General features: G+C 66.4%; 107 protein-coding genes, 6 tRNA genes and 1 pseudogene (2 of these 114 only partly in view). 48 read left to right on the plus strand and 66 right to left on the minus strand.

Annotated features, from left to right (window positions below; genetic code table 11):
- The 7 genes from ABIC50_RS01585 to ABIC50_RS01615 form a co-directional block, all read left to right on the plus strand.
- A protein-coding gene (locus ABIC50_RS01585) for an NAD-dependent epimerase/dehydratase family protein (RefSeq protein WP_354161239.1) crosses the window boundary here: on the plus strand, positions 1–739 show its 3' portion. The gene continues 179 nt to the left of window position 1, outside the view; only the last 739 of its 918 coding nucleotides appear in the window; its start codon lies off the left edge, out of view; its stop codon occupies positions 737–739.
- A gap of 246 nt (positions 740–985) precedes the next feature.
- Positions 986–2,062, plus strand: coding sequence for a glycosyltransferase family 4 protein (locus ABIC50_RS01590; protein ID WP_354161242.1), 1,077 nt, complete (start codon positions 986–988; stop codon positions 2,060–2,062).
- 8 nt (positions 2,063–2,070) lie between these two features.
- Entirely contained in the window at positions 2,071–3,327 is a 1,257-nt protein-coding gene (locus tag ABIC50_RS01595; RefSeq protein ID WP_354161245.1) for a glycosyltransferase, read from the plus strand.
- Positions 3,324–4,289 (plus strand): UDP-glucose 4-epimerase family protein, encoded by a 966-nt coding sequence (locus ABIC50_RS01600; RefSeq protein ID WP_229080256.1) that lies wholly within the window; start codon positions 3,324–3,326, stop codon positions 4,287–4,289. The genes ABIC50_RS01595 and ABIC50_RS01600 overlap by 4 nt, the downstream gene beginning before the upstream one ends.
- A gap of 5 nt (positions 4,290–4,294) precedes the next feature.
- Entirely contained in the window at positions 4,295–5,311 is a 1,017-nt protein-coding gene (locus ABIC50_RS01605; RefSeq protein WP_175744750.1) for an MraY family glycosyltransferase, read from the plus strand.
- 12 nt (positions 5,312–5,323) lie between these two features.
- Positions 5,324–7,216: a polysaccharide biosynthesis protein gene (locus ABIC50_RS01610; RefSeq protein WP_229080258.1), complete on the plus strand. Its 1,893-nt coding sequence runs from the start codon at positions 5,324–5,326 to the stop codon at positions 7,214–7,216.
- A gap of 609 nt (positions 7,217–7,825) precedes the next feature.
- Positions 7,826–10,150 carry a protease pro-enzyme activation domain-containing protein gene (locus ABIC50_RS01615; RefSeq protein WP_354161248.1) on the plus strand — a complete coding sequence of 775 codons (2,325 nt, stop codon included), beginning with the start codon at positions 7,826–7,828 and terminating at the stop codon, positions 10,148–10,150.
- A gap of 64 nt (positions 10,151–10,214) precedes the next feature.
- Here ABIC50_RS01615 and ABIC50_RS01620 read toward each other — a convergent pair whose 3' ends face one another.
- From ABIC50_RS01620 to ABIC50_RS01640, 5 genes are all read right to left on the minus strand, one after another.
- Positions 10,215–11,321, minus strand: coding sequence for an MraY family glycosyltransferase (locus ABIC50_RS01620; RefSeq protein ID WP_012363239.1), 1,107 nt, complete (start codon positions 11,319–11,321; stop codon positions 10,215–10,217).
- A 27-nt stretch (positions 11,322–11,348) separates the two neighbouring features.
- Complete coding sequence (galE, locus tag ABIC50_RS01625; protein WP_006751079.1) at positions 11,349–12,371, minus strand: UDP-glucose 4-epimerase GalE; 1,023 nt, start codon at positions 12,369–12,371, stop codon at positions 11,349–11,351.
- Between the two features lie 14 nt (positions 12,372–12,385).
- Complete coding sequence (locus ABIC50_RS01630; RefSeq protein ID WP_354161251.1) at positions 12,386–13,522, minus strand: glycosyltransferase family 4 protein; 1,137 nt, start codon at positions 13,520–13,522, stop codon at positions 12,386–12,388.
- Positions 13,523–13,584: 62 nt separating this feature from the next.
- Entirely contained in the window at positions 13,585–14,409 is an 825-nt protein-coding gene (locus ABIC50_RS01635; protein ID WP_354161254.1) for a glycosyltransferase, read from the minus strand.
- A complete protein-coding gene (locus tag ABIC50_RS01640) occupies positions 14,406–15,662 on the minus strand; it encodes an oligosaccharide flippase family protein (RefSeq protein ID WP_354161256.1) in 1,257 nt (418 codons plus the stop codon). The genes ABIC50_RS01635 and ABIC50_RS01640 overlap by 4 nt, the downstream gene beginning before the upstream one ends.
- 242 nt (positions 15,663–15,904) lie before the next feature.
- On the opposite strand from ABIC50_RS01640, the gene ABIC50_RS01645 reads away from it, so the two are divergent.
- From ABIC50_RS01645 to waaA, 4 genes are all read left to right on the plus strand, one after another.
- Positions 15,905–17,299, plus strand: a complete 1,395-nt coding sequence (locus ABIC50_RS01645; RefSeq protein WP_012363244.1) for a phosphomannomutase/phosphoglucomutase — start codon at positions 15,905–15,907, stop codon at positions 17,297–17,299.
- Between the two features lie 174 nt (positions 17,300–17,473).
- Positions 17,474–18,469, plus strand: coding sequence for a lipopolysaccharide heptosyltransferase I (waaC, locus tag ABIC50_RS01650; RefSeq protein WP_126227283.1), 996 nt, complete (start codon positions 17,474–17,476; stop codon positions 18,467–18,469).
- Between the two features lie 61 nt (positions 18,470–18,530).
- Positions 18,531–19,415: a Kdo hydroxylase KdoO gene (kdoO, locus tag ABIC50_RS01655; protein ID WP_011656152.1), complete on the plus strand. Its 885-nt coding sequence runs from the start codon at positions 18,531–18,533 to the stop codon at positions 19,413–19,415.
- A 37-nt stretch (positions 19,416–19,452) separates the two neighbouring features.
- A complete protein-coding gene (gene waaA, locus ABIC50_RS01660) occupies positions 19,453–20,820 on the plus strand; it encodes a lipid IV(A) 3-deoxy-D-manno-octulosonic acid transferase (RefSeq protein WP_354161259.1) in 1,368 nt (455 codons plus the stop codon).
- Positions 20,821–20,880: 60 nt separating this feature from the next.
- Here the strand turns inward: waaA and ureG are convergent, their stop codons facing one another.
- The 16 genes from ureG to hemN all read right to left on the minus strand — a co-directional run bounded on the left by ureG (position 20,881) and on the right by hemN (position 35,610).
- A complete protein-coding gene (ureG, locus tag ABIC50_RS01665) occupies positions 20,881–21,528 on the minus strand; it encodes an urease accessory protein UreG (RefSeq protein ID WP_011656154.1) in 648 nt (215 codons plus the stop codon).
- A 14-nt stretch (positions 21,529–21,542) separates the two neighbouring features.
- The gene (locus tag ABIC50_RS01670) at positions 21,543–22,223 is read right to left on the minus strand and encodes an urease accessory protein UreF (RefSeq protein WP_354161261.1); all 681 of its coding nucleotides are present in this window, start codon (positions 22,221–22,223) and stop codon (positions 21,543–21,545) included.
- On the minus strand, positions 22,210–22,812 hold the full coding sequence (gene ureE, locus ABIC50_RS01675; RefSeq protein ID WP_175664123.1) for an urease accessory protein UreE: 603 nt from the start codon (positions 22,810–22,812) through the stop codon (positions 22,210–22,212). Before ureE ends, ABIC50_RS01670 begins: the two co-directional genes overlap by 14 nt.
- Positions 22,813–22,829: 17 nt before the next feature.
- Positions 22,830–24,536, minus strand: coding sequence for an urease subunit alpha (gene ureC, locus ABIC50_RS01680; protein ID WP_011656157.1), 1,707 nt, complete (start codon positions 24,534–24,536; stop codon positions 22,830–22,832).
- A 29-nt stretch (positions 24,537–24,565) separates the two neighbouring features.
- Positions 24,566–24,871, minus strand: a complete 306-nt coding sequence (locus ABIC50_RS01685) for an urease subunit beta (RefSeq protein WP_354161263.1) — start codon at positions 24,869–24,871, stop codon at positions 24,566–24,568.
- A 14-nt stretch (positions 24,872–24,885) separates the two neighbouring features.
- On the minus strand, positions 24,886–25,188 hold the full coding sequence (locus ABIC50_RS01690; RefSeq protein WP_006491064.1) for an urease subunit gamma: 303 nt from the start codon (positions 25,186–25,188) through the stop codon (positions 24,886–24,888).
- Between the two features lie 236 nt (positions 25,189–25,424).
- Positions 25,425–26,300 (minus strand): urease accessory protein UreD, encoded by an 876-nt coding sequence (locus ABIC50_RS01695; RefSeq protein WP_175660953.1) that lies wholly within the window; start codon positions 26,298–26,300, stop codon positions 25,425–25,427.
- A 294-nt stretch (positions 26,301–26,594) separates the two neighbouring features.
- On the minus strand, positions 26,595–27,287 hold the full coding sequence (urtE, locus tag ABIC50_RS01700; RefSeq protein ID WP_012363253.1) for an urea ABC transporter ATP-binding subunit UrtE: 693 nt from the start codon (positions 27,285–27,287) through the stop codon (positions 26,595–26,597).
- A 4-nt stretch (positions 27,288–27,291) separates the two neighbouring features.
- The gene (gene urtD, locus ABIC50_RS01705; RefSeq protein WP_006752106.1) at positions 27,292–28,149 is read right to left on the minus strand and encodes an urea ABC transporter ATP-binding protein UrtD; all 858 of its coding nucleotides are present in this window, start codon (positions 28,147–28,149) and stop codon (positions 27,292–27,294) included.
- Positions 28,146–29,333, minus strand: coding sequence for an urea ABC transporter permease subunit UrtC (urtC, locus tag ABIC50_RS01710; protein ID WP_354161266.1), 1,188 nt, complete (start codon positions 29,331–29,333; stop codon positions 28,146–28,148). Before urtC ends, urtD begins: the two co-directional genes overlap by 4 nt.
- Before the next feature lies 1 nt (position 29,334).
- The gene (gene urtB, locus ABIC50_RS01715; RefSeq protein ID WP_354161269.1) at positions 29,335–30,954 is read right to left on the minus strand and encodes an urea ABC transporter permease subunit UrtB; all 1,620 of its coding nucleotides are present in this window, start codon (positions 30,952–30,954) and stop codon (positions 29,335–29,337) included.
- Between the two features lie 141 nt (positions 30,955–31,095).
- Positions 31,096–32,403, minus strand: a complete 1,308-nt coding sequence (gene urtA, locus ABIC50_RS01720) for an urea ABC transporter substrate-binding protein (RefSeq protein ID WP_012363256.1) — start codon at positions 32,401–32,403, stop codon at positions 31,096–31,098.
- 389 nt (positions 32,404–32,792) lie between these two features.
- Complete coding sequence (locus ABIC50_RS01725; protein WP_006752102.1) at positions 32,793–33,116, minus strand: rhodanese-like domain-containing protein; 324 nt, start codon at positions 33,114–33,116, stop codon at positions 32,793–32,795.
- A gap of 11 nt (positions 33,117–33,127) precedes the next feature.
- Positions 33,128–33,784 (minus strand): protein-L-isoaspartate O-methyltransferase family protein, encoded by a 657-nt coding sequence (locus ABIC50_RS01730; protein ID WP_011656163.1) that lies wholly within the window; start codon positions 33,782–33,784, stop codon positions 33,128–33,130.
- A 104-nt stretch (positions 33,785–33,888) separates the two neighbouring features.
- Positions 33,889–34,146: a hypothetical protein gene (locus tag ABIC50_RS01735; RefSeq protein ID WP_006752100.1), complete on the minus strand. Its 258-nt coding sequence runs from the start codon at positions 34,144–34,146 to the stop codon at positions 33,889–33,891.
- A 72-nt stretch (positions 34,147–34,218) separates the two neighbouring features.
- On the minus strand, positions 34,219–35,610 hold the full coding sequence (hemN, locus tag ABIC50_RS01740; RefSeq protein ID WP_175713858.1) for an oxygen-independent coproporphyrinogen III oxidase: 1,392 nt from the start codon (positions 35,608–35,610) through the stop codon (positions 34,219–34,221).
- 171 nt (positions 35,611–35,781) lie between these two features.
- Between hemN and ABIC50_RS01745 the strand changes: the two genes are divergently transcribed.
- From ABIC50_RS01745 to ABIC50_RS01755, 3 genes are all read left to right on the plus strand, one after another.
- Positions 35,782–36,099: a YkgJ family cysteine cluster protein gene (locus tag ABIC50_RS01745; RefSeq protein WP_043173643.1), complete on the plus strand. Its 318-nt coding sequence runs from the start codon at positions 35,782–35,784 to the stop codon at positions 36,097–36,099.
- A gap of 134 nt (positions 36,100–36,233) precedes the next feature.
- Positions 36,234–36,827, plus strand: a complete 594-nt coding sequence (locus ABIC50_RS01750; RefSeq protein ID WP_011656166.1) for a DUF1439 domain-containing protein — start codon at positions 36,234–36,236, stop codon at positions 36,825–36,827.
- Positions 36,828–36,907: 80 nt separating this feature from the next.
- Positions 36,908–37,738 (plus strand): undecaprenyl-diphosphate phosphatase, encoded by an 831-nt coding sequence (locus ABIC50_RS01755; RefSeq protein WP_006752096.1) that lies wholly within the window; start codon positions 36,908–36,910, stop codon positions 37,736–37,738.
- Positions 37,739–37,853: 115 nt separating this feature from the next.
- Here the strand turns inward: ABIC50_RS01755 and trmB are convergent, their stop codons facing one another.
- Both trmB and ABIC50_RS01765 read right to left on the minus strand, forming a co-directional pair.
- Complete coding sequence (trmB, locus tag ABIC50_RS01760) at positions 37,854–38,621, minus strand: tRNA (guanosine(46)-N7)-methyltransferase TrmB (RefSeq protein ID WP_175735060.1); 768 nt, start codon at positions 38,619–38,621, stop codon at positions 37,854–37,856.
- A 132-nt stretch (positions 38,622–38,753) separates the two neighbouring features.
- A tRNA-Gly gene (locus ABIC50_RS01765) sits at positions 38,754–38,828 on the minus strand.
- Between the two features lie 257 nt (positions 38,829–39,085).
- Here ABIC50_RS01765 and ABIC50_RS01770 point away from each other — a divergent pair.
- The gene (locus ABIC50_RS01770; RefSeq protein ID WP_354161272.1) at positions 39,086–39,877 is read left to right on the plus strand and encodes a hypothetical protein; all 792 of its coding nucleotides are present in this window, start codon (positions 39,086–39,088) and stop codon (positions 39,875–39,877) included.
- Here ABIC50_RS01770 and ABIC50_RS01775 read toward each other — a convergent pair.
- Both ABIC50_RS01775 and ABIC50_RS01780 read right to left on the minus strand, forming a co-directional pair.
- The gene (locus ABIC50_RS01775) at positions 39,874–40,719 is read right to left on the minus strand and encodes a hypothetical protein (protein ID WP_354161275.1); all 846 of its coding nucleotides are present in this window, start codon (positions 40,717–40,719) and stop codon (positions 39,874–39,876) included. The genes ABIC50_RS01770 and ABIC50_RS01775 overlap by 4 nt on opposite strands.
- Positions 40,720–41,276: 557 nt before the next feature.
- On the minus strand, positions 41,277–42,233 hold the full coding sequence (locus ABIC50_RS01780) for a hypothetical protein (RefSeq protein WP_354161278.1): 957 nt from the start codon (positions 42,231–42,233) through the stop codon (positions 41,277–41,279).
- Positions 42,234–42,748: 515 nt separating this feature from the next.
- Here ABIC50_RS01780 and ABIC50_RS01785 point away from each other — a divergent pair.
- A complete protein-coding gene (locus tag ABIC50_RS01785) occupies positions 42,749–43,093 on the plus strand; it encodes a cupin domain-containing protein (RefSeq protein ID WP_006752094.1) in 345 nt (114 codons plus the stop codon).
- Positions 43,094–43,461: 368 nt separating this feature from the next.
- Here the strand turns inward: ABIC50_RS01785 and ABIC50_RS01790 are convergent, their stop codons facing one another.
- From ABIC50_RS01790 to ABIC50_RS01800, 3 genes are all read right to left on the minus strand, one after another.
- Positions 43,462–43,668 (minus strand): hypothetical protein, encoded by a 207-nt coding sequence (locus tag ABIC50_RS01790; protein ID WP_006752092.1) that lies wholly within the window; start codon positions 43,666–43,668, stop codon positions 43,462–43,464.
- A gap of 9 nt (positions 43,669–43,677) precedes the next feature.
- Positions 43,678–43,890, minus strand: a complete 213-nt coding sequence (gene rpsU / locus ABIC50_RS01795) for a 30S ribosomal protein S21 (RefSeq protein WP_175713863.1) — start codon at positions 43,888–43,890, stop codon at positions 43,678–43,680.
- Positions 43,891–44,181: 291 nt separating this feature from the next.
- A complete protein-coding gene (locus tag ABIC50_RS01800) occupies positions 44,182–44,466 on the minus strand; it encodes a hypothetical protein (RefSeq protein ID WP_011656171.1) in 285 nt (94 codons plus the stop codon).
- Between the two features lie 103 nt (positions 44,467–44,569).
- On the opposite strand from ABIC50_RS01800, the gene ABIC50_RS01805 reads away from it, so the two are divergent.
- Entirely contained in the window at positions 44,570–44,827 is a 258-nt protein-coding gene (locus tag ABIC50_RS01805) for a hypothetical protein (RefSeq protein WP_354161281.1), read from the plus strand.
- 116 nt (positions 44,828–44,943) lie between these two features.
- A complete protein-coding gene (locus ABIC50_RS01810) occupies positions 44,944–46,104 on the plus strand; it encodes an enolase C-terminal domain-like protein (protein ID WP_354161284.1) in 1,161 nt (386 codons plus the stop codon).
- A gap of 4 nt (positions 46,105–46,108) precedes the next feature.
- On the opposite strand, the gene ABIC50_RS01815 is transcribed toward ABIC50_RS01810, so the two are convergent.
- Entirely contained in the window at positions 46,109–46,864 is a 756-nt protein-coding gene (locus tag ABIC50_RS01815; protein ID WP_354161287.1) for a DeoR/GlpR family DNA-binding transcription regulator, read from the minus strand.
- An 81-nt stretch (positions 46,865–46,945) separates the two neighbouring features.
- Between ABIC50_RS01815 and ABIC50_RS01820 the strand changes: the two genes are divergently transcribed.
- The gene (locus ABIC50_RS01820) at positions 46,946–47,551 is read left to right on the plus strand and encodes an NUDIX domain-containing protein (RefSeq protein WP_126227299.1); all 606 of its coding nucleotides are present in this window, start codon (positions 46,946–46,948) and stop codon (positions 47,549–47,551) included.
- Positions 47,552–47,630: 79 nt separating this feature from the next.
- Positions 47,631–48,524: an SIR2 family NAD-dependent protein deacylase gene (locus tag ABIC50_RS01825; RefSeq protein WP_354161290.1), complete on the plus strand. Its 894-nt coding sequence runs from the start codon at positions 47,631–47,633 to the stop codon at positions 48,522–48,524.
- A 34-nt stretch (positions 48,525–48,558) separates the two neighbouring features.
- Here the strand turns inward: ABIC50_RS01825 and ABIC50_RS01830 are convergent, their stop codons facing one another.
- Positions 48,559–49,770, minus strand: coding sequence for a S53 family peptidase (locus ABIC50_RS01830; RefSeq protein WP_354161293.1), 1,212 nt, complete (start codon positions 49,768–49,770; stop codon positions 48,559–48,561).
- 410 nt (positions 49,771–50,180) lie between these two features.
- Here ABIC50_RS01830 and crcB point away from each other — a divergent pair, with 410 nt between their 5' ends.
- Both crcB and ABIC50_RS01840 read left to right on the plus strand, forming a co-directional pair.
- Positions 50,181–50,567, plus strand: coding sequence for a fluoride efflux transporter CrcB (gene crcB / locus ABIC50_RS01835; RefSeq protein WP_041491104.1), 387 nt, complete (start codon positions 50,181–50,183; stop codon positions 50,565–50,567).
- A 24-nt stretch (positions 50,568–50,591) separates the two neighbouring features.
- The gene (locus ABIC50_RS01840) at positions 50,592–50,942 is read left to right on the plus strand and encodes a DUF190 domain-containing protein (RefSeq protein ID WP_011656179.1); all 351 of its coding nucleotides are present in this window, start codon (positions 50,592–50,594) and stop codon (positions 50,940–50,942) included.
- 10 nt (positions 50,943–50,952) lie between these two features.
- On the opposite strand, the gene ABIC50_RS01845 is transcribed toward ABIC50_RS01840, so the two are convergent.
- Entirely contained in the window at positions 50,953–51,516 is a 564-nt protein-coding gene (locus ABIC50_RS01845; protein WP_011656180.1) for a YggT family protein, read from the minus strand.
- Between the two features lie 76 nt (positions 51,517–51,592).
- Positions 51,593–52,522 (minus strand): Rossmann-like and DUF2520 domain-containing protein, encoded by a 930-nt coding sequence (locus ABIC50_RS01850; RefSeq protein WP_354161296.1) that lies wholly within the window; start codon positions 52,520–52,522, stop codon positions 51,593–51,595.
- Between the two features lie 512 nt (positions 52,523–53,034).
- On the opposite strand from ABIC50_RS01850, the gene ABIC50_RS01855 reads away from it, so the two are divergent.
- Positions 53,035–53,325: a hypothetical protein gene (locus ABIC50_RS01855; protein ID WP_041491105.1), complete on the plus strand. Its 291-nt coding sequence runs from the start codon at positions 53,035–53,037 to the stop codon at positions 53,323–53,325.
- A gap of 117 nt (positions 53,326–53,442) precedes the next feature.
- On the opposite strand, the gene ABIC50_RS01860 is transcribed toward ABIC50_RS01855, so the two are convergent.
- Positions 53,443–54,114 (minus strand): LysE family translocator, encoded by a 672-nt coding sequence (locus ABIC50_RS01860; protein WP_354161299.1) that lies wholly within the window; start codon positions 54,112–54,114, stop codon positions 53,443–53,445.
- A gap of 34 nt (positions 54,115–54,148) precedes the next feature.
- Positions 54,149–55,705 (minus strand): UbiD family decarboxylase, encoded by a 1,557-nt coding sequence (locus tag ABIC50_RS01865; protein ID WP_105831581.1) that lies wholly within the window; start codon positions 55,703–55,705, stop codon positions 54,149–54,151.
- Positions 55,706–56,301: 596 nt separating this feature from the next.
- Here ABIC50_RS01865 and ABIC50_RS01870 point away from each other — a divergent pair.
- Positions 56,302–57,420, plus strand: coding sequence for a transglycosylase SLT domain-containing protein (locus tag ABIC50_RS01870; protein WP_342612504.1), 1,119 nt, complete (start codon positions 56,302–56,304; stop codon positions 57,418–57,420).
- 112 nt (positions 57,421–57,532) lie between these two features.
- Here ABIC50_RS01870 and ABIC50_RS01875 read toward each other — a convergent pair whose 3' ends face one another.
- The 9 genes from ABIC50_RS01875 to ABIC50_RS01915 form a co-directional block, all read right to left on the minus strand.
- A complete protein-coding gene (locus ABIC50_RS01875; RefSeq protein WP_354161302.1) occupies positions 57,533–58,729 on the minus strand; it encodes a pyridoxal phosphate-dependent aminotransferase in 1,197 nt (398 codons plus the stop codon).
- A gap of 70 nt (positions 58,730–58,799) precedes the next feature.
- Positions 58,800–59,237, minus strand: a complete 438-nt coding sequence (gene nusB / locus ABIC50_RS01880) for a transcription antitermination factor NusB (RefSeq protein WP_006754954.1) — start codon at positions 59,235–59,237, stop codon at positions 58,800–58,802.
- A complete protein-coding gene (gene ribH, locus ABIC50_RS01885) occupies positions 59,234–59,749 on the minus strand; it encodes a 6,7-dimethyl-8-ribityllumazine synthase (RefSeq protein WP_006754953.1) in 516 nt (171 codons plus the stop codon). The genes nusB and ribH overlap by 4 nt, the downstream gene beginning before the upstream one ends.
- A gap of 52 nt (positions 59,750–59,801) precedes the next feature.
- Positions 59,802–60,944, minus strand: a complete 1,143-nt coding sequence (gene ribBA, locus ABIC50_RS01890) for a bifunctional 3,4-dihydroxy-2-butanone-4-phosphate synthase/GTP cyclohydrolase II (RefSeq protein ID WP_011656189.1) — start codon at positions 60,942–60,944, stop codon at positions 59,802–59,804.
- 187 nt (positions 60,945–61,131) lie between these two features.
- Positions 61,132–61,650 (minus strand): DUF1993 domain-containing protein, encoded by a 519-nt coding sequence (locus ABIC50_RS01895; RefSeq protein WP_354161304.1) that lies wholly within the window; start codon positions 61,648–61,650, stop codon positions 61,132–61,134.
- 182 nt (positions 61,651–61,832) lie between these two features.
- Positions 61,833–62,462: a riboflavin synthase gene (locus ABIC50_RS01900; RefSeq protein WP_354161307.1), complete on the minus strand. Its 630-nt coding sequence runs from the start codon at positions 62,460–62,462 to the stop codon at positions 61,833–61,835.
- A 14-nt stretch (positions 62,463–62,476) separates the two neighbouring features.
- Positions 62,477–63,598: a bifunctional diaminohydroxyphosphoribosylaminopyrimidine deaminase/5-amino-6-(5-phosphoribosylamino)uracil reductase RibD gene (ribD, locus tag ABIC50_RS01905; RefSeq protein WP_011656192.1), complete on the minus strand. Its 1,122-nt coding sequence runs from the start codon at positions 63,596–63,598 to the stop codon at positions 62,477–62,479.
- A 12-nt stretch (positions 63,599–63,610) separates the two neighbouring features.
- On the minus strand, positions 63,611–64,894 hold the full coding sequence (gene hemL, locus ABIC50_RS01910) for a glutamate-1-semialdehyde 2,1-aminomutase (RefSeq protein ID WP_354161310.1): 1,284 nt from the start codon (positions 64,892–64,894) through the stop codon (positions 63,611–63,613).
- A gap of 190 nt (positions 64,895–65,084) precedes the next feature.
- Positions 65,085–65,537 (minus strand): hypothetical protein, encoded by a 453-nt coding sequence (locus tag ABIC50_RS01915; RefSeq protein WP_011656194.1) that lies wholly within the window; start codon positions 65,535–65,537, stop codon positions 65,085–65,087.
- Between the two features lie 259 nt (positions 65,538–65,796).
- On the opposite strand from ABIC50_RS01915, the gene ABIC50_RS01920 reads away from it, so the two are divergent.
- Positions 65,797–67,014 (plus strand): Bcr/CflA family multidrug efflux MFS transporter, encoded by a 1,218-nt coding sequence (locus tag ABIC50_RS01920; protein WP_354161312.1) that lies wholly within the window; start codon positions 65,797–65,799, stop codon positions 67,012–67,014.
- Between the two features lie 107 nt (positions 67,015–67,121).
- Here ABIC50_RS01920 and ABIC50_RS01925 read toward each other — a convergent pair whose 3' ends face one another.
- The 3 genes from ABIC50_RS01925 to zwf form a co-directional block, all read right to left on the minus strand.
- The gene (locus ABIC50_RS01925; protein ID WP_105831589.1) at positions 67,122–69,050 is read right to left on the minus strand and encodes a bifunctional transcriptional regulator/glucokinase; all 1,929 of its coding nucleotides are present in this window, start codon (positions 69,048–69,050) and stop codon (positions 67,122–67,124) included.
- Positions 69,028–69,708, minus strand: coding sequence for a 6-phosphogluconolactonase (gene pgl / locus ABIC50_RS01930; RefSeq protein ID WP_354161315.1), 681 nt, complete (start codon positions 69,706–69,708; stop codon positions 69,028–69,030). Before pgl ends, ABIC50_RS01925 begins: the two co-directional genes overlap by 23 nt.
- Positions 69,709–69,795: 87 nt before the next feature.
- Entirely contained in the window at positions 69,796–71,265 is a 1,470-nt protein-coding gene (gene zwf / locus ABIC50_RS01935; protein ID WP_126227311.1) for a glucose-6-phosphate dehydrogenase, read from the minus strand.
- Positions 71,266–71,694: 429 nt separating this feature from the next.
- Between zwf and ABIC50_RS01940 the strand changes: the two genes are divergently transcribed.
- The 4 genes from ABIC50_RS01940 (at position 71,695) to ABIC50_RS01955 (ending at position 76,094) form a co-directional block, all read left to right on the plus strand.
- The gene (locus tag ABIC50_RS01940; RefSeq protein WP_011656199.1) at positions 71,695–72,942 is read left to right on the plus strand and encodes an ABC transporter substrate-binding protein; all 1,248 of its coding nucleotides are present in this window, start codon (positions 71,695–71,697) and stop codon (positions 72,940–72,942) included.
- A 138-nt stretch (positions 72,943–73,080) separates the two neighbouring features.
- Positions 73,081–74,019 (plus strand): carbohydrate ABC transporter permease, encoded by a 939-nt coding sequence (locus ABIC50_RS01945; RefSeq protein WP_011656200.1) that lies wholly within the window; start codon positions 73,081–73,083, stop codon positions 74,017–74,019.
- Positions 74,009–74,866 carry a carbohydrate ABC transporter permease gene (locus tag ABIC50_RS01950; RefSeq protein ID WP_175713874.1) on the plus strand — a complete coding sequence of 286 codons (858 nt, stop codon included), beginning with the start codon at positions 74,009–74,011 and terminating at the stop codon, positions 74,864–74,866. Before ABIC50_RS01945 ends, ABIC50_RS01950 begins: the two co-directional genes overlap by 11 nt.
- Before the next feature lie 112 nt (positions 74,867–74,978).
- A complete protein-coding gene (locus tag ABIC50_RS01955) occupies positions 74,979–76,094 on the plus strand; it encodes an ABC transporter ATP-binding protein (RefSeq protein WP_006750822.1) in 1,116 nt (371 codons plus the stop codon).
- 98 nt (positions 76,095–76,192) lie between these two features.
- Here ABIC50_RS01955 and ABIC50_RS01960 read toward each other — a convergent pair whose 3' ends face one another.
- The 3 genes from ABIC50_RS01960 to trxB form a co-directional block, all read right to left on the minus strand.
- A complete protein-coding gene (locus tag ABIC50_RS01960) occupies positions 76,193–76,816 on the minus strand; it encodes a trimeric intracellular cation channel family protein (protein WP_006750823.1) in 624 nt (207 codons plus the stop codon).
- Positions 76,803–77,582, minus strand: a complete 780-nt coding sequence (locus ABIC50_RS01965; protein WP_175660975.1) for a Smr/MutS family protein — start codon at positions 77,580–77,582, stop codon at positions 76,803–76,805. Before ABIC50_RS01965 ends, ABIC50_RS01960 begins: the two co-directional genes overlap by 14 nt.
- Before the next feature lie 135 nt (positions 77,583–77,717).
- The gene (gene trxB / locus ABIC50_RS01970; RefSeq protein WP_012363286.1) at positions 77,718–78,680 is read right to left on the minus strand and encodes a thioredoxin-disulfide reductase; all 963 of its coding nucleotides are present in this window, start codon (positions 78,678–78,680) and stop codon (positions 77,718–77,720) included.
- A gap of 301 nt (positions 78,681–78,981) precedes the next feature.
- Here trxB and ABIC50_RS01975 point away from each other — a divergent pair, with 301 nt between their 5' ends.
- The 3 genes from ABIC50_RS01975 (at position 78,982) to ABIC50_RS01985 (ending at position 83,584) form a co-directional block, all read left to right on the plus strand.
- Positions 78,982–81,291: a DNA translocase FtsK gene (locus tag ABIC50_RS01975; RefSeq protein ID WP_011656203.1), complete on the plus strand. Its 2,310-nt coding sequence runs from the start codon at positions 78,982–78,984 to the stop codon at positions 81,289–81,291.
- A gap of 46 nt (positions 81,292–81,337) precedes the next feature.
- Entirely contained in the window at positions 81,338–82,027 is a 690-nt protein-coding gene (gene lolA, locus ABIC50_RS01980; protein ID WP_006750827.1) for an outer membrane lipoprotein chaperone LolA, read from the plus strand.
- Between the two features lie 246 nt (positions 82,028–82,273).
- Entirely contained in the window at positions 82,274–83,584 is a 1,311-nt protein-coding gene (locus ABIC50_RS01985) for a replication-associated recombination protein A (protein WP_175668654.1), read from the plus strand.
- A gap of 37 nt (positions 83,585–83,621) precedes the next feature.
- Here ABIC50_RS01985 and ABIC50_RS01990 read toward each other — a convergent pair whose 3' ends face one another.
- Positions 83,622–83,888, minus strand: a complete 267-nt coding sequence (locus tag ABIC50_RS01990) for a DUF2164 domain-containing protein (protein ID WP_006750829.1) — start codon at positions 83,886–83,888, stop codon at positions 83,622–83,624.
- A gap of 251 nt (positions 83,889–84,139) precedes the next feature.
- Between ABIC50_RS01990 and serS the strand changes: the two genes are divergently transcribed.
- The 3 genes from serS (at position 84,140) to ABIC50_RS02005 (ending at position 87,582) form a co-directional block, all read left to right on the plus strand.
- On the plus strand, positions 84,140–85,441 hold the full coding sequence (serS, locus tag ABIC50_RS01995; RefSeq protein WP_175735041.1) for a serine--tRNA ligase: 1,302 nt from the start codon (positions 84,140–84,142) through the stop codon (positions 85,439–85,441).
- A 114-nt stretch (positions 85,442–85,555) separates the two neighbouring features.
- A tRNA-Ser gene (locus ABIC50_RS02000) sits at positions 85,556–85,646 on the plus strand.
- Positions 85,647–86,046: 400 nt separating this feature from the next.
- The gene (locus ABIC50_RS02005) at positions 86,047–87,582 is read left to right on the plus strand and encodes a methyl-accepting chemotaxis protein (protein ID WP_354161318.1); all 1,536 of its coding nucleotides are present in this window, start codon (positions 86,047–86,049) and stop codon (positions 87,580–87,582) included.
- A 33-nt stretch (positions 87,583–87,615) separates the two neighbouring features.
- On the opposite strand, the gene ABIC50_RS02010 is transcribed toward ABIC50_RS02005, so the two are convergent.
- Positions 87,616–88,776 (minus strand): alkane 1-monooxygenase, encoded by a 1,161-nt coding sequence (locus ABIC50_RS02010; RefSeq protein ID WP_354161321.1) that lies wholly within the window; start codon positions 88,774–88,776, stop codon positions 87,616–87,618.
- 676 nt (positions 88,777–89,452) lie between these two features.
- On the opposite strand from ABIC50_RS02010, the gene ABIC50_RS02015 reads away from it, so the two are divergent.
- From ABIC50_RS02015 to ABIC50_RS02035, 5 genes and pseudogenes are all read left to right on the plus strand, one after another.
- Entirely contained in the window at positions 89,453–89,968 is a 516-nt protein-coding gene (locus ABIC50_RS02015) for a GNAT family N-acetyltransferase (RefSeq protein WP_011656210.1), read from the plus strand.
- Positions 89,969–90,125: 157 nt separating this feature from the next.
- On the plus strand, positions 90,126–90,890 hold the full coding sequence (minC, locus tag ABIC50_RS02020; RefSeq protein ID WP_126227317.1) for a septum site-determining protein MinC: 765 nt from the start codon (positions 90,126–90,128) through the stop codon (positions 90,888–90,890).
- A gap of 59 nt (positions 90,891–90,949) precedes the next feature.
- Positions 90,950–91,765: a septum site-determining protein MinD gene (minD, locus tag ABIC50_RS02025; RefSeq protein WP_006750835.1), complete on the plus strand. Its 816-nt coding sequence runs from the start codon at positions 90,950–90,952 to the stop codon at positions 91,763–91,765.
- Positions 91,766–91,777: 12 nt separating this feature from the next.
- Positions 91,778–92,032 (plus strand): cell division topological specificity factor MinE, encoded by a 255-nt coding sequence (gene minE / locus ABIC50_RS02030; RefSeq protein WP_006750836.1) that lies wholly within the window; start codon positions 91,778–91,780, stop codon positions 92,030–92,032.
- Positions 92,033–92,200: 168 nt separating this feature from the next.
- Positions 92,201–92,601 (plus strand): annotated as a pseudogene (locus ABIC50_RS02035) (YXWGXW repeat-containing protein).
- A 117-nt stretch (positions 92,602–92,718) separates the two neighbouring features.
- Here ABIC50_RS02035 and ABIC50_RS02040 read toward each other — a convergent pair.
- Entirely contained in the window at positions 92,719–94,284 is a 1,566-nt protein-coding gene (locus tag ABIC50_RS02040; protein WP_354161323.1) for a chloride channel protein, read from the minus strand.
- A gap of 169 nt (positions 94,285–94,453) precedes the next feature.
- Here ABIC50_RS02040 and waaC (ABIC50_RS02045) point away from each other — a divergent pair, with 169 nt between their 5' ends.
- Positions 94,454–95,452: a lipopolysaccharide heptosyltransferase I gene (waaC, locus tag ABIC50_RS02045; protein WP_354161325.1), complete on the plus strand. Its 999-nt coding sequence runs from the start codon at positions 94,454–94,456 to the stop codon at positions 95,450–95,452.
- Between the two features lie 48 nt (positions 95,453–95,500).
- Here the strand turns inward: waaC (ABIC50_RS02045) and ABIC50_RS02050 are convergent, their stop codons facing one another.
- The 9 genes from ABIC50_RS02050 to rph all read right to left on the minus strand — a co-directional run bounded on the left by ABIC50_RS02050 (position 95,501) and on the right by rph (position 101,888).
- On the minus strand, positions 95,501–95,680 hold the full coding sequence (locus ABIC50_RS02050; RefSeq protein WP_006750841.1) for a hypothetical protein: 180 nt from the start codon (positions 95,678–95,680) through the stop codon (positions 95,501–95,503).
- Between the two features lie 104 nt (positions 95,681–95,784).
- Positions 95,785–97,098, minus strand: a complete 1,314-nt coding sequence (locus ABIC50_RS02055; protein WP_354161328.1) for an MFS transporter — start codon at positions 97,096–97,098, stop codon at positions 95,785–95,787.
- Positions 97,099–97,401: 303 nt separating this feature from the next.
- The gene (locus ABIC50_RS02060) at positions 97,402–97,890 is read right to left on the minus strand and encodes a TonB family protein (protein ID WP_041491108.1); all 489 of its coding nucleotides are present in this window, start codon (positions 97,888–97,890) and stop codon (positions 97,402–97,404) included.
- Between the two features lie 238 nt (positions 97,891–98,128).
- Complete coding sequence (locus ABIC50_RS02065) at positions 98,129–98,422, minus strand: hypothetical protein (RefSeq protein WP_011656218.1); 294 nt, start codon at positions 98,420–98,422, stop codon at positions 98,129–98,131.
- A 157-nt stretch (positions 98,423–98,579) separates the two neighbouring features.
- A complete protein-coding gene (locus ABIC50_RS02070) occupies positions 98,580–98,981 on the minus strand; it encodes a hypothetical protein (protein ID WP_354161330.1) in 402 nt (133 codons plus the stop codon).
- Between the two features lie 165 nt (positions 98,982–99,146).
- A tRNA-Ser gene (locus tag ABIC50_RS02075) sits at positions 99,147–99,234 on the minus strand.
- A 42-nt stretch (positions 99,235–99,276) separates the two neighbouring features.
- Entirely contained in the window at positions 99,277–100,491 is a 1,215-nt protein-coding gene (gene hemW, locus ABIC50_RS02080) for a radical SAM family heme chaperone HemW (RefSeq protein WP_105830985.1), read from the minus strand.
- Positions 100,492–100,525: 34 nt separating this feature from the next.
- Positions 100,526–101,155, minus strand: coding sequence for an RdgB/HAM1 family non-canonical purine NTP pyrophosphatase (gene rdgB, locus ABIC50_RS02085; RefSeq protein ID WP_354161333.1), 630 nt, complete (start codon positions 101,153–101,155; stop codon positions 100,526–100,528).
- The gene (rph, locus tag ABIC50_RS02090) at positions 101,148–101,888 is read right to left on the minus strand and encodes a ribonuclease PH (RefSeq protein ID WP_354161336.1); all 741 of its coding nucleotides are present in this window, start codon (positions 101,886–101,888) and stop codon (positions 101,148–101,150) included. The genes rdgB and rph overlap by 8 nt, the downstream gene beginning before the upstream one ends.
- Before the next feature lie 174 nt (positions 101,889–102,062).
- On the opposite strand from rph, the gene ABIC50_RS02095 reads away from it, so the two are divergent.
- The 4 genes from ABIC50_RS02095 to ABIC50_RS02110 all read left to right on the plus strand — a co-directional run bounded on the left by ABIC50_RS02095 (position 102,063) and on the right by ABIC50_RS02110 (position 106,443).
- Entirely contained in the window at positions 102,063–102,986 is a 924-nt protein-coding gene (locus ABIC50_RS02095; RefSeq protein WP_011656223.1) for a YicC/YloC family endoribonuclease, read from the plus strand.
- An 81-nt stretch (positions 102,987–103,067) separates the two neighbouring features.
- The gene (gmk, locus tag ABIC50_RS02100) at positions 103,068–103,751 is read left to right on the plus strand and encodes a guanylate kinase (protein WP_006750850.1); all 684 of its coding nucleotides are present in this window, start codon (positions 103,068–103,070) and stop codon (positions 103,749–103,751) included.
- Positions 103,752–103,809: 58 nt separating this feature from the next.
- Positions 103,810–104,013: a DNA-directed RNA polymerase subunit omega gene (gene rpoZ / locus ABIC50_RS02105; protein WP_006750851.1), complete on the plus strand. Its 204-nt coding sequence runs from the start codon at positions 103,810–103,812 to the stop codon at positions 104,011–104,013.
- Between the two features lie 63 nt (positions 104,014–104,076).
- Positions 104,077–106,443 carry a RelA/SpoT family protein gene (locus tag ABIC50_RS02110; protein ID WP_012363304.1) on the plus strand — a complete coding sequence of 789 codons (2,367 nt, stop codon included), beginning with the start codon at positions 104,077–104,079 and terminating at the stop codon, positions 106,441–106,443.
- Between the two features lie 186 nt (positions 106,444–106,629).
- Here ABIC50_RS02110 and ABIC50_RS02115 read toward each other — a convergent pair.
- From ABIC50_RS02115 to ABIC50_RS02125, 3 genes are all read right to left on the minus strand, one after another.
- Positions 106,630–106,706, minus strand: a tRNA-Arg gene (locus ABIC50_RS02115).
- Positions 106,707–106,767: 61 nt separating this feature from the next.
- A tRNA-Arg gene (locus ABIC50_RS02120) sits at positions 106,768–106,844 on the minus strand.
- A 67-nt stretch (positions 106,845–106,911) separates the two neighbouring features.
- Positions 106,912–106,988: transfer RNA gene (locus ABIC50_RS02125), tRNA-Arg, on the minus strand.
- Positions 106,989–107,118: 130 nt separating this feature from the next.
- Here ABIC50_RS02125 and greB point away from each other — a divergent pair.
- Entirely contained in the window at positions 107,119–107,682 is a 564-nt protein-coding gene (gene greB / locus ABIC50_RS02130) for a transcription elongation factor GreB (protein WP_006750853.1), read from the plus strand.
- Positions 107,683–107,784: 102 nt separating this feature from the next.
- On the opposite strand, the gene ABIC50_RS02135 is transcribed toward greB, so the two are convergent.
- A complete protein-coding gene (locus ABIC50_RS02135) occupies positions 107,785–108,927 on the minus strand; it encodes a porin (RefSeq protein ID WP_175737464.1) in 1,143 nt (380 codons plus the stop codon).
- 507 nt (positions 108,928–109,434) lie between these two features.
- Positions 109,435–109,698: a hypothetical protein gene (locus ABIC50_RS02140; protein ID WP_354161338.1), complete on the minus strand. Its 264-nt coding sequence runs from the start codon at positions 109,696–109,698 to the stop codon at positions 109,435–109,437.
- A 391-nt stretch (positions 109,699–110,089) separates the two neighbouring features.
- On the opposite strand from ABIC50_RS02140, the gene ABIC50_RS02145 reads away from it, so the two are divergent.
- Together ABIC50_RS02145 and ABIC50_RS02150 are read left to right on the plus strand one after the other, a co-directional pair.
- Complete coding sequence (locus tag ABIC50_RS02145) at positions 110,090–110,293, plus strand: cold-shock protein (protein ID WP_006750857.1); 204 nt, start codon at positions 110,090–110,092, stop codon at positions 110,291–110,293.
- Between the two features lie 160 nt (positions 110,294–110,453).
- Positions 110,454–110,580, plus strand: the start of a protein-coding gene (locus ABIC50_RS02150) for an exonuclease domain-containing protein (RefSeq protein ID WP_175754788.1). The gene runs 1,001 nt beyond the window's last position; only the first 127 of its 1,128 coding nucleotides appear in the window; the start codon lies at positions 110,454–110,456; the stop codon falls past the right edge of the window.

Here is a 110,580-nt window from a genome sequence, read left to right on the forward strand (position 1 = left end):
GCTCGCGGACGTCGTCGCGGAAGTGCAGCCCGACATCGTCGCGCATCTTGCGGCGGTGTCGTTCGTCGCCCACGGCGACGCGGACGCGATCTATCGTACCAACGTGGTTGGTTCACGGAACCTGTTGGAAGCGCTCGCGAATCTGGAGAATCGTCCACGCGCGGTTTTGCTGGCGAGCAGCGCGAACATCTATGGCAACGCGGCGGTCGAGATCATCGACGAATCGATCGAGCCGAATCCCGCCAACGATTACGCCGTCAGCAAGCTGGCGATGGAATACATGGCGCGCCTGTGGCGGGATAAGCTGCCGATTGTCATCGCGCGGCCGTTCAACTACACGGGCGTCGGGCAGTCGCCGCAGTTTTTGCTGCCGAAGATCGTCGGTCACTTCCAGCGGGGTGAGCGTGTGATCGAACTTGGCAATATCGACGTCGAGCGAGATTTTTCCGACGTACGTCGCGTGGCGGACGCCTATCGGCGACTACTGGAACTGTCGCCGGCCGGCGGTGTGTTCAACGTCTGTTCGGGGCGCGCGGTGTCGCTGAAAGCGGTGATCTCGATGATGGAACGGATTGCCGGCTATGCGATCGAGGTACGCGTCAATCCCGCATTCGTACGCGCGAACGACGTGCGTCGACTGCAGGGCAACGATGCGCGGTTGCAGGCTGCCATCGGGCCGCTTGAGGACATTCCGCTGGAGAACACATTGCGCTGGATGTTCGAAGAGGGGCATGGGTGACAGTCAGTCTCGGTCCGGAGGCATTGGCACCGCGCAGTGCGTCAGTTTCGCCGGGGCAGTGTTTGCGATTTGTCGAACATGCAGGGCACGGCGAGGTGTCGAGGTCGCGCGGCGCGGATGCGCGATTCTTGGCGCGCGGCGGTAGGCTTCGTATCGCCGGGGTGTACGGAGAACACGCTCATCGTCTCCGGCGCCGTGCAGGGCGGACCCTGTCGCTTATGAGTCGGTTCGCATGAGGAGTATCGCGTGAAGTTGGGGGTGGATATCACCTGGATGGTAGGCCACTACCGCGGCATGGGTCGATTCGCTCGGCAACTGGTGGAGCCGGTCGGCGCGTCGGTACTGGGTCTGGCTCCGAGCGGCGTGCATGCCGACGAATGGCCGTGCGTGAGTCAAGGGCACGGTTTCTTTCCGTGGTGGGAGCAGGTCGAGTTGCCGCGTTTGTGCCGCGAGCAGCGACTCGACTATCTGCTGTGTCCGTATAACACCGGGCCGCTGCGGTCCACCGGCAACACGCGAGTGGTCGCGGTCATCCATGATCTGATCTATATGGAGCCCTGGCACGTGCTGCCGCCGGCGCGATCGGTTTATCAGACCGTCGGACGCGTCTATCGTCGCCATGTGGTGCCGCGGCTTGTGCGTCGGGCCGACGTCGTGCTGACCGTCTCGCGATTCACTCAGCGGGAGCTGGTCAAGAAGTTCGAGTTGCGCGAGGGGGACGTACGCGTTGTTCCGTGTACGATCTCCGACGACTGGTTTGAGCCGCCGGTGAGTCGCACGGCGCGCCAACCATACTTGTTCACTGTGGCTGGCGAGGTGCCGAGCAAGAACGTCGGTCGCCTGCTACAGGCGTTTGCGATCGCCCGCCCGGCGCTGGGCGACGACGCGCGGCTCAGGATCGCCGGTATCAAGGCCGAACATCATGCGCATTTTCTCGGGCTTGCGGATTCGCTCGGGCTGACGAATGCCGTCGAGTTGCTCGGTTACGTGTCGCGCGAAGAACTGCGCGAGCAGTACCGGCACGCTCGCGCGTTCGTCTTTGCATCGTTGTTCGAAGGCTTCGGGATTCCGCTGCTGGAGGCGATGGCGTCCGGCACGCCTGTCGCATGCAGCAATACCACGTCGATGCCCGAGATAGCGGGCGACTGCGCGTTGCAGTTTGATCCGCGTTCGGTTGAAGACATGGCGGAGCAGATCCGCGCGATATGGGACGACAGTGCGCGATTCGAGGTCGCGCTCGGCGATGGCGTGAATCGGGCTCGCACGTACTCGGAGTCCGCGGTGCGTCCGTCGATCGAGGATTTTTGGGCGGGTCTCGCATGAGTCGGGACATGAAGAAACTGCTGGTGCTGGCTCCCCGGTTTCCCTACCCGGTAATCGGCGGAGACAAGTTGCGGATCTATCACCTGTGTCGGGTGCTGTCTCGTCATTACTCGCTGACGTTGCTGAGCCTGTGCGAGGCCGAAGAAGAGCTGCACGCCGAACTGCCTGACGACGGCGTTTTCGATCGGGTCGAACGGGTCTATCTGCCGCGCTGGCGCTCCTACGTCAATACGTTGTTCGCGTTGCCTACGCGCACACCGTTGCAGGTGGCGTACTACCGGAGCGGGGCGTTTGCGGCGGCCGTCTCCCGGCTGCTGCCGTCGCACGACGGCGCATTGGTCCATCTCGTGCGTTGCGCCGAGTACGTGCGCAGGTCGGACAAGCCGCGCATCCTCGAGATGACTGACGCGATCTCGCTCAATTACAGTCGTGTCAAGCAGCTCCGGAATGCGCGCGGGCTCAAGTCGCGTGTGTTCGGTATCGAGGCGAAGCGTCTGCTCGACTACGAGCGTGCCATCGTCGACGATTTCGACCTGTCGGTGCTGGTTTCGAAGACCGACCGCGACTATCTGTTTCCCGGCGCATCCGCGACGAATGTGATGGTTTGCTCCAATGGCGTGGATCTGTCGGGGCTGCCGTACACGGTGCGGAATATGGCGAGTCGGGTCCTGATCTTCATCGGCGACATGCGCACGGTGCAGAACCAGGACATGTGCCATTTCTTTGCGGAGACCGTGCTGCCGCTGCTGCGCAAGCGTGGCGATTATCGCTTTCGGCTCGTAGGCTCCATCGCGCCCGCGCTGGCCGAGCGGTTTCGTGCGTACGATGGTGTCGAGGTGACGGGGCGGGTCGCGTCGGTCGCGGAGGCAGCGTCCGACGGGGCCGTCGGTGTATGCCCGATGCGTATCGGTGCGGGCGTGCAAAACAAGATCCTCGAATACATGGCGCTTGGTTTGCCAGTCGTCACCACGTCGCTGGGACACGAGGGCCTGCGCGCGAAGTGCGGCGAGGATCTGCTGATCGCGGATACGCCGGAAGAATTTGTCGAGCGCATCGAGCAGATCGTTGCCGACGAGGCTTCCGCGGTCGAGATGGCGCGGCGTGCGCGGGCATTCGTCGAGCGAGAGCACGGATGGGAGCGGATGGTCGCGCCACTCGTCGAGAAGGTCGATGCATTGCTGGCCATGCCGGCGCCAACCGGGGCTCGCGGCGATCTCGCGTCTTCTTGCGACGACGCCAGCCGGTCCGACGGGAGGCTGCGATGATGCGCCTGGTCATCACTGGCGCGAACGGCTTCGTCGGCCGGGCCGTCTGCCGTCGGGCGCTGGACGCCGGGCATACCGTTACCGCGCTGGTGCGACGCCCTGGCGCATGCATCGACGGCGTGCGCGAATGGGTGCACGGCAGCGCCGATTGGGAGGGGCTCGACGCGGCCTGGCCCGCGGACCTCGTCGCCGATTGCGTGATCCATCTTGCCGCACGCGTACACGTGATGCGCGACGATTCGCCCGATCCCGACGCCGCATTTGATGCGACCAATGTCGCGGGCACGCTGCGTCTCGCCGAAGCCGCGCGCAAGTACGGCGTGCGCCGAATCGTATATGCGAGCAGCATCAAGGCGGTCGGCGAGAGCGACGGCGGGGCGCCGCTGTCGGAAAGCTGGCCCGCCGACCCGCAAGACGCATACGGCCGCTCGAAGCTGCGTGCCGAGCAGCAACTCGCGCGCTTCGGCACGTCGGCCGGGCTCGACGTCGTCATCGTGCGTCCGCCTCTGGTCTATGGTCCGCATGTCACCGCCAATTTCCTGCGGATGATGGACGCGGTTGCACGCGGGATGCCGCTACCGCTCGGTTCCATCTCCGCTCGCCGCAGCATCGTCTACGTCGACAACCTGGCCGACGCGCTGCTGCAGTGCGCGACCGACCCGCGGGCGGCCGGCGAGTGCTTCCACGTTGCCGACGACGATGCGCCGTCGGTCACCGGTCTGCTGCGTCTGGTGGGCGATGCCCTCGGCAAACCGGCGCGGCTGCTGCCGGTCCCCACGGCGGCACTACGCGCGCTCGGGAAGCTGACCGGCCGCAGCGCGACGATCGACCGCCTGACAGGCAGCCTGCAACTCGACACGGGCCGCATCAAGCGCGTACTGGGCTGGCAACCGCCGTATACGACTCGTCAGGGCCTCGAAGCGACCGCGGCATGGTATCGTTCGCGCGATATACAACAGTAGCCGACATGCCTCTCCCGATATCCACGTGGCCCGCCGTGATCGCGGTGGCGCTGGTCGCTGCCGTCGCATCGACGGCGATCCTGCGCATGCTGCTCGCGACCGGCCTCGCGTGGCGCCTCGCCACCGACATTCCAAACGATCGTTCGCTCCACACGCTTCCGACGCCGCGCGTCGGAGGTTGGGGCATCGTGCCGGTCTGCGTCGTCGCGCTGCTGGTTCTGACGCCGCACCTGTGGCTGATTGCCGCCGCTGCCGCGGCGCTCGCCGCGTTGTCTCAGGTCGACGACCGGCGCGGCTTGCCTGCCCGCGTGCGGTTCTCGGCGCATCTTGCGGCGGTCGTCGCGCTGATCGTCGTTTTTCCTGCCGACGCGCCGTGGTGGCTGCTCGCAGGCGTCGGTTTCGTGATGGTCTGGCTGACGAACCTGTACAACTTCATGGACGGTGCCGACGGCCTCGCGGGCGGGATGGCGCTGTTCGGCTTCGTCGCATACGCCGTCGCGGCGATGATGGGCGCGAATCCATTGCCCGATCTCGCTGTGGCTGGTGCGGCGGTGGCCGGCGCCGCCCTCGGCTTTCTGCTGCTCAATTTTCATCCGGCGCGGCTGTTTCTCGGTGATGCGGGTTCGATTCCGCTCGGTTTTCTGGCCGGCGCACTGGGTTACTGGGGCTGGCGTACTGGTGTCTGGCCCATCTGGTTTCCGGCACTCGTGTTCGCGCCCTTTATCGCTGACGCATCTGTAACACTTTTGAGACGTCTGTTACGAGGCGAAAAGTTCTGGCAAGCCCACCGGGAGCACTATTATCAAAGGATGGTCCGAGCGGGTGTAGGTCACCGCCGGACTGCTGTTTATTGGTACCTCATCATGCTCGCAGGCATAATCGTGGCCGTGTGGGCGAAGGGCCGCCCGGAATGGCAGCAATGGTTGTCGTTCTTCGCGTGGTACGGCGTCCTGGCATGTCTCGGATTGGTGATTGACATGCGCTGGCGCCGGTTCCAGTCGGCAGCCGAAAACAACTCTTGAGGTTTCCCGCCGATGTTCCGATCCAAAGCATCGTGGCTTTCACTGAGTGCTTTCCTGTTCGACCTGACGGCGGTTGTCGCGTCGTGGTTGTTTGCTTACCTCGTTCGTTTCAACGGCAGTATTCCGGCTGATTTTCTCGGCGGCGCACTGCAGGCGCTCGTCTGGGCGTTGCCGGTCTACGCGCTGATGTTCCATCTGTTCGGCCTGTACCGCGGGCTGTGGGTGTTCGCGAGCCTGCCGGACCTGATGCGCATTTCGAAGGCGGTCGGAGGCGGCGGCGTGATCGTGATGATCGGTGCGGTGATGTTCCAGCCGTCTCCGATCATTCCGCGCTCCGTGCTGATCGTGTCGCCGCTGATGTTGTTCCTCGCGATGGGCGGCGCTCGCGCGCTTTACCGCGCGACCAAGGAGTTCTACCTGTATGGCGGGCTGGTCGGACAGGGCAAGCCGGTGCTGGTGCTCGGGGCCGGCACGGCAGGCGCGAGCCTCGCGCGTGAGCTGTCGCGTTCGGGTGAGTGGCGTCTGGTTGGCCTGCTCGACGACGATGTCACAAAGCAAGGACGCGAGATCTATGGCTACAAGGTGCTCGGTTCGTTCAACGACCTGAAGCACTGGACCGACGCGATGAAGATCGAATACGCGATCATCGCGATTCCGTCGGCGTCGGTCGAAACGCAGCGGCGCGTCGCGACGCTGTGCGTGCGGGCGGGCGTGAAGGCGATGGTACTGCCGTCGCTGACCGCGTTGATGCCGGGGCAGGGGTTCCTGTCGCAAGTGCGCAATATCGACCTCGAGGATCTGCTTGGCCGCGACGCGGTGACGATCGACACGCCGCACGTCGAGGCGTTGCTGCGCGGCCGCGTCGTGATGGTCACGGGCGCTGGCGGTTCAATCGGTTCGGAGCTGTGCCGGCAAATCCTTCGTTTCGCGCCGGCGCAGCTCGTTGCGTTCGACCTGTCCGAATACGCGATGTACCGGCTTGCCGAAGAGTTGCGCGAACGCTTTCCCGATCAGCCGGTGGTGCCGATCATTGGCGATGCCAAGGATTCGCTGCTGCTCGATCAGGTGATGTCGCGTCATGCGCCGCACATCGTGTTCCATGCGGCCGCTTACAAACACGTGCCGCTGATGGAGGAACACAACGCGTGGCAGGCGCTACGCAACAATGTACTCGGCACGTACCGCGTTGCATGCGCGGCGATCCGCCACGACGTGCGCCATTTCGTGCTCATCTCTACCGACAAGGCCGTCAACCCGACCAACGTGATGGGCGCGAGCAAGCGTTTGGCGGAGATGGTCTGCCAGGCACTGCAGCAGACGAGCGGCGGTACGCAGTTCGAGACCGTGCGCTTCGGCAACGTGCTCGGCAGCGCCGGTAGCGTGATTCCGAAGTTCCAGCAGCAGATCGCCAAGGGTGGCCCGGTGACGGTCACGCACCCGGAAATCACGCGGTTCTTCATGACGATTCCGGAAGCGTCGCAGCTCGTGCTTCAGGCGTCGAGCATGGGGCATGGGGGCGAAATCTTTATTCTCGAGATGGGGCAGCCGGTCAGGATCGTTGATCTCGCTCGCGATCTGATCCGCCTGTACGGCTTCTCGGAAGGGCAGATCCGCATCGACTTTACGGGGCTGAGGCCCGGCGAGAAGCTCTACGAGGAACTCCTCGCGGACGACGAGACGACCACGCGCACACCGCATCCGAAACTGCGGATCGCACGCGCGCGCGAAGTGCCGGACCACCTCCTTGACGAACTGCTGCCGTGGCTGATGCAGCGTCGCGTATTGAGCGACGACGAAGTGCGTCGGGATCTGCGGCGCTGGGTGCCCGAATACCAGACGGCTGCGAGTCCCGCCCTTCAAACCGTATCCACGTTGTTCCCCTCGAAGTCGGCGGCGCGAGATTAGCGGCCGCCCCATGCCGGTGCGCGACCGCCAGTCATGGCAGGTCGCCACGGTCACCACGGCTTCGCATCGAATCTGCATTCCTCATCAAGCAATGACAGCGTTTCCTGATCGATCTCGTTGTCGAGTCGGGTGTATCGCTTTTCCGACGTGAGCAGTCGGATTGGTCGCTATTGGCCACTGAGTCGAATCGCCGCCGTGCGCCTCTGAGTAAGCAGGCGTCCTGGTCTGGAGCGATAAACGCATCATTGCCGATACGCTGGCCGGGGCACAACATGCGCGTGGCCGAGCGACCTTGCCAGTTTCCCCCGGACAGACGGGCCGGATCGAACTCGAATTCACAGGCACGTGCCCCCGTACCGTCTATGTTGCCGGACGTGCGTCCGGAACTCGGTATCGACTATCGACCGTAGCCTTTGCGCGGCGTTATCGTCCCCTCGCGTCGGACTGGCCGTATTCATTTGACTACGGGCCGATTCCTTCCTACCTTTCCCTCAAGGTAGCCGTGCGATTGCCGTAAAGAACAAAGGTGAAAAGCCAAATACGAGCTCTACGGTCCATACCAATCCGATGAAAATTGCATATCTTGCCAGGGGAATGAGCGCGGCACTCATGGTGCTCGCGCTGGCCGGCTGCGGCGGCGACGACGCGAGTCCGGCGGTGGCTACGGCGCAGTCCGGCAAACTGTCGGCGCTGCGCGCCGCGGGCAACGCGGTGAGCGCGGCCCCGATGAGCGCAACGGCGGCGGTGCATGTTGCGCTGGTACTCAAGCTGAACGACGAAGCCGGATTGAACCGCTTTATCGAGCACGCGCGAACACCTGGCAGCGCCGGCTTCGGGGCCGTGCTGACCTCCGCGCAGATTGCCGCGCAGTACGCACCCACCACCGCCCAGGTGGCCACCGTGAAGGCCTATTTGGCAAGTAAGGGCTTCACGAACATCAAGGTGGCCGACAACAACATGATCGTGGAAGCCGATGCGCCGGCCGGGGTGATATCCGGTGTGTTCCAGACGACGCTCGTTCCGGTCGCGATGGCGGACGGCACCAGCACGCATATCAATACCGCCCCGGAGACGGTGCCCGACGCGATCAGCGGGGTCGTTCGAGGGGTTCTCGGACTCGATACCGCGACTCGCCTGCGTCCGAATTTCGTACGCGCCTCCAACGCCGCTGCTGCTCCGACTGCAAATGCGTCGCCAACGATATCCGCGGTGACGGTCGGCCACAACCCGACGCAATTTCCCGGCATTTATTCCGTTGGTAGCACCCCGACCGCTGCCAACACCACGATCGGCATTATTGCCGAAGGGGACGTGACGCAATCCGTCATCGACCTGGCAACGTTCGAAAGCCACAACCAGTTGCCCGCCGTATCCGTTTCAGTGATCCATGCCGGGCTGGCAAGCGCGGACACAAGCGCGAACATCGAATGGTCGCTCGATAGCCAGACCATCGTTGGGATGTCCGGGGGCCTCAAGCAGCTCAATTTCTACGTTGCGCGGTCGTTTGCGTGGAGCGATATCGCGCTTGCAATCAATCGCGCCGTGAGCGACAACACCGCCCGTGTCATCAACATGTCGATCGGCGGTTGCGAGAACTGGGCGCCAACGGCGGCGATCGACACGCTGTTCCAGCTCGCCGTTGCGCAAGGACAAACTTTCTCTGTCAGTTCCGGCGATTCAGGCAGCGTGGCATATGGCTGCAATGGTACGTCGGTGCAATACCCGGCGACATCCCCGTATGTCGTGGCCGTTGGCGGCACGACGCTCTATACGAACGGGAATGGAAACTACGTGGGCGAGACGGCCTGGGAATCCAGCGGTGGCGGCATTAGTGGATTTGAGCCGATTCCTTCGTGGCAGTCGAACGTACCCGCACTCAAAGGCCGGGCGTCCCGAGGCATGCCAGACCTCGCGTTCGATGCCGATCCCAACAGCGGCGCGCAAATCATCGTCGGCGGACAACTCGAGACGGTGGGCGGCACGAGCCTTTCCGCGCCGCTCTTTAGCGCTACCTGGGCGCGCTTGCTATCCGGCAGTTGCACGACGAGCCTCGGATTCGCGGCGCCGAGAATCTACAGCGTGCAATCGACGACCGCTTCGATTTTTCACGATATCACCAACGGCAGCAATGGCGCATACAGTGCCGGTTCGGGATGGGACTTCGTGACCGGTTGGGGCACCCCGAACGTCAGCCTGCTCTATTCGTCGCTATGCGGTTCGACGTCTGTCTCCTACAGCGGCGGAATCAACGAAGGTACGACACTGAAGCCCGGGCAAGCCGTCTATTCCGCGTCCAGGAATCATCAACTTCTGATGCAGGGCGACGGTAATCTCGTCCTTTACAACACGACGAATGGCGCCGCGGTGTGGAATACCCGGACGTATGGAAATGCCGGAGCGTACGCCGTCTTTCAGAACGATGGCAACTTCGTGGTCTACAGTGCGAATGGCGCGGCGCTGTGGTACTCGGCGACCAACGGTCCGTCAGGCAGTCAACATCTTTCCGTGCAGGACGACGGCAACATGGTGATCTATCAATCATTCGTGCCAGTATTCGCGACCGCGACCGGCACGTCGAGCTACGCGATCTCGGCGAGCGGTTCGGCTGTCTGGAACGGGGGCGTCGTCCTGAGTAGTGGCCAGCGTTTTACATCCGGCAATGGGGCGAACGTGCTCATCATGCAAGGCGACGGGAATTTGGTGCTGCTTCGCCAAGGTGTTCCGGTTTGGAACTCGGGCACCTACGGTCATTCGGGCGCGTTTGGTGTAATGCAAGGGGATGGCAATCTGGTCGTCTACAGCCCGGCGGGTGCGCCGCTCTGGAACTCCGGTACCGGTGGCAATTCGGGCGCGACCGCTTACATTCAGGACGACGGCAACGTGGTGATCTATACGCAACGGCCGAGTTGGAGCTCGAATACAGCAGGGGTCTAGTATCCCGCTCGTCGAATCGCGGTTGCGCGGTCACGGCTCGTCGGCGACGGCGGGCCGTGCGCCCTCAATGCCCGCGCCTTTCCTTCCTCACCACCATCCACCTAGGCACCTTGAACCTTACGATGCTGAGATAAAGCCACACATAAGTGAGCGCAAACAGCACGACAAAAACGAACAGGTGCACGGTATGCCGCCAGAACAGCGTCGCGGGAATCACCGCGACGAGGCACAGCAGCCAAAGATAAGGTGAGGTAAGCGAATTCCGCCGCGTCAAATCATGCGCATGCTTGGTCCCGACAGCCCAGCGCATCAGCCGCTTGTACACTAGCATGTGCAGGTGCACGCCATCCGGAATCCCCGGCGACATCCCGCGGATGAACTTCTTCCGATAGATCGAGAAGCAGGTCTCGAAGATCGGATACATGAACAGCAGCACCGGATACCACGCGGACACTTCCCGGTTGCGCATCACCAGCATGATCGCGAGTTCGGCGAGCATGAAGCCGATGAAATACGCGCCGCCGTCGCCGAGGAAGATCAGGCCGGCCGGGAAATTCCACAGGAAGAAGCCGAGCACGGCGCCCATCATGATGATCGACGCGGACATCACGACCGGGTCGTTGACATGAAACGCGACGTAGGCAAGCGACGCGAACATCATGAAGCTGACCATCGACGCGAGGCCGTTGAAGCCGTCGATGATGTTGATCGCGTTCGCCAGCGCCGCGACCGCGAGCACGGTGATGAACGCCGAAATGGCGACGTAGTGGAGCAGGAAGTCGAGCGGCGGCACGCTGATGCGCGTGACCGCGATGTTCAGCAGCCAGAACGCCAGCGCGGCGGCGCCCATCGTGCACAGCAGCCGCGCGCGCGGCGACACGCGCTTGGTCAGGTCCTCGACGAGCCCTGACAGGAACGCCGGCAGCCCGCACGCGACGATCCCGAGAATGCTGCCGGAGATCGTCGGGTAGCGCCGGGACAGCACCAGTGCGGCAACGACGACGCCGGCGAGGATCCCGATGCCCCCGACGCGCGGCACCGGCCGCACGTGGAATTTCTGCACGCCGGCCAGGTCGCTGTCGATCGAGAATTTCTCGTGCAGATGCGCATAACGCACGATGAACAACGTGACGAGCAGGGAGACGATGAAGCCGGACGCGAAGCTGAGCATGGGATCGCTCGAAAAATGGACAGCGGATTATACAAAACCGCGCGGGTTCGCCTCCTGCCATTTCCAGTGGTCGGCACACATCTCGTCGATGCCGAGCGTCGCGCGCCAGCCGATGAGGTCGGCGGCGGCCTGCGGATTCGCGTAGCACTCGGCGATGTCGCCCGGGCGGCGCGCGACGAGTTCGTACGGCACCGGGCGGCCCGACGCCTTCTCGAACGCGCGCACGACTTCCAGCACGCTGTAGCCCTGGCCGGTGCCGAGGTTCACGACGAAGCTCGCGTCGCGCGTCGCGAGCGCGTCGAGCGCGGCGATGTGGCCCTTCGCGAGATCGACGACGTGGATGTAGTCGCGCACGCCGGTGCCGTCCGGCGTCGGGTAGTCGGAGCCGAACACGCGCAGCTTCTCGAGCTTGCCGACCGCGACCTGCGCGACGTACGGCATCAGGTTGTTCGGGATGCCGGCCGGATCCTCGCCGATCAGCCCGCTCGCATGCGCGCCGACCGGGTTGAAGTAGCGCAGCGTCGCAATGCGCCACGACGGATCCGAGACCTCGAGATCGCGCAGGACCTGCTCGGCCATCAGCTTCGACTGGCCGTACGGGTTGGTCGCGGACAGCGGGAACGATTCGTCGATCGGCGAGCGCTCGGGCACGCCGTACACGGTCGCCGACGAGCTGAACACGAACTGCCTGACGTTGCGCTCGCGCATCACCTTGAGCACGGTCAGCAAGCCGCCGAGGTTGTTCTGGTAGTACTCGAGCGGCTTCGCGACCGATTCGCCGACCGCCTTGAGCGCCGCGAAATGGATCGTGCCGGTGATCGGATGCGCGTCGAACACCTTCGCGAGCGCGGCTTCATCGCACACGTCGACCTGGTGGAACGCGGGCGTCCTGCCCGTGATCTTCTCGATGCGCCGCACGGACTCGGCCTTGCTGTTGACGAGGTTGTCGACGATCACGACATCGTAGCCGTTGTCGAGCAGCTCGACGGCCGTGTGCGAGCCGATGTAGCCCGCACCGCCGGTAACGAGGATGGTGCCTTTAGCGGTCATGCTGATGCGCTCCTTCAGAGTGTGATGCCGGTCAATGTATGAATGGTCTGCCGGTAACGTTCGACGACTTGCTGCTCGTCGAATTCCTCAGCCACCTTGCGGCGGCCGCGCGCGCCCATCGCGTCGCGTCCGCCACTCCCGAGTTCGATCATGCGGATCAACTGCTCCGCGAGGCTCGCGCTGTCGCGCACGCGGCACAGGAAGCCGGTTTCGCCGTCGGCGACGACGTCGCGGCAGCCCGGCACGTCGGTCGCGACGATCGGGCGGCCCATCGCGGACGCTTCCATCAGCGTGCGCGGCACGCCTTCGCGGTACGACGGCAGCACGACGCAGTCGGCCGCCGCGATGTGCGGGCGCACGTCGTGCGCCTCGCCGAGATATTCGACGACGCCTTCGCTAACCCACGCGTCGACGTCCGCGCGGCTGATCGCGCTCGGGTTGTCGACGCCGAGCGGGCCGAGCAGCTGAAAGCGCGCGTCCGGGTAGCGGGCGCGCACCACGCGCGCGGCCTCGACGTACTCGCGCACGCCCTTGTCCCACAGCAGCCGGCCGATCAGGATGAATACCGGGCCGTTGCCCGCGGGTAGCGGCACCGGCGCGAACTGGTCGAGATCGACGCCTTCGCCGTGCAGCAGCCGCGCGCGATCCGGGTGCGCGAGCAGCTGCTCGTCGGTGAAGGTCGCGAGATCGTCGCGGTTCAGGAACCAGACTTCGCGCGGGAAGCGGAACGCGAACCGGTACAGGCGTTTCGCGACGCTCGCCGCGCGGCTTTTCTGAATGAACACGTAGCCGAGGCCGGTGGTGACCGCGATCGACGGCACGCGCGCGAGCCACGCGGCGACCGATCCGTAGATGTTCGGCTTGATCGTGTAATGAAACACGAGCGCGGGCCGCAGCGCACGGTAATGGCGCACCAGCGCGGCGAGCGTGCCGAGATCCTCGCGCGGGCTCGTGCCTTTCGACGCGACGGCGAGCGCGACGTAGCGGCAGCCCATCTGCTCGAGCAGCGGCACCGTGCGGTCGTGCGGCGCGATCACGACGACCTCGGCGCCGCGCGCGACGAGCGCACGGATCAGCCCGTGGCGGTACGTATAGATCGCCCAGGCCGTGTTGCAGACGAGCGCGATGCGCAGCGAGGAGGTAGCGGACATGAAAATAAAGAAAAAATAAAGCGTCGAAAATGCCGGGCGTGAACAGACCGCGTGAACAGACCCTAAGCGGACGGCCGCGCCGCGAACAGCGTCTGCTTGATTCGCTGCAGCGTACGGTACGGCGTCACGAAATGCAGCAGGTTCTTGGCGAGACCGGCCCAGTCGTACGGGTTCAGCGCGTTAAAGTGACGCAGCAGCAGCGACAGCGTCGAAATCAGCTGGCGGCGGCGCCGGGTCGCGCTGATCCCGCCCTCGTTGAGCTCGTAGTAGAGGCCGAGCTCGGGCAGGTTCGCGCAATCGTAGCGTTGCATTAACCGTAAAAAAAGATCGAGATCCTCAGCCGCACGGTACTTCGCGCGGTAGTTGCCGACTTCGCGCACCGCGTCGATGCGCAGCATGACCGACGGATGCACGAGCGGCGAGCGCAGGAAACGCGTGCGGCGCAGCATGCGCGGATCGGCCGGCGGGGTCAGCATGAAGCGCGGTTCGCCGGCGCGTGACACGACCTGGGTCCACATGCCGACGCAGGCGACGCGCGGATGGGCGTCGAGATACGCGCGCTGCTTCGCGAGCCGCCGCGGCGCGGCGAGGTCGCCGGCGTCGATGCGGGCCGCGTAGCGGAAGCCGCGCGCCGCGAGTGCGTCGATGCCGGCCTCGAGCGCGCGCTCGATGCCACCGTTTTGCGGCATGCGCAGCACCTCGACCGCGAGGCCGGGCAGCGCGGGCGCGACGATCGGCGGCGTGCTGCCGTCGTCGACGATCAGCACGTGCACCGGCGCGTCCTCGCTGAAAGACGCGAGGGTGCGGGCGACGTCGTCGTGTCCGTTGTAGGCCGGCATCAGCACGGCCACGTCGTCGAGCGGGAGCGGGCAATCGGGAGACGTCATGGGTGCAGCCTGAAACGAATGTAATAAAAATTAACGGCGATGGCGGCGACATAGCCAGCCGCCAGCCCGACGAGCGCCCCGTACAGGCCGAGCCGGGGGATGGCGAACACGTTGACGAGCGCGGCGATCGCGAGCGCCAGCACCCATTTCGCCAGCAACACGAATTTTGCTTGATATTTGAGAACGATAAGATTGCCTATCGCCTCGATGCCGGCCGGCACAGACAGCCAGACGGCCCAGCGGAAGATGTCGACCGACGCCTCGTAGCCGTGGCCGAACACCTTGCCGACGATGAGCGGCGCGGCCGCGTCCAGCACCAGCGCGCCGGCGGTCATCAGGCCGGCGGTCATCGCGGTCAGCCGGATGATGTTGCGGCGCAGCCGCACGACGTCCTGCACGCGGTACACGAACGCGGGCGCGATGGTCTGCGCGAGCATCAGCGCGAGCGTGATCCAGTTCTCGTTGAGCTGCTGGGCCGCCGCGTAGCGGCCGAGGTCGGCGAACGACACGTGACGCTCGAGCATCAGGCGGTCGAGCTTCAGGAACAGGTACATGCAGATCAGGCCGAGCCAGAACACGGTGCCGGCGGTGGCGAAGTGCCTGAACAGCGGTTTGTCGAACGTCCAGCCGAGCGTGCCGCCGTTACGATGGCGGTAGTACAGCACGAGCGCGAAGCCGATCGCGGCGGCCTCCAGCGCCCACAGCCACGCGAAGCGGGCAGGGCCGGCGGCCGCGCGCACCAGCAGCCAGACGAGCAGCGCCTTCGCCAGCGCGGTGACCATGCTGGTCATGAGCTGCGGCTTGCTGTAGGTCATGCTCTGCAGCCATGCGTTGATCACGCCGACGAACGGCTCGCGGAATACCATCGTGACCGCGAGGCCCGCGAGCATCGCGCCGACGAGCGGGTCGAACGCGCCGGCGCCGATCGCGATCCAGGTCGCGACGAGCGCGACGGCGGACACGCCGATGCGCAGCGCGAATGCGCTGCCGAGCACCGCGCCGAGTTGCGCGGGCGGGCGCTGGACGATGGTCGGAACCAGGATTTCGGCGCCGCACACCCAGGTGAGCGGCGCCAGTACGAGGAGAAGCGTATTCGCATACTGCCATTTGCCGAACACGTCCGGCCCGAAATAACGGGCCAGAAGGCCACTGATCGCGATCGCGACGCCGATCTGCGTAAGCCGTTCGAGCCCGAGCCAGACGAGATTCGCGACGGCCTTCGCGACGTCCGGATTGCCGAATCGCTTCAGCATGCGGGGCGCCCACACGCGCTGGCGGTGGCCGGCAGGGCGCCGGGAGGCGGGAGGTTGGCGGCGGCGGAACGGCTAGGCATTAAAATGGGCAGAATGCGCGTCATCAAAACCCGCGATTATAAGTTGGATCGCGGCCGCACCAGCCGCCCGGTTCCTTGTCGCGCAAGGCCCGCATGTATGATGCCGGGCACGCGCGAAAGGCGGCCAGATTATTTTCCATGCACGCAACCGAGAGAGAATCGATGATCTCCCAATCCATCTTCAAGGCATATGACATTCGCGGTGTGGTCGGCAAGACGCTCGACGCCGACACGGCGCGCGGGATCGGCCGGGCATTCGGCAGCGAAGTGCGCGCCCAGGGCGGCGACGCGGTCGTCGTCGCGCGCGACGGCCGCCTGTCGGGGCCCGAGCTCGTCGGCGCACTCGCCGATGGCCTGCGTGCGGCCGGTGTCGACGTCGTCGACGTCGGCATGGTGCCCACGCCGGTCGGCTATTTCGCGGCGAGCGTGCCGCTTGCACTGAAGGGCGGCGAACGCCGCGTCGATTCGTGCATCGTCGTCACGGGCAGCCACAATCCGCCCGACTACAACGGCTTCAAGATGGTGCTGCGCGGCGCCGCGATCTACGGCGAGCAGATCCAGGCGCTGTACCGCCGCATCGTCGACGAGCGCTTCGAAACGGGCAGCGGCACGTTCGAGGAATTCGACGTCGCGGACCAGTACATCGCGCGCATCGTCGGCGACGTGAAGCTCGCGCGCCCGCTGAAGCTCGTCGTGGACGCCGGCAACGGCGTCGCGGGCCCGCTCGCGACGCGCCTGTTCAAGGCGCTCGGCTGCGAACTCGTCGAGCGCTTCACCGACATCGACGGCACGTTCCCGAACCACCACCCCGATCCCGCGCATCCGGAAAACCTGCAGGACGTGATCCAGGCGCTGAAGGACACCGACGCCGAACTCGGCTTCGCGTTCGACGGCGACGGCGACCGCCTCGGCGTCGTCACGAAGGACGGCCAGATCATCTATCCGGACCGCCAGCTGATGCTGTTCGCGGAAGAAGTGCTGTCGCGCAATCCGGGCGCGCAGATCATCTACGACGTCAAGTGCACGCGCCATCTCGCGCAGTGGGTGAAGGCGAAGGGCGGCGAGCCGCTGATGTGGAAGACGGGCCATTCGCTCGTGAAGGCGAAGCTGCGCGAGACGGGTGCGCCGCTCGCCGGCGAGATGAGCGGCCACGTATTCTTCAAGGACCGCTGGTACGGCTTCGACGACGGCCTCTACACGGGCGCGCGCCTGCTGGAGATCCTCGCGAAGACGGCCGATCCGAGCGCGCTGCTGAACGGCCTGCCGGACGCGATGAGCACGCCCGAGCTGCAGCTCTGGCTCGACGAAGGCGAGAACTTCCGCCTGATCGACAAGCTGCAGAAAGAGGCGAAGTTCGACGGTGCCGAGGAAGTCGTGACGATCGACGGCCTGCGCGTCGAGTATCCGGACGGTTTCGGCCTCGCGCGTTCGTCGAACACGACGCCGGTCGTCGTGATGCGGTTCGAATCGGAGACCAAGGAAGGGCTCAAGCGCATTCAGGAGGACTTCCGCCGCGTGCTGACGGCCGCGAAGCCGGACGTCAAGCTGCCGTTCTGAACCCCGGCGGCCTGCGGGCCGCCGCCGGCGCGACGCTCGAACGAGCCGTCGCGCCATCCCCGAAAAGCGGCGCACGCTCACGCGTGCGGCCGCTTTTTGTCTGTCTGACGTCCCGGGCGCGATAAAATCGCGTCTTTATGCCTGTCGCCGGCTATCCGCCGGCGTTTTTTCAGCGTGCAAAAGATCCTGATCGTGCGCGTGTCGTCGCTGGGCGACGTCGTGCACAACATGCCGGTGATCGCCGATATCCGGCGCCGCCACCCCGATGCGCAGATCGACTGGCTCGTCGAGGAGAGCTTCGTCGACCTCGTGCGGCTCGTCGACGGCGTGCGCAACGTGCTGCCGTTCTCGCTGCGCCGCTGGCGCAAGAAGCCGTTCTCGGGCGCGACGTGGCGGGAGATCCGCGCGTTCCGCAAGCGGCTCGTGGCCGAGCAGTACGACCTCGTGATCGACTGCCAGGGTCTGATCAAGACGGCCTGGGTCGCGAGCTGGGCGCGCGGCCCGCTCGCCGGCCTCGGCAACCGCACCGACGGCGCCGGCTACGAATGGCCGGTGCGCTTCTTCTATCGCCAGCGCGTGCCGATCGCGCCGCGCACGCACGTGGTCGAGCGCTCGCGCCAGCTGGTCGCGGCCGCGCTGGGCGACCCGGCGCCGACGCCGGCCGATCCGGTCGATTTCGGTCTCGATACGCGCGCGGCGGCGCTTGCGGTCGCGGCGCTCGGCCTGAACCTGCCGGTGCCGTACGTGGTGTTCGTGCACGCGACCTCGCGTGCCGACAAGCAGTGGCCGGACGCCGCATGGATCGAGCTCGGCCAGGCGCTCGTGCGGCGCGGCGCGTCGCTCGTGCTGCCGTGGGGCAACGACGCGGAGCGCGCGACCAGCGAGCGGCTTGCGAAGGAGTTCGGCGCGGCGGCGATCGTGCCGCCGAAGCTGTCGCTGCCGGCCGTCGTCGGCCTGATCGACGGCGCGGCCGCGACCGTCGGGGTTGATACAGGTCTGGTTCACATCGCGGCCGCGCTCAAGCGCCCGACGGTCGAACTGTACAATTTCGCAACGGCCTGGCGCACCGGCGGCTACTGGTCGCCGAACGTCGTCAATCTCGGCACGGCGGGGCAGCCGCCGTCGATCGCGCAGGTGAAGGCGGCGCTCGCGGGCTTTGGTCTGCTGTAATGCCCGTCACGCCCGCCCGGCCTCTCCTGCCCCTCCTGCACGTCTCGCACGCGAACCGATCATGAGCGAATCCCAGATCATCGAAGTCCCGTCCGCCGACTGGAGCGGACACAACCTGTCGGCGCCGCGCGAGCAGCTGCTGGCCGCGGTCGAGGAAGGCAAGGTGCTGTATTTCCCGCACCTGCGCTTCGCGATCGAAGGCGGCGAGGAAGCGCTGCTCGATCCGTCGCTCGCCGATCCGAAACGCAAGAACATCAGCCTCGCGCCGAACGGCGGCGTGCTCGCCGGCGTGCTCGGCGACAGCGTCACGCAGTCGGCCGTGCGCGCGCTCGTCGCGCGCTTCCAGCAGCAGGCCGGCACGCTCGTCGACGGCCTCTTTCCCGAATACCGCGGCAAGCTGCGCGTCGCGCCGACGAGCCTGCGGCTGATGCAGGTCGAGACGCGCCAGACGTCCTGGCGCAAGGACGACAGCCGGCTGCACGTCGACGCGTTCCCGTCGCGGCCGAACTACGGCGAGCGGATCCTGCGCGTGTTCACGAACGTGAACCCGGCCGGCCAGCCGCGCGTGTGGCGCGTCGGCGAGCCGTTCGAGGACGTCGCGAAGCGCTTCCTGCCGAAGATCCGGCCGCAGTTGCCGGGCTCGGCGTGGCTGCTGAACCTGCTGCACGTGACGAAGTCGCCGCGCAGCGCGTACGACCACCTGATGCTGAACCTGCACGACGGGATGAAGGCTGATCTCGACTACCAGAAGACCTGTCCGCAGCAGACGATGCCGTTTCCGCCCGGCAGCGTGTGGATATGTTTCTCGGATCAGACTTCGCACGCTGTGATGTCCGGCCAGTTCATGCTCGAGCAGACCTTCTTCCTGCCGGTCGACGCGATGGTGCGGCGCGAATGCGCGCCGCTGGGGATTCTCGAGCGCCTGACCGGCCGGGCGCTGGTTTGAGCGCGCCCCGCATCCTTCGCGGTGACGGAGCCCGCGCATGCTGAGGGCGATCTATCGCGCGCTGTGGTGGCTCGTCGCGCCGATCGCCGTCATCCGGCTCCTTGTGCGCTCGCGCAAGGAGCGCGGCTACCGCGAGCACGTCGCCGAGCGCTTCGGCCAGGTCGCGGGCCGTTCGCCGGACGATCGCGCGCCGCTGATCTGGGTGCATGCGGTGTCGGTCGGCGAGACGCGCGCCGCGCAGCCGCTGATCGACGCGCTGATGCGTACGCGTCCCGACGCGCGCATCCTGCTCACGCACATGACGCCGAGCGGCCGCGCGACCGGCGAGCAGATCTTCGGCGATCGCGTGCTGCGCTGCTACCTGCCGTACGACATGCCGGGCGCGGTGCGGCGCTTCCTGCGCGCGTGGCGGCCGACGCTCGGCCTCGTGATGGAAACCGAGGTGTGGCCGACGCTGATCGACGAGTGCCGCCGCGCGGACGTGCCGCTCGTGCTGACCAACGCGCGGATGTCCGCGCGCTCGCATCGGCGCGCGGCGAAGTTCGGCGCGGCCACGCGCGACGTGTTCGGCGGTTTCTCGCGCGTGCTCGCGCAGAGCCCGGCCGATGCGGAGCGGCTGACGTCGCTCGGCGCGCGCAACGTGACGGTGCTGGGCAACCTGAAATTCGACATGACGACGCCGCCGGAGCTGGCCGCGCGCGGCCATGCATGGCGCGACGCGATCGGCACGCGGCCCGTGTGGGTCGCCGCCAGCACGCGCGAGAACGAGGAGGCGCTGGTGCTGCAGGCGTTCGCCGCGATGCGCACGCCGGGCGCGCTGCTGATCCTCGTGCCGCGCCATCCGCAGCGTTTCGGCGAAGTCGAGGCGCTCGTCGAGCGCAACGGGCTCAAGTGCGTGCGGCGTTCGGTGTGGGGTGCGGACGCGGCGGCGCTCGCGGCCGGCCGGCCCGCTGCGGCGGAACCGTTGCCGGCCGACGTGACGGTGTTGCTCGGCGATTCGATGGGTGAGCTCGGCGCGTACTACGCGGCCGCCGACGTCGCGTTCATCGGCGGCAGCCTGCTGCCGCTCGGCGGGCAGAACCTGATCGAGGCGTGCGCGGTGGGCGTGCCGGTGCTGATCGGCCCGCACGTGTTCAACTTCACGCAGGCGACCGCCGATGCGGTCGCGGCCGGCGCGGCGATGCAGGTCGCCGATCCGCTCGATCTCGCGCACGTGCTCGACGCGCTGTTCGCCGACAACGCGCGGCGCATTGCGATGGGCGCGGCGGGGGCCGCGTTCGCGGCGCGCCATCGCGGCGCGACCGCGCGCTCGGTCGACGTGCTCGCGGCGTTGCTGCCACCGGTCGAGCGCGGCGGCGGCGCGATGCGCGGCACAACCGACGCGTCGGAACCATCCGACGACTGAGCGGGCGGCGCGAAGCCGCCCCTGGGCAGGCGAGGCGGCAGCGGGCCGCCGCGCCGCCGCTCACACCGTCAGCAATCCTTTCTTCTCGATGAATGCGACGACGTCCGCGACGCCGTCGAGCGCCTTCAGGTTCGTCATCACGTAAGGCCGCTCGCCGCGCATTTTCTTCGTGTCGGACGCCATCACGTCGAGGTTCGCGCCGACGAGCGGCGCGAGATCGGTCTTGTTGATCACGAGCAGGTCCGACTTCGTGATCCCGGGGCCGCCCTTGCGCGGAATCTTCTCGCCGCCGGCGACGTCGATCACGTAGATCGTCAGGTCCGACAGCTCGGGGCTGAACGTCGCCGCGAGATTGTCGCCGCCCGATTCGATGAACACGATGTCGGCATCGGGAAAGCGCGACAGCATCCGGTCGACGGCCTCGAGATTGATCGACGCGTCCTCGCGGATCGCCGTGTGCGGGCAGCCGCCCGTCTCGACGCCCATGATGCGTTCCTCGGGCAGCGCGCCCGCGACGGTCAACAGACGCTGGTCTTCCTTCGTATAGATGTCGTTCGTGATCGCGACGAGGTCGTAGCGCTCGCGCATCGCCTTGCACAGCATTTCGAGCAGCGTGGTCTTGCCGGAGCCGACCGGGCCGCCGATGCCGACGCGCAGCGGCGGCAGTTTCTTGGTGCGGCGGGCGGGGGAGAGAGCGGGTGCGTTCATGGCGTGGGTCGGGTTCAGGAGCGGAACAACCGCGAATACTGGGTTTCGTGCCGCGCGGACAGGATGCCGAGCTGCGGCGCGAACGTGTTGACGGCGTCGGGCGGCGTGGCGAGCGCGCGGCGCACGGCCGCGTCGATCGCCCCGCGCAGCGCGACGATGATGCGTTGCCCGGCAAGCTGGCCGAGCGGCACCGCTTTCAGCGCGGCCGACGTCTGGTTCTCGACCCAGCCGAACGCGTACGCGGCGAGCACGGCGTCGGCGCTCGTGTCGTGCGCGGCCGCCGCGTAGGCGAACGCGGTCGGCAGCGCGATCGGTGAAATCGTCGCGAGCGTCGCGCGGCGCGCGGCATCGCCCCATTCGAGCGACGTGCAGAGCTGCGCGAGCGACCAGCCCATCTGCTCGGTTTCGCGGCGCAGCTCCGCCGATTCGCGGCTCGCGACGAACCACGCGTTCTCGCGCGCGAGCGCATCGGCGTCGTGCGCTTGCCAGCGTGCGAGCTGATGCGCGAGGAACGGCAGTTCGCCGTGCGCGAGCACGTCGGTCAGCCCGCTCGCGATCCAGTCGCGCGCGGTGTCGGCGTCGCGGATCAGGTTCGCGTCGAGCGCGGCTTCGAATCCCTGCGAATAGCTGAATGCGCCGATCGGCAGCGCGGGCGACGCGAGATGCAGCAGCGCGACGAGCTCAGTGGTGGTCATGGCCGTGGTGGCCGTGCGTGCAGCCCGGACCATGCTGGTGATCGTGATCGTGATCGTGATCGTGCGAGTGGCCGTGGTGCTCGCCGAATACCTGCTGCGCGAGCGCGTAATCCTCGGCGAACGTCGCGTCATGTCCATGCTTGTGGCCGCCGCCGTACGCACCGGCTTCCGGCTGGAACGGTGCGCTCGTGGGTTCGACCTGCGTGCCGAGCCGGCGCAGCATGTCCGCGAGCACCGGATCGGCTTCGAGCTTCAGGTAGCCGTCGCCGATCTCGACCGGCGTGTGACGGTTGCCGAGGTGATACGCGGCGCGCATCAGCGTGAGCGGATCGCCCGCGCGCACGAGCAGCACGGTCTCGGGCGCCGCGGCGATGCGCACGAGCGCGCCGTCGTCGGCGACGAGCACGTCGCCGTCGCGCAGCACGGTGCCGCGCGGCAGCAGGACCGCGACGTCCTCGCCGGTATCGAGCGTGGCCGCGAGGCGGCTCTTGCAGCGGGCGTCATAGGCGAGCGTGAGCGTCGGCGCGCGCGCGACGAGCGACGCGGCGAGCTTCACGTTCGGGGCAATGCGTTTGTCGAGGGTGCGCATGGAACGAAAACCGGAAATCAGAACAGGAAATAGCGCTGCGCCATCGGCAGCACCGACGCCGGTTCGCAGGTGAGCAACTGGCCGTCGGCGATCACGTCGTAGGTTTCGGGGTCGACGCTGATCGACGGGCGCCATGCGTTGTGGATCATGTCGGCCTTCGTCACGTTGCGGCAGTTGCGCACCGGCACGATGCGCTTCGCGAGCCCGTAGCGTTCGGCGATGCCCGCGTCGGCCGCCATCTGCGACACGAAGGTGAGCGACGTGCGCGCGAGCGCGCCGCCACGTGTCGCGAACATCTCGCGGTAGTGGACCGGCTGCGGCGTCGGGATCGACGCGTTCGGGTCGCCCATCTGCGCGACCGCGATCATCCCGCCCTTCAGGATCATCGACGGCTTGATCCCGAAGAACGCCGGTTCCCACAGCACGAGGTCGGCCCACTTGCCGGGTTCGATCGACCCGACTTCGTGCGCGATCCCGTGCGTGATCGCCGGGTTGATCGTGTACTTCGCGACGTAGCGTTTCGCGCGGAAGTTGTCGTTGCGCGCGCCGTCTTCCGGCAGCGCGCCGCGCTGCACCTTCATCTTGTGCGCGGTCTGCCAGGTGCGGATGATCACTTCGCCGACGCGGCCCATCGCCTGCGAATCGGACGACAGCATCGACAGTGCGCCGAGATCGTGCAGGATGTCCTCGGCCGCGATCGTCTCGCGGCGGATCCGCGATTCGGCGAACGCGAGATCCTCGGCGATCGACGGATCGAGGTGATGGCACACCATCAGCATGTCGAGATGCTCGTCGAGCGTGTTGATCGTGTACGGGCGCGTCGGGTTGGTCGACGACGGCAGCACGTTCGCCTCGCCGCACACCTTCAGGATGTCGGGCGCATGGCCGCCGCCCGCGCCTTCGGTGTGGTACGTGTGGATCGTGCGGCCCTTGAACGCGGCGACCGTCGATTCGACGAAGCCGGCTTCGTTCAGCGTGTCGGTGTGGATCGCGACCTGCGTGTCGGTGTCGTCGGCCACCGACAGGCAGTTGTCGATCGCGGCGGGCGTCGTGCCCCAGTCTTCATGCAGCTTCAGGCCGATCGCGCCGGCCGCGATCTGCTCGACGAGCGGCTGCGGCAGGCTCGCGTTGCCCTTGCCGAGGAAGCCGAGGTTGATCGGCCAGCCGTCGGCCGCCTGCAGCATTCGCTCCATGTGCCACGGGCCCGGCGTGCAGGTCGTCGCATTGGTGCCGGTGGCCGGCCCCGTGCCGCCGCCGAGCATCGTCGTGACGCCCGATGCGAGCGCCTCGTCGATCTGCTGCGGGCTGATGAAATGGATGTGCGTGTCGATGCCGCCCGCGGTGACGATCAACCCTTCGCCGGCGATCACTTCGGTCGCGGCGCCGATCGCGATCGTCACGCCGGGCTGGATGTCCGGGTTGCCGGCCTTGCCGATCGCGGCGATGCGGCCGTGCTTGATCGCGATGTCGGCCTTCACGATGCCCCAGTGATCGAGGATCACCGCGTTCGTGATGATTGTGTCGGGCACGTCGGCGGCCACGCGCTGCGACTGGCCCATCCCGTCGCGGATCACCTTCCCGCCGCCGAATTTCACTTCCTCGCCGTAGATCGTGTAGTCGCGTTCGATCTCGATCAAGAGCTCGGTATCGGCGAGCCGCACGCGGTCGCCCGTCGTCGGCCCGAACATTTCCGCGTACGCGCGGCGGCTCAAGCGTAATGTCATGGTGCTGTTCCTGAAGAGTGGGGCGCGGCTTACAGCGGCCCCATCACCTTGCCCTGAAAACCGTAGACGGCACGGTCGCCGGCCAGCTCGACGAGCTCGACGGTGCGCGTCTGGCCCGGCTCGAAGCGCACGGCGGTGCCGGCCGCGATGTTGAGCCGGAAGCCGCGCGCGGCCGCGCGGTCGAACGACAGCGCGTCGTTGGCTTCGAAGAAGTGGTAGTGCGAGCCGACCTGCACCGGCCGGTCGCCGGTGTTCGCGACGACGACCGTCTGCGTCGGGCGGCCTGCGTTCAGTTCGTGCTCGCCGTCGTCGGTGAGGATTTCGCCGGGGATCATGCGGGGGGCCTCGCTCACGGAATCGGGTGGTGGACGGTGACGAGCTTGGTGCCGTCCGGAAAGGTCGCCTCGACCTGGATGTCGGGGATCATCTCCGGCACGCCATCCATCACGTCGTCGCGCGTGAGCAGCGTCGTGCCGTAGTGCATCACCTCGGCGACGGTCCTGCCGTCGCGCGCGGCTTCCATCAGCGCGGCGGTGATGAATGCGACCGCCTCCGGATAGTTGAGCTTCAGGCCGCGCGCGCGACGGCGTTCGGCCAGGAGCGCCGCCGTGAAGATCAGCAGCTTGTCCTTTTCTCGGGGAGTCAGTTTCATGAAGGCAATCGTTCAGGAAAACGTAATTTTTTATCGGGGCGCGGGGTTCCGGCACAGGCGCGGGCCATCGTAGCACCGCGTGATTTTTCGTGCGTCGTGTATCCGTTATGTAAGACGCAAGGTGCGTGCCATGCCGATAAAACGTGCGGCGATGCGCGTTCGTGGTGCGCGATGCATGAATGGCGGGCAGCGCGGGCGACGGCGCTGCGCCGAAACGGTGCGCGCCGGGCGCGCGTTCAGGTTTGCCAGAGGCGCAGCGGCCGCGCGTCGACGCCGTGCACGATCGGGCGCAGGTAAAGCCAGCAGTCGGCGAAGTGACGCTGAAGCGCTTCCATCGACGTCGACAGCGCGCGCACCAGCACGACGCCGGGCGTCACGCAGGTCGCGCCCGCGCGCAGCGTATCGTCGAACGGCATCCGCGCGGCGAGCGCTTCAGCCAGTGCCGCATCGCACGCGGCGCCGGCGGCCCACAGCGTGCCGTACACCGGAAAGCCGGCGAGACCCTGCAACGCGCCGCGCAGCGGATCGCGCGCGTCGAGCAGCGCACGCTCGGTCCACAGCGGCCGTCCGTCGGCATCGACGAGTGCCGAGCGCGACGCGATGCGGCCGGCCGACCACGTTTCGCCGGCCGCCTGCCTGCCGAGTTGCGTCGCGTCCCAGCCGATCGCGCTCGCGCCTGCGCCGAGCGTCACCGTGAAGTCGAGCGCGGCGTGGGCCGCGTCGAAGAACAGGTTGTTCTGCGGCAGCCAGTCGAGCTTCGCGTGCGCGCCGACCGTGATGCCGATGCGTTGCGTCGCGTCCAGACCGTTCGACTTGTACCACTTGGTCGCGCCGGGCGTCGTCAGCACCGCATGCGTACCGTCGCCGAGCGCGATGTCGATGTCGAGCCGGTCGCCGCCCGCGACGCCGCCCGGCGGGTGAACGATGACCGCGTGGCAGATCGCGTCGCCTTCCGGATACAGCGGCCGCTGCACGCGTAGCGGGCCGTCGTGCAGCCGGTGGACGAGCGTCGTGCGCGCGCCGTGCCGTTCGAAGCCGAGTTCGAGGCGACCGCGCCACGATTTGGCGACGGAGGGGCGGGACAGCGAGGCGTGGGAATCAGGGGCGGACATCGGTGCAAGGCAGGGGACGGGCGCGGTGAACGAGGATGCTACCGCAACAATATACGCTTCGGCGCTGGCAGTGCAGGCTGACGTAGCGCTGCTCGCAGGCCGTGCCGTTTTGCCGGCGTGGGCCCGGCATGCATTGCCCGGCGACGCGCCAGATCGAAGCGCCGGGTCGAGGCGCCGGATCGAAGCACCGGGTCGAAGCACCGGATCGAAGCACCGGATCGAAGCGTCGGATCGAAGCGTCGGCCGATGCGTCGAATCGGTAACCGGAAACGATGCCCCTCCGGCGCCCGCCTGCTACACCGCGATCAGCTCGCGCACACCGTTCGCCTCCATGTCCCGCGCATCACCGCCCGCGACGACCTCGCCGCGGCTCATCACCCAGTAGTGATCCGCGATCGAGCGCGCGAAGTCGTAGTACTGCTCGACGAGCAGCACGGTCATCTTCGATTCGTCGACGAGCTGGCGCAGCGTGCGCCCGATGTCCTGGATGATCGACGGCTGGATGCCCTCGGTCGGCTCGTCGAGGATCAGCAACTGCGGCTCGCTCATCAGCGCGCGGCCGATCGCGAGCTGCTGCTGCTGGCCGCCCGACAGGTCGCCGCCGCGCCGTGCGCGCATGTCCTTCAGCACCGGGAACAGCTCGTAGATGCGCTCGGGCACCGACGAGCGCGCCTTGCGGCTTGCCGCGCCGACGAGCAGGTTTTCCTCGACGGTCAGCCGCGGAAAGATGTCGCGGCCCTGCGGCACGTACGCAAGCCCGGCCGCGACGCGTGCATACGGCGGCAACGCGCCGAGCGGCGTGCCGCGCCACGACACGCTGCCGCTCTTCGCGGCGACGACGCCCATCAGGCAGCGCAGCAGCGTGCTCTTGCCGACGCCGTTGCGGCCGAGCAGCACGGTGAGCTTGCCGTCTTCGGCGGCGAGGTTCACGTTGCGCAGGATATGGCTGCCGCCGTAGTACTGGTTCAGTGCGTCGATCTTCAGCATCGCATCATCTTCCGAGGTAGGACTCGATCACCGCGTCGTCGCGCTTGACCTGGTCGAGCGTGCCGTGCGCGAGAACCGCGCCGTTGGCCATCACCGTCACGCGGCCCGTGTCGCCCGCGAGCGCCGCGACGAAGTCCATGTCATGCTCGACGACCATCATCGAGCAGGTGCCGCGCAGCGTGTTCAGCAGCGCGGCGAGTTCCATCGTCTCGTGGTCGGTCATCCCGGCCGCCGGTTCGTCGAGCAGCAGGAGGGCGGGACGCTGCATCAGCAGCATGCCGATCTCGAGCCGCTGCTTCTGCCCGTGCGACAGCTCGCCGGCCGCGCGATACGCATCGCTTTCAAGGCCGATCAGCGCGAGCGTTTCCTCGATCTTCGCCTGCGCGGTGCGGTCGAGCCGCGCGCGCAGCGACGCGAGCCAGCCCTTGTCGGTCTGCATCGCGAGTTCGAGGTTTTCCCACACCGGATGCTGTTCGAACACGGTCGGCTTCTGGAACTTGCGGCCGATGCCCGCACGCGCGATTTCCGGCTCGTTCATCCGGGCGAGATCGATCGTCTGGCCGAGAAACACCTTGCCCGCATCCGCGCGCGTCTTGCCGGTGATCACGTCCATCATCGTGGTCTTGCCCGCGCCGTTCGGGCCGATCACGCAGCGCAGCTCACCGGCGTCGATCGCGAGCGACAGCTTGTTCAGCGCGCGAAAGCCGTCGAAGCTGACCTCGATGTCCTCGAGATAGAGGATCGTGCCGTGCGACGTGTCGATGCCGGGCGGCACCACGCGGCCCATCGATGCGGTGCCGCTGACGGTCAGCAGCTCGTCTTCGGCCGGTGGCGTGAACTGGTAGAGGGCCGTGCCGTTCATCCGCGTTTCCCCTTCGCAAGCAGCGTGTCGACGAGGCCCATGATCCCGCGCGGCAGCAACAGCGGCACCAGCACGAAGATCAGGCCGAGAAAGAACAGCCAGTATTCGGCGAAGTACGCGGTGAAGAAACTCTTCGCGCCGTTCACCGCGAACGCGCCGACGATCGGCCCGATCAGCGTGCCGCGCCCGCCCACCGCGACCCAGATCGCCATTTCGATCGAGTTGCCGGGCGACATCTCGCCGGGATTGATGATGCCGACCTGCGGCACGTACAGCGCGCCCGCGATGCCGCACAGCACGGCCGACAGCGTCCACACGAACAGCTTGTACGCGAGCGGGCTGTAGCCGAGAAACATCAGCCGCGTCTCGCCGTCGCGCACCGCGGTGACCACGCGCCCGAGCTTGCTCGTGACGATCGCGCGCGCCGCGATGAACGCGAGCACGAGCGTCGCGAAGGTCAGCAGCAACAGCACCGTGCGCGTGCCGGGCGACGTGATCGCAAACCCGGCGATGCGCTTGAAGTCGGTGAAGCCGTTGTTGCCGCCGAAGCCCGTCTCGTTGCGAAAGAACAGCAGCATCGCGGCGAACGTCAGCGCCTGCGTGATGATCGACAGGTACACGCCCTTCACGCGCGAGCGGAACGTGAAGAAGCCGAACACCCACGCGAGCACGGCCGGCGCGAGCACGACCAGCGCGAGCGCCCACGCGAGATGCTGCGTGCCGCTCCAGTACCAGGGCAGCTGATGCCAGTCGAGGAACACCATGAAGTCGGGCAGGTCGCTGCCGTACTTGCCGTCGCGGCCGATCTCGCGCATCAGGTACATGCCGATCGCATAGCCGCCGAGCGCGAAGAACAGCCCGTGGCCGAGACTGAGGATGCCGCAGTAGCCCCACACGAGATCGAGCGCGAGCGCGGCGATCGCGTAGCACATCAGCTTGCCGCCCAGCGTCATCGCATACGCGGACAGATGGAACGCGCTCGACTCGGGCGCGACCAGCGCAGCCAGCGGCACGCCGACGCCGATCGCGATGCACAGCGCGACGAGCGCGAGCCATGCGCGGCGCGACAGTAGCGCGGGGCGCGGCGGCAGGCCGAGCGCGAAGCTTTCCTTCGCGGGCACGGTGGCAGCGGGCTTCGGCGCGTCGGCGACCGGGTTCGACAACGAATCGGTGATTGAAGTCATGTCAGGCCTCCGCGCTGCGGCCCTTCGGGGCGAACATGCCCTGCGGACGCTTCTGGATGAACAGCACGATCATCACGAGCACCGCGATCTTCGCGAGCACGGCGCCCCAGAACGGTTCGATCGCCTTGCTGACGAGACCGAGCCCGAAGCCGCCGAGCACGGTGCCGGCGATCTGGCCGACGCCGCCGAGCACCACCGCCATGAACGAATCGATGATGTAGTTCTGCCCGAGATCGGGGCCCACGTTGCCGATCTGCGACAGCGCGCAGCCGCCGAGGCCCGCGATACCCGCGCCGAACGCGAACGCATACGCATCGACGCGCGCGGTCTTCACGCCGACGCACGCCGCCATCCGGCGGTTCTGCGTGACCGCGCGCACGAACAGGCCGAGCCGCGTCTTCGTCAGCACTGCCCACGCGACGAACACGACCGCGAGCGCGAACGCGAGGATCGCGAGCCGGTTGTACGGCAGGATCAGGTTCTGCATCACGGTCACGCCGCCGCTCATCCACGACGGGTTCACGACCTGCACGTTCTGCGCGCCGAACAGCATGCGCGTCGCCTGGATCAGGATCAGGCTCACGCCGAACGTCGCGAGCAGCGTCTCGAGCGGGCGGCCGTACAGGTGCCGCAGCACGAGCCGTTCAAGCACGATGCCGACCAGCGCCGCGGCCGCGAACGACACGGGCACCGCGACGAGCGGATACCAGTCGAACGCGGCCGGTGCATGGCGCTGGATCAGCGTCTGCACGACATAGGTTGCGTACGCACCGATCATCAGGAATTCGCCGTGCGCCATGTTGATCACGCCGATCAGCCCGTACGTGATCGCGAGGCCGAGCGCCGCGAGCAGCAGCACGCTGCCGAGCGACAGGCCCGCGAACACGGTGCCCACGATCTCGCCGCGGCGCTGCAGCGCGTGCAACGTGTCGAGCCCTTGCTGCGCGGCTGCGCGTACGCGTGCGTCGGGTTCGGTGTAGCTGCCGTCGGCGTTCTTCGCGACGAGCGGGCGCAACTGCTCGATCATGTCGAGATCGCTGCGCGCGGCCACCACCTGCACGGCGTCGAGACGCTTCGCCGGATCGGCATCGTGCAGCGCGGCGATGGCCCACAGCGCGTCGAGGCGGCGCTTCAATGCCGGGTCGGTTTCCTTTGCGCGTGCGCGCTCGATCATCGGCTTGAGTGCCGGGTCGGGCGACTTCAGCAGCGCGTCGATCGCGTCGCGGCGCGCGGCGACGTGGGGCGATGCGAGCGCGAGGCCCGACAGCGCGGCGGCGATCTTCGTGCGCAGCAGGTTGTTCAGCATCACGGGCTGCGCGTCGCCGGCCGGCGTCGCGGCCTGCGTCAGCGCATCGTGCGCGGTGTCGCCGGTCTGGATCAGCAGGCGGCCGTCGCCGGTCGCGAGCGCGTCGCCGGTCGACAGCGCATTGAGCAGCGCGACGGCGCGCGGATCGGCATCGGCGGCGATCCGTTCGATCGCGGTCGTTTTCGCGTCGAAGTCGTCGCCGGCGAGTGCGGCGGTATCGGCGGCCGTCAGGGCGAACGCGGCGCGCGGCAGCGCGCAGGCCAGCGCGGCACAGGCGACGACCGCGACGGCGGCGCGGCGAAAGCGGTTAGGCATCGGGAGATCCTGTCGGGCGTGGAAAAGCGAATGCGTGCGGCGGTGCGCGGGCGCATGCGGTTCGTCACCGCACGCGCGGCGGCACGCCCGCGGCAGCCTGCGAGCGGAGCGCCACGCCGGTGCGCGGCGCTCCGCATCGCATCAGGCGAGCGCCGCGCGCTGCCGCCGCAGGAATGCCGGGATCGAGCTGACGATGTCCGGCTTGCCCTGGTTACCCGCGATGAACGGGCTCCACGGCTGCGCGCGCACGGCCGTCTTCGTCTTCCACACGACGTTGAATTGCCCGTCGCCGCGAATCTCGCCGATCATCACCGGCTTGTGCAGGTGGTGGTTGCCGTCCATCGACAGCGTGAAGCCCGACGGCGCGACAACGCTCTGGCCGATCATCGCGACGCGCACCTTGTCGACGTCGGTGCTCTTCGCCTTCTCGACGGCCTGCTTCCACATGTGGATGCCCACATAGGTCGCCTCCATCGGGTCGTTGGTCACGCGCTTCGCGCCGCCCGGCAGGTTGTTCGCCTTCACCCACGCGGCGAACTGGTCCTTGAACTTCGTGTTCGTCGGGTTCTTCACCGACATGAAGTAGTTCCACGCGGCGAGATGGCCGACGAGCGGCTTCGTGTCGATCCCGCGCAGTTCTTCCTCGCCGACCGAGAAGGCGACTACCGGCACGTCGGTCGCCTTGATCCCCTGGTTGCCGAGCTCCTTATAGAACGGCACGTTCGAATCGCCGTTGATCGTCGAGATCACGGTCGTCTTGCCGCCCTGCGCGAAGGTCTTGATGTTCGCGACGATCGTCTGGTAATCGCTGTGGCCGAACGGCGTGTAGACCTCCTGAATATCGGCGTCCTTCACGCCCTTCGATTTCAGGAACGCACGCAGGATCTTGTTGGTCGTGCGTGGATACACGTAGTCGGTGCCGAGCAGGAAGAAGCGCTTCGCGCCGCCGCCTTCCGCGCCCATCAGGTACTCGACGGCCGGTATCGCCTGCTGGTTCGGCGCGGCGCCCGTGTAGAACACGTTGCGCGACATTTCCTCGCCTTCGTACTGCACCGGGTAGTAGAGCAGGCCATTCAGTTCCTCGAACACCGGCAGCACCGACTTGCGCGACACCGACGTCCAGCAGCCGAACACGCACGCGACCTTGTCCTGCGTGAGCAGCTGGCGCGCCTTCTCCGCGAACAGCGGCCAGTTCGAGGCGGGATCGACGACCACCGGCTCGAGCTTGCGGCCCATCACGCCGCCGCTCTTGTTGATGTCGGCGATCGTCATCAGCGCCGTGTCCTTCAGCGACGTTTCGGAGATCGCCATCGTGCCCGACAGCGAATGCAGGATGCCGACCTTGATCGGGCCCGTGCCCGCATCGGCCGCTTGCGCGAACGGACTCTTGCCCGCCAGCGCGAGTGCACCGGCCATCGAACCGAACTTCAGCAGACTGCGACGTTTCATCGGGTTCCCCTTGACGTGTTGGATTTGCGTGCGCCGTGGGCGGCGCCGGCATCGTAGTAACGCAAGGCATGTGCCAGTCGCGCGGATGCACGCTGGGCGTGCCTGGCGAGGGTGGCTCAAGGTGCGCACGCGGTGCACATGACGCGTCGTGCAGCATGCGCGATCCGTTGCGGTGCAGTCGCGCGGGCGCAAATGGTGCACGGCGCGCTCGCCGGCGCACCGAAGTCAACGGAACGAGGATGAAACGCGGAAGCAGAAACGCAAACGGGCGCGCAAAGCGCGCCCGTTCGGCGGGGACCGGTGCGACCGGCGGCAATGGGCCGGTCGGCGTGGCGGCGCGCGATGCGCCGCCGGATAGGGCAGTAATTCGGCGGTAACTCGCCGGTAACTCAGTAACGCGGCACGGACGGATCGACGTCACGCGACCACGCGTCGATGCCGCCCTGCAGGTTGTACAGCTTCGTGAAGCCGCGCGATTCGAGGAACATCGCGACCTGCGCGCTGCGCATGCCGTGATGGCACACGCAGACGATTTCGGCTTCGTCGTCGAGCTCTTCGCTGCGCGCGGGGATCTGCTGCATCGGGATCGACACGCTGCCGGCGATCTGCGCGGTCGAGATTTCCCACGGTTCGCGCACGTCGAGCACGACCGGCGCGGGACGCGCCGGATCGCGAAGCCATTCCGCGAGCATCGCGGCAGTCAGGATCTGCATGGGGCCGCCGCTCAGAACTTGAAACGCGACGGTTCGATCGCGTTCACGAGGTGGTCGACGTAGGTCTCGAACACGTCGGCGACACGGTACTGCTTGTCGTCGATGCGCGTGATGATCTGCGCCTTCATCACCGGACGGCCACCGACGAACGCCGACAGGCGGCCGCCGATCTTCAGCTGTTCGAGCATCTGCTGCGGCACGACCGGCAGGCCGCCCGCGACGCAGATCACGTCGTACGGCGCCTTGTCGGGCCAGCCGAGCGAGCCGTCGCCGAGCACGACTTCCGCGTTCGTCACGCCGTCGTTGCGCAGGTTGTCGGCCGCGAACTTCGCGATGGCCGGATCGATCTCGACGGCCGTCACGTGCAGCGTGCGATGCGCGAACAGCGCGGCCAGATAGCCGGAGCCCGCGCCGATCACGAGCACGTTCTCGTGCTTCTTGACCGCCAGTTCCTGCAGCATGCGCGCTTCGACGCGCGGGAACAGCATCTTGCCGCGGCCGCCGGGCAGCGGCAGCTCGAGGTCGGCGAACGCGAGATCGCGATGTTCGGGCGACACGTAGTTTTCACGCTTGACGATCGACAGCAGGCCCAGGACGTCGAGATCCAGTACGTCCCACGGCCGGATCTGTTGTTCGATCATGTTGAAACGCGCGTTTTCGATATTCATGGTGTGGTCACGCAGCCAGGTCGGCCATCAGCGGGGATAGAGAAACTTCGTGATTGTACCAAACGGGGCGCCGGCGAAGCCTTCAGACGGCCTGCAACAGACCTTTACCCCTTGCTCTTCTTGATCTGCGCTTCGAACGCGAGGTCGAGCTTGCTCGCCTTGCGCGGTTTTTGGGGGCCGAACTGGTCGACGAACTTGACGAACTCGTCGAGCGGCAGCGGCTCGCTGCGCTTCTCGGCGGTGCCGCCCGAGCGGTCGACCAGATAGAACAGGCCGCCCGCCATCGCGACGGCCGCGAACTGCGGGTTGCCGGACCGGGTCTTCAGGCGTTCGACCGCGTGGGTCGCTTTGGTGGTGCGCATCGTGCGGGTTCTTGCAGGGGCGTTGAGCCCATTACTTTAGCAAACCGGCCGCCCGCATGCGGCCGCGCGGCGTCAGACGGTGCGCGAGTAGCGCTGGTGTGGCGTCCGGCCGAGGTAGGCGTCGAACGCCATCGCGATGTTGCGCACGACCATCCGGCCGGCCGGCTGAATCGTCAGGCGATCGCCGGCGATCGTCAGCAGCCCGTCCTGCTCGAACCCGCGCAGCGCGTCGAGCTCGCGCGCGAAGTGATCGGCGAAGCGGATCCCGTGCGCCGCCTCGATATGCGAGAACGGCAGTTCGAGGTTGCACATCAGCTGCGTGATCACGTCGCGGCGCAGCCGGTCGTCGGCCGTGAGCCGCACGCCGCGCGCGATCGGCAGCCGGCCCGCGTCGAGTGCGGCGCCATAGGCCGGCAGATCCTTCGCGTTCTGCGCGTAGACGTCGCCGACCTTGCCGATCGACGACACGCCGAAACCGATCAGGTCCGTATCCGCGCGCGTGCTGTAGCCCTGGAAATTGCGCTGCAGCGTGCCGTTGCGCTGCGCGCGCACGAGTTCGTCGGTTGGCCGCGCGAAGTGATCCATCCCGATGTACACGTAGCCGGCCGACGTCAGCATGTCGATCGCGAGGCCAAGCAGCGCGATGCGCGTTTCGGGCGGCGGTAGCGTCGCGTCGTCGATCTGCCGCTGCATCTTGAACAGGTGCGGCATGTGCGCGTAGCCGAATACGGACAGGCGGTCCGGCGCGAGTTCGATGATCGTCTCGAGCGTGCGCGCGAACACGGCGACCGTCTGGTGCGGCAGCCCGTAGATCAGGTCGACGCTGACCGAATGGAACCCCGTCGCGCGCGCGGCCGACATCAAATCGGACGTCATCGCGAGCGGCTGGACCCGGTTGATCGCCTGCTGCACGACCGGATCGAAATCCTGCACGCCGAGGCTCAGCCGGTTGAAGCCGATGTTGCGCAGGTGGACGAGCCGCGCGGGCGTGACCGTGCGCGGGTCGATCTCGATCGAGAACTCCGCGTCGGCGTCCGGCGCGAGCACGAAATAATCGCGGGTGGTCGCCATCAGTTCGGCCATTTCGGCGTCGGACAGGAAGGTCGGCGTGCCGCCGCCCCAGTGCAGCTGCGTGACCGGGCGCGCGGGATCGAACAGCGCGGCCTGCAGCGCCAGCTCGCGTTTCAGTTGCTCGAGATACGGGCGCGCGCGGCGATGGTTGTTCGTCGCGATCTTGTTGCAGCCGCAATAGAAGCACGCCGTGTTGCAGAACGGGATATGGAAGTACAGCGACAGATCGCTCGATGACGCGCCGGGATCGCGCGCGGCACGCAGGTAGTCGGCCGGGTCGAAATCGTCGCGGAACTGCAGCGCGGTAGGGTAGGACGTATAGCGCGGCCCGTTCGCGCCGTACTTGGCGAGCAAATCGGGACGGAACATCGTGTCGGCAGAACCGGAACTCATGCTGGCCTCGCGCTTTTCAGATGCGTTCGAGTATATAAACGCGCGTTTCGGCTGCATTGTGTAATAACGTCGCAGCCGGCGATGGCACAATGCGCGGCGGGCCGCCGCACGCCGCGTCCGGTTGCCGCACCGTTTTTTTGTCGTTTTTGAGAGAGTCGAGTGTCCGTCGAAATGCCTGTCCGTCCGGCGCCCGCCGATGCCCCGCCGCCGCATGCGTGCCGCGAGGGGTGCGGCGCGTGCTGCATCGCGCCGTCGATTTCGTCCCCGATTCCGGGGATGCCCGACGGCAAGCCGGCCGGCGTGCGCTGCGTGCAGCTCGGCGACGACCTGCGCTGCCGGATCTTCGGCCGGCCGGAGCGTCCCGCGTGCTGTTCCGGGCTGCAGCCGTCCGCCGAGATGTGCGGTGCGTCGCGCGACGACGCGCTCGCGTGGCTGACGCGCCTCGAGGTCGCGACCCAGCCGTCGCCCGGCACCGGCGCTTCCCGTTGACGCATGGTCGTGCATCGGCTCGCGCACGGAACCGGCGGCGTGTGCGCAAGCACTAACTTCGGTCCACGGCCCCGATGCGGCGGCCGAGCCGATGGCACGACTGCCGCTTCGCCCGATACAGGAGATTGTCCAGCATGACCGCATCTTGCACGCCCGGCCGACGCCGTTTCCTCGCCGTGTGCGCCGGCGCCATCGGCGTGTCGGTATCGCTCGCGGTATCGCTCGCCGCCTGCGCGTCGACGTTCCCGTTCATCCCCGATCACTACACGTTCTCGCGCGGCGACGTGCAGAAGGCCGTCGCGCGCAAGTTCCCGTACCAGAAGACGGTCGCGCAGGTCGTCGACGTGTCGCTCGCGAATCCGGCCGTCAACCTGCTGCCCGACCAGAACCGCGTCGCCGTACAGCTCGACGCGCATTTCGCGAGTCCGTTCCTGAGCGAGCCGGTGAGCGGCAAGTTCACCGTGTCGGGCCAGTTGGCTTACGACGCGCCGAGCCGCTCGGTCGTGTTGAGGGCGCCGGCCGTCGACAGCCTCGTGCTCGACGGCAACGCGCAGATGTACGCACAACAGGTCGGCGCGGCCGCCGGCCTGCTCGCGACGCAGGTGCTGACCAACTATCCGATCTACACGTTCAAGCCCGAGCAACTGCAATTTGCCGGAGTGAACTACGAACCCGGTACAATTACGATTCTTACAAACGGCATACGCGTGGCGATCGTCGAAAAGTGACGACGTACCGCGCGCGGCCGGGCGGGCCGCGGCGGTGACGCGGCCCATTCTCTTTCGACTACTTCGGAGTTGGGCCACGGATGGACTGGATCCTGATCTGCAAGGCATTGATCCTCGGCGTCGTCGAGGGGCTGACGGAATTCCTCCCGGTGTCGAGCACCGGCCACCTGATCGTCGCGGGCAGCTTCCTGAATTTCAACGATGCGCACGCGAAGACCTTCGACGTCGTGATCCAGTTCGGCGCGATCCTCGCGGTTTGCTGGGAATACCGTCAGCGGATCGTGTCCATCGTGACCGGTCTGCCGAGCCGGCCCGACGCGCAGCGCTTCACGCTGAACGTCGTGATCGCGACGATTCCCGCGATCGCGCTCGGCCTACTGTTCGAGAAAAAGATCAAGGCCGTGCTGTTCTCGCCGGTGCCTGTCGCATTCGCGCTCGTGGTCGGTGGCGCGATCATCCTGTGGGCCGAGGCGCGGCAGCGCGAACGCAGCGAGCCACCGCGCGTGCAGTCGATCGATGCGCTCACGCCGCTCGACGCGCTGAAGGTCGGCATCGCGCAATGTTTCGCGCTGGTGCCGGGCATGTCGCGCTCGGGCTCGACGATCATCGGCGGGATGCTGTTCGGCCTCGACCGGCGCGTCGCGACCGAATTCTCGTTCTTCCTCGCGATTCCGATCATCTTCGGCGCGACGCTCTATGAAACGGTCAAGGACTGGCAGGCGTTCACGGTCGACTCGCTCGGCCTGTTCGCGCTCGGGCTCGTTGCCGCGTTCGTCAGCGCGTTCGTGTGCGTGCGCTGGCTGCTGCGCTTCGTCGCGACGCACGACTTCACCGTGTTCGCGTGGTACCGGATCGCGTTCGGCCTGTTCGTGCTGCTCGTCGGTTACAGCGGGTGGTTGAACTGGGCGTGATGCCGGTGCGCAGGCGACGGCGCTTCCAATGAAGAACGGCCCGATCGGCAGATGCCGGTCGGGCCGTTCTTCATTGCGCGGCGCGCAGCGTGCGGTGCGCCGTCGCGGCGGGGGTTCAGGCGGCGCGCTTGCGGAACACCAGGTCCCACACGCCGTGGCCGAGCCGCAAACCGCGCCGCTCGAACTTCGTGATGGGGCGGTAGTCGGGACGCGGCGCGTAGTCAGCCGCCGTGTTTTCGAGCGACGGTTCGGCGCCGAGCACTTCCAGCATCTGTTCCGCGTAGTTCTGCCAGTCGGTCGCGCAATGCAGGTACGCGCCGGGCTTCAGGCGCGACGCGAGGTGCGCGACGAGCGGCGGCTGGATCAGCCGGCGCTTGTGGTGGCGCGCCTTGTGCCACGGATCCGGGAAGAAGATGTGCACGCCGTCGAGGCTTTCCGGCGCGAGCATGTGCTCGAGCACTTCGACCGCGTCGTGCTGGATGATGCGGATGTTCGGCAGGTCCTGTTCGCCGATCAGCTTCAGCAGCGCGCCGACGCCCGGCTCGTGCACCTCGACGCCGAGGAAGTCGTCGCCCGGACGGTGCGCGGCGATTTCCGCGGTCGACGCGCCCATCCCGAAGCCGATTTCCAGGATGCGCGGTGCGCTGCGGCCGAACACGGCGTCCCAGTCGGGAATTTCAGGCGTATACGGGACGACGAAGCGCGGGCCGAACTCGTCGAGCGCGCGGCGCTGGCCGGTCGACACGCGGCCGGCGCGCGTCACGAAGCTGCGGATGCGGCGGTGGTGCAGCGGATTGACTTCGTCGGCGCCATCGGCGGCTTCGTCGGGGAGGGCGGCGTCGTCCGGCGGCAGGCCGGCTTCGTTCGGATCGTCGTGCATCATCGGTGACAGAGAAAGGCTCGGTTCGGGGCGGGGCCCGTTACGCGCAGCGGTGCGCCGGATGAACGGGCACATGGTACAAAAAAGCCGCCTTCGACGAGGCGGCTCTTGCGCTGGCTGCCGTGCAGCCGAAAGTGGAGCGGGCGATGGGAATCGAACCCACGTCATCAGCTTGGGAAGCTGAGGTAATGGCCATTATACGACGCCCGCAGAACGGGTGATTGTACAGGGGTTTGGGTGGGGATGGCAAGTGGGGCGTTTTGGCTGGTGGCATCGAAACTGGCATGGCCGCTCAGGACCGGTTGCGTCGCTGCGGGATGACGGGCCACAACAGAACTGGCATTTTCCTTCCGCGCCTGCAAAGCTTGCCGCTGGGGTGTTTGCGGTTGTGTCGTGCAATAGGGCAGCAGTCTGTGGTACTTTCAAGATAAAACGTCTAATCCAACAAAGCAGCGAACGGGGTTAAGGTGGCGAACTACATTGACGAAGAAATTCTCTGTGAGGCATACACTCACCTTGAGATTGACATCTTTCAAGATAAGGTGAAGCTCGAAAAGCTGAAGAATGAGATCGCTACGTTTATGGAGGAGCGGGCAAAATTCTTTTTTTTGGGAGACGACGTAAGCGTTAGAGTCGAATTTGAAGAGGGGAGTCTTAAGACTCGCGTGATTGTGCTAGGCGCTGCCGCGTCGACTCTTGTTGCTGGTATTTCTGCGTATGGTTCTTTTCGCGCAGGCGTGGATCAAATAGCGAAGGATGCAACCATGTTGGCGCAGAGTGCCAACCAAGAGTTGATCTTTAGGACGAGAACTGCGTACTGCGATCGCATCAGTATCGAGAAACGTAAGGGCGTGTTTGGTCGCGTTGACGCTCTGCTGGGAGAGTTGGATGCAGTGCGATTCGCCGTGGCAAATTCCAAACTTCCTACTAGACTAATTGAGTTGCGGGAGTTTAATGGCGCATCTGACAAATTGGTTGAGTGGGGTGGAAAATCGGATAAATTATTCGAGAAGCTGAGTGCGGCGGAAACTGAGGGATGTATTGCTGCGGGGTTGCTTGAGGAGTTGGAGCGGTTTCCTGATGCAGCTCCTTGGGAATCGGATATTCAAAAAAAATCGTTCCGCGCAACTATTGCTGAATCAGATCTGAAAAATGCTTCTAATTTGGCCGCTGCTGCTGCGAAATACGCTTCAATAATTAAGTTGCTTCGGAAAAAAATGGAGACGCGACTCAAGGCGATTGCGCCGAGGCAAGCTTAGGCAATGCGCTCCACAACCTCGTTCATAGAGTAGTGCACAAATTGTTTGCCGAGCTCCGTTAGAACATATTGTTTGCTGCCTTCAAAGGCTGACTCGACAGTCGTGTTTGTGGAGCTCGGTGGCCTTCGAGCGGCTTGCTTTCGGAGGAATTGGCCCTCATTATTAGTATCGCGCGCTTGCCGAATGACGCCGCCGGTGCTGAGGTCGCGGATTAGCAGCTTGTATAGGTCTGCTTCTGCTGAATCCTCGCGGACCAAGTCTCCGTAGATTGCGGTCCAGATGTCAAATCGCGTCGAGCCAGGATTTTTGAAAATCTCACGAATTACAGCGAGATGCGATTCGTGGTAGCTGTCCAGCCAGTCAATGAAAAGTCGCACCACGTCATCTGAGCAGAGTCGCGTTCCCGCAGCGTTTGTAACGAGATTCGCCACGTAGTGCCGCTTGTCTTCGGTATCGGCTTTGTCCCACGCGCGGAAAGCCTTGCGAACGATGTCGAGATACCCTTCGCTCGCTAGACGTTCGTCAATTTCCTCGCCAATCGCCTCGAACCGACGACCAATTTCCTGCATGGTCGCGCTTAGCGTTTCCATCTTGGCTTGATGTTGCTCTAGCCATTGGGTTTGGAGTGATGACGTCTGGAGCCCGGATTCTTCGGTCTTGACGCTTGCCAGTGCGCTAATGAATCCACCCACCCAGGGAATGCTGCCGAGGGCTGCCAGCGCAAATTTCTCGAGAATCCGCCGCTTCGTGCTTGGATTCAGCTTTTCGAGTTCGGATCGGATTCGGTCAACAGCCGAATCAGTTTGGCTTACGGCATTACCGGGATTTCCATCGTCTTTCATTGGCGCCCCGCATGTTATGGACGTAGGCCGATTGTACATCGGTGAAGGACAGAGAATGGTTCTTGTCCAGTTGTCGTCAACAGCGAATCAGGAGATGGTCGCGGCATCGAAGACGCTAAACATCAAAACGATCACCGATCGCTGACCATTGACCAGATACGAGACCTGGCAACAGCCGTGCGCGAAGACGTACCGGGATTTGAGCCGAGCAAAAGTGGACAGGAGGCTCATCGAATCGGTGCATGGGCGATATACATTGGCCTGCCGCTCGAATCCTGAGATTTCTACTCGCGACCAGCTCAGCCACCTTCCATAGAGCGTTTGTCGGTACGCGCGAGCATTTCCTATTCCAGGTCGATCATTCCGCGAACTTCGCCTACGTGAGACCATTGGCACGTCGTTGTTGTTCGATAATGACAGTTCCAACGCGCACGACAAGCTGTGCATCTTGGGCGTAATCCGTGAAAGAAATGCGAGTCGTGATGCTCAATTTGTTTTGAAAACGAGGTCGCGCACAATTGAGGGTTGTCAAACCTCATTTCGCCGTGATTGAGCAATTAGTCAAAAAGATCTCCGTTCTGTCCTGAAATTGGTTCCAGGCTGCTGAATATCAATTTTGGTCTCTTTGCGCCACTTTGTCCTTTCTCGTCACTTCTGTCAATAACTCCAACGAGGCGGCACGTCTCGAAGAGCATAGGTTTATAGGGCACTATATTTCTGGATTCTGGGTGGGCGGTGAGTATGTGTCCTTGATACTTAAAACCCATTGATTGAGTTGTCTTATTTTCACGGGTTACTTCGCCGGTGAGTGAAACGACTGCGCCGTGAACGAGCTCTGGGAAAAGAAGCTCGTCAGTCAGCTCCTCGTCTTCATCTGAGAAGATTGATTTTTCATGCGCTGTAATGATTTCTTGATCAATTTTCCCATTTACAACTACGCCGATCGACAAAGTGGTTTCTGTGTCGACGTTCGCGGCGAGCTTCTCCAGTATCTTCGGGTTGCAACGAGCGTAGAGCTCTAAGTATTTTACCGGAAGGAAAAGGTATTCTCCGGATGCATTTGGTATTCCGATGAATTCATTGTTTTCTGCGAATTTGACATCATCGAACTGTCTCTTATCCAGGTTTCCGAGATGCTTGCCAATTCTTGCGACCCATTTGAGAGCTTCTAGGGCTGTTTTGAAGATATCCTTGAAACCAACGCCATCGAAATCCTTTTCTGCCATCTTCTTGGCTGCGTTGGTGACATAGGCCGTGGCTGCGATACCGAGGCCCAATTGGAATAGAGTTGAAATATCGGTTGGAATCGACGCTATCCAGGATCCCCTTTCGATTCGTACCGGAATCTCAAATTCTATATCTCTTAAATCCGGCGCTTGAGCAAGAATGAACTGGCGAAGTGCTTCATCGAAGCCAATCAGTGCTTTGGCGGATTTGCGTGCATCGAAAGCCCCCGACTCTAATCGCTTACCATCGTATTTTACGAAACCGACGAATTCTGCTTCCAGGCTCATTGGATTCTCTTTGTTCGATGATCGTTATGTCTATAACCTCATTCGTATCGTAGCAGACTGGCGTCAAAGGCGGTAAAGATGAGTTTGTCCCAAAATGGCAGCGTTGGGCAGTGGTCAGGATTCGTGGCGGGGGGGGGCACTAACTGATTGATAACTGCGTCAGAAGAAAGTTGATGGCGTGGTTGGAAATTCACCAATAAATCAAAGGGATAGGGCGTGAAGGCTGTCGCTTTCTGTATTTTAAGTCGCGTACGAGGATGCAAGTCGAGCCTTGATTGGAGCCGCTCAGTCCCGGCATGGCTGGGGCGGACGCGATGACACCAGCGAGAAAGGTGAATAACGATCCGTCGGAAGCGGTCCGTCAATGCAACGCGAAATGGAACGCGCGCCGCAGCGCCCCACCACGCGAGCCCGTGTCGAAATTAGACGAGTCGGTGTCGGAACCATACAAGCCCCGGTGCGGCATTCGAACTACCGTGACAGACCTCTCATCCGATCGTAAGTCTGGAGCTGACATGTCCGATTTCATCACCGTTTTGCGCGAAACCTGCCCGACCCCGGTCCTTGATGCCACCAAATGGAAGCGCATCGGCGGCGATCCGCACACCGTGAACCTCAACGCCTACCTGTCCAAGGACGGCAGCAAGATCATGGGCACCTGGATCTGCACACCGGGCAAGTTCGAGGTGAACTACGAGAAGTGGGAGTACTGCCACTTCCTCGACGGCTACTGCATCATCACGCCGGAAGGCGAGGAGGCGGTGCACCTGAAAGCCGGCGACGTGTTCGTCATCGAGCCCGGCATGAAAGGGACCTGGGAAGTGGTGGAGACGGTGCGCAAGTATTTCGTCTTCGCCTGACGCCTGCGTGACGCGTCATTCCACGGGGCTTTCGGCAGGAATGGCGGTCCCGCGGATTCCGGTTCAGTAAGACTCGTTCCGGTTCGGGAACAGTTCGCCGAGCGTGGCCGCACGCTCGGCCGGTCTCGCTATCCCCGCCGAGCGCGCCGGGCGCCTGACGCCGACAATAAGCGCTCGGCGACTCCCGTACGCGCGCCGGAACTCGCGCCTGAGACGCGACGCGTCGGCAAATCCGCAGGGCGCCGCGACTTGGGAAAATGTTCTCGCTCAGACGCATCAGCATCCATGCGGCCATGCAAATCCGTATTGCCCGGAAGCAGCAGCCGGCCCGCGCTACGCGATGCGATTCGACCACTCCCAGCCCAAGCTCACTTCTCGACGCTCAGCGCCTTTTCGATCGCGGCAATCAATTTGAACGCATCATCGCGGCCGATCAGCAGGCCGCGACTGGTGTACTCGCAGCCAAACGCGTAGAAGCTCGGCAAAAGCGTGATCGCATCGTTCTGTCGATCGAAATCGACTTCGCATTTCGTCAACGGAAAGAACGGCGGGGCTTCGACGGGCGGCTGGTACATGGCGTTCTCCTAGTACGGCTTGCGAGGCGGCAACATGCGCTTGGCGCGCAGGCGCTGTCTCGCGACGGCGCTGGCCTTCTCGCACTTGCGCTGCGTCGTCCGCTTTTCATAACCGGTGCGACTGCGCAACTCGCGGATCAGGCCTGTCTTCTCGATGTCTCGCCGAAAGCGCCGGAGCGCGACATCGACCGGTTCGTTGGGCTTGAGGACGATCGTCGTCATGCAGATCCCGTTTTCAAACAATGCGTGAAGGAACGCTGGTCGAGCGAAGTTGTGACGGCACTCGCTATCTCGTCGGATCGCATTCGAAATAGCCGACGCGGATCGACGGTGTGCGCGCGGCGGAAAGCATCTGCGACGCCGGGTGATGACGCAACGCCGAACTGGCGAGGCCGTTCTGCGGAGCTACGTCGGATTCGGCGATCTCGTGCAGTGCAATCGGAATGATGCGGCAGCCGATTATCGTTTCGTGCTCCGAAGTGATAGGCGACCGCGCTACCGCCGCAAGATACGTCAGTGGGAGTTGGCGAAGAGCGGCTGCTCGCCGCGATTGCCGTCGATGATCTCCTCCGCGTAGCGAAGGGACGCCCGGCGCGCTTCGCCCGCCGATTCGAACGGCGCGTTGCCGAGCAGCCGGAATGTTTCGCTGCGAGTCACCGTGTCGGCAGTGCCGCGCTGGCAAATCTTCACGGCCGCGTCGAAGCCGCCGTCGTAGTTGTGCGGGTTGCCGTTCTGGGAAGGCACGTGCGGATAAATCAGCGGATAGATTTCGAAGCCACGATAGAGATGCATGCTCATGATGAACTCCTGAGTTCGGTCGCGACAAATCGCGTGGACGAACACTTCCGACCGGTATCACCGCTGCGCGGCGCGACGGGTAGGGTGAAAAAGGCAGCGACGCATGCTGATGAACGCACGACGCAGCAATGAGGAAGATGGCGGGGCGAGCGGCCAGCAACTCGACCACCCGTGCTCGGACAAATTCATCATACGCGCTTGGTGTTGGTTGTCCATCTCATTCACTGCCGGCGCAGTGCGATGCGCGGATTCGACGCACGCAACGCGCATCGAGCATGACGGAGCATTCATCGGTATTCCGACGCCGTGCAGCGCGATTCGGGCGATGCCGATGGAGCCGCATGACGCCGCGTCGTCGTGATGATCGCGAGCCTGCAAGACTTCGCGCAAGCACCTATGATGCAGCGATCCGCCAGCGCGTCGGCCGCATCGCGTGCATGGCCCGCGAACGCAGAACGTTTCCTCCGGAACCCGACCATGCGCATCATCGACATTCGCGAGCAAGCGATCCCGGTTTCCCGTTATGCCGACCCGGCGATTCCGTCGGGCGGCCTGACGACGAGTGTCGTCGCGATCGTCACGGATGTCGTGCGCGACGGCCGCCCGGTGACGGGTTACGGTTACGCGTCGGTCGGCCGCTATGCGCAGGGTGGGCTGATTCGCGAACGGTTCGGCCCGCGGCTGCTTGCCGCCGCGGACACCATCGCCGACGACGCCGCAACGAACCTCGATCCGTTTCGCGCATGGCGCGCGATGATGGCCGGCGAGAAGCCGGGCGGTCACGGCGAACGCTGCGTGGCGGTCGGCGTGCTCGACATGGCGATCTGGGATGCCGCCGCGAAGATCGCCGGCCTGCCGCTCCATCGCTTTCTTGCCGACCGGCTCGCGCGCCACGCAGCGCGTCGCGTGCGCGTGTACGCCGGCGGCGGCTACCGTTATCCGCACGACGATCTCGCGCGCCTGTCGGACGAGATGCGTCGCATCGCCGATCTCGGCTACACGCATGCGAAGATCAAGATCGGCGGCCCGGATCTCGACGACGACAAAAGACGCATCGAAGCCGCCGCTGCCTGTCTTGCCGACAGCTCGCATCTCGCGGTCGACGCGATGAACACGTACGACGCGGCAAGCGGCCGCGCCGCCGCCGCGATGCTGGCGTCGTTCGCGCTCTGGTGGTTCGAGGACCTCTGCGATCCGCTCGACCTGCCGCTGCATGCAGACCTGACTGCGCAATACACGCCACCGGTCGCGGCCGGCGAGGCGCTGTTCTCGCTCGCGGAAGCGAAGCTGCTCGCACGCTACGGCGGCCTGCGAGCGGACCGCGACTTCCTCGTGTTCGATCCGGTGCATTGCTACGGCCTGCCGGGCTATCTGCAGATCGTCGATCATTTCGTGTCGAACGGCTGGCGGCGCGATGCGTTCTGGCCGCACGGCGGTCACCTGTTCTCGCTACACGTCGTGGCCGCGCTCGGGCTCGGTGGCGCGGAAGTCAATCCGTTTGCGTTCCACCCGTTCAGCGGGCTGCCGGACGGCGAAACGCTCGACGCCGGCTGCGCGGCCGTGCCGCAGGCGCCGGGCATCGGCTTCGAGCTTCACGCCGATGCCTATCGCGCGTTTCGCTCGGTAGCCGGCCGCTGAGCAGCTAGGCCCGCACGACCGTCACGCCCGCCGCCTCGATCGGCTCGATCAGCGCCGAGTCGGTTTCCTGCTCGACCACGATGGTTTGCGCGAGCGCAAGCTCACCGATCACGAACTGCGACGCAGCACGTAATTTGGATTGCGAAGCAAGGACGACCGTCTCGGCCGCGCGTCCGGCGAGTGCGCGCTTGATCGCCGCTTCCTCGAAATCGCCGGTGCTCAGCCCCGCGACCGGATGGACGCCGGTCACGCCCATGAAGTACAGGTCCGCGTGGATACGCGAGATGCCTTCCATCGCCGCGGCGCCCACCGCGACGATCGAATGCTTGTACAACCGTCCGCCGATCAGGATCACGTCGATCGACGGATGCGCGGCCAGCGCGACGGCGACGCTCGGGCTGTGCGTGACGATCGTCGCGCGCAGCTCGGGCGGCAACTGGCTGACGAGCAGCGCCGACGTCGTACCGCCATCGACGATCGCGACCTGACCGGGCGCGATCATCTGCGCGGCCCGACGGGCGATGCGCCGTTTTTCCGCGGTTTCGAGCGCCTCGCGCTGTGCGAACGGCGCGACGGCGGGTGACGCCGGTAGCGCGCCGCCGTGCACGCGTTGCAGCAGGCCTTCGGCCGCCAGTTCGCGCAGGTCGCGGCGGATCGTGTCCTCGGACACGCCGAATTGCACGCTCAGTTCGGTGGCCAGCACTTGGCCGTCGTGGGCGAGCGCATCGAGGATCGCTTTCTTGCGTTGGGTCGTCAGCATCGGTTCTGCACGAAATTTCTTGAAATTGCACGAATATGCACGTTACCATGGGCGCCGTCATATGTCGAATGGGAGGCCGCCATGGCCGCAACGCAGGACCGCGTGCGCATCGTCGATACGACGGTGCTATCCGATGACTGGTATGTGCTGAAGAAGGTGACGTTCGATTTTCTGCGCCGCGATGGCACGTGGCAGCGGCTGAGCCGCGAAACCTATGACCGCGGCAACGGCGCGACCATCCTGCTGCGCAACGCGGCGACGGGCGACGTGCTGCTCACGCGGCAGTTCCGGATGCCGGCGTTCGTCAACGGACACGACGGGATGCTGCTCGAAGCGGCCGCCGGCCTGCTCGACGACGCGACGCCCGACGCACGCATTCGCGCGGAAGCCGAGGAGGAAACCGGCTATCGCGTGCGCGGCGTGCGCAAGGTGTTCGAGGCGTTCATGAGCCCGGGGTCGGTGACGGAGAAGCTGCATTTCTTCGTCGGCGAATACGATGCGTCACTGCGCACGGGCGACGGCGGCGGCATCGCGGAAGAAGGCGAGGATCTCGAGGTCGTCGAGATGCCACTGCACGCGGCGCTGGATGCCGTCGAGCGCGGTGAAATCGTCGACGCGAAGACGATCATGCTGCTGCAGTACGTCGCGCTGCGGGAACCCGCTGGCGTGCGTATCGCGACTGCGTGATGCAGCGTCACGGTGCTCGAACGGGCGTAAGATCGCGCGATGCCCGTCCGGCACCGTTCGACGCCACTACCGCTCCATCATGCCGCTTTCCGATTCCCCCGAATTACCCGATTCGTCCGGCTCCACCGATTCCAGCGCTGCTGGCGCGCAATTGCCGGCGTATCTGGTCGCGTCCGCCGTCGACGCGCTCGCGCGCGCCGATGCGCTGCTGGTGACGGCCGGCGCCGGCATCGGCGTCGATTCGGGGCTGCCCGATTTTCGCGGCACGGACGGTTTCTGGCGCGCGTATCCGGCGCTGCGCCACGAGCATTTCGTGTTCCACGAAATCGCGTCGCCGCACGCGTTCCGCGCGCATCCGCAGCTTGCGTGGGGATTCTATGGGCATCGTCTCGCGCTCTATCGGGAGACGGTGCCGCACGCGGGCTTCGCGATCCTGCGGCGCTGGATGGACGCGATGCCGAACGGCGGCTTCGTGCTGACGAGCAATGTCGACGGCCAGTTCCAGAAGGCGGGTTTCGATCCGGCGCGCGTCGCCGAGATCCACGGTTCGATTCATTCGATGCAGTGCCTGCGACCGTGCTCGGACGACACCTGGGACGCCGCCCCATTCACGCCCGACGTCGACGCAGCCGCGTGCCGGCTGGTCGGCGAGCTGCCGCGCTGCCCGCATTGCGGCGGGCTGGCGCGGCCGAACATCCTGATGTTCGGCGACGATGGCTGGCTCGGCGAACGCTACGACGCGCAGGAGCGGGCGCTGCAGGGCTGGATCGCACGGGCAGGACGGGTGAGCGTCGTCGAGATCGGCGCGGGCACCGCGATTCCGACCGTGCGGCTGCTGAGCGAACGCCTCGGGGCCGACGTGATCCGCATCAACGCACGCGAAGCCCATGCGCGCCGCGCGGACGTGATCGGGCTGAAGGGCGGCGCGCTCGCGACGCTGACCGCGCTCGACCGCGCGTGGCGCGGCGGCTGAGCGCCGCGCGACGAACCGGCCGGCGACCGCGCGGTTACGGCTGTCCGACGAGCGCCTGGACGAGCGCCGGCGCGATCGGCGAACCGAGACCTGTCACGTAGTCGTAGCCGCCGGCCGCATTGCAGACGCTGCCGCAATTGCCGTTGGATCCGGTCGTCACGTCGTGATAGTCGCTGCCGTAGGCGCTTTTCCCGACCGTATAGAGCGTGTCGTAGGTGCCGCTCAGCGCATGTTTGCCGGCGGCCGCGCGCAACGAATTCGCGATCGCGACGAGCGCCGACCATTGCGGCGCGCCGGCGCTCGTGCCGCCGACCTGGAACCAGCCTGCCTGCCCCTGATAGCTGACCGAGTCGTACACGGCGAACCCGCTGGACGGATTCGCGTCGTAGCTGACGTCGGGCACGCCGCGCTTGCCGGCCACCGGCACCGGCCAGCCCGTCTGTCCGGCCGGCTCGGCCTCGATCGTGCTCACGCCGCCGCCGCTGCCGCTCCACGCGGCTTCGCCGATGTAGTTGCCGGATGTGTCGGTGGACAACGTCGTGCCGCCCACCGCGACCACGTACGGCGATGACGCCGGGTACTCGGTGCCGGTGCCGCTGTCGCCCGACGACGCGACGAACGTGACGCCCGGCACGTTGAAGTGCCTGTCGAAGCCCGTCTCGGTGTTGAACTCGTTGCCGCCGAAGCTCATCGACACGACCGACGCGCCGCGCTTGACCGCGATGTCGACCGCGGCCAGCAGGTCGTTGAAGCTGGCGGACGCGGCCTCGACCAGCAGGATCCGCGCCTTCGGCGCGATCGCATGCACCCATTCGACGTCGAGCGATATCTCGAGCGACCAGCCCGCGTCCGTCCTGGGCCGTGGGCCGCGCGCGTACACCTTCGTGAAGCAGCCGTTCGCCGTGGTGCAGGCCGGCAGCGAGAACGTGTTGCTGAACACGCCGAGATCGGCCTCGATCTTCGGGTCGTCGTACGCGTCGACGATCGCGACGACCATCCCGTCGCCCTGGTTCGCAAGCGCGTCGAATCCGTAGGCATGCCGTGCGAGCGAGGGTGTGAGCCCGGCTACCGCCGCGGTACTGGCGCGCGGCTTGGTATGGAACGGCGGCCGCGCGTATCCCTTCGGCGCACGGTTGCCTTCGACGAAGGACGGGATGCCGTTACCTTCGGCGAGGGCAACCGTCGAGGCGAGCAGCGACGCGCACAGTGCCGGAATCAACATGGATGACACGCGGATATTGTTCATTTTTCGAATCTCCATGTCGATGGAGTAGGGGGCGAAATGATTTTACGAAATCGGTGAAGCCGATTGCATCGAATATCGAGCGGATGCGGGAATGTCTGATGAGGGAAAGTACGCGGATCGCCCGCAAGACGTGGGTTTTGAGCGCGAGCGCGTGGCGGGATCAATTCGCATTTCGATTTTCAAAGGCGAATAAATAATCAATCGGCGTTTGATTTGGTTTGTAATGGTCTGCGTAATGCGCCGGAAATATCGATTGCGGCAGCCGCGTGGAAATCATGAAATGCGCGGATACGGTGCGGCCCGACTCCGCGCCTGCCGACCGGCCTGCGGCATTGCCGTCGCGGCGCGATTCCGCATACAGTTCGGCGTGGGCCGCGTCCGCCGTGCGGCCTCGTCAGCGAGGAGCTCCCTTGTTCTATTCGATCGTCGCGATCTTCGTCGGCGCCGGGTTTGGCGCGGTGCTGCGCTGGTTCCTGGCCCTTGCGCTCAACGAATTCTTTCCTGCCGTGCCGCTCGGCACGCTTGCCGCGAACCTGATCGGCGGCTACGTGATCGGCGTGGCCGTCGTCGTATTTACCGCGCGCGTCGGGCTGCCGCCCGAGTGGCGGCTGTTCGTGATCACGGGCTTCCTCGGCGGTCTCACGACGTTCTCGACCTATTCGGTCGAAGTGATGACGCACGCGGTGCAGGGCGAATTCGGATGGGCGATCGCGGTGGCTGCCCTACACTTGACTGGATCGTTCACGCTGACGGCGCTCGGCATGTGGACCGCGCGCGCGTGGTTCGCGGCGGCCTGAGCGCGCCGGCACCGGGAGGGTGCGATGGACAGGGTCTTCTTGCGCTTCTATGTGCACGAGCAGCACCGGCTGCACTGGAAGCCGCTATGGGAATGGTTGCTGGAGGAAGGCAACCGGATGGGCATCGCGGGCGGTTCCGCGTTTCGCGCGATGGCCGGCTTCGGCCGGCATCGGGTGCTGCACGAGGACCGCTTTTTCGAGCTGCAGGGGTCGCTTGCGATCGAGGTCGAATTCATCGCCACCGAGGACGAGGCGCAGCAGTTGCTCGAGCGGCTGTCGCGCGAGAAGGTGCGCGTGTGCTACGCGATGATTCCGGCGCGCTTCGGCGTGATCGACACGCTCTCGGCGCCGCCGGCGCAGGGGCCGGCAGCGTAGCGTCGCTCCGTCAGATGCCGAACATCGTCAGCGACACGGCGGCGCGCGTGACGACCATCAGCAGCACCTGCACGATCACGAACAGCAGGATCGGCGACAGGTCGATGCCGCCGAGGTTCGGGATCACGCGGCGCAGCGGGTTCAGGAACGGCGCGGTGAGCTGGTAGAGAATCGGCATGGCCGGCGAGCGCGGATTGAGCCACGACAGCAGCGCCATCAGGATCGTCATCCAGATCACGAGGTTGAGCGCCCACTTCACGACGGTGAGCAGTGCCACCGCGACGAGCGTCGGGATCACCGAGGCCGGATCGAAGCCGGCCATCACGACCATCAACACCACATAGACGAGCGCGGTGAGCAGCGCGGCGACGACGCTCGCCCAGTCGATGCCGCGCACGCCCGCGATCACGTGGCGCAGCGGCAGCACGAGCCAGTTGGTCGCCTGCAGCACGGCCTGCGTGACGGGGTTGTACGGCGGCACGCGGACGGCCTGCATCCAGACGCGCAGGATCAGCGCGGCGCCGAACAGCGTGAAGAGGGTATTGAGCAGAAAACGGGCGATCTCGCCGAACATCGTTGGCATCCTTTTTTTACAGTCGAGTAGCGTGCGGCCGCCAACGCCGGATGGCGGCGCATCGGCCGACACCTTATCACGCCTCGTCGTGCGGCGGGGAGGGGTGCCCGGTCGTGCGCGCGAGCGACGTTTCGACGGCCTGCGCGAGCGCCGGCAGCGCGGCCGGCGGCGGGGCGCGCTTCGCCGCAAGCGCGACCGCGCGGCGGGTCATCAGCGCATACAGCGTCGCATGATCGCCACCGCGCGCCTCGAGCAGCGCGAGTTGGCGCTCGACGATGCCGGTGTCGCCGCGCGACACCGGGCCCGCGAGGGCGTTCGCGAGGCCCTTGTCGCGTGCGGTTTCGATCGTGCCGGCGAGCATCGGCAGCAGCGCGCGCAGCGCGGCGGCCTCGTCGAAGCCGAGGCCGCGCCATAGCTCGACCGCTTCCGCAAGCCCGCACAGCGCGAAGCTCGCCGCGTAATGTGCTGCCGCGTGATAGAGCATCCGGCCGCCGGCCGGGATCGACAGCGGATGGCAGCCGAGTGCGGCAGCAAGCCGCAGCAACGTCGCGTGCAGCGCGCCGTCGGCTTCGAGCGTGACCGAGCAGCCGTCGATACGGGCGAGATCGGCGTCCGTGCCGCCGAACAGATAGAGCGGATGGAAGCCGCCGGTGGCCGCGCCTTGCCGTCTTGCCGGATCGAGCAACTCGACCGCCGACGCGCCGCTGCAGTGGACGAGCGCCTGGCCCGCCGCGCGCGCGGCGTCGAACCGCAGCGCCGCGGCGGTCGACGCGAGATGGTCGTCGGGCACGGTCAGGAAGATCAGGTCGGCGGCGTCGACCACCTGCTGCGGCGTGTCGACCTTCCGGCAGCCATCTATGTGCGCGGCGAGTGCCGCGGCCGATTCCGCCGTGCGGCTCGCTATCGCGACGACCGGAAAGCCGGCCGCCGCGAAACGCCGGGCGACGCAGCGTGCAAGGCGGCCGGCGCCGATGAAGCCGAGGCGGGGAGTGTCGGGGAGGGGCATGACGGGCCACGAAGCGAAAACGGAGCAGCCGCCAGTATCGCAGGAATGACAGGGCGGGGGCGGATGGGGGGGCGCCCGGCCGGACGATCTGGGCGGCGATGTTCGATGCGAGCAATCGAGCACCGCATGCCGCGCTTTCGCTGCTCGATGACGACCCTCGCATCCGGCCCCGAATCGCCTGTGCGCCGCGTCCCTCTTGAATTGTCGGCGTCTTGTCTCGAATTTGTAATCGTTCATTACGGAACCGCGCCGCCCGCGCTTACCGCATCCGGTAAGACTGACCGGCCAGCGTGTCGCTATTTCACTGGTCGGACGGAATCGCGCGACCGGCATGGGGAGTAGCGGATTCGCACAGCCCGGCCGCACGCTGGCCCCGCCCGGGTTGAATTGCAATTTGCAACAAATGCGCAATACACGAGAGACGGGTTTTCGCTACATTGCTTGCATGCGACGTGCATGCCCGCCGTTGCCGTCAGGGGCGCACAAATTACCGCTCCAGCAGGAGAATCGAAGTGAAAAAGCTCATTCCGTTCATCGCCGCCGCCGCGTTGGGTCTGGGTGCCGCAGGCGCCGCACAGGCCCACGTGTCGATCGGGGTCGGCATTGGCGTCCCGGTCGCACCGGCATATCCCGTGTACGCAGCGCCGCCGCCTGTGTATTACGCGCCGCCGCCTCCGCCGGTGTATTACGCGCCGGCGCCCGCATACTATGCACCGCCTCCCGTGGTCGTCGGTGGCTACTACGGTCGTCCGTACTGGCGTCACGGTTATGGTGGCTGGGGTCACCACGGTTGGCGTCGTTGATGCAATAGTCCGCGCGACCGTCTGAGCACGCGGCAAAACGGCGCAACGTCCCTCGCGGGGCGTTGCGCCGTTTTTCATTTGACGCGCGGCCAGGGCGGGGCGGCCGGCGTGCGCCGCTCACACAGCGTGAACGATCAGGTCGCGATAGCCGCCGACGATCACGCTGTACGAGAAATACGCGAACAGCAGTGCCGACGCGACATGGCATGCACGCATCAGCCCGGCGCCCGCGCGCTTGCGGCCCTGGCTCGCGAGCGTGCACATGAAGAGGGTCCACGCGAGGCCGCCCAGGAAAAAGCCGGACAGGAACACCGACGCCGTCGCCGGCGTGGTCGCGCCGGCTTTCGCGATCAGCGCGCCGCCGACCGCCGCGAACCACAGGATCGCGCTCGGCGACGACATCGCGAGCAGCATCCCGCGCACGAAGCTGCGCCGCGCGCTGGCCCGCGGCTGCGGCGTGTCGTCGGCATCGCCCGTGTCGGCGCCGCCGGCCGGCGCGAGCGCTTCACGCGCCATCTTCCACGTGAGGAACAGCAGCACCGCGCCGCCGCCGATCCAGACGATCCAGCGCACGGCCTCGAACTGCAGCAGCACGGCCATGCCCGCGAGCGCGAGCGCCGCGTAGACGAGATCGCCGACGCACGAGCCGACGCCGAGCCAGAAGCCCGGCCGGAAGCCGTGCGACAGCGTCAGCGACAGCATCGCGACGTTGACGAGGCCGATGTCGAGACACAGCGACAACGACAGGAAGAATCCGTCGGACATCATCGAGGCGGGGGCGAAGCTCATCGTCGTTCTTGCCGGATACGTTCAACGCGCGGACTTAGAGTCCGATCTCTTGCCAGAGGCGATCGACGCGCGCCTTCACGGCCGCGTCCATCTCGATCGGGCGGCCCCATTCGCGGTTCGTCTCGCCGGGCCACTTGTTGGTCGCGTCGAGCCCCATCTTCGAGCCGAGGCCCGCGACGGGCGACGCGAAATCGAGATAGTCGATCGGCGTGCTGTCGACCATCACGGTGTCGCGCACGGGGTCGACGCGCGTCGTGATCGCCCAGATCACCTCGTTCCAGTCGCGGATGTTCACGTCCTCGTCGACGACCACGATGAACTTCGTATACATGAACTGCCGCAGGAAGCTCCACACGCCGAACATCACGCGCTTCGCATGGCCCGCGTAGCTCTTCTTCATCTGGACGATGGCCATCCGGTAGCTGCAGCCTTCCGGCGGCAGGTAGAAGTCGGTGATCTCGGTGAACTGCTTCTGCAGCAGCGGCACGAACACCTCGTTGAGCGCGACGCCGAGCACGGCCGGCTCGTCGGGCGGCTTGCCCGTGTAGGTCGAGTGATAGATCGCGTCGCGGCGCATCGTGATGCGCTCGACGGTGAACACCGGAAACCACTCCTGCTCGTTGTAGTAGCCGGTGTGGTCGCCGTACGGGCCTTCGAGCGCGTGCTCGTACGCGGCGGACGCGTTGCCGGCCGGACGCGGCGGTGCGCCGGCCGGAGCAGCGGCGGGCGCGCCTTCCTGCGGGTGAATGAAGCCCTCGAGGACGATCTCTGCGCGGGCGGGCACCTGCAGCGTGTCGACGCCGGGCGTCAGGCACTTCGCGAGTTCGGTGCGGCTGCCGCGCAGCAGGCCGGCGAACTGGTACTCGGACAGCGAATCGGGCACGGGCGTCACCGCGCCGAGCGTCGTGGCCGGGTCCGCGCCCAGCACGACCGCGACCGGATACGGCTTGCCCGGGTTCTGCAGCGCGAATTCGCGGAAGTCCAGCGCACCGCCGCGATGCGCGAGCCAGCGCATGATCAGCTTGTTGCGGCCGATCAGCTGCTGGCGGTAGATGCCGAGGTTCTGGCGCGGCTTGTTCGGCCCGCGCGTGACCGTCAGGCCCCACGTGACGAGCGGCCCCGCGTCGCCGGGCCAGCAGGTCTGGATCGGCAGCTTGTGCAGATCGACGTCGGCGCCTTCCCAGACGATCTCCTGGCACGGCGGCGACGACACCGATTTCGGCGCCATGTCCCACACGGCCTTCGCGAGCGACAGCAGCTTGCCGGCGTCCTTCAGGCTCTTCGGCGGATCCGGCTCCTTCAGCGCGGACAGCAGCCGCCCGAGGTCGCGCAGCGAGCCGAGCGCGGCGTCGTCGCCCGCATCGACGCCCATCCCGAGCGCGACGCGGCGCGGCGTGCCGAACAGGTTGCCGAGCACCGGAAATGCATTGCCGGGCGGGGCGTTGAACAGCAGCGCCGGGCCGCCGGCGCGCAGCACGCGGTCGCACAGCTCGGTCATTTCGAGCACGGGCGACACGGGCTGCGTGACGCGCCGCAGTTCGCCGAGCGCCTCGAGGCGCTGAATGAAATCGCGTAAGTCTTTGTATTTCATGAAGAAGGTCCGGGCCGCCCGCAAAGCGGGCAGCGGTGGGCGGGCGCAGCGGCCGGCTGCGGCCCCGAATCGATCGCCGATTTTACCCGGGCGGCCGCGCGCACGCCCGGCGGTGAAAAAAGTCGATCGCGCGCGGAGCCCCTACGGCAGGGGGCTCGCGATCTGAAGGGCGATTCAAAATTACTTTTTGTTATGATTTTGAGATTTCATAGTGTTGACGATCTATAAAACCCTGCTAGAATCCGCTCACATTGGCTGCAGGGTAAAAGGCTTCGAGCCGCCAATCACCGATCTTTGACGCAGCGCGTCACCGTCCGCCGATACCTGCACGGCGTATTCGACGGCTTTTGTAGTAGTCCCAGCCAGCGCTACCACACGCTGGTTTTTTGCGTGGGTGCCACCGCGTATGCCCGCCTCGCCCAATGTGCGAAGGTGCCGGCCCTCTTACACCGTGGCCTCGAACGGTACTTATACCGTTTCCCCGATGCTTGCGCGTCCCAACCAAGGCGGGCGGCATCGTGATTCCGCGGCACGTATTCTGTCTCGCCATCGAGCTGAGCGAGCCGCACGAGTCATGTTCATGGGAGATGATCTGAATGAACGCTTGGTTATCGTGGCGTCCCAATGAGCAGCATGCGCAGATCGTGCGCGACATGCTGCGTCGCGGGACGCGTGTCAGTCACCATTTATTCAGCGTTGTCGGCTGTTTCGCCGTCGCGATCGCACTGGCCCTGTGGCTGCTGCCGACCGTGCGCGGGAACATCGCCGCGAAGCTGATGCCGGTCGTATCCGCGGCCGTGCAGGCCGGTCCGGCCCGTCTGCTGACCGGTCATCCGTTGCCGAACTTCGCGCCTGCCGGCGCGCAGCCGCAGCAGGAAGACGCCCCCGAACCGGATGCGCTCGCCGTCGGTCTCGACGTCGCACCGGAAACCGCCGCGCAGAACGATGCGTCCGATCCGGCCCGCAACGGCCCGTCGCCCGTCGCGCTCGCGAAACTGATCCCGACCCAGCGGGTTCCGGCCGATGCGCGCGACGATCGTGCGCTTGCGTCGAACCGTGAACAGGCGCTCGTCGCCACCTACCTGTCGCGCCGTTACCGGGTCGCGCAGGAGCCGCTCGGCCAGCTCGTCAAGGCCGCGTTCCAGACCGGTCGCGACGTCGGCCTCGATCCGCTGCTGCTGCTGTCCGTGATGGCGATCGAATCGGGCTTCAACCCGTACGCGGAAAGCGGCGTCGGCGCGCAAGGCCTGATGCAGGTCATGTCGAAGGTCCATTCCGACAAGTTCGAATATTTCGGCGGTACCGACACCGCGCTGCAACCGCTCGCGAACCTGCAGGTCGGCGCACTGGTGCTGAAGGACTGCATCGCCCGCGGCGGCTCGCTCGCGAACGGTCTGCGCATGTACAACGGCTCGACGAACCCGGACGACACCGCCTACGGCTCGAAGGTCATGGCCGAGCGTGCCCGCCTGCGCGACGTCGCGCATGGCCGCAGCGTGCCGCTTAATGCGCCGGCCCAGCCGTCGAAGCCGATCGTGACCGCGTCCGCGACGGCAGCGGCCGGCGGCGCGAAGCGCGTGCACGCGACGCTCGACGCCGCCCAGCCGATCGCCGCGAAGGCTGCCGCCGTGCCGAAGGGCGCGCCGCAGCAGGACGCCGCCAGCGTCGACACCGCGAAGCAGTCGCACGGCGACCACCCGGAACTCGGCGCGTAACGCCGCGCGGTTCCAGCCGGCTCCAAGCAAAAAGGCACCCGATCCGGGTGCCTTTTTCTTTTTGCGCGGCTGCAAGGGCCGCCGCGCGCCGGCCGGGACGGCCGGTCGGACGTCAGTGCTGGCCGAACAGCGCCGCCAGCCGATCGACGGCCTCTTCGAGGCGCGTGTAAGCGGTCGCATATGACAGCCGGATATAGTCGCGCGGCGCATGGACGCCGAAGTCCATGCCCGGCACCAGCACGACGCCCGCGTCGTGCAGCATCGCCTGCGTGAGCGCCGCGCTGTCGCCGGCCGCCGGATGGGCGACGCCGCCACAGTGCGCATACACGTAGAACGCGCCGTCCGGCATCACGGGTACCGTGAAGCCGAGACGTTCGAGCGCCGGCGCGATGAAGTCGCGGCGACGCTTGAATTCGACGCGGCGCGCTTCGTAGATGTCGAGCGCGGCCGGTTCGAAGCATGCGAGCGCCGCGTGCTGCGCGAGCGCGGACGGACAGATGAACAGGTTCTGCGACAGCTTTTCGAAGGTGCCGACGAGCGACGGCGGCACGACCAGCCAGCCGAGTCGCCAGCCGGTCATGCTGAAGTACTTGGAGAAGCTGTTCACGGTGACGACATCGTCGCCGAACGACAGCGCCGACACGGGCGCCGCGTCGTAGCTGAGCCCCTGGTAGATCTCGTCGACGATCGTGAAGCCGCCGCGGGCGCGCACGGCTTCGACGATCCGCTTCAGCTCGTCCGGCTCGAGCGACGTGCCGGTCGGGTTCGACGGCGACGCGAGCAGCACGCCGCGCGTGCGGCTGCCCCAGCGCGTGCGGACGTCGTCCGCGGTGAGCTGGAAGCGGGCTTCCGGGCCGCTCGGCACGAGCACCGGGCGGCCTTCGGCCGCCGCGACGAAGTGCCGGTTGCAGGGGTACGACGGGTCAGGCATCAACACCTCGTCGTCGCGGCCGACGAGCGCGAGGCAGGCGAGCAGCAGCGCGGCCGATGCGCCGGCCGTCACGACGATCCGCTCGGGGCTGACCGTGAGGCCGTACGCGCGTGCATAGTGCGCGGCGATCGCTTCGCGCAGCGGCGCGATGCCGAGCGCGCTCGTGTACTGCGTGACGCCGCGGCGCAATGCGACCGCGGCCGCCTCGACGACAGGCTCCGGCGCGGTGAAATCCGGTTCGCCAATGCCCATGTGGATAACATCGCGCCCGGAGGACTCGAGCCGCTGTGCCTCCTTCATCAGTTCCATCACGTAGAAGGGCTGGATCGCGTCGACGCGTGCGGCGAGCGTGACGAGCGAATCGGCGGTGGTATTCATCGGTCGGGCGGGGCGAGGAAGGGGAGGAAGAATGAAAAACGGGCGCTTGCGCGCCCGTGTACCAACGGAATCAGCCGTTGCGGCGCGCCTGCGTTTCGGCGGGGCGCAGCTTCGCGGCGAGCTTGTCGAGCACGCCGTTGACGTACTTGTAGCCGTCCGAGCCGCCGAACGTCTTCGCGAGTTCGACCGCTTCGTTGATGATCACGCGGTACGGCGTTTCGACATGATGCGTGAGCTCGAACGTCGCGATCAGCAGCACGGCGCGCTCGACCGGCGACAGCTGGTCGACCGGGCGGTCGAGCGACGGCGTGAGGGCTTCGATGAGCGTCGCATGCTCGCGAATCACGCCGTGCAGGATGGCGTCGAGCAGCTCCTTGTCGGCCTTGTCGTAACCGAGCGCGCCGCGCAGTTGCGCGTCGATCTCGCCGGGGGCCGCGTTCGACAGCAGCCACTGATACAGGCCCTGCGTCGCCAGCTCGCGCGATTGTCGGCGGGCGCTCTTCTTCATGCGCGCTCCTCTTCGTCTTCTTCGTCTTCTTCTTCGTCCTCGTCGTCGCCGAGCTGGTCGAGCGCCATCGTCAGGTTCGCCATCTCGACCGCGACGCGTGCGGCGTCACGACCCTTTTCGGTCATGCGCGCGACGGCCTGCTCGTCGTTTTCGGTCGTCAGGACCGCGTTCGCGATCGGCAGGTTGAAGTCGAGGCCGATGCGGGTGATGCCCGCGCCGCTTTCGTTCGACACGAGTTCGAAGTGGTACGTCTCGCCGCGGATCACCGCGCCGAGCGCGATCAGTGCGTCGAACTGGCCGCTTTCCGCGAGCTTTTGCAGCGCGAGCGGGATTTCCAGCGCGCCGGGCACCGACACGAGCAGCACGTCTTCACCGGAGACGCCGAGGCGCTCGAGCTCTTCGACGCATGCATCGGCCAGGCCGTTGCAGACGGGTTCGTTGAAGCGGGATTGCACGATGCCGATACGCAGGCCGTCGCCTTCGAGATTCGGTTGGTATTGTCCGATTTCCATGATCTGTCCGTGGTGTGGATGAACGGTTATAGGGCGAAAGCGCCGTGGCGGGTTACGCGTGGGACGCCGGGCAGGACTTGGCTTCGCCGCCGGGCATCGGAATGAAGCCCGTGACTTCGAGGCCGTAGCCGGACATGCTGCCCAGCTTGCGCGGATTCGACAGCACCTGCATCTTGCCGACGCCGACATCGCGCAGGATCTGCGCGCCGATGCCGAACGTCTTGAAATCGACCGGCCGGCGCTTCAGCGCAGCGGCCTTTTCTTCCTCGTCGAACGCCTTGAAGACGTCGATCAGATGTTCCTTCGTGTCGCCGCAGTTGAGCAGCACGATCACGCCGAGGTCGCGTTCCGCGATGTCGCGCATCGCGGCGTCGAGCGTCCACGAGTGCGTCGAGATGCTCGTCTCGAGCAGGTCGAGGACCGACAGCGGCTCGTGCACGCGCACGGGCGTATCGACGTCGGGCGACGGCGTGCCGCGCACCAGCGCGATGTGCGGCGAGCCGGTCGGCTGGTCGCGGTACAGCACCGCGCGGAACGTGCCGTGCGCGGTCTGCATCGTGCGCTCGGCGATCCGCTCGATGATCGATTCGGTGCGGCTGCGGTAGTGGATCAGGTCGGCGATCGTGCCGATCTTCAGGTTGTGCTCCTTCGCGAACTCGAGCAGGTCGGGCAGGCGCGCCATCGTGCCGTCGTCCTTGATGACCTCGCAGATCACCGCGGCCGGCGTGAGCCCGGCGAGCGCGGTGAAGTCGCAGCCGGCCTCGGTGTGGCCGGCGCGCACGAGCACGCCGCCCGGCTGCGCCATGATCGGGAACACGTGGCCCGGCTGCACGATGTGCTCGGGACGCACATCGTGCGCGACCGCCGTGGCGATCGTGTGCGCGCGGTCGGCCGCCGAGATGCCGGTCGTCACGCCTTCGGCCGCTTCGATGCTGACCGTGAACGCGGTGCCGTACTGGGTGCCGTTGCGGTAGGTCATCAGCGGCAGGTGCAGCTGCTTGCAGCGTTCCTGCGTCAACGTCAGACAAATCAGGCCGCGGCCGTACTTGGCCATGAAGTTGATCGCTTCCGGCGTGACGAATTCGGCGGCGATCACGAGGTCGCCTTCGTTTTCGCGGTCTTCTTCGTCGACCAGGATCACCATCCGGCCGGCTTTCAACTCCGCGATGATGTCGAGCGTGGAGGCGAGCGTCATAAGGGGGCGAGAAAGAGGAAAGTGCGTATTTTACGCCAGCCGGACCGCGTTTCGGCTGGCGCTGGCCGCGCGCGGCCGGCGAGCACGCCGGAAAGCCGCGCGACCGCCCGGCGAGGCGGGCCTGCCGGGGCCGCCGCGGCCCGCCCGAGGACGGGCGGCCGCAGCTCGGCCGGGGCGCGGCCGGGCGTCACGCGTGCTCGTTGCGACCGCCGAGGTAGTCGAGCTTGCCGAGTTCGACGCCGCCGTGGCGCAGGATGTCGTACGCGGTCGTCACGTGGAAGAAGAAGTTGGGCAGCACGAAGTTCAGCAGGTACGACTGGCCGGTGAACTCGATCGGGCCGGTGCGCATCTTGAGCACGACCTGGCGCGTTTCGCTGCCGTCGATCTGCGCGGGCTCGAAGCTCTTCAGATAGTCGATCGTCTTCTGGATGCGCGCATGCAGCTCGTCGAAGGTCTGCTCGACGTCGGGATAGCTCGGGATGTCGACGCCGGCGAGCCGCGCGGCGCAGCCCTTGGCCGTGTCGGTCGCGATGTACACCTGGCGGACGAGCGGCAGCATGTCCGGATAGAGGCGCGCGCCGATGAACACCGACGGGTCGATCTGCTTCTCGGCCGCATGCGCCTGCGCCTTGCCGAGGATGTGCTGCAGGTTGGTGAGGCCGCGGATGAGGACGGGCAGCGAAGCCTGGTACATCGAGATGGACATGGGACGACTCCTGGAGGAAAAGGGACAGCCGGTATGCGGCGCACCGTGTGTCGCGGCGCCGAAACCGCTGCCGTTGCATCTTAGCGCGACGCGATGACCCGTGCGCGTCGTTGGCCGTCCGGCCAGGTGTCGGGCCGAACCGCCGGCCGCCATTTCATGTCCTGGGGCAGCGCCCCCCGCAATCAGTCCTGCTGCACGCCGTGCGATGCCGACAGCATCCGCTCGACATACCGCGCGATCATGTCGATTTCGAGATTGACCTTGTCGCCGGCTTTCACGTGACGCAGTGTCGTGACCTCGACCGTATGCGGGATCAGGTTGATCGAGAATTCGCAGCCGTCCGCGCGATCGTCGACCGCGTTGACGGTCAGGCTCACGCCGTTGACGGTGATCGAGCCCTTGTATGCGAGATAGCGGCCGAGCTCACGCGGCGCGACGATCCGCAACTCGTGCGATTCGCCGACCGGTGCGAAGCGCGTCACGGTGCCGAGGCCGTCGACGTGGCCCGACACGATGTGCCCGCCGAGGCGGTCGTGCGCGCGCAGCGCCTTCTCGAGGTTCACTTCGCCGGGTTGCGCGAGCCCGACCGTGCGGTTCAGGCTTTCGCGCGACACGTCGACGTCGAACGTGGCGGCGGTTTTTTCGATCACCGTCATGCACGCGCCCTGGATCGCGATGCTGTCGCCGAGCGCGACATCGGCGAGGTCGAGCCCGCCGGCGTGCACGGTCAGGCGCACGCCGGCGTCGGCCGACGCGCCGAGCGGGTTGATCGATTCGATGCGGCCGACGGCCGCGACAATTCCGGTAAACATCGTGACGGCTCCGTTCAGTGGGTGGCGGCCGGCGGCGCGACGCGCGCGAGAATCCGCAGATCGTCGCCGATTCGCTCGACGCTGTGGAACGCGAGCCGCGTGCGCGCGTCGAGGCTCGCCGGCGCGGCGAGGTCGAACATGCCGGCCGCGTCGCTGCCGAGCAGGCTCGGCGCGAGATAGACGAGCAGCTCGTCGACGCACTGCTCGCGCAGCAGCGAACCGTTCAGCTTGTGGCCGGCCTCGACGTGCAGTTCGTTGACGCCGCGCGCGCCGAGCGCCGCGAGCATCGCGGGCAGGTCGACCTTGCCGTGCGCATTCGCGAGCGGCACGATTTCCGCGCCGCGCGACTTCAGCACCTTCGCGCGCACTTCGCCGGCCGCATCGAGCCGGCCGCAGAAGATCAGCAGCGGCGCACCTTCGAGCAGACGCGCATCGAGCGGCAGGTCGAGGCGGCTGTCGACCAGCACGCGCTGCGGCTGGCGCGGCGTGTCGATGCCGCGCACCGTCAGGAGCGGGTTGTCCTCGCGCACCGTGCCGATGCCGGTGAGGATCGCGCATGCGCGCGCGCGCCAGGCGTGGCCGTCGAGGCGCGCGGCCTCGCCGGTGATCCACTGGCTTTCGCCGGACGGCAGCGCGGTGCGTGCGTCAAGCGACGCGGCCGTCTTCATCCGCACCCACGGCCGGCCGCGCGTCATCCGCGACACAAAGCCGATGTTCAGTTCGCCTGCTTCGTTCGCGAGCAGCCCGCAGCGCACGTCGATGCCCGCGTCGCGCAGCATCCCGAGGCCGCGCCCCGATACCTGCGGGTTCGGGTCTTCCATCGCCGCGACGACCTTCGCGACGCGCGCGTCGATCAGCGCGTTCGCGCACGGCGGCGTGCGGCCGAAGTGGCTGCACGGCTCGAGCGTCACGTATACGGTGGAGCCGGCGACGTCATGGCCGCGCGCACGCGCGTCCTTCAGCGCCTGCACCTCGGCGTGATCCTGGCCGGCCGGCTGCGTGAAGCCTTCGCCGATGACGTTGCCGTCCTTGACGATCACGCAGCCGACGCGCGGGTTCGGCGCGGTCGTATACATGCCGCGCGCCGCGAGCGTCAGCGCGCGCTGCATGTGGGCGAAATCGGTATCCGAGAACATGCGTGGTTCCGGTCAGGCGGCGAGGGCCGCGAATGCGCGGCGCGCGGCCGCGAGCGTCGCGTCGATCACCGCGTCGTCGTGCGTGCTCGATACGAAGCCGGCCTCATACGCGGACGGCGCGAAGTACACGCCTTCGTCGAGCATCAGGTGGAAGAAGCGATTGAAGCGCTCGGTGTCGCTCTTCGTGACTTCCGCGAAGCTGGTCGGCACGCGCTCGGCGAAGTACAGGCCGAACATCGCGCCGATCGAGTCGGCCGCGAACGGCACGCCGGCCGCCCGCGCTTCGGCCGCGAGGCCGTCGGCGAGGCGCTTCGTCTGCGCGGTGAGCGCGTCGTAGAAGCCCGGCGCCTGGATCAGCTGCAGCGTCTTCAGGCCGGCCGCGACCGCGATCGGATTGCCCGACAGCGTGCCGGCCTGGTACACGCCGCCGAGCGGCGCGAGGTGGGCCATGATGTCGCGGCGGCCGCCGAACGCGGCGGCCGGCATCCCGCCGCCGATCACCTTGCCGAGGCAGGTGAGGTCGGCCGTGATCCCGTAGTGTTGCTGCGCGCCGCCGAGCGCGACGCGGAAACCGCACATCACCTCGTCGAAGATCAGCACGGCGCCGTGCTTCGTGCACAGCGCGCGCAGCGCGTTCAGGAATTCGGGCGTGCCGCGCACGAGGTTCATGTTGCCCGCGACGGGCTCGACAATCACCGCGGCGATTTCATCGCCGAACGCGCCGAACGCTTCTTCCAGCGCGGCGACGTTGTTGTATTCGAGGACGGTCGTGTGCTTCGCGATGTCGGCGGGCACGCCGGCCGACGTCGGGTTGCCGAACGTCAGCAGGCCCGAGCCGGCCTTGACCAGCAGGCTGTCCGCGTGGCCGTGATAGCAGCCCTCGAACTTGACGATGCGGCTGCGGCCCGTGAAGCCGCGCGCGAGACGCAGCGCGCTCATCGTGGCCTCGGTGCCGCTCGACACCATCCGCACCTGTTCGATCGACTGCACGAGCTTGCAGATTTCCTCGGCGATCTCGATTTCCGCCTCGGTCGGCGCGCCGAACGAGAAGCCGTCGGCGAGCACGTTCTGCACGGCCGACAGCACTTCCGGGTGGACGTGGCCGACGATCATCGGGCCCCACGAACCGATGTAGTCGATGTACTGCTTGCCGTCGGCATCCCAGAAGTACGGGCCCTGTGCGCGCGACACGAAGCGCGGCGTGCCGCCGACCGAACGGAAGGCGCGCACCGGCGAGTTGACGCCGCCCGGAATGGTCTTCTGGGCGCGTTCGAAGAGGATCTGATTGTTGGACATGAGCGAAACCTGCGAGAGAAGGGTGCGGGGCCTGTGCACGGGCCGCGGCGCCTGGGCGGAACTATCCGTCCGATTGTACCGGAGACGCGCGGGGCGGGCCCGTCGGGCGGTCTGCGGCCTTTCGGCGCGTTGGGGGGCAGGCGCGAGGTGGGCGCGCGGGACCGGCGACGGCGGGCCGGCTCCGATCCGCTTATCGCGGCGACTTGCGCTTGCCGGTCAGTTCGGCCCAGCGTTTCTCCAGCGGGCCTTCGACCATCGGCTTGATCGACGTGCCGGAGCTCTGCGCATCCCAGGTCTGCACCGAGTACGGATGCACGCGCAGCGCGTCGCGCGGGATCACGACGTCCTGGTGCGCGTCGACCAGCCAGTCGTAGACGAAGTCGATGCACAGCCGGTAGCCGCGCCGGGTCGCCGGATCGGGCACCTCGTAAGGCGCGCGCGTCACGTAGCCGGAGCCGAACACGCCTTTTGGCTCCTTCGCGACGCGATGCAGGAACACGCGGTCGCCCGGCAGGATGCCGCGGGCGAAGCCGCAGCCCCACACGTCATGCACGGCCTCGCCGGCCTTCACGCGCGCGGCGACGTCGGGCAGCTCGGGCCACGGCCATTTCTTGGGGCTCCAGATCAGCAGGAAAGCGGTCATCGGTGCGGTCGTCGGGTCGATTTGGTCAGACGAGAAAAGCGGCGAGCAGCAAGCTTAATCGAATCCGCAAGCGAATCCGCACGCAAGCTCGCGCGACACCGGCCGTACCGGCGCTTGCCGGCCCTGCGCGCCACACGCGCCGCCGGCACGCGAAAAAGTTGCGCGTACAATCATGGGCCTGAGCGCCGTCCGCGGCGCGGCCTCCCGTCTTCACCGCCACGCGTGCCCCGATGCGCGCGGGCCTCCATTGCGGATACCCATGTCCCACGTCGTCCGGCGCCGGCCCGATGCCCGGCTGATCCTGTTGCTCGGCGCGCTCGCCGCCTGCGGGCCGATTGCCACCGACATGTACCTGCCGAGCCTGCCGTCGATCGCCGACGGCTTCTCCGTGAGCCCCGGCGCCGCGCAGCGCACGCTGACGAGCTTCATGGCCGGCTTCTCGATCGGCATGTTGCTGTACGGTCCGCTGTCCGATACGTGGGGCCGCCGCCCGGTGCTGCTCGGCGGCATCGCGCTGTTCACGCTCGCGAGCATCGGCTGCTTCGTGTCGGGCTCGATCGACATGCTGATCGCCGTGCGCTTCCTGCAGGCGCTCGGCGCGGGCGCCGCGTCGGTGCTCGCCCGCGCGATCGCGCGCGACGCGCACGAGCCGACCGACGCCGCGAAGGTGCTGTCGATGGTCGCGATCGTCACCGCGGTCGGGCCGCTGCTCGCGCCGCTGATCGGCGGGCAGATACTGCGCTTCGCCGGCTGGCGCGGCGTGTTCGTCGTGCTGGCCGTGTTCGGCGCACTGTGCGCGGCGACCGCGTACCTGCGCGTGCCCGAAACCTGGCCGAAGGAGCGGCGCAAGAGCGCGGCCGTGCTTGCATCGTTCGCGTCGTACGGGCGCATCCTGTCCGATCCGGTCGCGTGGGGGCACATGCTGTGCGGCGGGATGGCGTTCGCGGCGATGTTCTCGTACATCACCGCGACGCCGTTCGTGTACATCGAGTATTTCCACGTGTCGCCGCAGCACTACGGGCTGCTGTTCGGGCTGAACGTCGTCGGGATCATGATCGGCAACTTCGCGAACACGCGGCTCGTCGGCCGGATCGGCTCGCTGCGCCTTATCTCCGCCGCGTCGCTCGTGAGCTGCATCGCATCGCTCGCGGTCGCGCTCGTCGCGCTGACGGGGTGGGGCGGGCTGTGGTCGATCGTCGTGTGCCTGTTCTTCGTGGTCGGCGTGGTCGGGATCCTGTCCGCGAACTGCACGACCGACCTGATGCATCGCTACCCGCACAACGCGGGCGCGTCGGCGGCCGTGTTCGGTGCGATGCAGCTCGCGCTCGGCGCGCTCGCGAGCGTGGCGATCGGCGCACTCGCGGACGGCACGCCGTTCGCGATGGGCGTGACGATCGGTGTGTCGGGCGTGCTGTGTTTCGCCGGGCGCTACCTCGTGCTGCGCTGGCATGGCCGGCCGGTGAAAGCGGGGGCGTGAGCGGAGGCCGCAATGGCCGCGGCATGAAAAAACGCCACCGCGCGATGCGTCGGTGGCGTTTTTTTTCGGGCGGTCGGAAAGCGGCGAGCGCCTGACCGTATCGACCGTCAGTCGCGCGCGACGTCCTTCGCCGCCGGCGATGCGCCGTGGCTCAGCCAGTCGAGCACGTCGGCCGTTTCGTCGTCGCTCGCGCGTGCGCGCGCCTGCGCGACGGCCTCCGGCAACTCGCCGTTGGTCGACGCGCGACGAATCGCGACGCCGACCGCGAGGACGTCGATCATCAGCAGATGCAGGATCCGCGAGATCATCGACAGCTGCGACTCGCGCATCTCGATGTGGTCGGTCTCGAGCGCGACGGTCGCGCGCTTCGCGAGCGGCGTGTTGCTCGACGTGATCGCGATCACCTTCGCACCGGCCTGCATCGCGACCTCGAGCACGCGCAGCAGCTCGGGCGCGCGCCCCGACTTCGACACGGCGACGATCACGTCGCCCTTGCCGAGCAGCGCGGCCGACGCGGCCTGCATGTACAGGTCGCCGTACGCGATCGTCGGAATCCCGAAGCGGAAGAACTTGTAGTGCGCGTCCTGCGCGACGATGTTCGAATTGCCGAGCCCGTAGAACTCGATGCGTCGCGCGCCGTTCAGGATCTCGATCGCATTCTCGACGTGCTCGAAGTTCAGGTGTTCGCGCAGCTGCAGGATCGCGGACACCGTGTTGTCGAGCACCTTCGCGCCGAAGTCGGTGGCCGTGTCCCCGAGATGCACCTGGCTGTGGCTCATCGGAATCGTGCCGGTGAGGCCGGTCGCGAGCTTCAGCTTGAAGTCCGACAACCCCTGGCAGCCGAGCGAGCGGCAGAAGCGGATCACCGTCGGCTGGCTCACGTCCGCCTTGCGCGCGATGTCGACGATCGGGTCGTTGATGATCGAGCGCGGATGGTTCAGCGCGAGATCGGCGACGCGGCGCTCCGCCGGCGTCAGCGCGTCGCGCATCTGGCGAATCCGCTCGAACACCGCTGACGACGCGCCGCCCGAACGGTTCGACAACTGCTCCGCGAGAATCGCCGACACGCCGAGGAACGCCGGATATTCGGCGGTGATCAGGTAGGTCGGGATGTTCTGCAGATAGTGCGTGAAACGGCCCTTCGCCTCGAAGCGCGCGCGGAACGACGAGCGCGTGAACAGTTCGCCGAGCTTCAGCGCGACGCCGCCGCCGATATAGACGCCGCCGAGCGCGCCGAGCGTGAGCGCGACGCTGCCCGCGAACGCGCCGAGAATCCCGCAGAAGCATTCGACGGCCTCGAGCGCGAGCGCTTCGCCGGCATGGGCGCGCTCGACGATCTCGACCGTGTCGACGTTCGCGGCGACGCGCTTCTTGTCGCGCGCGGCGAGCGCACGATAGATGATCTCCATGCCGGGGCCCGCGCACACGCGTTCGAACGACACGTGCGGAAACTTCTTGCGCGCGTACTGCAGCACGAGATCCTCGCGCTCGTCCTGCGGCGCGAACGATGCGTGGCCGCCTTCGCTGCCCAGCGCGATCCAGCGATCGTCGGCCGGAATCAGGCCCGACACGCCGAGCCCGGTGCCGGGCCCGAGCAGCCCGATCACGCTGTTCTGGCGGCGCGTGCCGCCGCCGATCTGCACGCGCTGCGCATCGGTGAGGCCGGGCAGCGCCATCGCGAGCGCGGTGAAGTCGTTGACGACGAGCAGCGTGTCGAAACCGAGCGCGCGACGCGTCGCCTCGATCGAGAAGCTCCAGTCGTGATTGGTCATCGTGACCTGGTCGCCGTCGACCGGGTTCGCGATCGCGATCGCCGCGTGGTTCACGCGGCTGATCTTCACGTCCTTCAGATACTTGCGGATCGCGTCGGTGATCGTCGGATAGTCGGCGCCGGGATAGACGCGGATCTGCGTGATCTCGCCCGGGCCGGTTTCCAGCGCGAAACGCGCGTTGGTGCCGCCGACGTCCGCGAGCAGGCGCGGGCCGTCGGCATGCTGGACCGCGACGACAGCCTTACTTTGCGCACCAGTAGACATCGAGCTTGGTCCCCTTGTCGTTGGCCAGGTGGGAAATCGCGTTCTTCTGCAGCGTGGCGGCCGCGGCGTCGAGCACGTCGCGTTTGCGGCTGCCCGCGATCAACAGGAAGAGCCGGTCGACGCGCTTCAGCGCATCGAGCGAAAAGCTCACGCGCGCATGCGGCGCGGCGCCGGGATGCACGGCGACGAAGCGCTCGGGCGTCGCGATCGCGTGGTCCCATTCGGGCGCGTCCGCGAAGATCGACGCGGTGTGGCCGTCCTCGCCCATGCCGAGCACGGCGACGGTCGGCACGCGGTAGTCGGCGTTCGCGTTCAGCGCGGCGACGTGCGCGTCGAGCGCAGTGCTGGTGTCGACGAGCGGCAGGAAGCGGGCAGGGGCCGCCGCGTGCTGCAGCAGCGTATCGCGCACGAGGTGCGCGTTACTGGCCGCATCGTCCTCCGGCACCCAGCGGTCGTCGACCAGCGTGACGTCGACGCCGGCCCAGTCGAGCGCCGCGTGCGACAGCGTTTGCAGGAACGGGCGCGGGCTCGTGCCGCCGGACACCGCGAGCGTCGGGCGCGCGGCGCCGCCGAGCGCGGCGCGCAGCGCATCGCCCACGGCGCGCGCGAGCGCCTCGCTTTGCGCTTCCTGGGTGTCGAAAGCGTGAATCTCGATCACATCTCCTCCGGACTGCTTTGTCTGTTCAATTCGTATGAATCGTGGGGCACGTTGCCGCGCGCCAAGCGCGCACGGCAACGGTTTGCATCAATTTTCTTCTTCGAGCCAGCAGGTGCCGTGCTGCGCGAGCATCGCGCTCGCCGCGGCCGGCCCCCACGTGCCTGCCGCGTACGGCTTCGGCGGCTTCAGCGAGCGCGCCCATTCGTTCAGGATCGGCTCGACCCAGCGCCACGCGGCTTCCTGCTCGTCGCGGCGCACGAACAGCGCGAGGCGGCCGTTGATCACGTCGAGCAGCAGGCGCTGGTAGGCCTCCATCTGCCCTTCCTTGAAGAACTGGTCGAACGCGAGGTCGAGGTGCACGCTCGCGAGGTTCATCCCTTCGCCGGGTTGCTTCGCGAGGCAGTACAGGCGAATCGTCTCGTTCGGCTGCAGCCGGATCACGAGGCGGTTCGCGCCGGCGCGCAGCGCGGTGGGCCCGAGCGCCGAGTGCGGCACCGCGCGGAAATTGACGACGATCTCCGCGACGCGATCGGCGAGACGCTTGCCGGTGCGCAGGAAGAACGGCACGCCGGCCCAGCGCCAGTTCTCGATCTCGACCTTCAGCGCGACGAAGGTTTCGGTCTGGCTGTCGGGCTTCACGCCCGGCTCGGTCGCATAGGCCGGCACCTGCGCGCCCTTGATCACGCCCGCATGATACTGGCCGCGCACCGCGACCTTGCCGATGTCGCGCGGATCGACCGCTTTCAGCGCACGCAGCACGCGCAGCTTCTCGTCCCGCACCGAGTCGGAATCCATCGAGTGCGGCGGCTCCATCGCGACGATCGACAGCAACTGCAGCAGGTGGTTCTGCACCATGTCGCGCAGCGCGCCCGTATTGTCGTAGAAATCGCCGCGCGCCTCGACGCCGAGCTCCTCGGCGATCGTGATCTGGATGCTCTCGACCCATTCGCGGCGCCACAGCGGCTCGAACAGCGCATTGCCGAAGCGCAGCGCGAGCAGGTTCTGTACCGGCTCTTTCCCGAGGTAGTGGTCGATCCGGTAGATCTGGTCTTCCGCGAAGATCTCGCCGACCGCGTCGTTGATCGCGTTCGACGAGCGCAGGTCGTAGCCGAGCGGCTTCTCGAGCACGATGCGCGCGCCTTCGTTCAGGCCGACCGACGCGAGCGCCTTGCAGATCGGCACGAACAGCGACGGCCCCGTCGCGAGATAGAACACGCGGATGCCGGGCAATTGCGCGACCGCGTCGCGCAGCACGGTGTAGTCCTCCGCGCGGCCGAGGTCGAGCTTCACGTATTCGATGCGCTCGAGGAAGGCTTGCCACGCGCTGTCGTCGAACGCCTTGCCGGCCGCCTTCGCCGCATGCGGCTTCACGTGCGTGTCGACCCACTCGAGATAGCCCGCCCGATCCGATTCGTGCCGCGCGACGGCAACGATCCGGCCGCTTTCCGCGAGCATGTTGCCGCGGTGCGCTTCGAACAGCGCGGGCAGGATCTTGCGCATCGACAGGTCGCCGGTGCCGCCGAAAAGTACGAAGGTAAAGCTGGAATCGGTATGCATGTGTCTCCGCCGGTTGGGGTGCTGGGAAGCGATCCGTAGTGCGATAAAAATATTTTTGACACTGAATTGTAGTTTAACTACAATCCGCCGCAAGGGGTAGCACCTGGGTGAAGAAAAAAAGAAGTGCGGTCGATGAACTGCGCGAGCTTCGCCTTCGGGAACGCCTTGTGCCGAATGTTATCGGACATTGACGGTGCGCATCGTCCGCGCGCCGTCGCCCCGGGCTCGCGCCGCGGCATCGCGGCGGGCCAGAAACACAATGAGGAGACACGCCGTTGAATCTCGATTCACGCTTTCTGTAAGAGCCCGGCCGGTCATCGGCCCCGTACGCTGCATGCGTCCCGCGGCTCGATTTCCCCGTCGTTTATCAAGAAGCCGGTTCCCGGTCAGGGAACCTCACGAGTTGATTCAGTCTGGAGGAGATAAGTAATGAAAGTTCGCTCGATCATGGGCGCGCTCTGCGCCGCGGGTCTGATGGCTGGCGCCGTGGCGGCGCAGGCGGCCGAGAACGTAACGGTGCTGCACTGGTGGACCTCGGGCGGCGAGTCGAAGGCCGTCGGCGTGCTGAAGGACGACCTCCAGAAGCAGGGCTACGTGTGGAAGGACTTCGCGGTCGCGGGCGGCGCGGGCGCGGCGGCCATGACCGCGCTGAAGACCAAGGTGATCAGCGGCGACTCCCCGTCGGCCGCGCAGATCAAGGGCCCGCTGATCCAGGACTGGGCCGACCAGGGCGTGCTCGTCAACATCGATTCCGCTGCCGGCGACTGGAAGCAGAACCTGCCGCCGGAAATCGACAAGATCATCAAGTACAAGGGCCATACCGTCGCCGCGCCGTTCTCGGTGCACCGCGTGAACTGGCTCTATATCAACAAGGCCGCGCTCGACAAGATCGGCGCGAAGGTGCCGACGACCTGGCCCGAGTTCTTCGCGGTGGCCGACAAGCTGAAGGCCGCGGGCATCCAGCCGGTCGCGATGGGCGGCCAGCCGTGGCAGGACCTGACGTTGTGGGAAGACGTCGTGCTGTCGCAGGGCCCGGCGTTCTACAAGAAGGCGCTCGTCGATCTCGACCAGGCCACGCTGAACTCGCCGCAGATGGTGTCGGTGTTCGACACGGTGCGCAAGATCCAGGGCTACTTCGACACCGGCCGCAACGGTCGTGACTGGAACCTCGCGACCGCGATGGTGATCAACGGCAAGGCCGGCATGCAGTTCATGGGCGACTGGGCGAAGGGCGAGTTCGAGAACGCGGGCAAGAAGGCCGGCAAGGACTATATCTGCGCAGCGGTGCCGGGCACGGCGAACTCGTACACGTTCAACGTCGACTCGTTCGTGTTCTTCCAGCAGAAGGGCCAGAAGGACGCGACGCCGGGCCAGCTCGCCCTCGCGAAGACCATCATGACGCCGGCCTTCCAGGAGCAGTTCAGCCTGCTGAAGGGTTCGGTGCCGGTACGCCTCGGCGTGAAGATGGACAAGTTCGACGACTGCGCGAAGAAGTCGTACGCCGACGAGCAGACCGCGATCAAGTCGGGCGGCTTCGTGCCGTCGCTCGCGCACGGCATGGCGCAGGGCGACGCGACGGCCGGTGCGATCACCGACGTCGTGACGAAGTTCATGAACTCGCAGCAGGATTCGAAGAGCGCGGTCGCCGCGCTCGCGAAAGCCGCGAAGGTGAAGTAAGGCGCAACGGGCGCCCGGCCGGAAACGCATCGTCGGCCGGGCGTTTTTGCATGTGCAGCAAACGGGCTCGCCCGCGGGCCCGCGCCGTACCCGGCGCCGGCCCGGCCTGCGCCGCCCTCGTTCCAGGAGTCGAATCAAGTGGCTGCCCCTCTTAGCGGAAACGGATCCGGCGCTGCCGTCGCGCGGCGCACGTCGCCGATGTCGGCCTTCGCCGATCGCTGGATTCCGAAGCTCGTGCTCGCGCCGAGCCTCGCGATCGCCGTGGTGTTCATCTACGGTTTCATCCTGATTACCGGCTATCTGTCGCTGACCAACTCGCGGCTGTTGCCGAACTACGAATTCGACGGCTTCGGCCGTTACTCGGACCTGTTCCAGAACGACGTGTGGTGGACCTCCGCCGCGAACCTCGGCTGGTTCGGGATTCCGTTCATCGCGATCTGCGTCGCGCTCGGGCTGTTCCTCGCGATCCTGCTCGACCAGCGCATCCGCAACGAAGGCGCGCTGCGCGCGATCTTCCTGTACCCGATGGCGCTGTCGTTCATCGTCACGGGCACCGCGTGGCAGTGGATCCTGAACCCGGGCCTCGGCCTGGAGAAGGTGATGCACGACTGGGGCTGGACGAGCTTCTCGTTCGGCTGGCTCGACGATCCGGACAAGGCGATCTTCTGTATCGTGATCGCCGCCGTGTGGCAGTCGACCGGCTTCGTGATGGCGCTGTTCCTCGCCGGCTTGCGCGGCGTCGACGCCGAGATCTTCAAGGCCGCGCAGGTCGATGGCGCGACGCTGCCGACCATCTACCGCAAGATCGTGATCCCGAGCATGCGCCCGGTGTTCTTCTCGGTGCTGCTGATCCTCTGCCACATCACGATCAAGACGTTCGACCTGGTCGTCGCGCTGACGGCCGGTGGCCCCGGCACGTCGTCGTCGCTGCCGGCCATGTTCATGTACACGTTTTCGTTCAACCGCGGCCAGCTGGGCCTGGGCGCGGCGTCGTCGGTGATGATGCTCGCGACCGTGGTCGCGGTGCTGGTGCCGCTGATGTATATGGAATCGAGGAGCACCCGCAATGCAGCCTAAGATGACGATCAGCCGGACGGTGATCTATGCGGCGCTGATCCTGTTCGCGCTGTATTTCCTGTTCCCGATCTACGTGATGCTGTCGACGTCGTTCAAGGACCTCGACCAGCTGCGCACCGGCAACCTGCTGACGCCGCCGACGCACTGGACCTTCGATCCGTGGGTGAAGGCGTGGAGCGGCGCGTGCACCGGCGTGCGCTGCGACGGGATGAAGCCGTTCTTCCTGAATTCGCTGCAGATGGTGATTCCGGCCGTGCTGATCTCGTCGCTGATCGGCGCGTTCAACGGCTACGTGCTCACGCACTGGCGCTTTCGCGGCGCGGATGCGCTGTTCACGATGATGCTGGTCGGCTGCTTCATCCCGTTCCAGGTGATCCTGCTGCCGATGGCGCGCCTGCAGGGGATGCTCGGCCTCGCGAATACGATTCCGGGCCTGGTGTTCGTGCACGTCGTGTACGGCATCGCGTTCACGACGATGTTCTTCCGCAACTTCTACGTGAGCGTGCCGGCCGAGCTCGTGAAGGCCGCGCGCATCGACGGCGCGGGTTTCTTCACGATCTTCACGAAGATCCTGCTGCCCGTGTCGCTGCCGATCTTCATGGTGTGCCTGATCTGGCAATTCACGCAGATCTGGAATGACTTCCTGTTCGGGATCGTGTTCTCCGGCGTCGACTCGATGCCGATCACGGTTGCGCTGAACAACCTCGTCAACACGTCGACGGGCGTGAAGGAGTACAACGTCGACATGGCGGGCGCGATCATCGCCGCGCTGCCGACGCTGCTCGTCTACGTGGTCGCCGGCCGCTACTTCGTGCGCGGGCTGACGGCGGGCGCGGTGAAGGGGTAAGCGCGGTTTCATCCGATACGACGAACCGGCCGCGCGCGACGCGCGGCGCATCGAAACGAACCCGACGCGGCGCCGCAGGGCGCCGCGCGAGACGAGACAGAGGATTCACAGCATGGCAAGCCTTTCCATCCGTGACGTGTACAAGACCTACCCGAACGGGGTGCCGGTCCTGAAGGGTGTCGACATCGAGATCGAGGACGGACAGTTCCTGATCCTGGTCGGCGGGTCGGGCTGCGGGAAGTCGACGCTGCTCAACATGATCGCCGGCCTCGAGACCGTGACGAGCGGCGAGATCTGCATCGACGGCAAGGTCGTCAACGACCTGTCGCCGAAGGATCGCGACATCGCGATGGTGTTCCAGTCGTACGCGCTGTATCCGTCGATGACGGTGCGCGAGAACATCTCGTTCGGCCTGAACATCCGCAAGGTGCCCAAGAGCGAGCAGCAGCAGATCGTCGAGCGCGTGTCGGCGATGCTGCAGATCCAGCACCTGCTGGACCGCAAGCCGGGCCAGCTGTCGGGCGGCCAGCGCCAGCGCGTCGCGATGGGCCGCGCACTGGCGCGCGATCCGTCGCTGTTCCTGTTCGACGAGCCGCTGTCGAACCTCGACGCGAAGCTGCGCATCGAGATGCGCGCCGAAATCAAGCTGCTGCACCAGCGTCTCGGTACGACGATCGTCTACGTGACGCACGACCAGATCGAAGCCATGACGCTCGGCGACCGGATCGCGGTGATGAAGGACGGTGTGGTCCAGCAGTTCGGCGCGCCGCAGGACATCTACGATTCGCCGTCGAACCTGTTCGTCGCGGGCTTCATCGGCGCGCCGCCGATGAACTTCATCAACGGCAAGCTGGTCGAGCAGGGCAGCGGGATCGCGCTCGAGATCGATACGGGCGTCAAGCGCGGCGCGCTCAACCTGCCGTTCGATGGCCAGCTGAAGTCGCACGTCGGCCGCGAGGTGATCCTCGGCCTGCGTCCGGAGCGCATCACCGACGTGCGCCACGCGCACAACGGCGACGCGTCGCACCTGCAGCCGTTCGACGTGCGCGTCGACGTGACCGAGCCGACCGGCCCCGACACGCACGTGTTCGCGCAGGTCAACGGCAAGCGGATCGTGAGCCGCGTGCATCCGGCCGCGAACCCGCAGCCCGACCAGACGCTGTCGCTGCTGTTCGACGTGTCGAAGGCGGTGCTGTTCGATCCGGCGTCGGAAGAGCGGATCGCGTGAGGCGGCATTTGCGCTGAACGAAAGAGAAGGGGCCGTCCATGAACGGCCCCTTTCGTTTTTGCGTGTGGCGGTGTGTGACGACGCGCGGCGCGGCGGTGTCAGTGCGGCAACCGCACGTCGAACTTGAACGTCGCGAGCCGCGCGACGAGGATGAAACCGGTCGCGAACAGCACGCTGTACACCGAGTCGAACTGCAGCCACGCGAGCAGCAGATAGAACCAGCAGCCGACGAACGCGCAGGTCGCGTACGGCCGCGAATCGCGCAGGATCAGCGGGATGTCGTTGCACAGCACGTCGCGGATGATGCCGCCGACCACGCCGGTGATCACGCCCATCATCACCGCGATGAAGCGCGGCATCTCGGCATCGAGCGCGATCGCGGTGCCCGAGATGCTGAAGATGCCGAGCCCGATCGCATCGGCCACGAGCAGCAGCCGCTCGGCCGACAGCCGCGACAGCATCCGCAGCACGATCGGCGCGAACAGTGCGAGCACGAAGATCGCGATCACATAGTCGTCATGGATGACCCAGTAGAACGGCCGGCGTTCGAGCAGGATGTCGCGCAGCGTGCCGCCGCCGAACGCGGTGGCGAGCGCGACGACGAACGTGCCGACCGAGTCGAGACGGTTCTTGCGTGCCTCGATGAAGCCCGAGATCGCGAAGGCGAGCGTCGCGATCGCTTCCAGTATCGAGATCGCGAGCGTCAGCCTAGGATGCGGCACGCGGCCCCCGATCGGCGGGGGCCGGCAGCGGCTGCAGCAGCACGAGCACCGCGCCCGCGCCGCCGTCGTGGCTGCGCGCCTCGCAGAACGCGATCACTTCTTCCTTCTGCACGAGCCACGCGCGCACCTTGCCTTTCAGCACGGGCTCCTTGCCGATCGAGCCGAGCCCCTTGCCGTGGATCACGCGCAGGCAGCGCAGCCCCTTCTTGCCGGCTTCGCGGATGAATTCGGCGAGCGCGTCGCGCGCCTCGTCGCGCCGCATCCCGTGCAGGTCGAGCTGCGCCTGCACGATCCACGCGCCGCTGCGCAGCTTGCGCACGACCTCGCGGCTGATGCCGGGGCGGTGGTAATACAGCGATTCGTCGCTGTCGAGCAGCGTCTCGGGATCGAATTCGTCGGACAGCGTCGCGTTCAGCACGTCTTCCTCGTCGCGCTGCGTCTGCTTCGGCACCGGGTCGGGCGGCGTGCGGCCGGGCTTCGCGCGCGGCGGCGCGTTCAACGGCTGGATCGCGCCGATTTCGTTGCGGAACAGGTTCGCGTCGGCTTCCGCCTGGCGCGCGACCTTCGCGGTTTCGACGCGGGCGCGCTCGCGGCGGTCGGCTTCGCCTTGCAGCGACTTGCGCAGCGCGCCGAGGCCGGCCAGGCCCTGGCCGCGCAACGTGGCGGCATCGGGTGCGGGCGGGGGCGCGGCGGGCGCCGGGTTCGCGGGACGGGCGGCGATCTGCCGCTTCGCGGGATCGCTCGGATGGGGCTGGTTCTTCGCCATGATTCGGTAACCGGGGCAGGCGCGTCGGACGCGCGGGCACAAAAAAGCCGCTGCACGGCGGCAGCGGCTTTCCGGTCAAGCCTGCTTCGCGGCAGCGGACGCCATTGTAGCGCCCGGCGGCCGAACGCTTGACGCTTACTTCTTGTCGTGCAGACCTTCGAGGTAGCGCTGCGCGTCGAGCGCAGCCATGCAGCCCGTGCCGGCGCTGGTGATTGCCTGGCGGTACACGTTGTCCTGCACGTCGCCGGCGGCGAACACGCCCGGCACGCTGGTCGACGTCGCGTTGCCGTGCAGGCCGCTCTTCGTCAGGATGTAACCGTCCTTCATCTCGAGCTGGCCCTGGAACAGGTCGGTGTTCGGCTTGTGGCCGATCGCGACGAACACACCCTGCACGTGGAGGTCCTGCGTCGCGCCGGTCTTTACGTTCTTGATGCGCAGGCCCGTGACGCCCGATTCCTCGCCCGTCACTTCGTCGAGCACGTGATCCCACTTGATGTCGACGACGCCTTCCTTTTCCTTCTCCAGCAGGCGGTCGATCAGGATCGGCTCGGCGCGGAACTTGTCGCGGCGGTGAATCACCGTGACCTTCTTCGCGATGCCCGTCAGGTAGAGCGCTTCCTCGACGGCCGTGTTGCCGCCGCCGATCACCGCGACCTCCTGGTTGCGATAGAAGAAGCCGTCGCACGTCGCGCAGGCCGACACACCCTTGCCCATGAAGGCTTCCTCGGACGGCAGGCCGAGATACTGCGCGGACGCGCCGGTCGCGATGATCAGCGAGTCGCACGTGTATTCGCCCGAATCGCCGATCAGCCGGATCGGCTGTTCGTGCAGTTTCGCGGTGTGGATGTGATCGAATACGATTTCGGTGTTGAAGCGCTCGGCGTGCTCCTGGAAGCGCGCCATCAGTTCCGGGCCTTGCACGCCCTTTGCGTCCGCCGGCCAGTTTTCGACATCGGTCGTCGTCATCAGCTGGCCGCCCTGCGCGATGCCGGTGACGAGCACCGGGGACAGGTTGGCGCGTGCCGCGTAGACGGCAGCCGTGTAGCCGGCGGGGCCGGAACCGAGAATCAGGACTTTGGCGTGTTTGGGCGTGGACATGTGCGAATCCGTAAAAGGCGGCCGCGGCGGGCGGGATAAGGCTCGCCGGACGGTCTGGGTTGACCGGGATGCCGTCATAGATGGGTATCAGACGCGCATTATAAAGGCCCCGTTGCTGCACTGCCGAACGAGAGTTTCAATCGTGGCGATAGCGTTTGCCGGGACGCGGCGCGCGGCGCGGCTTCACGCCCCCGGCCCTCTTATGTAACCGTCATTTACACTTGGCGGCCCGGTGCAGCGTTTACAATGAGCGCGATCGAACGACAGGCGGGCCCGCGGCCCGTCCTCTTTATACGGATTCATGGCAAAAGCTCCTTATTCCGCCCAGGCACAGGCGTTGCCGCACCGGATGTCGAAGCTCCTCACGGAGATCCGCTGGATTCTCCAGGTCGCGCTCTGCGCTTTTCTGGTGATGGCCCTGTTGAGCTACAGCCGGCGCGATCCGAGCTGGACGCACGCGGCGCAGGTGGACCACATCTCGAACTGGGCCGGCCGCGTGGGCGCGTGGACGGCCGACATCATCCTGCTGCTGTTCGGCCTGTCGGCCTACTGGCTGATCGTGCCGCTCGGACGGCGCATCGCGGTCAACTACCGGCGCATCACGCGTCACGAGGCGGTCGTCGACGAACCCGAGCGGCCGATCGGCTGGCTCACCGAGATCTTCGCGTTCGTGCTCGTCGTGCTCGCGTGCGACGGCATCGAGGCGCTGCGGATGTGGTCGCTGAAGGTGCAGTTGCCGCGCGCGCCGGGCGGCGTGATCGGCGAGGCCGTGGCGGGCGCGATGTCGCACGCGTTCGGCTTCACCGGCGGCACGCTGCTGCTCCTGATCGCGCTCGCGATCGGCCTGTCGCTGTATTTCCGCTTCTCGTGGCTGTCGGTCGCCGAGCGCGTCGGCGGCGCGATCCTGTCCGCCGTCAACGTCGCGAAGCTGCGCCGTGAGGCCGAGCGCGACCGCAAGCTCGGCGAGGCCGCGGCCGTGCGCCGCGAAGGCAAGGTCGAGGAGGAGCGCGTGCGCATCGAGGATCACGAGCCCGTGACGATCGTGCCGCCGGTCGTCACGCCGGCGAAGTCCGAGCGCGTCGAGCGCGAGCGCCAGGTGCCGCTCTTCACCGACCTGCCGGGCGATTCGACGCTGCCGCCGGTGTCGCTGCTCGATCCGGCGCCGAAGACGCAGGAAGCGATTTCCGCCGATACGCTCGAATTCACGTCGCGGCTGATCGAGAAGAAGCTGAAGGATTTCGGCGTCGAGGCGAGCGTCGTCGCCGCGTATCCGGGCCCGGTCGTCACGCGCTACGAGATCGAGCCGGCCACCGGCGTGAAGGGCAGCCAGATCGTCAACCTCGCGAAGGATCTCGCGCGTTCGCTGTCGCTCGTGTCGATCCGCGTGGTCGAGACGATCCCCGGCAAGAACTACATGGCGCTCGAGCTGCCGAACCAGCGCCGCCAGACGGTGCACCTGTCCGAGATCATCGGCTCGGAAGTCTATGCGGCCGCGTCGTCGGCGTTGACCCTGAGCCTCGGCAAGGACATCGGCGGCAAGCCGGTGTGCGCGGATCTCGCGAAGATGCCGCACCTGCTGGTCGCCGGCACGACCGGTTCGGGCAAGTCGGTCGGGATCAACGCAATGATCCTGTCGCTGCTGTACAAGGCGACCGCCGAGCAGGTGCGCCTGATCCTGATCGATCCGAAGATGCTCGAAATGAGCGTCTACGAAGGCATTCCGCACCTGCTGTGCCCGGTCGTCACCGACATGCGCCAGGCCGGCCATGCGCTGAACTGGACGGTCGCGGAGATGGAGCGCCGCTACAAGCTGATGAGCAAGCTCGGCGTGCGCAACCTCGCCGGCTACAACAACAAGATCGACGACGCGGCGAAGCGCGAGGAAAAGATTCCGAATCCGTTCAGCCTGACGCCGGACGATCCCGAGCCGCTCGGCCGCCTGCCGAACATCGTCGTCGTGATCGACGAGCTGGCCGACCTGATGATGGTCGTCGGCAAGAAGGTCGAGGAGCTGATCGCGCGGATCGCGCAGAAGGCGCGCGCGGCCGGCATCCACCTGATCCTCGCGACGCAGCGTCCGTCCGTCGACGTGATCACCGGCCTGATCAAGGCGAACGTGCCGACGCGGATCGCGTTCCAGGTGTCGTCGAAGATCGACTCGCGCACGATTCTCGACCAGATGGGCGCCGAATCGCTGCTCGGGATGGGTGACATGCTGTACCTGCCGCCGGGCAGCGGGCTGCCGGTGCGCGTGCACGGTGCGTTCGTCGCCGACGATGAAGTGCATCGCGTCGTCGAGAAGCTCAAGGAGCACGGCGAGCCGAACTACGTCGAAGGGCTGCTCGAGGGCGGCACCGCCGACGGCGACGAGGGTTCGGCCGGCGCGGGAACCGGTGAAGGCGGCAACGAGTCTGATCCGCTGTACGACCAGGCGGTCGAGATCGTCATCAAGAACCGCCGCGCGTCGATTTCGCTCGTGCAGCGCCATCTGCGGATCGGCTATAACCGCGCGGCGCGGCTGCTCGAGCAGATGGAACAGTCGGGGCTCGTGTCGGCGATGTCGTCGAGCGGCAACCGCGAAATTCTTGTGCCGGCGCGCGACGCGGAATGAGTCCGCGGCGCCCGCGGCGCCGGCCACCCACGGAGAAAACCGCAATATGCAGCAACATTCGTTTGCATTGTCCCTTCGTTCGACGCGGCGCTGGCTCGGCGCGGCGCTCGCCGGCGCATCGCTGATGCTCGCGGCGACGCACGCGTTCGCGAGCGGCACCGAGCAACTGAAGGCCTTCGTGTCGCAGGTGCGTTCGGCGAAGGGCGAATTCACGCAGCAGATCGTCAAGGCGCCGAGCAAGGGCGCGAGCGCCGCGCAGGCCGCGCCGAAGCCGAACGACAATTCGAGCGGCACGTTCGTGTTCTCGCGTCCGGGCAAGTTCATCTGGACGTACCAGAAGCCGTACCAGCAGGTGCTGCAGGCCGACGGCGACAAGCTCTACGTGTACGACCGCGACTTGAACCAGGTCACCGAGCGCAAGCTGAACGGCGCGCTGGGCGCGAGCCCGGCCGCGATCCTGTTCGGCAGCAACGATCTCGACAAGAACTACACGCTGCGCGATGCCGGCGAGAAGGGCGGGATCGACTGGCTCGAGATGCTGCCGAAGGCGCAGGACACGCAGTTCCAGCGGATCGGCATCGGTTTCCGCAACGGCACGCTCGCCGCGATGGAACTGCACGACGTGTTCGGCAACGTCACGCTGCTCACGTTCACGAACATCCAGACGAATCCGCCGCTGAAGGGCGACACGTTCAAGTTCGTCGTGCCGAAGGGCGCGGACGTGATCAACGGCTGACGGCGTCGCACCGTTGTCCCGACACGGGCCTGCCGGCGACGGCAGGCCCGTGTTGTTTGGGGGCGCGGGCACCGGGTGTGGGCACCGGGCGCCGGGACCGGCCCCGGGCACCAGGCGCGGGCATTGGGCGTGGGCACCGCGCGCGGGCGCCCGGCCCCCGCCCCCGGCGGCGCAGTCGCGCGGCTGTCATAATATTGGGTCCGGCGGCCCGTTCGGCCGCCATTGTCTGATCTGGAGCGAGGGTTCATGTCCGACCTGTTTCAAGTCGAGCCGCGCCGGCCGCTCGCCGAGGCGCTGCGGCCCAAGACGCTCGCCGAGGTGATCGGCCAGACGCATCTGCTGGGCGAAGGCAAGCCGCTGCGGCTCGCGTTCGAATCCGGCAAGCCGCATTCGATGATCCTGTGGGGGCCGCCCGGCGTCGGCAAGACGACGCTCGCGCGCCTCACCGCGCTCGCGTTCGACTGCGAATTCATCGCGCTGTCCGCGGTGCTCGGCGGCGTGAAGGACATTCGCGAGTCGATGGAGCAGGCGAAGGACACGCTGAACCGCACCGGCCGCCACACGATCCTGTTCGTCGACGAAATCCACCGCTTCAACAAGGGGCAGCAGGATGCGCTCCTGCCGTTCGTCGAGTCGGGGCTCGTGACCTTCATCGGCGCGACGACCGAGAACCCGAGCTTCGAAGTCAACTCGGCGCTGCTGTCGCGTGCGCAGGTGTACGTGCTGCAGTCGCTGAGCGACGACGAAATGCGTCAGCTGCTCAAGCGTGCGCAGGAAATCGCGCTCGACGGCCTCGCGTTCGACGACAAGGCGGTCGATACGCTCATCGGTTACGCGGACGGCGACGCGCGGCGCTTCCTGAACCTGCTCGAGCAGGCGCAGACGGCTGCTGCTTCCTCCCGAATCACGACCATCGATGCCGAGTTCGTCAGCAGCGCGATGACGCTGAATGCGCGGCGCTTCGACAAGGGCGGCGACAATTTCTACGACCAGATCTCGGCGCTGCACAAGTCGGTGCGCGGTTCGAGCCCGGACGGCGCGCTGTACTGGTTCTGCCGGATGATCGACGGCGGCGCGGATCCGAAATATCTGGCGCGACGGATCGTGCGGATGGCGTGGGAAGACATCGGCCTGGCCGACCCGCGCGCGCTGCAGGTGGCGAACGACGCGGCCGAGACCTACGAGCGGCTCGGCTCCCCCGAAGGCGAGCTGGCGCTCGGGCAGGCGGTGATCTATCTCGCGTGCGCGGCGAAGAGCAATGCGGGCTACAACGCGTTCAACCAGGCGATGGCGTTCGTCAAGCAGGACAAATCGCGCGAGGTGCCCGTGCATCTGCGCAATGCGCCGACCAAGCTGATGAAGGAACTCGGCTACGGTCATGCGTATCGCTACGCGCACGACGAGCCGAACGCCTATGCGGCCGGCGAGACCTACCTGCCGGAAGGCATGCGCGAGCCGCGCTGGTACAAGCCGGTGCCGCGCGGGCTCGAAGCGAAGATCGCCGACAAGCTCGCGTGGCTGCGCGAGCTCGACCGCGAGGCCGGCAAGAAGGACTGACCGGCCGCACGCGGTGGCGGCCGCTGCGCCGGGTGCGTCAGCGCTTGCGGCCCGGCTGCTTCTTCCAGTACTCGAACGGCTCCGCGTGGCATTCGATGTCGAGTTCGGCGACGCGTGCGTGCAGGCGTTCCTGCGCATCGGCGATCGCGAGGTTGTAGATCGCCGGCGCGATTTCCTCGACGAAGAAGTGCAGCAGCGCGCCGGCCTGGATGTTGCCGATCGGCTCGTCCATGTTTTCTGTGAAATAGCGTTGCAGCGACGCGATCGCGCGGTCGCGGACATCCTTGTCCAGCTCGATGGCCATCGGTTCCCTCGGGTGATGGTGATGCAAAGGGCGGGTGCGTGACCCGCCGCGTTGTGCCCCGCCGGCGCGGCTGTCGCGCGCTGCGCGGCGGTGCTGCGCGACGCGCTTCGCCGGCTGCCGACGCGCACGCCGGCAATGCGATACTGCCACGTCAGTCGCGCGTTTGCGCCACTGTCCGTCCGGCCAATGCCGTGGCGAGCGCGCGGTGCGTTAGAATTCCCGTCTTACACAACGATTTCCCAAGTCCTCCCATGCTCGACATCCAGTTGCTGCGCAAAGACCTCGACGGCGTCGCGAAGCGCCTCGCCGATCGCGGCTACACCCTCGACGTCGCCGCGTTTTCCGCTCTCGAAGCGGAACGCCGCGCGATCCAGACCCGTACCGAAGAGCTCCAGGCGCGTCGCAACAGCCTGTCGAAGCAGATCGGCGCGATGAAGGGGAAGGGCGAGGACACGTCGGCCGTGATGGCCGAGGTCGGCGGCATCGGCGACGAGATGAAGGCGTCGGAGGGCAAGCTCGGCGAGATCCAGACGCGCCTGTCCGACCTGATGCTGGGCATGCCGAACATCGCGCACGAAAGCGTGCCGGTCGGCAAGGACGAGGCCGACAACGTCGAGGTGCGCCGCTGGGGCACGCCGCGCGAGTTCGACTTCGCGGTGAAGGATCACGTCGACGTCGGCACGCCGCTCGGTCTCGATTTCGAAACCGGCGCGAAGCTCGCCGGCGCACGCTTCACGATGCTGCGCGGCTCGATCGCACGCCTGCACCGCGCGCTCGCGCAGTTCATGATCGACACGCACACGCTGCAGCACGGCTACAGCGAGACGTACACGCCGTACATCGTCAATCCCGAGATCCTGTACGGCACGGGCCAGCTGCCGAAGTTCGCGGACGACATGTTCCGCGTCGAGAAGGGTGGCGGCGAGAACACGATCACGCAATACCTGATCTCGACGTCCGAGATTTCGCTGACGAACACCGTGCGCGACTCGATCGTCGAAGGCTCCGCGCTGCCGATCAAGCTGACCGCGCATTCGCCGTGCTTCCGCTCGGAAGCCGGCTCGTACGGCCGCGACACGCGCGGGATGATCCGCCAGCACCAGTTCGACAAGGTCGAGATGGTGCAGGTCGTTGCGCCCGACGCATCGTACGCGGCGCTCGACGAGATGGTCGGCCACGCGGAAGCGATCCTGCAGAAGCTCGGCCTGCCGTACCGCGTTGTGGCGCTGTGCACCGGCGACATGGGTTTCTCGGCCGCCAAGACGTTCGACCTCGAAGTGTGGCTGCCCGCGCAGAACACCTATCGCGAGATCTCGAGCTGCTCGAACACCGAGGCGTTCCAGGCGCGCCGGATGCAGGCGCGTTTCCGCAATGCGCAGGGCAAGCCGGAACTCGTGCATACGCTGAACGGCTCGGGGCTGGCCGTCGGCCGCACGCTGGTCGCGGTGCTGGAGAACTACCAGAACGCGGATGGCTCGGTCACGGTGCCGGAAGCACTGCGTCCGTACATGGGCGGCATGGAGCGTATCGACGCGCCTGCTCAGGTGTCGTAACGCGGCCTTCAAACCCTTCGCAAAAAATTTGCAGAAAGGGCTTGTCAGCGAGGAAACGATCGTCTTATAATCTTTTTCTCGCGGAAACGACCAGCCGCGAGATGCAGCAAGGAAGGAGAGGTGGCAGAGTGGTCGAATGTACCTGACTCGAAATCAGGCGTACGGTTTCCCCGTACCGTGGGTTCGAATCCCACCCTCTCCGCCAAAATACGAAGCCCCGTGATCCGAAAGGATCACGGGGTTTTTCGTTTTGGGTCGCCGCGGCATGTGTCGATTGACGATGCGGCGACGACAGGGCGGCTATCGACGCATTCGCTCGTGTCGACACCGACGCAGGTGGGCCACTCCCTGACCGGCGCGATCGTCGGGATCGCCGGAGCCTCATTCGTCATGTTGTCGATCGTCGTCAGGTGCCGCCGGTGGCGGTCCCGCATACTTGCGGGGACAGTCGCGCCATGCGAGCCACATCCGGCCTGCCCGGCCGGCGCAGTACGCGGGCCCTCATCACTTTCCTCTGCTTTAAGCCTTCGATGTCCGGGCCGTTAACACGGTGCGGCGGCCGGTACTCGTGCCGGTCGCATCGTTCTCCGTCGATTCAAGGTCCCATGAAGCTGAGCTACAAGATTCCCCTCGCATTCGCCATTGCGCTGCTGCTGATGTTCTGCGGTGCGCTGTACGGCATCCGCATCCTCAATCGGTCGATCGATACGTTCGCGAACGACGTGCAGACGCATGTCGCCAACGAGCGGCTCGTGTCGGCGACGCTCATGCAGTTCAAGCTGCAGGTCCAGGAATGGAAGGACACGCTGCTGCGCGGCAAGCAGCCCGACAAGCTCGACAAGTACTGGCAGGCATTCCAGACGCGCGAGCGCGCAGTCGATACGCTCGCCGCGCAACTCGTCAACCAGTTGCCGTCCGGCGAGAGCCGCACGCTCGTCGAGCAGTTCATGCGCGCGCATGCGGCGATGGGCGACGGCTACCGGCGCGGGTTCGACGCATTCAAGGCCGCGGGTTTCGAGCCAACTGCCGGTGACGCGGCCGTGGCGGGCGTCGACCGGGCACCCGCCGAGTTGCTCGAGCGCGCGGCGAAGTCGATCGCCGACGAGAGCGCCGACGTGTCGGCGCAAGCGAGTCGCGACGCGCGCCGTGCGACCGCGGCAAGCGTCGTGCTGATGCTGATCGTGTTCGGCATCGCGATGATCGGTGCGTTCCTGTTCAGCCGCGCGATCCTGCGGCCGCTCGATCGCGCGGTCGCCTGTGCGCAGGCGGTGGCCGGCGGCGACCTGACGCGCGACGTCGACGCGGCCGGCCGCGACGAGATCGCTGATCTGCTGCGCGCGTTGCGGACGATGCAGACGAGCCTGTCGGGTGTCGTGCTCGAGGTGCGTACGCATGCCGAAGCCGTCGCGACCGCGAGTGCGCAGATCGCATCGGGCAATCACGACCTGTCGTCGCGCACCGAGGCCCAGGCCGCGTCGCTCGAGGAAACCGCCGCCAGCATGACCGAACTGACGGATATCGTGCGTCAGTCGGCCGGGTACGCGCAGCACGCGGCGCAGCTGGCACAGGACGCATCGGACATTGCGTCCGCGGGCGGCAGTGTGATGACCGACGCCGTCGACACGATGAGCGGGATTGCCGCCAGTTCGGCGAAGGTCGGCGAGATCATCGCGGTCATCGACAGCATCGCATTCCAGACCAACATCCTCGCGCTGAACGCGGCCGTCGAGGCGGCGCGGGCGGGCGAGCAGGGGCGCGGCTTTGCGGTCGTCGCGTCGGAGGTGCGCACGCTCGCGCAGCGCAGTGCGGCCGCCGCGAAGGAGATCAAGGCGCTCATCGAGCAATCGACGCGGCGAGTCGACGAGGGCGCCGTGCTGATCGGCCGCGCCGGCGAATCGATCCACGAGATCGTCGGCGCGGTGCAGCGGGTCACGACGATCGTCGGCGAGATCTCGTCCGCATCGCAGGAGCAGAGCGGCGGCATCCAGCAGGTGAACGTCGCGGTCACGCAGATGGATGAAGCGACGCAGCGCAATGCGGCGCTGGTCGAAAAGGCGTCGGCCGCGACGCAGGCGCTGGCCGAGCAGGCGAGCGCGCTGCGGCACGCGGTCGCCGTGTTCAGGCTGCCGCAAGCCGCGTGACGATATCGCCGAGCGTGGCCGCGCGGTCTTGCATCACGCCGCCGCCGAATACTGCGCGAGCACCCGAGCGCGGATCGACGGCTTGATGTTCGATTGCGCCATGTTGCCGCCATAGTGCGCGACGACACGCGGATTCATCACGCGATACCAGAGCGGCGGCACATAGGCGAACAGGATCATCGTCGCGTAGCCGGCCGGCAGTTGCGGCGAGTCGTCGAAGTGGCGCAGCGCCTGGTACGAGCGCGTCGGGTTCGCGTGATGGTCGGCGTGCCGCTGCAGCTGATACAGGAACAGGTTGGTGACGACGTGATTGCTGTTCCACGAATGCTGCGGCGCGCAGCGTTCGTAGCGGCCGCTCGGCAGCTTGCGGCGGCCGAGCCCGTAGTGTTCGACGTAGTTGACGACTTCGAGCAGCGACGCACCGTACACGGCCTGGATCACGAGGAATGGGATCACGACCTTGCCGGCCATCGCGATCGCGATGCCCCACACGACGACGGTCATCGCCCATGCATGCAGTACCTCGTTGCGCCAGGTCCACGGCGAATGCCCGAGCCGCTCGAGGCGCGTCTTTTCGAGCCGCCAGGCCGAGCGGATGCTGCCCGTCACCGTGCGGGGCAGGAAGGCCCAGAACGATTCGCCGTAGCGCGCGCTTGCCGGATCCTCGGCCGTCGCGACGCGCACGTGATGGCCGCGGTTGTGCTCGACGAAGAAGTGGCCGTATGCAACCGGCGCGAGCGTGACTTTCGCGAGCCAGCGCTCGAAGCGACTGGTCTTGTGCCCGAGTTCGTGCGCGGTGTTGATCGAGATGCCCGTCGCGGCGCCGAGCGACAGCGCGAAGCCGACGTAGTCGTACCACGCGAGCGCATGCGTGCCGACGATCCACGCGCACATGAAGAACGCGATGTATTCGACCAGCGTCGCGAGATAGACGATGTAGCGGTAATACCGCGCCCGTTCGAGGTCCGGGACGACGGCTTCGGGCGGATTGTCGCGATCGTCGCCGATCAGCGTGTCGAGGATCGGAATCACGCCGAACGCGAACAGCGGGCCGAACCACCAGAACACGTGAAGGCCGGTCGACAACGCAAGCTGGGCCGAGAAGATCGGCAGCGTGATCGTCACCGCACCGAGCAGCCACAGATAACGCTTGCCATCCGACCAGCCCGAGGCCGATTCGTCGGTCGTTGCCATTGTCTCCCTCCTTTCGGGGCCGGCTCCTGCGCTTGCGGGCGCGGCGGCCACACGTGCACGTTTATCGTCGTTCGAATCGTCGTGGGTCCGCGACACGGCGCGCGGCACCGGATCAGTGTCCGGTTGTGCCAGTTATACGACCTGCGCGCACGCTTTCCAAACCCCGGTGCTAGGCATGAAACTCCAAACGGCGGTCCGTGGATGACGTGGGTCGGGAAGGGCCGGCACGGGGTGATTGAAACAGGCCCACGCCCGCCGATCCCCCGTGCGGCGGGGGGGCTCGTCAGAGGAATGCATGTTGTGACGCTCGCGTGCCTCCAGCGGTGAGTTTCACAACGAATGTTGCGATGCAATAAGTGCGGCTCAACGACGTGCGGCGCACCGGTCCTTTTCCGTACATATGTTACGAACGATTACGGTCGCGGCGATCAAATAGCGGACGCGCGCCGCATGAATTCCATACATGACAAGGCGCGGAGGGCGACATGTCCGACCTTGTGGCTCGCTCGCCATACATCACTACGCATCGCCGCACCAATGCTGCATCTGCACACCCGCGCGGAGCGCGACCTCCGTTGCCTTTCGATCCGCGCTGTCATTTGAAAATAACGATTTGACTCATGCCCCGCTTTCGGTTGAAGCTAGTAGCTTGCTGTCCGAAGGGGGCTGTGCCTGCATGAGTTCGACCTTGACCGTTCGTCGTATCGCTGCCGACCAGGGCCGCGTGTATCGCGAACTCCGCGCCGCGTCATTGCGTGAGCCCTACGCGCCCGGCGAAGCGCCGGAGGCCGAATTGCTGAACGTCGATGCCGACGCGGCGGCGGCCATCGCCGCGCTGCGCGCCACGTCCGACGAGTCGACGACTTTCCTGCTGTACACCGAAGGCCATCCGGCCGGCATGATCGGCGCGTATTTCGACAATACGCCCGAGCGGCGCGCGTTCGTCAGCGAGCTGTGGGTCGCGCACGCGGTCCGTCATCTGCGCGGCGGCGTGCTGTTGCTGGAAACGGCCACCGCGTGGCTGGCCGAACGCGGCGCGCAGGACGTCTATGCTTGGATCGCCGACGCAAACCGCAACGCCATCCGTTTCTACGAACGCGCGGGTTTCGGCAACACCGGCGAGCATGCACCAATCGCGCGCATGCCCGGCGCGATGAAGTCGTTGTTCGTGTCGCACTTCAACACACCCTGACGCATGAACGCGCGGGCCGCACGGCGCAATGAAGGCCCGGTCGCCCGTCCCACTGCCCCCCTTCTGGTCGCGCGTTCGCCGCGACCCGGTTTCCCAAAAATGATGGCTGCACGCGTGGACGCCTGTAAAATACGCAAAAATTTTTTGCAGAGTGTCCATGTCGCTTAAAAAATCGCCATTCTTCGAGCTGCGCAGCGGATCGGTCGATACGTTGCTGTTCACCGTGAAGACGACCGATCTCGATGCGTTGCGTACCGAACTGGTCAAGCGCTTCGAAGCGACTCCCGAGTTTTTCGCCGACGATGTCGTCGCGATCGACGTCCGCCGCCTCGCGGACGGCGAACGCGTCGCGCTCGCCGACATCCGCCAGATGCTGAACGACGTGCGGATGCGCCCGGTGGGCGTCGTGGCGCTGGCCACGCAGGGCTGGGCGGGGGAAGCCGGTCTGCCGTTGCTGGAGGCACGCGATCGCCGCGTGTCGGCCGCGAAGCCGGCCGACGAAGCGGAGCCAGCGCCTGTCGTTGCCGAGGCCGTTGCGGCAGCCGAACCGGCGCCGGAGCCTGCACCGACGCAGATTTCGGCGGGCGGCCAGACGCTAGTGGTCGATCGGCCGCTGCGTTCGGGGCAGCAGATTTACGCGAAAGGGGACCTCGTGGTGCTTGCGCCGGTCAGTCACGGCGCCGAGATCATCGCGGAAGGCAACATCCACATCTACGCGCCGTTGCGCGGCCGCGCACTCGCGGGCGTGCACGGCAATCACGACGCGCGCATTTTCTGCACGTGTCTCGAACCGGAACTGATTTCAATCGCGGGTATCTATCGAACGACCGAGAACCCGTTGCCCGCCGACATACTGGGCAAAGCGGTGCAGATCCGGCTCGAAGAGGAAAAACTGATGATCGAACCGCTGCGCCTGACGTGATTCACGCGGCGCACGCCGGATCGATCGGCTCTCATTGACGAACACAGGGTATTGGGTAAATGGCAAAAATCATCGTGGTGACTTCGGGCAAGGGCGGCGTGGGCAAGACGACGACCAGCGCGAGCTTCGCGTCGGGCCTCGCGCTGCGGGGCCACAAGACGGCCGTGATCGACTTCGACGTTGGCCTGCGCAACCTCGATCTCATCATGGGCTGCGAGCGGCGCGTGGTGTACGACCTCGTCAACGTGATCCAGGGCGAAGCGAACCTGAACCAGGCGCTGATCAAGGACAAGAAGTGCGAGAACCTGTACATCCTGCCGGCGTCGCAGACGCGCGACAAGGATGCGCTCACGCGCGACGGCGTCGAGAAGGTGCTGAACGACCTGGTCGCGATGGACTTCGACTTCATCGTCTGCGATTCGCCGGCCGGGATCGAAGCCGGCGCGCTGCATGCGATGTACTTCGCCGACGAAGCGCTGATCGTCACGAACCCCGAAGTGTCGTCGGTGCGCGATTCGGACCGCATTCTCGGCATCCTGTCGTCGAAGACGAAGCGCGCGACCGAAGGCAAGGATCCGATCAAGGAGCACCTGCTGATCACGCGTTACAGCCCGAAGCGCGTGAGTGAAGGCGAGATGCTGTCGCTCGAGGACATCAGCGAGATCCTGCGCATCAAGCTGATCGGCGTGGTGCCCGAATCGGAAGCCGTGCTGCACGCGTCGAACCAGGGTCTGCCGGCCGTGCATATCGACGGCACCGACGTGGCGGAAGCGTACAAGGACGTCGTCGCTCGCTTCCTCGGCGAGGACAAGCCGCTGCGCTTCACCGATTACCAGAAGCCGGGCCTGCTGCAGCGCCTCTTCGGCAGCAAGTAACGGAGGCCGCCCATGTCCATCCTTTCGTTTCTCCTCGGTGAGAAGAAGAAGTCCGCATCGGTCGCGAAGGAGCGCCTGCAGCTCATCATCGCGCACGAGCGGGTCGGCGGCCGGCCACCGGCCGATTACCTGCCGGCGCTGCAGAAGGAGCTGGTCGCGGTCATCTCGAAGTACGTCCGTATTTCGAACGACGACATCCGCGTGAGCCTCGAGCGCCAGGACGATCTCGAAGTCCTCGAAGTGAAGATCGAGATCCCGCAAGCCTGACCTTTGTCGGCCTCTCTCCGCACGGCGGCGCATGCCGCCGTGCGCGTCTTACGCCCTGTTGCACTTTCGGGCTCGCCGTAACACGGTGTCTGTCGGCCGTTGGTCGACCTCCCGCATTGAACGAATACGCTCGCGTCGCTCGCGTCATTTCTCAATCAGGAGGTTGTGATGGCTGTCTCTGTTGTTCAACGTCGTATCGTTTCGCTCGCGCTGTTCGCCGCGGGCCTGTCAGCCGTCGCCGCGCCGCTCGCTGCACGTGCGGACGAGATCCTCGTCGGCGCGCGGTGTTGGTGCAATCGGGCCGGATGGTCGTCGCCGAACCGGTGGCCGCGCCCGCCGAGGAAATCGTCGTCGTCGCGCCGAACGCGCCGCCGGCCGTGCGCTACGAAGTCGTGCCCGACGCGCGCGTCGGCTATGTGTGGGAGCGCGGCCACTGGCGCTGGGATCATGGTCGCTACGTGTGGATCGGCGGCCACTGGGAAGCCGAGCGTGTCGGCATGCACTGGGTGCCGGGCCACTGGAATCAGCGTGGTCCGAACTGGTTCTGGACCCGCGGCCACTGGGCTTGACGGAGCGCGAGCGATGAAACGAACCGTCGTTGCGATCGCGCTCGTCGCGATCACGCTCGCCGGCTGTATCGTCGTGCCGGCCCGGCCTGTCTACTATCGGCCGGCGCCGGTGGTGATCTACTGAGTATCGCGCGGGCCCGGCTGCGCCGGGCCGTTCGCGCCGGATGCCGGCCGGCCGCCGTCATGCGTCGTCGCCGGCGTGTGCATGGCGCCGGTGTCCGTGTTGGTATCGGCCGCCGCGGCGCCCGGCTCGCGACCATCCCCTTCGCGCAGCGTGTCGAGCGGATCGGCGGGCGCTGCGGCCGCGTCCTGCGGCTCGGTGACGCCGGTTGTCGCCGCCGGCGCCGCTGCGCGGGCGGGTTCGACCGCGGCCGCGGCCGCAGGCGGCGCGAGATAGCGCTGCGCGAGCGTTTCGTAGAGCGGCGGCGCGAAGAAGCGCGCCATGCGGCTCGACACCAGCGCGGTCGCCATCAGCGAAATCACGAGCGCATGGCCGTTGATCATCTCCATCACGATCACGAACGACGTGATCGGCGACTGCGTGACGGCCGCGAGGTAGCCGACCATCGCCAGCGCGATCAGCATCGGCAGGCTCATGTGGCTGAACGCGATGTGCAGCACGTTGCCGAACCCGGCGCCGATCGACAGCGACGGCGCGAAGATCCCGCCCGGGATGCCCGGCAGATACGACGCGACCATCGACACCATCTTCAGGAACGGATAGAACACCGACAGCTGTTCATGGCCGTCGAGCAGGCCGCGTGCCTCGGCATAGCCGCTGCCGAACGTCGTCCCGCCCGACACGATGCCGACGATAGCGATCACGAAGCCGCACACCGCCGCGAACGTGATCGGGCGCTCGCGATACAGGCCGAGCAGGCGCGCGGGCAGCCAGCGCCCGGTATTGAGCAGCAGCCAACTGAAGAGGCCGCCCGCGACGCCGGTCACGAGCGCGGTGACGAGCACGGCGACGGCGAGCATTTTCGGGAAATGCTGGCCGGCGTCGATCGTGCCGAAGTACGTGTAATTGCCGTTCAGGCCCAAGGCGACGACACCGGCGAGGATGATCGCGGTGATTAGCACGCCGCTCGCGCGCGCGGAGAAGCTGCGCGTCAGTTCCTCGATCGCGAACACGATTCCGGCGAGCGGCGTATTGAACGCGGCCGACAGGCCGGCCGCCGCGCCGGCGAGCACGAGTTGCCGCTCGATCTGCGCGTTCGAGCGCGGGTAGAAGCGCCGCAGGTTGAACATCAGCGCCGCGCCGACCTGCACGGTCGGGCCTTCGCGGCCGATCGTGAAGCCGCCGAGGATCCCCAGGAACGAGATCAGGACCTTGCCGAACAGGATGCGCAGGGTGAGCAGCCGCGCGCCGAATGCGCTCGGGCTCGCATGCAGCGTCGCGATGACCTGCGGGATCCCGCTGCCCTCGGCGCCGCGAAAGAAGCGGCGCGTCATCCACACGGATGCCGCCGCGATCGACGGCGTGAGCAGCAGCGGCAGCCATGCGGCGTGCTCGCGCAGCGTGCGGAACGTGTCGTAGCCCCAGTCGATCAGCCGCGCGTACAGGACGGCCGCGAGGCCCACGGCGATCGCGCCGAGCCAGAACACACCGTACTGCCGCCAGATCCGCAGCGAGCGGCGGGTGAGGGCGGGAAACAGGGGGGGAAGGGTGGGGCGTTGCATCGGCGGGGGCCGGGAGGCAAAGGACACATTATAAAAAGAACCGAATGCCGATCTCGACAAACCTTCACAAAAACGATGCATTTTGTTGCAAATGTAATGTCGGTGTAATGTTTGTACCCGCCAAGCGTCGTTAGCATGGCGCAATGGTCCGATATATCCCACAAAGAACGTGAAACGCATCCTCATCGTGAAAGTGACGTCGCTCGGCGACGTCGTCCAGACGCTGCCCGTCGTCGCGGACCTCCATCGCGCCTTCCCGGGCGTGACGGTCGACTGGGCTGTCGACGAATCCTGCGCGGAGGTCGTGCGCTGGCACCCGGGCGTGACCAATGTGCTTTGCGCGCCGCTGCGGCGGTTCAAGAAGATGCGCAACGGCGGCGACCTGAAGGCGATCTCCGCGTCGATCGGCGCGCTGCGCGCGCATCGCTACGATGCGGTCATCGATCTGCACGGCGTCTACAAGAGCGCGATCATTTCGGTACTCGCGCGCGCCGCGCGCCGCGTCGGCTACCAGACGCAGGATCTCGGCGAGACGGGCGCCCGTTTTGCGTATTCGCATCGCTTCGGCCCCCGGCCCGACTGCGACGCATGGCACGGCATGCGCGTGAGCGCCGGCGAGGCGCTGGGCTATGTGCCCGAGGGCATCGCCACGTACGGGATCGTCCCGCCGCAGGATGCGAGCCTGCCGCCCGCCGTGACCGACGGCACGCCGTTCATGCTGCTGTTTCACGCGACGTCCAATCCGGACAAGAAATGGCCGGCCGACCACTGGGCCGCGCTGGCCACCCGGATGATGGCGCGCGGCGTGCGCGTGCTGTTGCCGTGGGGGTCGCCCGCCGAACATGACGACGCGAAGGATATCGCCGCGCGCGCGCCGGGCGCGGTCGTGCTGCCGGCGATGTCGGTGCGCGAACTCGGCGCGGCCCTCGGCCGGGCCGCGCTCGTGGTGGGCGTCGATACCGGGTTCGTGCACATGGCGCACGCGCTGCAGCGGCCGACCGTGATGATCTTCGTCGCGACGTCGCGCCACCATTGCGGGATCGGCGGGGCACCGAATGCGCTGTCGATCGGCGAGCCGGGCGCGCCGCCGTCGGTTGCGCAGGCACTCGATGCGATCGACGCGGTCGCACCGGCCTATGCCGCACGGCCCGCGCAGCTCACGGCCTGAGCCTCGCAATTCGCGTGACCCGGCCGCGCGGAAGCAAAGCCGGCCGGTTCAGGCGAGCAGCGCTTCGAACGCGACCACCGCGGCAATCGCCGCCAGATTGGCGAGCAGCGCGTCGAGCAGCAGTCCGCGCCAGGTTTTCGGCCGGAAGCGCGCCGCGAGCAGCAGCGCGCCACCCAGCGCGAGCGCCAGGATCAGGATGAGGTCGGCGTTGTCTAGGCGGATGTTCATCGCGGCGGCTCCTTCGGGGAGGGTTCCCGTGGGCGCGCAACGGCGCCCCCACGGTCGAGTATAGGCAGCGCCGCCTGCCGCACAACCCGGTGCGCCCCGCAGGCTCAGACGAGCGATGCGTCGCGCGTTTCGCGCATCAGCAGCACGCCGATCAGGCTGATTGCCGCCGCGACCGACACGTACCCGCCGACCCACGACAGGCCGCCGTGCGCAGCGAGCAGCTGCGCGATGTACGGCGCGATCGACGCGCCGAGGATCCCGCCGAGGTTGTACGCGACGCCCGCGCCCGTATAGCGGACGTTGGTCGGGAACAGCTCGGGGAGCAGCGCGCCCATCGGCGCGAACGTCACGCCCATCAGAAACAGTTCGAGCGTCAGAAACAGCGCGACGAGCGGCATCGAACCGCTGCCGAGCAGCGGTTCCATCGCGAAGCCGGACAGCAGCGCGGCGATCGCGCCGACGATCAGCACCGGCTTGCGCCCGAAGCGATCCGACGCCCATGCCGACAGCGGCGTCGCGAGCCCCATGAACACCACCGCGAAGCACAGCAGGCCGAGGAAGCTCTGGCGCGGAATATGCAGCGTCGCCACGCCGTACGACAGCGAGAACACCGTCGAGATATAGAACAGCGTGTAGCAGACCACCATCGCGAGCGCGCCGAGCAGCGTCGGCCGCCAGTGTTGCGACACGAGCGTCGCGACCGGCACGCGCACGCGCTCGTTGCGATCGAGGGTGGCCTGGAACGCCGGCGTCTCGGTGATCTTCAGCCGCACGTAGAGGCCCACCGCGACGAGCACCGCGCTGACGAGAAACGGGATCCGCCAGCCCCAGCTGCGGAATTGTTCGTCGGACAGCGACAGCGCGAGCGCGAAGAACAGCCCGTTCGACATCAGGAAGCCGACCGACGGGCCCAGCTGCGGGAACATCCCGAACCAGCCGTGCTTGCCTTGCGGCGCGTGCTCGGTCGCGAGCAGCGCCGCGCCGCCCCATTCGCCGCCGAGGCCGATCCCCTGACCGAAGCGCAGCACGCACAGCAGCACCGGCGCGAGCGCGCCGATCGTGTCGTAGCCGGGCACGAAGCCGATCGCGGTGGTGGACACGCCCATGACGAGCAGCGACGCGACGAGCGTCGATTTGCGGCCGATGCGATCGCCGAAGTGGCCGAACAGGAACGAGCCGATCGGCCGTGCGATGAACGCGATGCCGAACGTGACGAAGGCAGACAACGCCTGCGCGGTCGCGGAGCCATGCGGAAAGAACACCGGGCCGATGACGAGCGCCGCGGCGGTCGCGTACACGTAGAAGTCGTAGAACTCGATCGCGGTGCCGATGAAGCTCGCGAACACGATGCGCCGGTGGCTGACGGCGGCGCCGGCCGAACCGGTTGCGTGTGCAACGGCCGGGGGAGATGCGGACATGGATGTCTCCGATTTGTCGTTGGGGCGGTCGGCTGGGCGTGCGCTCGCGCAGGCGGGCGCCTGCCGGGCGAGCCGCCGAGCGGATGATGCGGTAGCGGTGTGGACGCGCGCGCCGTGGCGCGGACGTCGCCCGCCGGTCGACGATGGAGACGGATAGGTCGCCGCCGCCCGGTGCCGGCATGGTCGGCTCGCATGCCGGGTGCGGCGTACGAACGCACGCGCGGGAGGATGGCCGCGCGATTGCGGAAAATTATAGCCAGCGCCGCGACATAGCGGCAATCGCGGGCGGGCGCGGGCTCAGCCTCAGTCGAGCGTTTGCGCCTGCGCCGATGCGGTGCTCTGCAACTGGAAGCGGCCGTCGTCGTTGAACAGCCAGCCTTCCATCATCTCGATCCGGCCGTTGCCGTCCAGCAGTTTCGACGGCGGCACCGGCAGCGGCGCCGAGCGGCGCAGCGACGCGAGCGCGAGCGCTTCCGCTTCACTGTCGCCGTTGCTGCGATAGACGGATGCGTTGACGAGGCGGCCGCCGCGATCGACGGTGAACGAGACGACGACGAGCGAGCGCAGCATCGCCTGCGGCCCGCGCGACACGGCGGACGGATTGTGCTCGGCGACGCACCGCGCGACTTCCACGCGGTACTGCGCGAGATTCCCGCTGCGCGTGATCGACGGGATGGTCACGACCGAATGCACCGACGGCGGCGGCGTGATCGTACAGGCGGCAAGCATCATGGCGGCGACCAGCGCGACAACGCGCGGCCGGTCGACGCGAGGGCGGGGAAGAGAGCACATGGGAGGTGCCGGCATGGGGAAGCGCCGGAGGGTGACGATAAAAAAATGATAGACGCCCGTGCACGACCTGATATCGGGAGAAACGCATAAGGCGCGCGCCGCGACGTAGCGATTCGCGGATGACGGCGCGCGGCGGCCCGCCGCATGCCGCGATGTGACGTGACATGTGACGCTGCCGGCGCGCGGCGCGTGCACGCGCGTCGCGCGCGCCGGCAGCGATGAATGCGGCGGGCTTGGCTCAGTAGCCGTGCGTCACGAGCGACAGAACGGACAGGTCCGGATGCGTGCCGTCGATGATGCTCTTGCCGATGTGCACGGCTTCCTGAACCGCTTCGTCGACGCTCGCGTAGCTTTCCTCGCCGTCCGCGTGGAACGGCACCGCGTGATCGGGCAGCGCGGGATTCGCGCCAGGATGGCAGACATAGCCGGTGTAGGTGTAACGCGAGTCGCTGCCGGGGGCGAGGCCCGGCACGACGTGGATCTCGAAGCCTTCGTAATCGACGTGATCCGTCGCTGTCGACAGTTCGGTCATGGCGGTCTCCGTGTGCCGCTCGCACGGGTGGCGCGGGCGGCCTCGAGTCGCGGCGGCGGTCGTGTCGCCGTGCTGATCGAATTCTAGGCGATGGCGGCGCGGCCCGTGAGGCTCCAGCGCATGGCCTGCGGCGACGTCGAGCGTGCCGGCTCGCGCGTTACCGCGCGCAGCGCGCGTCCTTGCGCTGCACGACGAGGATCACGGGATACTTCTGGCCATGTTCGAGTTCCACCGGCGCGACGACCGTCAGCGTCGTTGGGTCGGAGTCATCGTACACGCTGACCTGCTCGTTGCGGATATACGTCACGCCGGTGCAGTTAGACGCGCGCCCGTCATCCGACACCTTGCACTGGAGCTCGTTTTCCTTCAGGTAGTTGTACGGCGTCGGGCTCGCGAGATAGTCGCGCAGGCCGCGCGGCGAGCCGCCGACGCCCTTCACGTATGCGATCGCGCACGACGGCGTTTGCGCGTCGGCGCCGGAGGCGGAATCGGCGGCCGCCGCGTGCGTGCCGACGGTGGCCAGCAGGGCGACGAGCGACGAGGCGATGAAGGGCTTCATGACGTGGGTTTCCCGTTTCGCGGATCGGAGCGCCGGATTGTAACGGCATCCGGCGGCACGCGTCGGCCGGCGGGGCGTGCATCGCGCGCGGCGTGCGGCGTGCTCCGCGCGGCGCACAAACAAAAACCCCGTCATTCGAGGAATGGACGGGGTTTGGCGAACGCTTGGCGGAAGCGGTGAGATTCGAACTCACGGACAGTTTCCCGTCGCCGGTTTTCAAGACCGGTGCCTTAAACCGCTCGGCCACGCTTCCACACGAGGCGGCATTGTAACCGAAATGCCGCGTCGTTCCGCTTCAGTCGTCGCGCAGGAACAATTCCTGCAGGTCGTTGAGGAAACGCTGGCCGAGCGGCGTTGGCGCGATCTGCGCGAAATCGCGCGTGATCAGCCCGCGCCGCTCCGCTTCCTTGAGTGCCGGCTCGATCGTGCTGATCGGCAGGCCGGTGCGTTCGACGAAGCTGTGCACGGGGAAACCCTCGACGAGCCGCAGCGTGTTCAGCATGAACTCGAACGGCAGGTCGCGCGGGCCGACTTCACGTTCTTCCTGCACCGGCGTGCCGGCCATCGCCTGTTCGATGAAGGTCGCCGGATGCTTGTAGCGCGCCTGCCGCAGGATCCGGTTCGGGAACGACAGCTTCGTGTGCGCGCCCGCGCCGATCCCGAGATAGTCGCCGAAGCGCCAGTAGTTCAGGTTGTGCTTGCACTGATGATTCGGCTTCGCGTACGCGGACACTTCGTAGCGTTCGTAACCGGCCTCGGCCGTGCGTTCGTGAATCCATTCCTGCATGTCGGCCGATGCGTCGTCGTCGGGCACCGCGGGCGGAAACTTCGCGAACATCGTGTTCGGCTCGAGCGTCAGGTGATACAGCGACAGATGCGGCGGCGCGAACGACAGCGCGGTCTCGATGTCGGTCCGGCATTCGTCGAGCGTCTGGTTCGGCAGCGCGAACATCAGGTCGAGGTTGAAGTTGTCGAACGTCTTCGCGGCGATCTCGACGGCCGCGCGCGCCTGCGCGGTGTCGTGAATGCGGCCGAGCGCTTTCAGATGGCCTTCGTTGAAGCTCTGGATGCCGACCGACAGGCGGTTCACGCCGCTCGCGCGAAACTGCGCGAACTTCGCGGCCTCGAACGTGCCCGGGTTCGCCTCGAGCGTGATCTCGGCGTCCGCATCGAGCGGCAGCAGCGCGCGCACGTCGGACAGCAGCCGGTCGAGCCCGCCCGCGGACAGCAGGCTCGGCGTGCCGCCGCCGATGAACACCGTATGCACCTGCCGGCCCCAGACGAGCGGCAGCGCCTGCTCGAGATCGGCACGCAGCGCGTCGAGATATTCGGCTTCGGGAAAGCGCTCGCCTTTCCACTCGTGCGAGTTGAAATCGCAGTACGGGCACTTGCGCACGCACCACGGAAAATGCACGTACAGCGCGAGCGGCGGCAGCGACGTGAGCCGCACCTGCCCGGGCGACGTGAACGTCGCGACGACGCGCGCGCCGGTTTCCGCCGCCTGGCTCATGCGGCCTCCGGCTGCGAATGCGTGACGAAGACGATCATGCGGGTTCCTCTGCGAGCCGCGCGAGCAGCGCCTTCAGCGCGAGCGCGCGATGGCTGTGCGTGTTCTTCGCGGCCGGCTCAAGTTCGGCCGCCGTCGCGCCGAGCGACGGCAGGTAGAAATACGGGTCGTAGCCGAATCCGTGCTCGCCGCGCGGCGTGTCGACGATCTCGCCCGCCCAGCGACCTTCGGCGCACAGCGGTTCGGGATCGTCCGCGTGGCGCACCAGCGCGAGCACGCAGCAATAGTATGCGCGCCGGTCGTCGACGCCGCGCAACTGCTCGACGAGGTACGCATTGTTCGCCGCATCGCCCGCGTCGCGACCCGCGCGCTGCGCGTAGCGCGCCGAATAGACGCCCGGTGCGCCGCGCAGCGCGCGCACGCACAGGCCGGAATCGTCGGCGATCGCCGGCAGGCCGGTGAGCCGCGACGCATGCCGCGCTTTCGTCAGCGCATTCTCGATGAACGTGCCGAACGGCTCTTCCGCCTCGGGCACGGCCAGCTCGCCCTGCGGCACGATCTCGATGCCGACCGTCGAGAACAGCGCGGTGAATTCGCGCAGCTTGCCGGCGTTGTTCGACGCGAGCACGATGCGCGAGAACGGCGCGAGGGTGCGATCGTCAGACATGGCCGGCGCCCAGCACGTCCTTCTGCAACTGCACGAGCTGGCCGATTCCGCTTTGCGCGAGGTCGAGCAGCGCGTTCATCTCGGCGCGCGAGAACGGCACGCCTTCGGCGGTGCCCTGGACTTCGACGAAGCCGCCGGCGCCCGTCATCACGACGTTCATGTCGGTGTCGCAGCGCGAATCTTCCGCGTAGTCGAGGTCGAGCAACGGCACGCCTTCGTACACGCCGACCGAGATCGCGGCGACATGATCGGTGATCGGCGAGCGCGCGAGCTTGCCGGCCGCGATCAGCTTCGACACGGCGTCGTGCGCGGCGACGAACGCGCCGGTGATGCTCGCCGTGCGCGTGCCGCCGTCGGCCTGGATCACGTCGCAGTCGATGTGGATCGTGCGCGGGCCGAGCGCCTCGAGATCGAACACCGCGCGCAGCGCGCGGCCGATCAGGCGCTGAATTTCCTGCGTGCGGCCCGTCTGCGTGCCGCGTGCGGCTTCACGGTCGCTGCGCGTGTGCGTCGCACGCGGCAGCATCCCGTATTCGGCCGTCAGCCAGCCCTGGCCGCGATCGCGCAGGAATTCGGGCACGCGTTCGGCGACGCTCGCGGTGCAGATCACCTTGGTGTCGCCGAATTCGACCAGGACCGAGCCTTCGGCGTGTTTCGTGTAGTGGCGCGTGAGGGCGACCTTGCGCAGTTCGTCGGCGCGACGGCCGCTCGGGCGGGACAGGGAAGACGTCATGGGGGAATCGTGGACGGGAGAGGAAACCCCGATTTTAGCGCTGAACGGCAGCGTTGCCCGGCGGGGTAGGGTGCAAAAATGGGATAATGCGCGCTTCCCGCCCCGCGCCTTGCAATGCGCCGGGCGCCTCGACTTATTCCCGCCCGCAAGGGCACCCAGACGGCGAGACGAACCATGATCTACAGCATGACGGGCTATGCGAGCGCGACGCGCGAACTCGCGACGGCCACCGGCAACGGCGGCACCAGCGTGTCGGTCGAACTGCGCACCGTGAACTCGCGCTTCCTCGACCTGAATTTCCGCATGCCGGACGACGTGCGCGCGTGCGAATCCGCGCTGCGCGAAATGCTGATGAACAAGCTGTCGCGCGGCAAGGTCGACGTGCGCATCAACCTGCAGCGCGGCGAGCAGAGCATCGGCGCGGGCGCGCTGAACCAGTCGGCGCTCGGCCAGCTCGCCGAGCTCGAGCGCTCGGTGCTCGACGCGTTCCCCGGCGTCGGCCGCCTGCGCGCGGGCGAGATCCTGCGCTGGCCCGGCGTGCTCGCGGAGAGCGGCGTGTCGGCGGATGCGATCCGCGAGGCCGTGCTCGCGTGCGGCAAGGAAGCGATCGGCGAGCTCGTCGTCGTGCGTTCGCGCGAAGGCGCGCAGCTGGCGACGATGCTGCTGTCGAACGTCACCGAAATGGAAGCGATCGTCGCGCGCATCACGCCGCTCGTGCCGGAGCTGATCGCGAAGCATCAGCAGAAGATCGTCGAGCGGTTGCAGGAAGCGCTCGGCCTCGCGGCGCCCGAAGGCAGCGCGGCGATCGTCACGCGCGAGGAAGCGGCGGAACGCATTCGTCAGGAAGTGACGATGTACGGCATCCGGATCGACATCGCGGAAGAGCTGTCGCGACTCACCGCGCACCTGAACGAAACGCGTCACGTGATCGAGAAGGGCGGCCGCGTTGGCAAGCGTCTCGACTTCATGATGCAGGAACTGAATCGCGAAGCGAACACGCTCGGCTCGAAGGCGGCGGCGAAGGAACTGGCCGACGCATCGATGGCGCTCAAGCTGTTGATCGAGCAGATGCGCGAGCAAGTGCAAAACCTGGAGTAAAGAGATGAAACAACCCTCACTACGTTTGCTGTCCCTCGACGGGGCGGCGAGTGTTATCGGGGCGGCACGGCGGAGGCTGACATGACCGAATTCACCCGCGACGGCCACGCGTCGCATGCGCTGCACGGCGGCGTCTATCCCGGCAACCTGTTCATGGTCATCGCACCGTCGGGCGCCGGCAAGTCGACGCTCGTGAACGCGCTGCTGTCGAAGGACAGCGACATCTGTCTGTCGATTTCGTACACGACCCGCAAGCCGCGCCCGGGCGAGCAGGACGGCCAGCACTACCACTTCACGACCGTCGAGGATTTCCGCGCGCGCCACGCCGCGCACGAATTCCTCGAGAGCGCGGAAGTGCACGGCAACTACTACGGCACGTCGCGCGTCTGGATCGAAGAGCAGATGATGAACGGCCACGACGTGCTGCTCGAGATCGACTGGCAGGGCGCGCAGCAGGTGAAGAAGCAGTTCCGCAACGCGGTCGGCATCTTCATTCTGCCGCCGTCGCTCGATGCGCTCGAGGAGCGCCTGAAGAAGCGCGGACAGGACGAGCCGAACGTGATCACGCGACGCCTGCTCGCCGCGGGCAGCGAGATGGCGCACGCATCCGAGGCGGAATACGTCGTGATCAACGAGAATTTCGATCGTGCGCTGGCCGAGCTCGAATGCATCGTCACGGCAACGCGCCTGCGCTTTGCTTCGCAGTACGCGCGACACACGGAGCTGTTCATCGAGCTCGGCATCCATCTGCCCCACGCGGAATGACGCGAGGGTAGAGGGACATAAGGTAGAATAAGGACTATATTCAGAAGGAATTACCAACATGGCTCGCATTACTGTCGAAGACTGCCTGAAGCAAATCCCCAACCGCTTCGAACTGGCGCTCGCCGCCACCTACCGCGCGCGGCAGCTCGCGCAAGGCCATACGCCGAAGATCGAAAGCCGCGACAAGCCGACCGTCGTCGCGCTGCGCGAAATCGCTTCCGGTCTCGTCGGCGTCGAGATGTTGAAGAAGGTGCCGGTGTAACGCGCATCCGGCCCGTTCCAGCCATGTAATCCACGCGCGCAACGACTCGACCTGGAGGCGAATATGAGCACCACCCCATCGTCCGCCTCCGCGGATTCGACCACCGAAGCCACGGCCCGGTCGCCTGCGCGCCAGTACATCGACGCGGTCCTCGAACAGTCCTTCCGGCATCTGTTCGGGCCGACCGCCACGCCGGAGCAGCCGCGCAAGCACGGCGTCGTTTCGATCGCGAAACTGACCGCCGCGCTTGCCGAGTATCTCCCTCCGGAAGAAATCAAAGAGGTCAAGGCGGCGTTCCACTTCAGCGACGAAGCCCACCTCGGTCAATATCGCCAGAGCGGCGAACCCTACATCACCCATCCCGTCGCCGTCGCGGAAATCTGCGCCGGCTGGAAGCTCGACGCGCAAGCCGTGATGGCCGCGTTGCTGCACGACGTGATGGAAGACCAGGGCGTGACCAAGAGCGAGCTGGCCGAACGCTTCGGCCCGAAGGTCGCCGAACTGGTCGACGGCCTGTCGAAGCTCGACAAGATGGAGTTCCGCAGCCGCGAGGAAGCGCAGGCGGAAAACTTCCGCAAGATGCTGCTCGCGATGGCACGCGACGTGCGCGTCATCCTCGTCAAGCTCGCCGACCGTCTGCACAACATGCGTACGCTCGGCGCGGTGCCGATGGAAAAGCGCCGCCGCGTCGCCCGCGAGACGCTCGACATCTATGCGCCGATCGCGCACCGCCTCGGGTTGAACAACACGTATCGCGAGCTGCAGGACATGAGCTTCGCGAATTTCAACCCGCATCGCTACGCGACGCTCGAGAAGGCCGTGAAGGCCGCGCGCGGCAACCGCCGCGAAGTGATCAGCAAGATCCTCGAGTCCGCGCAGCGCGCGATGTCCGACGCGAAGATCGACGCCGAGATCACCGGCCGCGAAAAGACGATCTACAGCATCTACCGCAAGATGCGCGACAAGCAGCTATCGTTCTCGCAGGTGCTCGACGTGTACGGCTTTCGCGTCGTCGTCGATAGCCCGCTCGACTGCTACACGTGCATCGGCGCTCTGCACGCGCTGTACAAGCCCGTGCCCGGCAAGTTCAAGGACTACATCGCGATCCCGAAGATCAACGGCTATCAGTCGCTGCACACGACGCTCGTCGGCCCGTTCGGCGCGCCGATCGAGTTCCAGGTGCGCACGCGCAAGATGCACGAGATCGCCGAGGCCGGCGTGGCCGCGCACTGGCTGTACAAGAACGGCGGCGCCGATCTGAACGACGTGCAGAAGCGCGCGCACCAGTGGCTGAAGTCGCTGCTCGACATCCAGAGCGAAGCCGGCGATTCGAGCGAATTCCTCGAGCACGTGAAGATCGACCTGTTCCCGGATGCGGTCTACGTGTTCACGCCGAAGTCGAAGATCATGGCGCTGCCGCGCGGCGCGACGGCGCTCGATTTCGCGTATTCGATCCACAGCGATCTCGGCAACCAGTGCGTGGCCGTGAAGATCAACAACGAGCTGCTGCCGCTGCGCACCGAGCTGAAGAGCGGCGACATCGTCGAGGTGATCACCGCGCCGTATTCGAAGCCGAACCCCGCGTGGCTCGGTTTCGTGCGCACCGGCAAGGCACGCTCGGCGATTCGTCACTATCTGAAGACGATGCGCCTGAACGAGTCGGTGCAGCTCGGCGAGCGGCTCGTCGATCAAAGCCTGAAGGGTTACGGGCTGGCGCTGGCCGACGTGGCGCCGGAAGTGTGGGAGAAGCTCGTGCAGTGGACGGGCAACAAGAGCCGCCAGGAAATCTTCGCGGACATCGGCCTCGGCCGCCGCGTCGCCGCGGTGATGGCCAAGCGCATCGAGGTGCTGACGAGCGGCCGCGATGCGGACGACGATCTGCCGAAGTCCGAGCGGCATCCCGCGCACAATGCGCCGCCGGTCGTCATTACCGGCACCGAAGGGATGTCCGTGCAGCTGTCGGCATGCTGCCGGCCGATTCCGGGCGATGCGATCATGGGCTATATCGGCATCGGCCTCGGGATGGCGATTCATACGACCGATTGCCGAGTCGCGCAGCGCATCCATCGCCGCGATCCGGGCCGCTGGATCGACGTCGAGTGGGCGCCGCAGCCGGGCCGCCTGTTCGACGTCGCGGTGAAGGCACTCGTGAAGAACACGAAGGGCATCTTCGCGCGCGTGGCGGCGGACATCACGTCGGCCGACGCGAACATCGTCCACATCGCCATGGACGAGGATCTGACGCACGAATCGACGGTGCTGCGCTTCGTGATTCAGGTCAGCGATCGCGTGCACCTGGCGAACGTGATGCGGCGCGTGCGGACCAATCCGGATGTGATGCGGATCATGCGCGAGCGCTCGACCGACGACAGCGTGCATGCGCGTCACGACGGCGGCATGCGCATCGAGCGCGAACGGCAGGATTACTGACGCGACGCGTTGTCTGAGCGGGATACGACGGCGGCCACGGGCCGCCGTTTTCATTGGTGCGCGGACCGGACGGCGTAGTGCGGTAACGGCGCGGCTCAAGTCGAGCGGGAGTGACGATCGGTCGGAGGAAGCGTGGAGGGGCGGGGCAAAGAAAAAGGGCCTTCCCGGAGGAAGGCCCTTCTAAGATGGCGCGGCTGGCAGGATTCGAACCCACGACCCCTTGGTTCGTAGCCAAGTACTCTATCCAACTGAGCTACAGCCGCACGCAAAGCGGTACTACTTCAACTGTCGGAACCTTCTGCGATGGGAAGGCCCCCAAAAAGGTGGCGCGGCTGGCAGGATTCGAACCCACGACCCCTTGGTTCGTAGCCAAGTACTCTATCCAACTGAGCTACAGCCGCACGCAAAAACAAAATACTACTACTTTGAACTGAAAGGGCCTTCGGTTCGGAAGGCCCTCGAAAAAAGTGGCGCGGCTGGCAGGATTCGAACCCACGACCCCTTGGTTCGTAGCCAAGTACTCTATCCAACTGAGCTACAGCCGCACGCAGAAGCGGAAGTATAGCAGAGTCGTATAAAAAGGGAAGCCTTCTTCGCAAAATATGTCGCACGATCTTGCGTGGCCGCGTTCGTGTACCCTTGAAGCATCGATCATCCAGGTTTTGAATCCGCATCATGAACAAGGCGTTTGTCAAAGAGTCGGACGGTGACGACGACGATCTCGACCCGAGTCAGCCCGCGATCCCGGCGGGCACCAAGAACTACATCACGCCGGCCGGCCACAAGCGGCTCAGGGACGAACTCCTGAACCTGATCGACGTCGAGCGTCCCGAGGTCGTGCGCCTCGTGTCGTGGGCCGCGTCGAACGGCGACCGGTCGGAGAACGGCGACTATATCTACGGCAAGCGGCGGCTGCGCGAGATCGACCGCCGGATCCGCTTCCTGACGAAGCGGCTCGATCTCGCCGAAGTCGTCGATGCGAGCCGGCAGGAGAACGTCGACCAGGTGTTCTTCGGCGCGACCGTCGACTACGCGACGCCGGACGGCGAGGATCACACCATCACGATCGTCGGGATCGACGAGGTCGATCTCGATCACGGTTGCGTCAGCTGGATCTCGCCGGTCGCGCGGGCGCTCATCAAGGCGAAGATCGGCGATACCGTCACGCTGATGACCCCGGCCGGTCCGCAGCCGATCGACGTGCTCGACGTTCGCTATCCGGCGCCGGGCAACGCGTGAAGCGACGCATCCGCGCCACGCCGCGCTGAAACGAACAAGCGCCCCGGGTGGGGCGCTTCGTCATGACGGTCTTGGCCGCACGGCCTACGCCGATCGTATCGCTCAGAAGCGGTGGCGCATGCCGGCCGTGACGGCGATCTGCTTGTTCGTCGACGACGCGGCGCCGAGCCCGTTGATGTTCGCGCCGATCGCCAGCCCATTGGCATTGACCCGCTGGTATTCGCTCTGCAGGTACAGGTCCGTGCGCTTCGACAGCGCATAGTCGGCCTGCAGGTTGAACTGGTGCCAGCTCGGCGTCTGGCCGTCGAGACGACTGTCGGTGTACGTGTACGAGCCGGCGAGCGAGAACGCCGGCGTCAGCGCGTAGCGGCCGTTCACCTCGTAATTGTTGAAGCGCGTGCCGCCGGTGAGCGGGATGCCGGTCGACACGCCGGACTGCCCGGCGCTGATCCCGGCCGAATTGGTCAGGCGTGTCTGCGTGAACACGAAGCCGGCCGTCGCGGGTCCGAACGTGTAGTTGAGGCCTGCGCCCCACGTGCGCTGCCGGCTGGCCGCGAAGGTCCAGTCGCCGGCCACCGCGCCGGGGTCGCTGGCCGCGAGCGCCAGCGCGTTGATGTTGTTGTTGAGCTGCAGGTACGCGGCCGCGACGTTGAAGCCCATGTAGCTGTACGACGCGCCGACGCTGTACGCGCGATTGTTCGCGAAACCGGTGGAATTCGAGAAGCCGTACAGCCCGCCGAACTTCAGGCCGCCGTAGTTCGCGCTCTGGTACTTGACCGAGTTGTTGATCCGGAACGAGTTGTTCAGGTTGTCGTTGTCGAACGGGTGCGCGAACTGCGTGCCGCCGTACTGGGTGCCGGTCAGCGACAGCGGGCCGAGGTAGTCGACGACGCTGTCGTACTGGCGGCCGAGCGTGAGCGAGCCGAAGCTGTTGTGCGCGAGCCCGACGAACGCCTGTCGACCGAACTCGCGACCGTTCTGCTTCAGTGAACCGTTGTTGATGCCGAAGCCGTTTTCCAGCGTGAAGATCGCCTTCAGGCCGCCGCCGAGATCCTCGGTGCCGCGCAGGCCCCAGCGGCTGCCGTTGATCGAGCCGCTCGTCTCCTGCCACGCGCTGTGACCGTGCTGGTTGTTCGTGTAGGTGATGCCGGCATCGATCAAGCCGTACAGCGTGACGCTGCTTTGCGCATGGGCGGCGCTGGCAGCCACGCCCGCCAATGCGGCGACGATCAGGGTCTTTTTCATGATCTGTCTCCAAACAGGATGATGTCGATCGAACCTGCTGTGGGCATCGGCGGCGTCACCGGTCGGCGACGCCGTGCGCGTGGGCGCGGCACCCTCGTCGGAAAACCACTTGCAGTGTACGGAGCGGCCTCGGCGCGGAGGAAAACCGCTTCCTGCAATACTGTATTTTGAATCGCGCAAAAATGGATGCATGCGCGGAGAGCCGCGTCCAGCAAGACCTTGCTGCGGCGCAGCGGGCGGAAATACTACTCAGGACTGCGTACCAGGCGTTGCGCGATCGCGACAGGCCTTCAGTGGCAGACGAGGGTAGGCCTAGCGCGATTATTGACACATCGGCAATAGAGGTTTGTGTGGAGCATGGATAATGAAAGGATGTTCTCTCGCTATACTGCGATCTCTGCTTTCCGAAGCAGACTTTTTCGTTGACGGAAAAGATCTCCAAACCTTTGTCGGCGCGACTTCCCAGTCGCGCTTTTTTTTGCCCGGTCTTCCCGATCCCTGCTGGCCTTACTGCATGTACGAGCGTCGCTTGCGCTTGGCAGCCGGCGGCGGATCCTCGGCTTCGGCCTGCGGCGGCGTATAAGTCCAGTCTTCCATCACGTAGTGACGAGCGTCCAGCGGCGACGCCAGCAGGTTCTGCCAATGATCGCCGTGCCAGTTCGGATCGAACTCGGTATCGCACGGCGCTTCACGAGGCTCGGCCCGCGCGCGGGACTTGCGGCGTGCGCGTGCGAGCCGGCTCGCGAAGCGCTTGATTCCCTCCAGCCACATGACCCTTCTCCTTCCATTGCTTGGCACCAGCATCGCAACGTCCCCCGCTTTTCGCAACCCGAAAAAACCCGAGGATTTTACCGACCCGTTTTTTCTCGGTAGGTTTTTCACTGTATTGATTATTGGGGATCTGATCCCGGTAATATTGACAGGTTTTTGATGCGAATCAATTAATAAAAGAGGAGGGTGTACCGATTCCAGTGGTATTGACGTCTTTTTGATAAAGAACGCCTCAAAAATTTTCTTGACGCACCCGGATTGTCCAATTTATAAAGTGAGCACTCCGTCCCCGGGCGGAGCGCTGGGGGTGGGTATCGGCGCACCGTTGCGGGATTTCGGGAGGCGGCTATATCAGTAGCTTTTTTGATCTAAACGAGTGGGGAAGAAAGGTATGGATACCGGTATCGTAAAATGGTTTAACGATGCTAAAGGTTTCGGCTTTATTACGTCAGACAATGGCGGCGAAGATTTGTTTGCGCACTTTTCCGAAATCCGGATGGACGGCTTCAAAACGCTGAAGGAAAACCAGCGCGTTTCCTTTGAGGTGAAACTCGGGCCGAAAGGCAAGCAGGCAGCGAATATCCAGGCGGTCTGACGCGCCACGCACTGCCGATCACGTCCGGCCCCCGCATCGCGGGGGCTTTTTGTTTTTTTGGGACATGAAAGCCGGCCGCCGGCGAATCGTTTCCGGTTCGCACTGGTCGTGAACGTGCATGCCGGGCATACTCACGAAAGCACCGTTTCCCTGCATTTTCATGTCCGATTCCCGTCCGTCCGATCCCGCCTGCGAGCAGCCGCTCGTCTTCGTCGACCTTGAAACCACCGGTGGCTCGTCCGCCGAGCACCGCATCACCGAAATCGGCGTGGTCGAAATCGGCCCGC

Source organism: Burkholderia sp. 567 (assembly GCF_040545115.1).
GTDB lineage: Bacteria > Pseudomonadota > Gammaproteobacteria > Burkholderiales > Burkholderiaceae > Burkholderia > Burkholderia ambifaria.

Bases quoted from the DNA above. Each gene is read 5' to 3' on its own strand.
- ABIC50_RS01595 (WP_354161245.1), top strand. From the start codon at position 2,071: ATGAAGAAACTGCTGGTGCTGGCTCCCCGGTTTCCCTACCCGGTAATC.
- ABIC50_RS01600 (WP_229080256.1), top strand. From the start codon at position 3,324: ATGATGCGCCTGGTCATCACTGGCGCGAACGGCTTCGTCGGCCGGGCC.
- ABIC50_RS01605 (WP_175744750.1), top strand. From the start codon at position 4,295: ATGCCTCTCCCGATATCCACGTGGCCCGCCGTGATCGCGGTGGCGCTG.
- ABIC50_RS01610 (WP_229080258.1), top strand. From the start codon at position 5,324: ATGTTCCGATCCAAAGCATCGTGGCTTTCACTGAGTGCTTTCCTGTTC.
- ABIC50_RS01615 (WP_354161248.1), top strand. From the start codon at position 7,826: ATGGTGCTCGCGCTGGCCGGCTGCGGCGGCGACGACGCGAGTCCGGCG.
- ABIC50_RS01620 (WP_012363239.1), bottom strand. From the start codon at position 11,321: ATGCTCAGCTTCGCGTCCGGCTTCATCGTCTCCCTGCTCGTCACGTTG.
- galE (WP_006751079.1), bottom strand. From the start codon at position 12,371: ATGACCGCTAAAGGCACCATCCTCGTTACCGGCGGTGCGGGCTACATC.
- ABIC50_RS01630 (WP_354161251.1), bottom strand. From the start codon at position 13,522: ATGTCCGCTACCTCCTCGCTGCGCATCGCGCTCGTCTGCAACACGGCC.
- ABIC50_RS01635 (WP_354161254.1), bottom strand. From the start codon at position 14,409: ATGACGTCTCCCGATTGCCCGCTCCCGCTCGACGACGTGGCCGTGCTG.
- ABIC50_RS01640 (WP_354161256.1), bottom strand. From the start codon at position 15,662: ATGCTGAAGCGATTCGGCAATCCGGACGTCGCGAAGGCCGTCGCGAAT.
- ABIC50_RS01645 (WP_012363244.1), top strand. From the start codon at position 15,905: ATGATCTCCCAATCCATCTTCAAGGCATATGACATTCGCGGTGTGGTC.
- kdoO (WP_011656152.1), top strand. From the start codon at position 18,531: ATGAGCGAATCCCAGATCATCGAAGTCCCGTCCGCCGACTGGAGCGGA.
- waaA (WP_354161259.1), top strand. From the start codon at position 19,453: ATGCTGAGGGCGATCTATCGCGCGCTGTGGTGGCTCGTCGCGCCGATC.
- ureG (WP_011656154.1), bottom strand. From the start codon at position 21,528: ATGAACGCACCCGCTCTCTCCCCCGCCCGCCGCACCAAGAAACTGCCG.
- ABIC50_RS01670 (WP_354161261.1), bottom strand. From the start codon at position 22,223: ATGACCACCACTGAGCTCGTCGCGCTGCTGCATCTCGCGTCGCCCGCG.
- ureE (WP_175664123.1), bottom strand. From the start codon at position 22,812: ATGCGCACCCTCGACAAACGCATTGCCCCGAACGTGAAGCTCGCCGCG.
- ureC (WP_011656157.1), bottom strand. From the start codon at position 24,536: ATGACATTACGCTTGAGCCGCCGCGCGTACGCGGAAATGTTCGGGCCG.
- ABIC50_RS01685 (WP_354161263.1), bottom strand. From the start codon at position 24,871: ATGATCCCCGGCGAAATCCTCACCGACGACGGCGAGCACGAACTGAAC.
- ABIC50_RS01690 (WP_006491064.1), bottom strand. From the start codon at position 25,188: ATGAAACTGACTCCCCGAGAAAAGGACAAGCTGCTGATCTTCACGGCG.
- ABIC50_RS01695 (WP_175660953.1), bottom strand. From the start codon at position 26,300: ATGTCCGCCCCTGATTCCCACGCCTCGCTGTCCCGCCCCTCCGTCGCC.
- urtE (WP_012363253.1), bottom strand. From the start codon at position 27,287: ATGCTGAAGATCGACGCACTGAACCAGTACTACGGCGGCAGCCATATC.
- urtD (WP_006752106.1), bottom strand. From the start codon at position 28,149: ATGAACGGCACGGCCCTCTACCAGTTCACGCCACCGGCCGAAGACGAG.
- urtC (WP_354161266.1), bottom strand. From the start codon at position 29,333: ATGACTTCAATCACCGATTCGTTGTCGAACCCGGTCGCCGACGCGCCG.
- urtB (WP_354161269.1), bottom strand. From the start codon at position 30,954: ATGCCTAACCGCTTTCGCCGCGCCGCCGTCGCGGTCGTCGCCTGTGCC.
- urtA (WP_012363256.1), bottom strand. From the start codon at position 32,403: ATGAAACGTCGCAGTCTGCTGAAGTTCGGTTCGATGGCCGGTGCACTC.
- ABIC50_RS01725 (WP_006752102.1), bottom strand. From the start codon at position 33,116: ATGCAGATCCTGACTGCCGCGATGCTCGCGGAATGGCTTCGCGATCCG.
- ABIC50_RS01730 (WP_011656163.1), bottom strand. From the start codon at position 33,784: ATGAATATCGAAAACGCGCGTTTCAACATGATCGAACAACAGATCCGG.
- ABIC50_RS01735 (WP_006752100.1), bottom strand. From the start codon at position 34,146: ATGCGCACCACCAAAGCGACCCACGCGGTCGAACGCCTGAAGACCCGG.
- hemN (WP_175713858.1), bottom strand. From the start codon at position 35,610: ATGAGTTCCGGTTCTGCCGACACGATGTTCCGTCCCGATTTGCTCGCC.
- ABIC50_RS01745 (WP_043173643.1), top strand. From the start codon at position 35,782: ATGCCTGTCCGTCCGGCGCCCGCCGATGCCCCGCCGCCGCATGCGTGC.
- ABIC50_RS01750 (WP_011656166.1), top strand. From the start codon at position 36,234: ATGACCGCATCTTGCACGCCCGGCCGACGCCGTTTCCTCGCCGTGTGC.
- ABIC50_RS01755 (WP_006752096.1), top strand. From the start codon at position 36,908: ATGGACTGGATCCTGATCTGCAAGGCATTGATCCTCGGCGTCGTCGAG.
- trmB (WP_175735060.1), bottom strand. From the start codon at position 38,621: ATGATGCACGACGATCCGAACGAAGCCGGCCTGCCGCCGGACGACGCC.
- ABIC50_RS01775 (WP_354161275.1), bottom strand. From the start codon at position 40,719: ATGAAAGACGATGGAAATCCCGGTAATGCCGTAAGCCAAACTGATTCG.
- ABIC50_RS01780 (WP_354161278.1), bottom strand. From the start codon at position 42,233: ATGAGCCTGGAAGCAGAATTCGTCGGTTTCGTAAAATACGATGGTAAG.
- ABIC50_RS01785 (WP_006752094.1), top strand. From the start codon at position 42,749: ATGTCCGATTTCATCACCGTTTTGCGCGAAACCTGCCCGACCCCGGTC.
- ABIC50_RS01790 (WP_006752092.1), bottom strand. From the start codon at position 43,668: ATGTACCAGCCGCCCGTCGAAGCCCCGCCGTTCTTTCCGTTGACGAAA.
- rpsU (WP_175713863.1), bottom strand. From the start codon at position 43,890: ATGACGACGATCGTCCTCAAGCCCAACGAACCGGTCGATGTCGCGCTC.
- ABIC50_RS01800 (WP_011656171.1), bottom strand. From the start codon at position 44,466: ATGAGCATGCATCTCTATCGTGGCTTCGAAATCTATCCGCTGATTTAT.
- ABIC50_RS01805 (WP_354161281.1), top strand. From the start codon at position 44,570: ATGCTGATGAACGCACGACGCAGCAATGAGGAAGATGGCGGGGCGAGC.
- ABIC50_RS01810 (WP_354161284.1), top strand. From the start codon at position 44,944: ATGCGCATCATCGACATTCGCGAGCAAGCGATCCCGGTTTCCCGTTAT.
- ABIC50_RS01815 (WP_354161287.1), bottom strand. From the start codon at position 46,864: ATGCTGACGACCCAACGCAAGAAAGCGATCCTCGATGCGCTCGCCCAC.
- ABIC50_RS01820 (WP_126227299.1), top strand. From the start codon at position 46,946: ATGGCCGCAACGCAGGACCGCGTGCGCATCGTCGATACGACGGTGCTA.
- ABIC50_RS01825 (WP_354161290.1), top strand. From the start codon at position 47,631: ATGCCGCTTTCCGATTCCCCCGAATTACCCGATTCGTCCGGCTCCACC.
- ABIC50_RS01830 (WP_354161293.1), bottom strand. From the start codon at position 49,770: ATGAACAATATCCGCGTGTCATCCATGTTGATTCCGGCACTGTGCGCG.
- ABIC50_RS01840 (WP_011656179.1), top strand. From the start codon at position 50,592: ATGGACAGGGTCTTCTTGCGCTTCTATGTGCACGAGCAGCACCGGCTG.
- ABIC50_RS01845 (WP_011656180.1), bottom strand. From the start codon at position 51,516: ATGTTCGGCGAGATCGCCCGTTTTCTGCTCAATACCCTCTTCACGCTG.
- ABIC50_RS01850 (WP_354161296.1), bottom strand. From the start codon at position 52,522: ATGCCCCTCCCCGACACTCCCCGCCTCGGCTTCATCGGCGCCGGCCGC.
- ABIC50_RS01860 (WP_354161299.1), bottom strand. From the start codon at position 54,114: ATGAGCTTCGCCCCCGCCTCGATGATGTCCGACGGATTCTTCCTGTCG.
- ABIC50_RS01865 (WP_105831581.1), bottom strand. From the start codon at position 55,705: ATGAAATACAAAGACTTACGCGATTTCATTCAGCGCCTCGAGGCGCTC.
- ABIC50_RS01870 (WP_342612504.1), top strand. From the start codon at position 56,302: ATGAACGCTTGGTTATCGTGGCGTCCCAATGAGCAGCATGCGCAGATC.
- ABIC50_RS01875 (WP_354161302.1), bottom strand. From the start codon at position 58,729: ATGAATACCACCGCCGATTCGCTCGTCACGCTCGCCGCACGCGTCGAC.
- nusB (WP_006754954.1), bottom strand. From the start codon at position 59,237: ATGAAGAAGAGCGCCCGCCGACAATCGCGCGAGCTGGCGACGCAGGGC.
- ribH (WP_006754953.1), bottom strand. From the start codon at position 59,749: ATGGAAATCGGACAATACCAACCGAATCTCGAAGGCGACGGCCTGCGT.
- ribBA (WP_011656189.1), bottom strand. From the start codon at position 60,944: ATGACGCTCGCCTCCACGCTCGACATCATCGCGGAGTTGAAAGCCGGC.
- ABIC50_RS01895 (WP_354161304.1), bottom strand. From the start codon at position 61,650: ATGTCCATCTCGATGTACCAGGCTTCGCTGCCCGTCCTCATCCGCGGC.
- ABIC50_RS01900 (WP_354161307.1), bottom strand. From the start codon at position 62,462: ATGTTTACCGGAATTGTCGCGGCCGTCGGCCGCATCGAATCGATCAAC.
- ribD (WP_011656192.1), bottom strand. From the start codon at position 63,598: ATGTTCTCGGATACCGATTTCGCCCACATGCAGCGCGCGCTGACGCTC.
- hemL (WP_354161310.1), bottom strand. From the start codon at position 64,894: ATGTCCAACAATCAGATCCTCTTCGAACGCGCCCAGAAGACCATTCCG.
- ABIC50_RS01915 (WP_011656194.1), bottom strand. From the start codon at position 65,537: ATGACCGCTTTCCTGCTGATCTGGAGCCCCAAGAAATGGCCGTGGCCC.
- ABIC50_RS01920 (WP_354161312.1), top strand. From the start codon at position 65,797: ATGTCCCACGTCGTCCGGCGCCGGCCCGATGCCCGGCTGATCCTGTTG.
- ABIC50_RS01925 (WP_105831589.1), bottom strand. From the start codon at position 69,050: ATGTCTACTGGTGCGCAAAGTAAGGCTGTCGTCGCGGTCCAGCATGCC.
- zwf (WP_126227311.1), bottom strand. From the start codon at position 71,265: ATGCATACCGATTCCAGCTTTACCTTCGTACTTTTCGGCGGCACCGGC.
- ABIC50_RS01940 (WP_011656199.1), top strand. From the start codon at position 71,695: ATGAAAGTTCGCTCGATCATGGGCGCGCTCTGCGCCGCGGGTCTGATG.
- ABIC50_RS01950 (WP_175713874.1), top strand. From the start codon at position 74,009: ATGCAGCCTAAGATGACGATCAGCCGGACGGTGATCTATGCGGCGCTG.
- ABIC50_RS01955 (WP_006750822.1), top strand. From the start codon at position 74,979: ATGGCAAGCCTTTCCATCCGTGACGTGTACAAGACCTACCCGAACGGG.
- ABIC50_RS01965 (WP_175660975.1), bottom strand. From the start codon at position 77,582: ATGGCGAAGAACCAGCCCCATCCGAGCGATCCCGCGAAGCGGCAGATC.
- trxB (WP_012363286.1), bottom strand. From the start codon at position 78,680: ATGTCCACGCCCAAACACGCCAAAGTCCTGATTCTCGGTTCCGGCCCC.
- ABIC50_RS01975 (WP_011656203.1), top strand. From the start codon at position 78,982: ATGGCAAAAGCTCCTTATTCCGCCCAGGCACAGGCGTTGCCGCACCGG.
- lolA (WP_006750827.1), top strand. From the start codon at position 81,338: ATGCAGCAACATTCGTTTGCATTGTCCCTTCGTTCGACGCGGCGCTGG.
- ABIC50_RS01985 (WP_175668654.1), top strand. From the start codon at position 82,274: ATGTCCGACCTGTTTCAAGTCGAGCCGCGCCGGCCGCTCGCCGAGGCG.
- ABIC50_RS01990 (WP_006750829.1), bottom strand. From the start codon at position 83,888: ATGGCCATCGAGCTGGACAAGGATGTCCGCGACCGCGCGATCGCGTCG.
- serS (WP_175735041.1), top strand. From the start codon at position 84,140: ATGCTCGACATCCAGTTGCTGCGCAAAGACCTCGACGGCGTCGCGAAG.
- ABIC50_RS02005 (WP_354161318.1), top strand. From the start codon at position 86,047: ATGAAGCTGAGCTACAAGATTCCCCTCGCATTCGCCATTGCGCTGCTG.
- ABIC50_RS02010 (WP_354161321.1), bottom strand. From the start codon at position 88,776: ATGGCAACGACCGACGAATCGGCCTCGGGCTGGTCGGATGGCAAGCGT.
- ABIC50_RS02015 (WP_011656210.1), top strand. From the start codon at position 89,453: ATGAGTTCGACCTTGACCGTTCGTCGTATCGCTGCCGACCAGGGCCGC.
- minC (WP_126227317.1), top strand. From the start codon at position 90,126: ATGTCGCTTAAAAAATCGCCATTCTTCGAGCTGCGCAGCGGATCGGTC.
- minD (WP_006750835.1), top strand. From the start codon at position 90,950: ATGGCAAAAATCATCGTGGTGACTTCGGGCAAGGGCGGCGTGGGCAAG.
- minE (WP_006750836.1), top strand. From the start codon at position 91,778: ATGTCCATCCTTTCGTTTCTCCTCGGTGAGAAGAAGAAGTCCGCATCG.
- ABIC50_RS02040 (WP_354161323.1), bottom strand. From the start codon at position 94,284: ATGCAACGCCCCACCCTTCCCCCCCTGTTTCCCGCCCTCACCCGCCGC.
- ABIC50_RS02050 (WP_006750841.1), bottom strand. From the start codon at position 95,680: ATGAACATCCGCCTAGACAACGCCGACCTCATCCTGATCCTGGCGCTC.
- ABIC50_RS02055 (WP_354161328.1), bottom strand. From the start codon at position 97,098: ATGTCCGCATCTCCCCCGGCCGTTGCACACGCAACCGGTTCGGCCGGC.
- ABIC50_RS02060 (WP_041491108.1), bottom strand. From the start codon at position 97,890: ATGTGCTCTCTTCCCCGCCCTCGCGTCGACCGGCCGCGCGTTGTCGCG.
- ABIC50_RS02065 (WP_011656218.1), bottom strand. From the start codon at position 98,422: ATGACCGAACTGTCGACAGCGACGGATCACGTCGATTACGAAGGCTTC.
- ABIC50_RS02070 (WP_354161330.1), bottom strand. From the start codon at position 98,981: ATGAAGCCCTTCATCGCCTCGTCGCTCGTCGCCCTGCTGGCCACCGTC.
- hemW (WP_105830985.1), bottom strand. From the start codon at position 100,491: ATGAGCCAGGCGGCGGAAACCGGCGCGCGCGTCGTCGCGACGTTCACG.
- rdgB (WP_354161333.1), bottom strand. From the start codon at position 101,155: ATGTCTGACGATCGCACCCTCGCGCCGTTCTCGCGCATCGTGCTCGCG.
- rph (WP_354161336.1), bottom strand. From the start codon at position 101,888: ATGACGTCTTCCCTGTCCCGCCCGAGCGGCCGTCGCGCCGACGAACTG.
- ABIC50_RS02095 (WP_011656223.1), top strand. From the start codon at position 102,063: ATGATCTACAGCATGACGGGCTATGCGAGCGCGACGCGCGAACTCGCG.
- gmk (WP_006750850.1), top strand. From the start codon at position 103,068: ATGACCGAATTCACCCGCGACGGCCACGCGTCGCATGCGCTGCACGGC.
- rpoZ (WP_006750851.1), top strand. From the start codon at position 103,810: ATGGCTCGCATTACTGTCGAAGACTGCCTGAAGCAAATCCCCAACCGC.
- ABIC50_RS02110 (WP_012363304.1), top strand. From the start codon at position 104,077: ATGAGCACCACCCCATCGTCCGCCTCCGCGGATTCGACCACCGAAGCC.
- greB (WP_006750853.1), top strand. From the start codon at position 107,119: ATGAACAAGGCGTTTGTCAAAGAGTCGGACGGTGACGACGACGATCTC.
- ABIC50_RS02135 (WP_175737464.1), bottom strand. From the start codon at position 108,927: ATGAAAAAGACCCTGATCGTCGCCGCATTGGCGGGCGTGGCTGCCAGC.
- ABIC50_RS02140 (WP_354161338.1), bottom strand. From the start codon at position 109,698: ATGTGGCTGGAGGGAATCAAGCGCTTCGCGAGCCGGCTCGCACGCGCA.
- ABIC50_RS02145 (WP_006750857.1), top strand. From the start codon at position 110,090: ATGGATACCGGTATCGTAAAATGGTTTAACGATGCTAAAGGTTTCGGC.